The sequence below is a fragment of the Actinomycetota bacterium genome (assembly GCA_040757835.1).
Classification (GTDB): Bacteria; Actinomycetota; Geothermincolia; order Geothermincolales; family RBG-13-55-18; genus SURF-21.
Genome location: JBFLWJ010000002.1, coordinates 87,244 through 201,592 on the forward strand (window position 1 = coordinate 87,244; position 114,349 = coordinate 201,592).

117 protein-coding genes, 1 tRNA gene and 1 riboswitch (1 of these 119 cut by a window edge) are annotated in these 114,349 nt (G+C 63.5%); of the genes, 7 read left to right on the forward strand and 111 right to left on the reverse strand.

Annotation, left to right across the window (positions count from 1 at the left end):
• The 47 genes from AB1384_02685 to AB1384_02915 form a co-directional block, all read right to left on the reverse strand.
• Positions 1-3,372: DUF4388 domain-containing protein (locus AB1384_02685; protein ID MEW6553176.1), on the reverse strand; the 3,372-nt coding region annotated here is incomplete at its 3' end.
• Between the two features lie 24 nt (positions 3,373-3,396).
• Positions 3,397-3,795 carry a roadblock/LC7 domain-containing protein gene (locus tag AB1384_02690; protein MEW6553177.1) on the reverse strand — a complete coding sequence of 133 codons (399 nt, stop codon included), beginning with the start codon at positions 3,793-3,795 and terminating at the stop codon, positions 3,397-3,399.
• A gap of 48 nt (positions 3,796-3,843) precedes the next feature.
• Positions 3,844-4,218, reverse strand: coding sequence for a roadblock/LC7 domain-containing protein (locus AB1384_02695; protein MEW6553178.1), 375 nt, complete (start codon positions 4,216-4,218; stop codon positions 3,844-3,846).
• Between the two features lie 65 nt (positions 4,219-4,283).
• On the reverse strand, positions 4,284-4,637 hold the full coding sequence (locus tag AB1384_02700) for a roadblock/LC7 domain-containing protein (GenBank protein MEW6553179.1): 354 nt from the start codon (positions 4,635-4,637) through the stop codon (positions 4,284-4,286).
• Between the two features lie 226 nt (positions 4,638-4,863).
• A complete protein-coding gene (locus tag AB1384_02705; protein MEW6553180.1) occupies positions 4,864-5,154 on the reverse strand; it encodes a ferredoxin family protein in 291 nt (96 codons plus the stop codon).
• 31 nt (positions 5,155-5,185) lie between these two features.
• On the reverse strand, positions 5,186-6,505 hold the full coding sequence (locus AB1384_02710; protein ID MEW6553181.1) for a Ni/Fe hydrogenase subunit alpha: 1,320 nt from the start codon (positions 6,503-6,505) through the stop codon (positions 5,186-5,188).
• 45 nt (positions 6,506-6,550) lie between these two features.
• Positions 6,551-7,453: a hypothetical protein gene (locus AB1384_02715; protein MEW6553182.1), complete on the reverse strand. Its 903-nt coding sequence runs from the start codon at positions 7,451-7,453 to the stop codon at positions 6,551-6,553.
• A gap of 3 nt (positions 7,454-7,456) precedes the next feature.
• Positions 7,457-7,945, reverse strand: coding sequence for a hypothetical protein (locus tag AB1384_02720; protein MEW6553183.1), 489 nt, complete (start codon positions 7,943-7,945; stop codon positions 7,457-7,459).
• Between the two features lie 483 nt (positions 7,946-8,428).
• Positions 8,429-9,442, reverse strand: a complete 1,014-nt coding sequence (gene mltG / locus AB1384_02725; protein ID MEW6553184.1) for an endolytic transglycosylase MltG — start codon at positions 9,440-9,442, stop codon at positions 8,429-8,431.
• Positions 9,435-9,878 (reverse strand): Holliday junction resolvase RuvX, encoded by a 444-nt coding sequence (ruvX, locus tag AB1384_02730; GenBank protein MEW6553185.1) that lies wholly within the window; start codon positions 9,876-9,878, stop codon positions 9,435-9,437. The genes mltG and ruvX overlap by 8 nt, the downstream gene beginning before the upstream one ends.
• A complete protein-coding gene (alaS, locus tag AB1384_02735; protein MEW6553186.1) occupies positions 9,871-12,522 on the reverse strand; it encodes an alanine--tRNA ligase in 2,652 nt (883 codons plus the stop codon). Before alaS ends, ruvX begins: the two co-directional genes overlap by 8 nt.
• A gap of 102 nt (positions 12,523-12,624) precedes the next feature.
• Complete coding sequence (locus AB1384_02740; GenBank protein ID MEW6553187.1) at positions 12,625-13,011, reverse strand: DUF948 domain-containing protein; 387 nt, start codon at positions 13,009-13,011, stop codon at positions 12,625-12,627.
• A 14-nt stretch (positions 13,012-13,025) separates the two neighbouring features.
• Positions 13,026-13,412: a Fe-S cluster assembly scaffold protein NifU gene (gene nifU, locus AB1384_02745; protein ID MEW6553188.1), complete on the reverse strand. Its 387-nt coding sequence runs from the start codon at positions 13,410-13,412 to the stop codon at positions 13,026-13,028.
• A gap of 78 nt (positions 13,413-13,490) precedes the next feature.
• Positions 13,491-14,810 (reverse strand): replication-associated recombination protein A, encoded by a 1,320-nt coding sequence (locus AB1384_02750; protein MEW6553189.1) that lies wholly within the window; start codon positions 14,808-14,810, stop codon positions 13,491-13,493.
• Between the two features lie 616 nt (positions 14,811-15,426).
• Positions 15,427-17,316, reverse strand: coding sequence for a GNAT family N-acetyltransferase (locus tag AB1384_02755; GenBank protein MEW6553190.1), 1,890 nt, complete (start codon positions 17,314-17,316; stop codon positions 15,427-15,429).
• Positions 17,317-17,578: 262 nt separating this feature from the next.
• Positions 17,579-18,196 (reverse strand): acetate uptake transporter, encoded by a 618-nt coding sequence (locus tag AB1384_02760; protein MEW6553191.1) that lies wholly within the window; start codon positions 18,194-18,196, stop codon positions 17,579-17,581.
• 43 nt (positions 18,197-18,239) lie between these two features.
• Positions 18,240-20,225: an acetate--CoA ligase gene (gene acs / locus AB1384_02765; protein ID MEW6553192.1), complete on the reverse strand. Its 1,986-nt coding sequence runs from the start codon at positions 20,223-20,225 to the stop codon at positions 18,240-18,242.
• 168 nt (positions 20,226-20,393) lie between these two features.
• Complete coding sequence (gene ispH / locus AB1384_02770; GenBank protein MEW6553193.1) at positions 20,394-21,278, reverse strand: 4-hydroxy-3-methylbut-2-enyl diphosphate reductase; 885 nt, start codon at positions 21,276-21,278, stop codon at positions 20,394-20,396.
• A gap of 24 nt (positions 21,279-21,302) precedes the next feature.
• Positions 21,303-23,072: an aspartate--tRNA ligase gene (gene aspS / locus AB1384_02775; GenBank protein ID MEW6553194.1), complete on the reverse strand. Its 1,770-nt coding sequence runs from the start codon at positions 23,070-23,072 to the stop codon at positions 21,303-21,305.
• A gap of 13 nt (positions 23,073-23,085) precedes the next feature.
• The gene (gene hisS, locus AB1384_02780; GenBank protein ID MEW6553195.1) at positions 23,086-24,345 is read right to left on the reverse strand and encodes a histidine--tRNA ligase; all 1,260 of its coding nucleotides are present in this window, start codon (positions 24,343-24,345) and stop codon (positions 23,086-23,088) included.
• 11 nt (positions 24,346-24,356) lie between these two features.
• On the reverse strand, positions 24,357-25,010 hold the full coding sequence (locus tag AB1384_02785; protein ID MEW6553196.1) for an MBL fold metallo-hydrolase: 654 nt from the start codon (positions 25,008-25,010) through the stop codon (positions 24,357-24,359).
• 124 nt (positions 25,011-25,134) lie between these two features.
• A complete protein-coding gene (dtd, locus tag AB1384_02790) occupies positions 25,135-25,572 on the reverse strand; it encodes a D-aminoacyl-tRNA deacylase (GenBank protein MEW6553197.1) in 438 nt (145 codons plus the stop codon).
• Positions 25,573-25,600: 28 nt separating this feature from the next.
• Positions 25,601-27,790, reverse strand: coding sequence for a bifunctional (p)ppGpp synthetase/guanosine-3',5'-bis(diphosphate) 3'-pyrophosphohydrolase (locus AB1384_02795; GenBank protein MEW6553198.1), 2,190 nt, complete (start codon positions 27,788-27,790; stop codon positions 25,601-25,603).
• Between the two features lie 96 nt (positions 27,791-27,886).
• Positions 27,887-29,098: a protein translocase subunit SecF gene (secF, locus tag AB1384_02800; protein MEW6553199.1), complete on the reverse strand. Its 1,212-nt coding sequence runs from the start codon at positions 29,096-29,098 to the stop codon at positions 27,887-27,889.
• On the reverse strand, positions 29,098-30,486 hold the full coding sequence (gene secD / locus AB1384_02805) for a protein translocase subunit SecD (GenBank protein ID MEW6553200.1): 1,389 nt from the start codon (positions 30,484-30,486) through the stop codon (positions 29,098-29,100). Before secD ends, secF begins: the two co-directional genes overlap by 1 nt.
• Before the next feature lie 59 nt (positions 30,487-30,545).
• Positions 30,546-30,947: a preprotein translocase subunit YajC gene (gene yajC, locus AB1384_02810; GenBank protein ID MEW6553201.1), complete on the reverse strand. Its 402-nt coding sequence runs from the start codon at positions 30,945-30,947 to the stop codon at positions 30,546-30,548.
• Between the two features lie 39 nt (positions 30,948-30,986).
• Entirely contained in the window at positions 30,987-32,114 is a 1,128-nt protein-coding gene (gene tgt, locus AB1384_02815; GenBank protein MEW6553202.1) for a tRNA guanosine(34) transglycosylase Tgt, read from the reverse strand.
• Between the two features lie 4 nt (positions 32,115-32,118).
• On the reverse strand, positions 32,119-33,171 hold the full coding sequence (gene queA, locus AB1384_02820) for a tRNA preQ1(34) S-adenosylmethionine ribosyltransferase-isomerase QueA (protein ID MEW6553203.1): 1,053 nt from the start codon (positions 33,169-33,171) through the stop codon (positions 32,119-32,121).
• Positions 33,172-33,177: 6 nt separating this feature from the next.
• Complete coding sequence (locus AB1384_02825; GenBank protein ID MEW6553204.1) at positions 33,178-33,732, reverse strand: epoxyqueuosine reductase QueH; 555 nt, start codon at positions 33,730-33,732, stop codon at positions 33,178-33,180.
• A complete protein-coding gene (gene ruvB, locus AB1384_02830; GenBank protein ID MEW6553205.1) occupies positions 33,732-34,754 on the reverse strand; it encodes a Holliday junction branch migration DNA helicase RuvB in 1,023 nt (340 codons plus the stop codon). The genes AB1384_02825 and ruvB overlap by 1 nt, the downstream gene beginning before the upstream one ends.
• A 34-nt stretch (positions 34,755-34,788) precedes the next feature.
• Positions 34,789-35,385, reverse strand: a complete 597-nt coding sequence (gene ruvA / locus AB1384_02835) for a Holliday junction branch migration protein RuvA (protein ID MEW6553206.1) — start codon at positions 35,383-35,385, stop codon at positions 34,789-34,791.
• 69 nt (positions 35,386-35,454) lie between these two features.
• Positions 35,455-36,003 carry a crossover junction endodeoxyribonuclease RuvC gene (gene ruvC, locus AB1384_02840; protein MEW6553207.1) on the reverse strand — a complete coding sequence of 183 codons (549 nt, stop codon included), beginning with the start codon at positions 36,001-36,003 and terminating at the stop codon, positions 35,455-35,457.
• 15 nt (positions 36,004-36,018) lie between these two features.
• Complete coding sequence (locus tag AB1384_02845) at positions 36,019-36,774, reverse strand: YebC/PmpR family DNA-binding transcriptional regulator (protein ID MEW6553208.1); 756 nt, start codon at positions 36,772-36,774, stop codon at positions 36,019-36,021.
• A gap of 30 nt (positions 36,775-36,804) precedes the next feature.
• Positions 36,805-37,395 carry a pyridoxal 5'-phosphate synthase glutaminase subunit PdxT gene (gene pdxT / locus AB1384_02850; GenBank protein ID MEW6553209.1) on the reverse strand — a complete coding sequence of 197 codons (591 nt, stop codon included), beginning with the start codon at positions 37,393-37,395 and terminating at the stop codon, positions 36,805-36,807.
• Between the two features lie 39 nt (positions 37,396-37,434).
• Positions 37,435-38,319 carry a pyridoxal 5'-phosphate synthase lyase subunit PdxS gene (gene pdxS, locus AB1384_02855; protein MEW6553210.1) on the reverse strand — a complete coding sequence of 295 codons (885 nt, stop codon included), beginning with the start codon at positions 38,317-38,319 and terminating at the stop codon, positions 37,435-37,437.
• A gap of 140 nt (positions 38,320-38,459) precedes the next feature.
• Positions 38,460-39,458, reverse strand: coding sequence for a M48 family metalloprotease (locus AB1384_02860; GenBank protein MEW6553211.1), 999 nt, complete (start codon positions 39,456-39,458; stop codon positions 38,460-38,462).
• Between the two features lie 85 nt (positions 39,459-39,543).
• Positions 39,544-40,113, reverse strand: coding sequence for a LemA family protein (locus AB1384_02865; GenBank protein ID MEW6553212.1), 570 nt, complete (start codon positions 40,111-40,113; stop codon positions 39,544-39,546).
• Between the two features lie 177 nt (positions 40,114-40,290).
• A complete protein-coding gene (locus AB1384_02870; GenBank protein MEW6553213.1) occupies positions 40,291-40,926 on the reverse strand; it encodes a LysE family transporter in 636 nt (211 codons plus the stop codon).
• Positions 40,927-40,929: 3 nt separating this feature from the next.
• Positions 40,930-41,892: an inositol monophosphatase family protein gene (locus AB1384_02875; GenBank protein ID MEW6553214.1), complete on the reverse strand. Its 963-nt coding sequence runs from the start codon at positions 41,890-41,892 to the stop codon at positions 40,930-40,932.
• On the reverse strand, positions 41,889-42,998 hold the full coding sequence (locus AB1384_02880; protein MEW6553215.1) for a glycosyltransferase family 4 protein: 1,110 nt from the start codon (positions 42,996-42,998) through the stop codon (positions 41,889-41,891). Before AB1384_02880 ends, AB1384_02875 begins: the two co-directional genes overlap by 4 nt.
• Before the next feature lie 103 nt (positions 42,999-43,101).
• Positions 43,102-44,016: a phosphatidylinositol mannoside acyltransferase gene (locus AB1384_02885; protein ID MEW6553216.1), complete on the reverse strand. Its 915-nt coding sequence runs from the start codon at positions 44,014-44,016 to the stop codon at positions 43,102-43,104.
• A 12-nt stretch (positions 44,017-44,028) separates the two neighbouring features.
• The gene (locus tag AB1384_02890) at positions 44,029-44,670 is read right to left on the reverse strand and encodes a CDP-alcohol phosphatidyltransferase family protein (GenBank protein ID MEW6553217.1); all 642 of its coding nucleotides are present in this window, start codon (positions 44,668-44,670) and stop codon (positions 44,029-44,031) included.
• Between the two features lie 84 nt (positions 44,671-44,754).
• Positions 44,755-45,096 carry a cupin domain-containing protein gene (locus AB1384_02895; protein ID MEW6553218.1) on the reverse strand — a complete coding sequence of 114 codons (342 nt, stop codon included), beginning with the start codon at positions 45,094-45,096 and terminating at the stop codon, positions 44,755-44,757.
• Between the two features lie 103 nt (positions 45,097-45,199).
• Positions 45,200-46,924 carry a proline--tRNA ligase gene (locus AB1384_02900; protein ID MEW6553219.1) on the reverse strand — a complete coding sequence of 575 codons (1,725 nt, stop codon included), beginning with the start codon at positions 46,922-46,924 and terminating at the stop codon, positions 45,200-45,202.
• Complete coding sequence (ispG, locus tag AB1384_02905; GenBank protein MEW6553220.1) at positions 46,921-48,024, reverse strand: flavodoxin-dependent (E)-4-hydroxy-3-methylbut-2-enyl-diphosphate synthase; 1,104 nt, start codon at positions 48,022-48,024, stop codon at positions 46,921-46,923. Before ispG ends, AB1384_02900 begins: the two co-directional genes overlap by 4 nt.
• A complete protein-coding gene (locus AB1384_02910) occupies positions 48,021-49,157 on the reverse strand; it encodes a M50 family metallopeptidase (GenBank protein MEW6553221.1) in 1,137 nt (378 codons plus the stop codon). Before AB1384_02910 ends, ispG begins: the two co-directional genes overlap by 4 nt.
• Before the next feature lies 1 nt (position 49,158).
• Positions 49,159-50,328 (reverse strand): 1-deoxy-D-xylulose-5-phosphate reductoisomerase, encoded by a 1,170-nt coding sequence (locus AB1384_02915; protein ID MEW6553222.1) that lies wholly within the window; start codon positions 50,326-50,328, stop codon positions 49,159-49,161.
• Between the two features lie 149 nt (positions 50,329-50,477).
• Between AB1384_02915 and AB1384_02920 the strand changes: the two genes are divergently transcribed.
• Positions 50,478-50,921, forward strand: a complete 444-nt coding sequence (locus tag AB1384_02920; GenBank protein ID MEW6553223.1) for an EthD domain-containing protein — start codon at positions 50,478-50,480, stop codon at positions 50,919-50,921.
• Between the two features lie 7 nt (positions 50,922-50,928).
• Here the strand turns inward: AB1384_02920 and AB1384_02925 are convergent, their stop codons facing one another.
• The 38 genes from AB1384_02925 to AB1384_03110 form a co-directional block, all read right to left on the reverse strand.
• Positions 50,929-51,234, reverse strand: coding sequence for a UPF0236 family transposase-like protein (locus tag AB1384_02925; protein ID MEW6553224.1), 306 nt, complete (start codon positions 51,232-51,234; stop codon positions 50,929-50,931).
• Between the two features lie 197 nt (positions 51,235-51,431).
• Positions 51,432-52,319, reverse strand: a complete 888-nt coding sequence (locus AB1384_02930; protein MEW6553225.1) for a phosphatidate cytidylyltransferase — start codon at positions 52,317-52,319, stop codon at positions 51,432-51,434.
• A 1-nt stretch (position 52,320) separates the two neighbouring features.
• Entirely contained in the window at positions 52,321-52,842 is a 522-nt protein-coding gene (gene frr / locus AB1384_02935) for a ribosome recycling factor (protein ID MEW6553226.1), read from the reverse strand.
• Positions 52,843-52,881: 39 nt separating this feature from the next.
• On the reverse strand, positions 52,882-53,631 hold the full coding sequence (gene pyrH, locus AB1384_02940) for a UMP kinase (protein ID MEW6553227.1): 750 nt from the start codon (positions 53,629-53,631) through the stop codon (positions 52,882-52,884).
• Positions 53,632-53,755: 124 nt separating this feature from the next.
• Positions 53,756-54,361 (reverse strand): translation elongation factor Ts, encoded by a 606-nt coding sequence (tsf, locus tag AB1384_02945; protein ID MEW6553228.1) that lies wholly within the window; start codon positions 54,359-54,361, stop codon positions 53,756-53,758.
• A gap of 42 nt (positions 54,362-54,403) precedes the next feature.
• A complete protein-coding gene (rpsB, locus tag AB1384_02950) occupies positions 54,404-55,237 on the reverse strand; it encodes a 30S ribosomal protein S2 (protein ID MEW6553229.1) in 834 nt (277 codons plus the stop codon).
• Positions 55,238-55,569: 332 nt separating this feature from the next.
• Positions 55,570-55,875: a DUF6788 family protein gene (locus AB1384_02955; GenBank protein ID MEW6553230.1), complete on the reverse strand. Its 306-nt coding sequence runs from the start codon at positions 55,873-55,875 to the stop codon at positions 55,570-55,572.
• 188 nt (positions 55,876-56,063) lie between these two features.
• Positions 56,064-56,657, reverse strand: a complete 594-nt coding sequence (locus tag AB1384_02960) for a hypothetical protein (protein MEW6553231.1) — start codon at positions 56,655-56,657, stop codon at positions 56,064-56,066.
• 78 nt (positions 56,658-56,735) lie between these two features.
• Positions 56,736-57,329, reverse strand: a complete 594-nt coding sequence (locus AB1384_02965; protein MEW6553232.1) for a prenyltransferase/squalene oxidase repeat-containing protein — start codon at positions 57,327-57,329, stop codon at positions 56,736-56,738.
• 248 nt (positions 57,330-57,577) lie between these two features.
• The gene (gene whiG, locus AB1384_02970) at positions 57,578-58,351 is read right to left on the reverse strand and encodes an RNA polymerase sigma factor WhiG (GenBank protein MEW6553233.1); all 774 of its coding nucleotides are present in this window, start codon (positions 58,349-58,351) and stop codon (positions 57,578-57,580) included.
• 90 nt (positions 58,352-58,441) lie between these two features.
• Positions 58,442-59,344 carry a tyrosine recombinase XerC gene (locus AB1384_02975; GenBank protein MEW6553234.1) on the reverse strand — a complete coding sequence of 301 codons (903 nt, stop codon included), beginning with the start codon at positions 59,342-59,344 and terminating at the stop codon, positions 58,442-58,444.
• A gap of 140 nt (positions 59,345-59,484) precedes the next feature.
• Positions 59,485-60,597, reverse strand: coding sequence for a DNA-processing protein DprA (gene dprA / locus AB1384_02980; protein ID MEW6553235.1), 1,113 nt, complete (start codon positions 60,595-60,597; stop codon positions 59,485-59,487).
• Positions 60,581-62,137: a YifB family Mg chelatase-like AAA ATPase gene (locus AB1384_02985; protein MEW6553236.1), complete on the reverse strand. Its 1,557-nt coding sequence runs from the start codon at positions 62,135-62,137 to the stop codon at positions 60,581-60,583. Before AB1384_02985 ends, dprA begins: the two co-directional genes overlap by 17 nt.
• Positions 62,138-62,232: 95 nt before the next feature.
• A complete protein-coding gene (locus AB1384_02990; GenBank protein MEW6553237.1) occupies positions 62,233-62,805 on the reverse strand; it encodes a hypothetical protein in 573 nt (190 codons plus the stop codon).
• Positions 62,806-62,860: 55 nt separating this feature from the next.
• Positions 62,861-63,226, reverse strand: coding sequence for a YraN family protein (locus AB1384_02995; protein ID MEW6553238.1), 366 nt, complete (start codon positions 63,224-63,226; stop codon positions 62,861-62,863).
• 28 nt (positions 63,227-63,254) lie between these two features.
• Positions 63,255-63,947 (reverse strand): ribonuclease HII, encoded by a 693-nt coding sequence (locus AB1384_03000; protein ID MEW6553239.1) that lies wholly within the window; start codon positions 63,945-63,947, stop codon positions 63,255-63,257.
• Positions 63,917-64,630, reverse strand: a complete 714-nt coding sequence (gene lepB / locus AB1384_03005) for a signal peptidase I (protein ID MEW6553240.1) — start codon at positions 64,628-64,630, stop codon at positions 63,917-63,919. Before lepB ends, AB1384_03000 begins: the two co-directional genes overlap by 31 nt.
• 11 nt (positions 64,631-64,641) lie before the next feature.
• Positions 64,642-64,989, reverse strand: a complete 348-nt coding sequence (gene rplS / locus AB1384_03010; protein MEW6553241.1) for a 50S ribosomal protein L19 — start codon at positions 64,987-64,989, stop codon at positions 64,642-64,644.
• Between the two features lie 168 nt (positions 64,990-65,157).
• Positions 65,158-65,874 (reverse strand): tRNA (guanosine(37)-N1)-methyltransferase TrmD, encoded by a 717-nt coding sequence (trmD, locus tag AB1384_03015; protein MEW6553242.1) that lies wholly within the window; start codon positions 65,872-65,874, stop codon positions 65,158-65,160.
• A 2-nt stretch (positions 65,875-65,876) separates the two neighbouring features.
• Positions 65,877-66,401, reverse strand: coding sequence for a ribosome maturation factor RimM (rimM, locus tag AB1384_03020; GenBank protein MEW6553243.1), 525 nt, complete (start codon positions 66,399-66,401; stop codon positions 65,877-65,879).
• A gap of 5 nt (positions 66,402-66,406) precedes the next feature.
• A complete protein-coding gene (locus AB1384_03025) occupies positions 66,407-66,637 on the reverse strand; it encodes a KH domain-containing protein (protein MEW6553244.1) in 231 nt (76 codons plus the stop codon).
• Positions 66,638-66,662: 25 nt separating this feature from the next.
• Complete coding sequence (rpsP, locus tag AB1384_03030; GenBank protein MEW6553245.1) at positions 66,663-66,932, reverse strand: 30S ribosomal protein S16; 270 nt, start codon at positions 66,930-66,932, stop codon at positions 66,663-66,665.
• Between the two features lie 52 nt (positions 66,933-66,984).
• On the reverse strand, positions 66,985-68,313 hold the full coding sequence (gene ffh, locus AB1384_03035) for a signal recognition particle protein (GenBank protein MEW6553246.1): 1,329 nt from the start codon (positions 68,311-68,313) through the stop codon (positions 66,985-66,987).
• A gap of 142 nt (positions 68,314-68,455) precedes the next feature.
• Positions 68,456-68,842: an SH3 domain-containing protein gene (locus AB1384_03040; GenBank protein MEW6553247.1), complete on the reverse strand. Its 387-nt coding sequence runs from the start codon at positions 68,840-68,842 to the stop codon at positions 68,456-68,458.
• Between the two features lie 10 nt (positions 68,843-68,852).
• Complete coding sequence (ftsY, locus tag AB1384_03045) at positions 68,853-70,241, reverse strand: signal recognition particle-docking protein FtsY (GenBank protein ID MEW6553248.1); 1,389 nt, start codon at positions 70,239-70,241, stop codon at positions 68,853-68,855.
• A 311-nt stretch (positions 70,242-70,552) separates the two neighbouring features.
• The gene (gene smc, locus AB1384_03050) at positions 70,553-74,098 is read right to left on the reverse strand and encodes a chromosome segregation protein SMC (protein MEW6553249.1); all 3,546 of its coding nucleotides are present in this window, start codon (positions 74,096-74,098) and stop codon (positions 70,553-70,555) included.
• Between the two features lie 263 nt (positions 74,099-74,361).
• On the reverse strand, positions 74,362-75,210 hold the full coding sequence (locus AB1384_03055) for a DegV family protein (GenBank protein MEW6553250.1): 849 nt from the start codon (positions 75,208-75,210) through the stop codon (positions 74,362-74,364).
• A 40-nt stretch (positions 75,211-75,250) separates the two neighbouring features.
• Positions 75,251-75,955, reverse strand: a complete 705-nt coding sequence (gene rnc, locus AB1384_03060; protein MEW6553251.1) for a ribonuclease III — start codon at positions 75,953-75,955, stop codon at positions 75,251-75,253.
• A complete protein-coding gene (plsX, locus tag AB1384_03065; GenBank protein MEW6553252.1) occupies positions 75,952-76,965 on the reverse strand; it encodes a phosphate acyltransferase PlsX in 1,014 nt (337 codons plus the stop codon). Before plsX ends, rnc begins: the two co-directional genes overlap by 4 nt.
• 155 nt (positions 76,966-77,120) lie before the next feature.
• The gene (gene rpmF, locus AB1384_03070) at positions 77,121-77,297 is read right to left on the reverse strand and encodes a 50S ribosomal protein L32 (protein ID MEW6553253.1); all 177 of its coding nucleotides are present in this window, start codon (positions 77,295-77,297) and stop codon (positions 77,121-77,123) included.
• 99 nt (positions 77,298-77,396) lie between these two features.
• Positions 77,397-77,978, reverse strand: coding sequence for a DUF177 domain-containing protein (locus AB1384_03075; GenBank protein MEW6553254.1), 582 nt, complete (start codon positions 77,976-77,978; stop codon positions 77,397-77,399).
• Positions 77,979-78,248: 270 nt separating this feature from the next.
• Positions 78,249-78,731, reverse strand: a complete 483-nt coding sequence (locus AB1384_03080; GenBank protein ID MEW6553255.1) for an ATPase — start codon at positions 78,729-78,731, stop codon at positions 78,249-78,251.
• Positions 78,732-79,247 carry a pantetheine-phosphate adenylyltransferase gene (coaD, locus tag AB1384_03085; GenBank protein MEW6553256.1) on the reverse strand — a complete coding sequence of 172 codons (516 nt, stop codon included), beginning with the start codon at positions 79,245-79,247 and terminating at the stop codon, positions 78,732-78,734.
• 27 nt (positions 79,248-79,274) lie between these two features.
• Positions 79,275-79,832, reverse strand: coding sequence for a 16S rRNA (guanine(966)-N(2))-methyltransferase RsmD (gene rsmD, locus AB1384_03090; GenBank protein MEW6553257.1), 558 nt, complete (start codon positions 79,830-79,832; stop codon positions 79,275-79,277).
• 95 nt (positions 79,833-79,927) lie between these two features.
• On the reverse strand, positions 79,928-80,755 hold the full coding sequence (locus tag AB1384_03095; protein ID MEW6553258.1) for a sortase: 828 nt from the start codon (positions 80,753-80,755) through the stop codon (positions 79,928-79,930).
• Between the two features lie 94 nt (positions 80,756-80,849).
• The gene (gene recG / locus AB1384_03100; GenBank protein ID MEW6553259.1) at positions 80,850-82,994 is read right to left on the reverse strand and encodes an ATP-dependent DNA helicase RecG; all 2,145 of its coding nucleotides are present in this window, start codon (positions 82,992-82,994) and stop codon (positions 80,850-80,852) included.
• A gap of 4 nt (positions 82,995-82,998) precedes the next feature.
• Positions 82,999-84,585 (reverse strand): DAK2 domain-containing protein, encoded by a 1,587-nt coding sequence (locus tag AB1384_03105; GenBank protein ID MEW6553260.1) that lies wholly within the window; start codon positions 84,583-84,585, stop codon positions 82,999-83,001.
• 17 nt (positions 84,586-84,602) lie between these two features.
• Positions 84,603-84,959, reverse strand: coding sequence for an Asp23/Gls24 family envelope stress response protein (locus AB1384_03110; protein ID MEW6553261.1), 357 nt, complete (start codon positions 84,957-84,959; stop codon positions 84,603-84,605).
• Positions 84,960-85,111: 152 nt separating this feature from the next.
• Between AB1384_03110 and rpmB the strand changes: the two genes are divergently transcribed.
• Complete coding sequence (gene rpmB, locus AB1384_03115) at positions 85,112-85,300, forward strand: 50S ribosomal protein L28 (GenBank protein MEW6553262.1); 189 nt, start codon at positions 85,112-85,114, stop codon at positions 85,298-85,300.
• Positions 85,301-85,413: 113 nt separating this feature from the next.
• Here rpmB and AB1384_03120 read toward each other — a convergent pair whose 3' ends face one another.
• The 5 genes from AB1384_03120 to thiE form a co-directional block, all read right to left on the reverse strand.
• Positions 85,414-86,010: a hypothetical protein gene (locus AB1384_03120; GenBank protein MEW6553263.1), complete on the reverse strand. Its 597-nt coding sequence runs from the start codon at positions 86,008-86,010 to the stop codon at positions 85,414-85,416.
• A 176-nt stretch (positions 86,011-86,186) separates the two neighbouring features.
• Positions 86,187-86,978 (reverse strand): bifunctional hydroxymethylpyrimidine kinase/phosphomethylpyrimidine kinase, encoded by a 792-nt coding sequence (gene thiD / locus AB1384_03125; protein ID MEW6553264.1) that lies wholly within the window; start codon positions 86,976-86,978, stop codon positions 86,187-86,189.
• Position 86,979: 1 nt separating this feature from the next.
• The gene (gene thiL, locus AB1384_03130) at positions 86,980-87,960 is read right to left on the reverse strand and encodes a thiamine-phosphate kinase (protein MEW6553265.1); all 981 of its coding nucleotides are present in this window, start codon (positions 87,958-87,960) and stop codon (positions 86,980-86,982) included.
• An 18-nt stretch (positions 87,961-87,978) separates the two neighbouring features.
• The gene (gene thiC, locus AB1384_03135) at positions 87,979-89,292 is read right to left on the reverse strand and encodes a phosphomethylpyrimidine synthase ThiC (protein ID MEW6553266.1); all 1,314 of its coding nucleotides are present in this window, start codon (positions 89,290-89,292) and stop codon (positions 87,979-87,981) included.
• Between the two features lie 3 nt (positions 89,293-89,295).
• Entirely contained in the window at positions 89,296-89,940 is a 645-nt protein-coding gene (gene thiE, locus AB1384_03140) for a thiamine phosphate synthase (GenBank protein MEW6553267.1), read from the reverse strand.
• A gap of 170 nt (positions 89,941-90,110) precedes the next feature.
• Positions 90,111-90,205: riboswitch (TPP riboswitch) on the reverse strand.
• A gap of 164 nt (positions 90,206-90,369) precedes the next feature.
• On the opposite strand from thiE, the gene AB1384_03145 reads away from it, so the two are divergent.
• Complete coding sequence (locus tag AB1384_03145; GenBank protein MEW6553268.1) at positions 90,370-91,413, forward strand: M48 family metalloprotease; 1,044 nt, start codon at positions 90,370-90,372, stop codon at positions 91,411-91,413.
• A gap of 113 nt (positions 91,414-91,526) precedes the next feature.
• Entirely contained in the window at positions 91,527-92,081 is a 555-nt protein-coding gene (locus AB1384_03150; GenBank protein MEW6553269.1) for a DUF1844 domain-containing protein, read from the forward strand.
• A gap of 13 nt (positions 92,082-92,094) precedes the next feature.
• On the opposite strand, the gene AB1384_03155 is transcribed toward AB1384_03150, so the two are convergent.
• From AB1384_03155 to AB1384_03220, 14 genes are all read right to left on the reverse strand, one after another.
• Positions 92,095-92,313, reverse strand: a complete 219-nt coding sequence (locus AB1384_03155) for a hypothetical protein (GenBank protein MEW6553270.1) — start codon at positions 92,311-92,313, stop codon at positions 92,095-92,097.
• Positions 92,314-92,318: 5 nt separating this feature from the next.
• Entirely contained in the window at positions 92,319-92,840 is a 522-nt protein-coding gene (locus AB1384_03160) for a tetratricopeptide repeat protein (GenBank protein ID MEW6553271.1), read from the reverse strand.
• 65 nt (positions 92,841-92,905) lie between these two features.
• Positions 92,906-92,980: transfer RNA gene (locus tag AB1384_03165), tRNA-Arg, on the reverse strand.
• 99 nt (positions 92,981-93,079) lie between these two features.
• On the reverse strand, positions 93,080-94,087 hold the full coding sequence (locus AB1384_03170; GenBank protein MEW6553272.1) for an MBL fold metallo-hydrolase: 1,008 nt from the start codon (positions 94,085-94,087) through the stop codon (positions 93,080-93,082).
• Entirely contained in the window at positions 94,084-94,584 is a 501-nt protein-coding gene (locus AB1384_03175) for an HNH endonuclease (protein MEW6553273.1), read from the reverse strand. Before AB1384_03175 ends, AB1384_03170 begins: the two co-directional genes overlap by 4 nt.
• Before the next feature lie 141 nt (positions 94,585-94,725).
• Entirely contained in the window at positions 94,726-95,343 is a 618-nt protein-coding gene (locus AB1384_03180; protein ID MEW6553274.1) for a DUF3786 domain-containing protein, read from the reverse strand.
• Positions 95,340-96,233, reverse strand: a complete 894-nt coding sequence (locus AB1384_03185) for an MBL fold metallo-hydrolase (protein ID MEW6553275.1) — start codon at positions 96,231-96,233, stop codon at positions 95,340-95,342. The genes AB1384_03180 and AB1384_03185 overlap by 4 nt, the downstream gene beginning before the upstream one ends.
• Positions 96,234-96,261: 28 nt before the next feature.
• Positions 96,262-97,002 carry a 7-carboxy-7-deazaguanine synthase QueE gene (locus AB1384_03190; protein ID MEW6553276.1) on the reverse strand — a complete coding sequence of 247 codons (741 nt, stop codon included), beginning with the start codon at positions 97,000-97,002 and terminating at the stop codon, positions 96,262-96,264.
• A 29-nt stretch (positions 97,003-97,031) separates the two neighbouring features.
• Positions 97,032-97,619, reverse strand: a complete 588-nt coding sequence (locus AB1384_03195) for a DUF366 family protein (GenBank protein MEW6553277.1) — start codon at positions 97,617-97,619, stop codon at positions 97,032-97,034.
• Positions 97,620-97,654: 35 nt separating this feature from the next.
• Entirely contained in the window at positions 97,655-98,356 is a 702-nt protein-coding gene (locus tag AB1384_03200; GenBank protein ID MEW6553278.1) for a 7-cyano-7-deazaguanine synthase, read from the reverse strand.
• Positions 98,353-98,742 (reverse strand): 6-carboxytetrahydropterin synthase QueD, encoded by a 390-nt coding sequence (queD, locus tag AB1384_03205; protein ID MEW6553279.1) that lies wholly within the window; start codon positions 98,740-98,742, stop codon positions 98,353-98,355. Before queD ends, AB1384_03200 begins: the two co-directional genes overlap by 4 nt.
• Before the next feature lie 120 nt (positions 98,743-98,862).
• Entirely contained in the window at positions 98,863-99,861 is a 999-nt protein-coding gene (locus tag AB1384_03210; GenBank protein MEW6553280.1) for a 2-hydroxyacyl-CoA dehydratase family protein, read from the reverse strand.
• A gap of 277 nt (positions 99,862-100,138) precedes the next feature.
• Complete coding sequence (locus tag AB1384_03215; GenBank protein ID MEW6553281.1) at positions 100,139-101,308, reverse strand: acyl-CoA dehydrogenase family protein; 1,170 nt, start codon at positions 101,306-101,308, stop codon at positions 100,139-100,141.
• A 99-nt stretch (positions 101,309-101,407) separates the two neighbouring features.
• Positions 101,408-102,199, reverse strand: coding sequence for an enoyl-CoA hydratase/isomerase family protein (locus AB1384_03220; protein MEW6553282.1), 792 nt, complete (start codon positions 102,197-102,199; stop codon positions 101,408-101,410).
• 398 nt (positions 102,200-102,597) lie between these two features.
• Between AB1384_03220 and AB1384_03225 the strand changes: the two genes are divergently transcribed.
• The 3 genes from AB1384_03225 to AB1384_03235 all read left to right on the forward strand — a co-directional run bounded on the left by AB1384_03225 (position 102,598) and on the right by AB1384_03235 (position 106,328).
• Positions 102,598-104,271 carry a Na/Pi cotransporter family protein gene (locus tag AB1384_03225; GenBank protein ID MEW6553283.1) on the forward strand — a complete coding sequence of 558 codons (1,674 nt, stop codon included), beginning with the start codon at positions 102,598-102,600 and terminating at the stop codon, positions 104,269-104,271.
• Positions 104,272-104,381: 110 nt separating this feature from the next.
• Positions 104,382-105,287, forward strand: coding sequence for a sensor domain-containing diguanylate cyclase (locus tag AB1384_03230; GenBank protein MEW6553284.1), 906 nt, complete (start codon positions 104,382-104,384; stop codon positions 105,285-105,287).
• Between the two features lie 72 nt (positions 105,288-105,359).
• A complete protein-coding gene (locus AB1384_03235; GenBank protein MEW6553285.1) occupies positions 105,360-106,328 on the forward strand; it encodes a DUF523 and DUF1722 domain-containing protein in 969 nt (322 codons plus the stop codon).
• A gap of 257 nt (positions 106,329-106,585) precedes the next feature.
• Here the strand turns inward: AB1384_03235 and AB1384_03240 are convergent, their stop codons facing one another.
• The 7 genes from AB1384_03240 to AB1384_03270 all read right to left on the reverse strand — a co-directional run.
• Entirely contained in the window at positions 106,586-108,652 is a 2,067-nt protein-coding gene (locus AB1384_03240; GenBank protein ID MEW6553286.1) for a L,D-transpeptidase family protein, read from the reverse strand.
• A gap of 292 nt (positions 108,653-108,944) precedes the next feature.
• Positions 108,945-109,997, reverse strand: coding sequence for a L,D-transpeptidase/peptidoglycan binding protein (locus tag AB1384_03245; protein MEW6553287.1), 1,053 nt, complete (start codon positions 109,995-109,997; stop codon positions 108,945-108,947).
• Between the two features lie 245 nt (positions 109,998-110,242).
• Positions 110,243-111,082 carry an FAD/NAD(P)-binding protein gene (locus tag AB1384_03250; protein MEW6553288.1) on the reverse strand — a complete coding sequence of 280 codons (840 nt, stop codon included), beginning with the start codon at positions 111,080-111,082 and terminating at the stop codon, positions 110,243-110,245.
• The gene (locus AB1384_03255; protein MEW6553289.1) at positions 111,079-112,104 is read right to left on the reverse strand and encodes a 4Fe-4S dicluster domain-containing protein; all 1,026 of its coding nucleotides are present in this window, start codon (positions 112,102-112,104) and stop codon (positions 111,079-111,081) included. Before AB1384_03255 ends, AB1384_03250 begins: the two co-directional genes overlap by 4 nt.
• A 12-nt stretch (positions 112,105-112,116) precedes the next feature.
• A complete protein-coding gene (locus AB1384_03260; GenBank protein MEW6553290.1) occupies positions 112,117-113,100 on the reverse strand; it encodes a 4Fe-4S dicluster domain-containing protein in 984 nt (327 codons plus the stop codon).
• Positions 113,094-113,531, reverse strand: coding sequence for a hydrogenase iron-sulfur subunit (locus AB1384_03265; GenBank protein ID MEW6553291.1), 438 nt, complete (start codon positions 113,529-113,531; stop codon positions 113,094-113,096). The genes AB1384_03260 and AB1384_03265 overlap by 7 nt, the downstream gene beginning before the upstream one ends.
• Before the next feature lie 3 nt (positions 113,532-113,534).
• Positions 113,535-114,349 carry the 3' portion of a CoB--CoM heterodisulfide reductase iron-sulfur subunit A family protein gene (locus tag AB1384_03270; GenBank protein MEW6553292.1) on the reverse strand. 1,222 nt of this gene lie beyond the right edge of the window, so 815 of the gene's 2,037 nt are visible here — the last part of the coding sequence; its start codon lies beyond the right edge, outside the window; the stop codon is at positions 113,535-113,537.

Here is a 114,349-nt window from a genome sequence, read left to right on the forward strand (position 1 = left end):
CTGCGGCGGTATGGGCTCGGCCACCTGCGGCGCGGGAGCGGGCGCCTCCACCTCCATCACCGGCGCGGCGAACTCGGGCTGCGGCGCCTGGGCCGCCTCGGGTACGGTCTGCGGCGGTATGGGCTCGGCCACCTGCGGCGCGGGAGCGGGCGCCTCCACCTCCATCACCGGCGCGGCGAACTCGGGCTGCGGCGCCTGGGCCGCCTCGGGTACGGTCTGCGGCGGTATGGGCTCGACGATTCCTGGCTCCGGGGCCTGCGGTCCTATCTCCCCCCCGATACCGGGAACGGCTTCGGGCATCACCTCCGGGGCTTCCGCGAGCTGTCCGAGGAGGTCGATGGGCTCTGGGGTGAGCTCGACCTCCTCCGGCATCCCAGCGGCCACCTCCGGGACCGCCGTTACCTGTTCGGGGGCTTCCGCAAGCTGCTCGAGGAGATCTAGGGGCTCAGGTGCGTGCGCGACCTCTTGCACTTCGGTTCCAATCACCTCCAGCTCCACGCTTTCCAACAACCCTGGAACCGGCTGAACGGGCATATCCGCGGCCGGCACTTCCGGCGCTTCGATAACCTTCTCCAGCTCCTCCAGGGATGTCGGCGCGGCAGGGGCGGGCAAAGGCGATACCGGCGTGGTGTCCTCCTCGTAGGCTTCCAGTATCTCTTTCTCCAGCCCGGAGATCTCGTCTGCGATATCCTGAGGCAATGTGTCCTCGGAGAGTATCTCCTCCTCCAGCGCGGCTATCTCGTCCTCCAGGCTCGATATGTCCAGGGCCGGCGCGCCTTTCTCCACCTCCAGGATCTCCTTCTCCAACTCCTCGATCTCATCCCTGTAGAGCTCCTTAGAGGGTGCTTCCTCCCGCATGTCGAAGAAGGTGTCCGCGGTCTCAACGCGCTGCTCCACCTCATCCCCGGCTGCCATGGCGGCATCTTCGACCAGCACTCTCTCGGCCGCGGGTATATCCTCGAGCATGACGTCATCGAGGATCGAGGCGGCGGAGGTGGCCGCTGCCCTGTCCGTGCCCGGCGACACCGCCGGCTCCGGCTCTTCCACGGGGATCTCGGCCAGCGCCTTCCCCCCGTTCGTCAGGTAGGATTCCTTCATGTCCTCGGGGATGTCCTCCAGCATGACGCTCTCCAGGATGGAGGAGGCTGTAAGCTCTCCTGTTCCATGGCCATCGTCTCCTGCTGCTCCGACCTTCTCCTCCATTTCCTGCGGAGGCAGGCTAACCGTCTTTATGCCCGCGTCCTCGGTCCCGATGCGCTCGAACTCCTCCAGGATCATCTCCAGGCCCGCATCCGCCTGTTCCTCCTGGCCAGCACCGACCTCCGCCACCATATCGCCCGCGGGCTGCACCGGCGCTTCCACTCCCATATCCACGGTTTCGCTTCGGAAAGCTCCTCCCAGGATCTTGCTGGGGTCGATCCGCTCCCTCTCTTGCGGTGCAACGGCGAATTCCTCTTCCGCTTCGGCTTCTACCACTTTCTTCTGCGCGGTCTTCTCGAGGTGGCTCTTCCATTCTTCGGGGATCTCATCGGGCTCCATCTCGGCCGGCAGCTCTTCTCCGGCCAGACTTTCCATCTTTCCGTATTTCTTCTCGAGGTATGCTCGCTTGGCGGCACGGGCCTCCACGCTCTCCTTGGTCATCTTCTCAACGCGATAGTGCGGCGCCCTTTCCGGGGCCTCCGGAACCGTTTTCTCCTCCGTCTCATCCAGGCCTACACCCTCTGGCAGCAGTGAGCTGATCTTCTTCTTCAGCTCCTCGAGTTCCGCTTCCTTGTTGTCGATCTGAAGGACCTCTTCGGCCTCCATGGACTCCTCCATGGCGGCCTCTTTAAGCTCCAGGATGTGCTCTTCCTCTTTCCTTTTCTCCTCTTCCAGGACACGCTGCGCGCCAAGCGGTATAGTCGCCTCAGGCAAAAGGTCTTCCGCGCTTGTCTCCTCCTCCTGCTTTTCTGCCGCGATCTCCTCTTCAGCCGCCACCGCTTCCTCCGCGACCCTGGACGCGGCCTCCTCCGATGCCTCTTCCTCTACCGTGACTTCTTCTTTCTCCTTCTCTTCTTCTTCAGCTTCCACCATCGCCGTCACCGGCGCCTCCTCGACCGCCTCCTCTATGACCTCGATCTCCAGGGCAGACGGTACGAACTCCTCGACCAGGATATCCCCCTCTGGCTCGTCCCCGATCTCGATCTCTACGGCTTCAGCCTCGGCGCCGGCTTGCGCCGGCCCCTCGCTCTCGGGCAGCGTGCGCACCGCCTCCTCTGTCCTTACCGGCGGTCGTCCGTCGTCAGCTAGCACGGTCTCGAGGACCTCCGGGGCTGGTTCTTCCACCGCCAGCTCCGGTCCTTCCGCGCCCAGCTCCGCTTCCTCCACGTACTGTGTCTCAGCCTCCATGCGGTCGAAGACCTCTCCAAGGGCGTCCGCGACCTCCCACGTCTCCCCCTCGACCGCCGGTTCGCCCGCAGCGACCGCCGCGGCCTCCACGGGCGCCTCGCCATCCAGCGGCCCGGGCTCCACGACTTCGGAGATCTCCTCTACGGCGGCCTCCTCGAACGCCACCAGCGTCTCGGCGGGAGGAGCCCCGGCGACAGTCGCCTCCTCAACCTTCTCCAACTCCTCCGCCAACTGTTCCAGGCGATGATCGGCTTGCTGCTCCTCGAGGTCAGGGGTGATGTTCTCGAGCAACCCCGAGCCTATGAGGCCGTAGAGTATCTTGCAGGTGTGCAGGGTGCTCATACCCGTGAGCTCAACTATCTGGCGCACCGTCTTCTCCCCATCGATGTGCGTAAGGACCATCCACTCCTCGGGGGTGAGGCTTATCTGGGCGGCTTCCCTTCCCTGCATCGAGGTCATCTTGAAGATCACGTTGAGGTGGGGGATCTTCTTCTCGATGCGGTTCCATTCATCGAGGCGGCGAGACCCCTCCATGATCAGTTCCTCGGTGCTTATGGAAAGTCCGATATCCTCTTCCGGAAAGACCACGCCCGGCTGGAAATCGAAATCGCCGTCCGTCCAGCGCAGCATCTCGAAAACAGCGTCCTGTATCTGTTCCTCGACGAAGACCTCGAGTTGATCCTTGTTGATGTATCCCATACGGATCAGCAGTTGACCCAGGCGCTGACCGCGTGCCGTGGATTTCTGCATCTCCAGCACCTCGTCGACCTGCGCCTTGGTCACTATTCCGGCATTGAGCAGTTTCAATCCCAGCGATTGCCGTTTCCAGTTGGTTGTGGCGAAGAACACCTCTCCGTTGCGAAAACATATGTAACCCCTGGCCTGTCCACGCGTAAGGTTGAGCGTTCCGTTCTTTTTGCCGAAGTTCAGCAACTGGAACAGGTCCGGGATACTGAAGTCCTTCAGACTACCTTTCAGGGCCATCTTGCATCATCTCTCGTCGTCTTCTCAATCGTATTCTATGCGGAATTCCGCCTTGATGATCTCCGCTATCTTCTTCGCGGCTCCCTTGACATCGTATAGCACCAGCCCCAGCTTGCTGCCTTTACGCACCAGTGCGGTCAGGACCGCGTCTTCACCCGCGGCCATCAGGAACACGTATCCCGAATTCCCTTCGACAAAGACCTGCGCCAGCTCGCCCCTGCCCAGCTCCTCCGAGGTCCTCTCCCCGAGGCTGAGCAGAGCAGCCGACATCGCACCCAACCTGTCTTCCTCCAGGGTATTCGGAAGTACCGAGGCCATCACCAGGCCGTCCATGCTCACCACCGCCGCCGCATCTACTTCGGCAGATCTTGAAACCAGCTCGTTGAGAGCGCTTCTCAACCTCTCCTCCCTAGTCTCCGCCAAGTAACCGACCTCCTACCTGTAACATCGATGCGCCGTGGTCGCGCGGTTTCATTCAAACAGTTTCGCCAACTCCTCCGCGGTGCGCTTCCCCTCCATGAAGACAACGCCCAGCTTCGCCTCCGGCCTGACCAGGAGCGACAAAAGGGCGTCGGGCCCGCAGTGCACCAGCAAGAGGTATCCCTGGTCTCCTTTTATATACACCTGTTCAAGCTCCCCCCGCTTGAGGTCGCGCGCCGCCCTCTCGCCCATGCCGAGAACCGATGCGGAGAGGGCGCCGATCATCTCTTCGTCCGCTTCATCGGAGATGTCCGATGCAAGCGCCATGGCATCAGAGCTGATCAGAACAGCCGCTTCGATCTCCTGCAGGCCGGATCGCAGTTCCCTTAGGATGGAGCTCATCTTTTCAATTCTATCCGAAGCCAATATAACCTCCTGAAAGAATGCCAGGATGCCTTCCTCTTAGGTGGAGGACAACCCTTCTCGCCCCTTTAAAGGGACGTCTCGATCGCGGGAAGATATTTACGGATGTCGTACCTTGCCTTCCCGAGGTTCGCCCCCGAGGGAAGGATGGAGACCAGTATGGCGTCCGCACCGACCGCGCTCATGAGAATGGCGCCCTTCTCGAACTCGAACATCGCCTGGGCCATAGGCCCCTGCGCCAGCTCCAGCCCGATCACTTCCGCAGCGCCAAGGGAACTCGGCGCAATGGCGCCAACGGCCTCCAGCTGGCCGGCATCCTCGCCCGCCGTTTCGATGATAAAGCCGTCTCTTCCCACCACCAGCGCGGCCCGCACCGTTCCGGTGGCGACCAATTCCTCCAGGATTTTTCTGAGATCGGGCAATCCATACCACCTCCTGCCCCAGGGAAAAAGAAGCCTCTCTCCTCTCTTTCCTTCATCAGACCCGTTGACGATCTCTATCTATATACTTAACACACTTATCGACATTACCTCGGCGGGTTTTAATCCCGTTATAGATGTTGCTTGATTATACTAAAGTTAAATCTCGGCTCCAATTGAAAGATATCGTCATTTCCCCACTTTTCTTGACCGGACACGGTGCCTACGTTCAGAACATCCCTCCGCATTTGATCACCGCCCTGATATCCATGGGCCCATGACGTTCTTCCCGCTCCCCGACCTTTACCGCGATGGCATCCGCCCTGCAGTTCGACTCACAACTCAAACAACCGATGCAGCTCTCCTCGTTGAGCACATGGGGGCGGCCATCCTCGCCCCTTTCGTATACCGGGTACTCGGTACTGGAGACCTGTGGACAGACGTCGATGCACTCGAAACATCCTATACACCTCTCGGGGTCAATCCTGATCATAGGCTCCGCCGCTTCCATGTCTTCCATTTTCACCTCTTTCCAGGCTGACGGTTTCCTCCTAGTGGATCCCGCACGGCACGCAAGGAGCGAATGCCCGTATCGCCGTCTCCAGGAAGGTGGCCGCCCTCTCGCTCGCCTCTACCCCTCCCAGGGCATAGTGGGCGCTCTGCTTCACCGCACGCTCCAGACCTTTCAGATTGAACTGCAGGGGTGCGGTGATAGACAGACGCTTGATCAGGCCTTCCTCGTCCAGGACCATTTTATAGACAAGGGTGCCCTCGGGTGCCTCTACCACCCCCACGCCGTTTCCCGCACCAGGATTGACGGGCTGTCTCAGCTCGCCGCTCACGGGCTGGCCGAGGAGGTCCATCATCCGCTCCCAGGCGTGGATCATCTCGAGTATTCTGGCCGCGTGTCCGGTCATGCTGCGGTGCAGTGGAAATCCCCAGTGTGTCTTGACCTCCTGCAGCTCCTCGTCGGCCCGCTCCGTTCCGTATGCACCGTTGACGTTCAGTCGCGCCAGGGGACCGACTCTTACCTCTCCCAGCCCCTCCAGGGTGGCGCTACGGATATGGGAGTGCCGCGAGTCGCTCTCCTCCACTTTTTCCGCCAGCTCCTCCAGCCCGAGTTCTGCCCGGGCATCACCGGCTTCGTCGGTCACGGTGAGAGACGGACCCGTGATGACCATCCCGCTCTCACCCCTGATGGAGAGGCTTGATGTCGCATCTGAACCCAGAGCGTTCACCACCTCCTCGTTCCTTCGCAGCAGCAGTTTGATCAAGCGGCCTGTCTCGATCAGCAGCGGTCCGGCATCCTTGAGCCTGGCGATCAAGGCCTGCCTCGTCTCCCCGGTCATGTCCCGCACCGCCCCTCCGGGAAGGAAGTTGACCGCATGGACCGCCCTGAGGCCGGTCTCGCGCAATACCATGGTGCCCAGGGATTTCAAGTCCATCAGCCTCTTGATGACGTCTTCGTCTACGCGGTTTATGCTGACGATGTTGCGCAATCCCGGGTCTGATGAGGGGAAGAGCAGATCCGGTATGCTGTGTACGGTGAGCGATACGGCGTGCCTTTCGAAAAGCTGCCCCCACATGGAGAGCTCCCGCAACCTCGTCGCCCCCTGCGGGACCGCGACCCCCAGCGCCTTCTCGACCGCCATGGCCGCCGCGACCTGATGGAAGAGGGAGTCCCCCCCGCAGATGCGGGATACGATGGAGCAGAGGTCATCGATATGCGCGCCCCTGGCGATCTGGTCGAAACCTCGGTAACCAAAGGCCTGGAAGCGCGCTTCTTGCGCGGTGCCGGACTCATCCACCACCACTCTCACGCTGGCGTTACCGTTGATCCTGGTCACCGGATCGATCAGGATGTCCGCCATGTCATCACCTTCGATCCCATCCCATCGCCGCCATCGCCCACCCTTCTATTCCCGCTCTCCCAGACGGTACATGTAAGGAGCCGTACCGCCCGGCCTGCGCCGCCTCAACAGGGGCTCCGCGAGACAATACCTGAAAAAGGCGTGAGCGGGGTCCGCGATGGCCTCCTGCACCTCACGCGGGTTCTTGCCCGTCGCCCTAGCCAACCTCCTTATCGTCTCTCCCTGCGGATCCACGGCCCCGCGACAGAGCACGTCGTTGCTGGGCCCCCTGCAACCGCTGCAAGGTATGGCTAACTCGCTCACGCAGTTCGCTCCGCAGCCATCACGGGTCAGCGGCCCCATGCATAGGTACCCCTGTTCCAGAAGACACTTGCCCGCCTGTGGTGCCCCGGCGGTCGTGCGTCGCGGACCCGGCTGGGGCAGGGGAATGCCGGATACATCACACTCGGAGCATACGCTGGAGCCCTCGCGCGAGGGCAACGTACCGGCGAGGGCGAATTCGAGGAAAGTCCTGAACAGACCCAGTGGCGGCGGGCATCCCGGGAGATATGCATCTACCCCTATATACGAGTCCAGGGGAAGCAGGCGGTCTATGAGCTGCGGCTCTCCGTCGAAGGACGCCCCGGCCTCGTAGCGACGGCGCATCAACCTCTCCGCGGAGAACGTATTCGCGAGACCCTGCACCCCTCCATGGCATGCGCAGGTCCCCATGGCCACCACGCGCTCCGCTTTCTCGCGGACCGCCTTGGCCTTGCGGTAATCATCACCGTTGCGAACTGCGCCCTCCACCAGCACCAGCTCCGCTTCGGGCTGTTCCTTGCTGTCCATGATGAAAGGCGCGTGGATGACGTTGTTCTCGTTTATCAGCGTGAAGAGATATTCCTCCAGGCTGAGGAAGACCATCTGGCATCCCAGGCACGAACTGAGGGAAACGATCGCTACCCGCATCGCTCACTCCAGGGTCGTGATCAGCATGACAAGGCAGGCACCGGGCCCCGTATGCTCGGTGCGCAGATCCACCTTGCGCTCGAACATCCTCTGCAGCATGCCTGCCGCATAGCCGTGCACAGTCTGGCAGGCAACGCCCCCCATCTTTACCCCGGCAGCAAGGCAAGCCTCCCGCACCGGGCATTCCTCAAAGAGCAGCCGGATGAACATCTCCTCGACCTCATAGACCCAGTAATCGTCATCTTCCTGGTTCTTCCAGAGAGATACCTTCCATACCCCCTCGCTTCCGGGAAATACCCATTTCAAGGCGCGCTCGATGTCGTCGGTGTTGTCGTAGGCGGCGGCCTCTTTCAAGCCAAGGTCCTTGCCGGCGAAATACATCAACTGGGGGGCCGACCTTCCGGTCACTTCTTCGCCCGCCTGGTTCATTATGCCCAGGGTCTCTGATATCGCGCGTATGCGCTCCCCCAGGACCCCGTTCTCCTCCACCATGGCTCCTTTACCCTCCCGAGAACCTAGCGTGCGATATTGATGTCGAGGGCCGTAACGGCCGGGCCTCGGAGCTGCAGGCAGGCACTTTTTGGGGGCATCCGCATCCTCGGCCGGGTTTCTCACCCCTCTTTCAAGTGATTCTTCGGCCATTTCCCATTAAACATGAACAGCACCCGCCCGGCCACGGCCATCACCGGATAACCCCCGGTGTTTCTCCCGTACAATGCCTATATCCAAAGATATATCAGCTCGGCATCAACAACACGCACGCATAGACATGGCAGGTCATCGCGAGCTCGCCCGGGTGTCGCCTATATAAAAGCACACTGCCCGGGCTCGACCGGACCGGTCCGATAGTATCCATTTGTGCTGCCCCTTGCCCAGCGAGCAAGGTGCTCGGAGGAGCTTGCGACGACGACCAGCCTTGTCGCCGGGCCGGAAAGGCACTACTAGCAGGGACCATTACCCGGCGGCCCGGGCACATCAATCCTGTACCTGCTCCTTTACCCGCAGGAACTCGTCGTAGTCCGAGGTGAAAAAGTGCCCCCCGTCTCCCCTGGCGACAAAATAGAGGTAATCTACCTGCGCGGGATCGAGCACGGCCTGGATGCTGGCCAGCCCCGGGCTGCAGATGGGGGCGGGAGGCAGCCCCTTGTGCAGGTAGGTATTGTACGGCGAGGGCGTCTCCAGGTCCTCCAGGCTGAGGATATCCTTCTGCTCGGGGAGGCAGTACTGCACCGTCGAGCACATCTGCAGCATCATGCCCGCCCGCAAGCGGTTGAAGATCACCGCGGCCACCAGCGGCCTCTCTTCCGGCAGGACCACTTCACGCTCGATGATGGAGGCGGCGATCACTACTTCGTAGGGGGTTAGCCCCAGCTCCTCCGCCCGGCCCCAGCCGAGGCCGGAGGTCTCGGCGTCGAATTGCCGCAGCAACACCTCGATAACACCGTGGGGTGGAGTGTCGGCCTGAAATTCGTAGGTCTTGGGAAAGAGGACCCCCTCGAGGTTGGCCTGGTTCTCGGCGGGGATGATCTCGACGCCGTAGTCACCGCTCTCCGCCGCCGCCACGAACTCCTCCGGACTGAACGCCATGACCTGTGCCATCCTCGCGGCCGTCTGTTCCACCGTCATGCCCTCGGGGATGGTGACACGCACGATGTTGCCGGGGCCCTCTTCGAGCATGGCGAACACTTCTCCGTAGTGCATCCCGGGATAGAACACATACGTGCCCGCCTTGAAATCGCCCTGTCTCCCCTGTATCCAGGCGAGAAAACGGAAGATGCTGGCCGAGGTGATCACCCTCGTGTCGGCGAGCTTGTCCGCTATCTGCGCCGCTGTATCCCCCTCCGCGATGACCACACTTACAGGTTCTTCGCCACGCGACGGGTAGAAGTAATGCACGACCAGCAGGGCGAAGAGGACAAGCAACAGCACGGTGGCGCTGACGATGCCCGCTATGATCCATATTCTCCTGTCTCTGCCGCCATCATCCATCTTCGCGTTCTCTCCGTTCGTCCGCTGCCCCGCCCCGCCTTCTGTATTCGAGATATGACTGGAGGATGATCGCCGCCGCCTCGGCATCCACCTTCCTGCCCTTGAGGGCCCGACCAGCCTCGCGTAATCTTCTCTCGGCTTCCACCGTCGACAACCTCTCGTCCCACAGCACCACCCGCAGCCCCTCCAGGTCTCCCACGGCCTTTACGAAAGCCCGCGTTTGGCGTGCCTGCTCGCCCTCACGTCCACGCGGGGTCAGCGGCAGGCCCACCACCACCACGTCAACCCCTTCGCCGGCTTTCCGCGCGAGGTAATCGCGCATTGCGGCAGGATCATGATCCCGTAATACCTCGAGGGGAGAAGCGCTGATCCCGAGGGGATCGGATATGGCCACCCCAATGCGGCGGCCTCCTATGTCGAGTCCAAGACTACGCATGCCCTCTTTCCAGGCCGGATGTTATCTCGTCCACAAGGGCTGCAAGGGCTTCGGCGGTACGCGCCGTATCGGAGCCTCCGCCAACGGCCATATCCGCCCTGCCACCTCCGCCTCCACCTAAGAGACGTCCCGCCTTCCTCACCAGTTCCACGGCGTCCAGTCCCGCAGCTAAGACTTGTTTGGACAACGCCACCACCAGGTTAGCTTTGCCGCCCTGCACGGCCACTATGCCAACTGCCCCGGCGTCCCGGCCGGACAGCGTCCGCTCGGCCAGGTCGCGCAGGGACTGCGCGTCAAGGCCTTCCATGCTGGCGGTGACGATCTTCACGCCACCCGGTGCCTCCCTCTCCTCCCACGCCGCCCCGCTCCCGGCCAGGGACGCGACCTCCTCGCTGCTGCGTTTCTTCAGGTCCGACTCGAGCTCCTTTACGCGCTGCACCATGCGCTCTATACGCTCTGGCAGGCGGCCCGGCTCTACCTTCAGCGACCTTGCCAGGTCCTCCATAATCTCGCGGCGCTGCCGGAAGAAACCATAGGCTTCCATGCCGGTGACAGCCTCGATCCTGCGCAGGTTTGCACCTATGCCTCCCTCGCTCGTCAAGACCAGCAGGCCTATCTCGCCCGTCCTGCCCACATGTGTGCCGCCACACAGTTCCCTGCTGATCTCGTCGACTTCCACCACACGTACATAGTCCTCGTACTTCTCCCCGAAGAGGGCGACGGCGTTTATACTGGTCGCGTACTCGAAAGTGGTCACATAGGCCCTTACCGGCAGGTCCTCGATCACCTGCCGGTTGGCCAGTTCCTCGACCCTTGCCAGCTCTTCCCTGGAAAGCGGCTGAAAGTGCGCGAAATCGAAGCGCAGCCGTTTGGGGTCGACAAGCGAACCGGCTTGCTTCGCATGCTCGCCCAGCACCTGCCGCAGGGCCCAGTGGATTATATGGGTTGCGGTGTGGTTGCGGCGGATGGCGTCTCGCCGCTCGGTGTCGACATCTGCGTCCACGGTCTGGCCGGTCTCGAGCCTGCCGCTGTCTATGCGGCAGATGTGGGCGATGAGGCCCTGCGCGGGGCGAAGGGTATCCATGACTTCCGCAACCGCCGTCGCCGAGGATATCCTTCCCGTGTCCCCCACCTGCCCACCCATCTCCCCATAGAACGGGGTCTGGTCGAGGAAGACCTCCACCTCCTCGCCCTGCGAGGCCGCTCCCACAGCGCGGCCGTCTCTCACCATGGCCGCCACGGTGGCCTTGCCGCTGGTGGTCTCGTAGCCGGTGAAGCCGCTCTCGCCGTAGTTATCGAGGATCTCCGAGTATATCTCCTGTACCAGGGCCCCGTAACCTTCCTCCACCCGTGCTGCCCGCGCCCTCTCCCTCTGCTCTTCCATGAGGGCTTCGAACCCGGCTTCGTCCAGTCCCAAGCCGCGTTCCCGGGCCAGCTCGCGGGTGAGGTCCAGCGGAAAACCCAGGGTGTCGTGGAGGTGAAAGGCCACTTCGCCCGGTAGAACGCCGCCGCCCCGTCCCTCGAGGTCTTCCACCGCCTCCTCGAGGTAGACCAGGCCGCTGCGGAGGGTCTGGGAGAAACGCTCCTCCTCGCTGCGCACGATGGAGGTTATGAACGCGCTGTTCTGTTTGAGGTCCGCGTAAGCTCCGCCCATGGTCTCCACTACCACCTCGACCATACGGGGCAGAAAGATGTCGCCGATGCCCAGCAGCCGGCCGTGCCTGACCGCGCGCCTGATCAGGCGCCGCAGGATATAGCCGCGGTCCTCATTGGAGGGGAGCACGCCGTCTCCCACCAGGAAAGTGAGCGCGCGGGAGTGGTCGGCGACTATCTTCAGGGAGATGTCGCTCTCACCTCCCTGGCCATACTCCACGCCGCTCAGCTCCGCGACGGCACGCAGGATAGCGGCCAGCGTGTCGGTCTCGAAGTTGTTGGTGGCCCCCTGCAGCACCGATGCCAGGCGTTCCAGGCCCAGTCCGGTGTCTATGTTCTTGGACGGCAGCGGGGTCAATTGCCCCGCTTCGTCGCGGTTGAACTGCATGAAAACGAGGTTCCACAGCTCCAGATAGCGGTCACAGTCGCAGCCCGGACTGCACTCCGGCTTTCCGCACCCGAACTCCGGCCCCTGGTCGTAGAGGATCTCGGAACAGGGTCCGCAGGGTCCCGTTGCCCCCATGTCCCAGAAATTGTCGTCCGCGCCCAGGCGGACCAGGCGCTCCTCCGGGATGCCCACCACGTCACGCCATATCTCGTAGGCCTCGTCGTCCTCCTCGAAGACGGAGCAGTACATGCGGGCCGGCTCCAGCCCCACGACCGTAGTGAGGAACTCCCATCCCCACGGTATCGCGTCCGCCTTGTAATAGTCGCCGAAGCTGAAGTTGCCCAACATCTCGAAGAAGGTGAGATGGCGGGCCGTATGCCCCACCCTCTCGATATCGGTGGTACGCACGCACTTCTGGCATGTGGTAGCGCGGGCGAAATCAGGTTTCACGTTCCCCAGGAAATATGGTTTAAACTGCACCATGCCCGCGTTGGTGACCAGTAGAGTCGGGTCGTCGGGTATGAGCGACGAGCTCTTGACCATACGGTGGCCTCTTTCCTGGAAGAAGTCCAGGAAACCGGCCCTGATCTCGTCACTTCTCAAGGTCTACCCTCCCACTCCGTGATCGTCCCGCCTCTGCCGTCAACCGTTTGTGCGCAAGGTACTGGCGCGCAGTATCCAGAGGATAAACGAAGGGCCACCGGCCTATTCGCGCTCGCTACCTCCCGCGGGCTCGCCTCTGTCCTTACCTGCCGGCGCAATGCCCAAGGCCTTCTGCACTCCCAACCCCAGGCTTACCACCCTCACCAGAGGAGAAGTTATCAGGGACTGCGCGGTCTGGGTCATATGGTTTGCCCGCGCGGCGACCTTTTCCACCGACTTGAGCACTCCATCCACGTAGCCCATCTCGTTATTAATATGGTCCATAGTGGTCTGGATCCTGCCCATGAGCGGCAGGGCTTCCTTGCGGATATCGTCGAGGATCCCGTTGGTGATGGCCATGGTCCTCGCGAGCTTCAACACCACGATGACCAGGGCCAGCATCAATACCGCGAATGAAACCGCGCAGACCAGCGCCGCGACGTTCCCCATCCCCTCAAGCCCTCCTATATCCCGTTCCTATCATCGCCGCGCCTGGATAGATAGTCATCTATGGCTGCCCGGATACCCTCGGCCGCAAGATTGGAGCAGTGTAGTTTCTCCTCCGGCAGACCGTCGAGGGCGTCCGCCACCTGCTGGTCCGTGATGAGCATGGCCTCCTCCAGCGTCTTTCCCTTCACCATTTCCGTGCCCATACTCCCGGAGGCCACCGCGGCCCCACACCCGAAGGTCTTGTACTTGATGTCTTCGAGACGCCCTTCCGAGACCCTGATATAGACCTCCATCACGTCTCCACAGACCTCGCTGCCGACCTTTCCGACCCCGTCTGGTTCGGGGATCTCCCCAACGTTGCGCGGGTTCTGAAAATGCTCTATGACCTTGTCGGAATACATACATTTCTCCTGAATATGCTGGTATTTACAACGTTTTCGAGGATAGCACCCGCTCTTCCGGGGTGTCAAATGGACACGTCATCTGGGTTCTGTGCGCTCTTTCCACCTCTCCACCAGGCCCTTCTCCTCGCCTCCATCGCCGGGTGAGTAGAACTCGCTCCTCTCCAGGCCCTCCGGAAGGTAGCGCTGGGGGACGAAATTCCCCGGGTGATCGTGGGGATATAGATAACCCGATCCATGGCCCAGGGCCTTGGCGCCCCGGTAGCTGGAATCCCTCAGATGAGCGGGAACAGGGGGAGTCTGACCTCTCTCGACCTCGGCGGTCGCGGCACCGATGGCTCTGATCGCCGAGTTGCTCTTGGGGGCCAGCGCCAGGTAGAGCGCCGCATGGGCCAGGTTGAGCCGGCATTCCGGCATTCCGACGAACTCCACCGCCCGTGCCGCCGCGTCTGCGACCACGAGGGCATTGCTGTCCGCCAGGCCGATGTCTTCCGAGGCCAGGATGACCATGCGCCGCGCTATGAACCTCGGGTCCTCTCCAGCATAGAGCATGCGGGCCAGCCAATACACCGTCGCATGAGGATCAGATCCGCGCATGGACTTGATGAAGGCGGAGACGGTATCGTAATGGCTGTCTCCGGACTTGTCGTAGAGCAGCGCCTTACGCTGGGCGGCCTCCTCCGCCGTGACGAGGTTCACCCGTCTCTTCCCCCCCACATCAACGGCCAGCAGCGCGGCAGCTTCCAGGGTGTTCAGGGCTACCCGCGCATCCCCTCCCGCCATACCCACGATATGTTCGAGGGCTTCTTCCTCGACCATCAGCTCCAGCCCAGCCAGCCCCCTCTCGCTGTCCGTGAGAGCCCTCTCCACGACCAGGCGGATATCCTCCTCGCTGAGGGGGGCGAGCCGGAAGATCTTGGACCGCGAAACCAGGGCCGAGTTCACCTCGAAATAGGGGTTCTCCGTGGTTGCCCCGATGAGCACGATGGTGCCCAGTTCTACGGCCGGCAACAGGGCGTCCTGCTGCGCCTTGTTGAAACGGTGGATCTCGTCGATGAAGAGGATGGTACGGCGCCCCTCCATACCCAGCCGGTCCTCTGCCTCCGAGATGATCTTCCGTACCTCCGCAACCCCGCTGGTCACCGCGGAGATCTGCTGGAAATGGGCCTGGGACAGGTTGGCGACGATGGCGGCCAGGGTGGTCTTTCCGGAGCCGGGAGGTCCCCAGAATATCGCCGTCTGCAGCCGGTCCTCCTCGATGGCCCGCCGCAGATAGGTACCCTCGCCCACCACCGCGTCCTGGCCTATGAACTCCTCCAGGTCACGCGGGCGCATGCGCATGGCGAGGGGCGCCTCTCTGCGCTGGATATCCTCCCGAGCTGCTTCGAAGAGGTCCAAAGCGATGCCTTCCTCCTGTGCAGACAGCCTGCGCATCCATTATATGCCGTGATGATGATATGATGATCATAGAAAATGGGCTCCACCTTGCCGTCAACGCCGTTACCATGAACCTGCGTCCTCGCAGGTGGGCACCTACCTCCGGTCTCCGCAGTCCCCAACCCGGGTTCGGGGCGTTGCGTCCACCCTCGGAAAACGGTTCCCAAGATCGAAGTGTTGGCTCAACGATAACCCACGGCGCAAAACGCACAAGGTCGGGCCCGAAACATCTGTCCTTGACACCATGTTATCACAGTGCGCCAAAGATGAGGTTACTCTGACCAGCCCGAAATGTCATGGTGTTCGGGCGGCCTTTCGTCTGCATGACCACGAGCCCGAGAACTACCAGGTCGGGCGCGGCGGCCAAACGTGCGTCGATCGTAGCCAATAAGGGGTTGCCCTTCCGGGCGTCGCCTATAGGAAACCTCCCAGCCCGAGATCGCCGCGATGACCGCCGCCTTCGTCTGTGCAGGCACTTGCCCAGCGAGCAAGGTGCTCGGAGGAGTCTTGCGACGACGACCAGCCTTGTCGCCGGGCCGGATATGCAGCGGCGAAGATCGTCGCCGGCGATCTCGGGCTAATCCCTGAAGCTCATGGTCAGCTCGTACACCCCGGCGGTGACCGATCTCTCGATATCGAAACCGGCCTGCTCGAAGACGTGCATCATGGGCTTGTTCTCGGCCAGGACCTCTGCCGTGAACCCGTGCAGCCCCTGCCTCTTGGCGAGCTGTGTGAGATAGGAGAGGAGCTCGGTCCCGATACCCTGGTTCTGGTACTCGTCCCTTACCACGAAGGCTACCTCCGCGTGGTGAGTGCCGGGGTTGACGCTGTACTGCCCCACGCCCGCCAGCATCTCCCTGTCCTCTCCGGCGATCATCGCAAGGATGACGATCTCTCTGGTGTAGTCTATGACAACGAAGTCCTGCAGGCGGTCATGGGGCATGTCCTGTCGGGTCGACACGAACCTGCGGTAGAGGCTCTTGTCCGACAGGGAATAGAAGAAGTCCTTGAGCAGGGGCTCGTCGCTTATCTTCACCGGCCTGAACAGCACCTCTACCCCTCCGCCCGTGGTGCGGTAGATCTCCAGGTCCTCCGGGTATTCTCCTGCCTCACCGGGTATGAACGCCTGGTCAATATAGATCATCTTGTTGAGTTTGGCCTCCCCGATCAGCCACGGCCTGAACTTGGGGTGGGCGATGGCGATGAGTTCCATGGCCCTCTCCCGCACGTTCTTGCCGTGGAGGTAGGCGATGCCGTATTCGGTGACCACGTAGTGGACGTCTCCGCGGTTCAGGGTCACCCCTGCCCCCTCCCTGATCATGGGAAGTATCCTCGATACCTCTCCGTGCTCTGCGGTGGAGGGCAGCGCCAGGATGCTCATGCCTCCGGGCGCCAGTACCGCCCCGCGCATGAAGTCGGCCTGTCCGCCTATCCCGCTGTAAAACACCCTGCCAAGCGATTCCGCGGAGGCCTGTCCGGTGAGGTCTATTTCCAACGCGCTGTTGATGGCGACCATGTTCCTCTGCTGGGCTATGATGAGTGGGTTATTGGTATAGTCGATGGTCCTGAACTCGATGCTCGGATTGTCGTCGAGGAAGGCGTAGGTGTCCTGCGACCCCATGCTGAAGGTGGCCACCGTCTTGCCACGGTCGATGGTCTTGCGGGTATTGTCGATGACCCCCTTCTTTATGAGGTTGACGATGCCGTCGCTCACCAGCTCCGTGTGCACGCCCAGGTGTCTCTTGTCCTCCAGGTTGGCGAGGATGGCGTTGGGGATGCTGCCGTAACCGACCTGGATGGTGTCTCCGTCCTCAACCAGCCGCGCGACGTACTTCCCGATCTGGTCCGCCAGCTCGTCCGATATAACCGGCTGGTACTCGAGGAGCGGTTCGTCGTGGACCAGCATGTAATCCACGTCCTCGATATGGATGAAGGTGTCTCCGTGGACACGGGGCATATAGGCGTTCACCTGGGCGATGACCAGTGAGGCCTTCTCCACGGCCGCCTTGGTGATATCCACGCTCACTCCGAGGCTCAAATAGCCATTGCGGTCCGGGGGCGAGGTCTGCACGAGAGCCACATCGATGGGTATCAGCTCTTTCTGGAAGAGGTCCGGCACCTGGGAGAGGAAGATCGGCGTATAATCCGCCAGGCCCTCGTTCACCGCGCCCCTGGTGTTGTCCCCGATGAAAAAGGAGTTGTGGCGGAAGTTGCGCTGGAACTTGTCGTCGGCGTACGGTGCCACCCCCAGGGTCCAGACGTGAAACACCTCGACGTCGAACATGGCCTTGGGGTTCTTCGCCACGTATTCGGCCAGGGAACTGACCAGGTGCTGGGGCTCGCCGCAGCCGGTACCGATAAAGAGATGCGCTCCCCGTGGTATATGCTCGAAGATTCGGTTCTCGGGCAAGAGCTTATCCGGGTAGCGTTCCTGCATCTCCGCTAATAAGCGTTGGATCCTCTCCATCTCGGTTCTCCCTCTTCATGCTCCGCCTAATGGATGGCAGGCGACTTGGTCTCTGGCTACGACTACTGCCTCGAGGGGCGCCAGCTTCAACGCTCCGGGTGCGATACCATTCTATCAGTATAATTCCCATATAGAGATGGAGACAGCGGGACATGGTATGGCGGGGGATCGCTTGTCGTTATGTCCATGGAAAAGCGGCCGGGGCGGGTTCCCGCCTTCCGGCCGCTCTTATATTCCAGCGGCTATCTATGCGTTCCGCTCGTCAAAGGTCCTCCGGCCTCTTGTAGGCCTCCTTTTCCCCCATCGGCCAGATGGGAAGTATGGTCCTGCCGTACATCTCGTTCAGCAGTTCTGCCATGGCCAGGTAGAGGGCGGCAAAACCGGTGCAGATACCGAGGATACCCGCAACGACCATCAGTCCCTCTCCAGCCTTGATCTCCGCCCAGTTGCAGATAGCCAGCAGAACGAAGAGCGCGGTGAGAGTGATGAAGATGAACTGCAGGACGCGGTTCACCTTGAAGGTCCCCACCGTCATGAACGCTGTGAAGACTCCCCACAGCAGCAGGTACCAGGCCAGGCCCTGTGTATGCACGAGCACGCCCCAGGCCAGCGGCCCGCTTGCTAGGACCGCGAAGACCAGGCTGATCCAGAAGGTACCATAAGCGATGAATGCTGCGGTACCGAAGCTGTTGCCCTTCCTGAACTCCATAATGCCCGCGAAAACCTGGGCCAGTCCGCCCACGAACAGCCCAAGTCCCATGATGGCGGTGTCGAAACCATCGATGATGCCCACGTTGTGCAGGTTGAGCAGCATCGTGGTGAGCCCGAAGCACGTAAGCCCCAGGACCGCCGGATTGGCCAACTTGACGTCATCTGCCATCTCTCACTCTCCTTTTCTCCCTACCTTGCTTTAACCGATGCCTTTATTTGCCTGTCAGTTCCTTGTTGCCGTCGATGAGAGAATCCACCACCGAGGGGTCGGCCAGGGTGCTGGTGTCGCCCAGGGTGTCCGAGGTGCCCTCGGCGATCTTGCGCAGGATCCTGCGCATGATCTTCCCGCTACGCGTCTTGGGAAGCGCGGGCGTGAAGTGGATGACGTCCGGGGTGGCGATAGGCCCGATCTCCTTGCGGGTGTGAGCCACCAGCGCCTTGCGTACCTCGTCCTCGTCCAGCCCCTCGTACTCCGCCTTGAGGGTGACGTAGGCGTATATGCCCTGGCCCTTGATGTCGTGGGGCATGCCCACCACGGCCGCCTCGGAGACGTACTCGTGGCTGACGAGCGCGCTCTCCACCTCGGCGGTCCCGATGCGGTGCCCGGAGACGTTGATGACGTCGTCGATGCGCCCCTGCAGCCAGTAGAAGCCGTCCGCGTCCTTCCGGCATCCGTCACCGGTCACGTACAGTCCGGGGAACATGGTCCAGTAGGTGTTTATGAACAGCTCGTGGTTGCCGTAGACTGTGCGCATCATGCCCGGCCAAGGCTTGCGGATACAGAGAAAGCCGCTGTCGTCGGCCTCGACCTCCTTGCCGTCCTGGTTGAGGATCACCGGGTCCACGCCGAAGAAGGGAAAGCTGGCGGAACCAGGCTTCATGGGGGTGGCTCCCGCCAGGGGAGTGATGAGTATGCCACCGGTCTCCGTCTGCCACCAGGTGTCCATGACGGGGCACCTTCCTTTGCCTATATGGTCGTAGTACCACAACCACACTTCGGGGTTGATGGGCTCACCCACCGTGCCCAGGACCCTCAGGGAGGAGAGGTCGGCCGTCCTGGTCCAGTCCTCGCCCTCCCTCATGAGGGAGCGGATGACCGTGGGAGCGGTATAGAAGACGGTCACCTTGTGCTTCTCCACCACCTTCCAAAAGCGGTCGGGCTCGGGATAGGTGGGCACGCCCTCGAACATGACCTCGGTGAAGCCGTTTGCCAGGGGACCGTAGACGATATAGCTGTGTCCGGTCACCCACCCGATATCCGCCGTGCACCACCAGATGTCGTTCTCGTGGATGTCAAAGATCCATTTCAGCGAGAGCGAGGTGTGGAGCAGGTATCCCGCGGTGGTGTGCAGCACGCCCTTGGGTTTGCCGGTGCTGCCGCTGGTGTAGAGGATGAACAACGGGTCCTCGGAGTCCATCTCCTCGGGAGGGCAGTCGGCGGTGATGTCGGCGGCGGCCAGCTCCTCGTGCCACCAGTGGTCGCGTCCGGAGACCATGTCCACATCGCCATCACCGTGCTTGACCACGAAAACGTTCTCGACACCAGGGCACTCCTCGAGGGATGCATCGGCGCTCTTCTTCAGGGGCACGGTCTTGCCGCTGCGGAAACCGACGTCGGCACAGACCAAGCTCTTACAGTCGCTGTCCAGGATGCGGTCCCGGAGGGCGTCGGAAGAGAACCCGCCGAAGACCACGCTGTGGATGGCCCCGATGCGGGTGCACGCAAGCATGGCGATGGGGAGTTCCGGGATCATGGGGAGGTAGATGCATACACGGTCACCCTTCCTGATACCGTATTTCTTCAGTACGTTGGCGAACTTGCTGACCTCATCCAGCAGCTGCCCGTAGGTGTAAATCCTGCCTTCGCCGGGTTCGTCAGGCTCCCATATGATGGCCACTCTGTCGGCCTTGCCAGCGTCGACGTGGCGGTCCAGGCAGTTGTAGGATACGTTGATCTTTCCGCCGGCGAACCACTCGCACTTGCACTCCTTGGGGTCCCAGTTATAGACACTGTCCCATTTCTTGTACCAGGCCAGGGTCTCGGCCATCTCGCTCCAGAAAGCGTCGGTGTCCTCGACGGAGCGCTTGTGCATCTCCCGGTATTCTTCCATGCTCTTGATATAGGCGTTTTTGCTAAGTTCTTCCGGCGGGTAGAGGATGGTTCTCTTGTCGGCTTCCTGCCCATCATGGTGCGTCATTTGCTGTCTCCTTTCATCAAAAAGGGGTGACCTCTCCCGGTCCCCCTCCCCTGGTCCAGATGTAGTGCGAAATTTTTCATCCAGCGAAGGATTATAACATAATCGCTGGGGTTCATGTAAATATTTTTCGGATGCCCGAAATATTGTCGCGTCAAGCGTTAGGGTCGCTCACAAGAGGAGCTTCCGCCGCGCTTCCTCAACGAAAGTCCTGGGAGTAGAAGTCCCGCCCAGGATAGCCAGTTTCCTGACGCCCGCGAGGCTGGACACGTCCAGCTCTTCGGCGGTCTCCACCTTGAGGGTGGGGGTGCCGGTCGCCTCGCATATCTTGCGCAGGAACTCGGTGTTCGAGCTGTTCCTGCCGCCCATGACCAGGACGAAATCGTTGGCCAGGGCCAGCTGCAAGGCCTCGGTCTGGCGGGCCAGGGTGTTGCGGCACAGGGTGTTGATGAGTTTTATCTCCAGCACTTCACGGATGAGCTCGGGCACCTCGTTAATGAGCCCGTCGATGAGGCTGCGGAAGGTGAGGAGGTCCACGGTGGTCTGGGCGATGAGCCCCACCTTGCGCACTCTGCGGGTGTTGTGCTCCCACCAATGCCTCAGCTCGTGGGAGTCCCTTATGACCGCGGCCTCCCCGTTGATGTGACCGAGGATGGCCTTGACCTCCGGATGTCCGACATCGCCGATGATGAACAGCTTGTAGCCCTCCCCCGCCAGCCGCATGGCCGCCTTCTGGGCCTTCTTCACCGTGGGGCAGGTGGCGTCGACCAGGTTCGCACCCCTCTCCCTCAGGAACTCCGATAGCTTGGGGGGGATACCGTGGGACCTGATGACCACGCTGCTCCCTGCCAGGTAGTAGTCCTGCAGTTCCTCGGTATCCTCGGGGAGTATCTCCAGGCCCTCTTCTTCAAGCTCCTTGACCACTTGGGGGTTGTGGATGATGGGGCCCAGGGTATAGACCTTTCCCTCGGCTTTCTCGAGCGTCTCTCCGGCTATCTTGATAGCCCTTCTCACCCCCGGGCAGAAGCCGGTATATCTCGCTATGGTCACCTCCATGGCCACCCCTGTTCCCCGCATACCTTATATGGGCCGCAGCCGCAGCTCTTTGAGCTGATCGGGATAGACGGCATCCGGAGCGCCACTCAGAAGGTCGGCCCCCGACTGGGTCTTCGGGAAGGCGATGACGTCCCGTATGGAGTCCCTGCCGGCCATGAGCATGACGATGCGGTCCAGGCCGTAGGCGATGCCGCCGTGGGGCGGCGGGCCATAGCGCAGCGCCTCCAACAGGAAGCCAAACTTCTCCTGCGCCTCCTGCTGCGAAAGCCCCAGGATGCGGAAGACGCGGTCCTGCACCTCGGCATCGTGGATCCTGATGCTGCCGCCACCCAGCTCGATGCCGTTTAGCACCATGTCGTAGGAGTCGGAGTTCACCTCCAGGGGCCTCTCTTCCAGGAAGTCCAGGCAGTCGCGGGAGGGAGAGGTGAAAGGGTGATGGTTGCTCTTGTATCTCTTCTCTTCTCCGTCCCACTCGAAGAGAGGGAAATCGGTTACCCACACGAGCGAGAACCTCTCCTGCGGCGGGGGGGCAAAGCGCCGTGCGCAATAGTCCCTCAAGCCGGCCAGGACCTGGCCGATCTCGCCGGCGCCGGCCGCCATCAGCAGGACCTGCCCCTCCTCCATACTGGCCTCGCGCAGCAGTCCTTCCATCTCCCCGGCGGTCAAGTACTTGGCCACCGGGGAGCGAAGTCCCTCGGCCTCTCGCACCATCCATATCAGTCCCGATGCGCCGAGGCGCTGGGCCTCCTCCACCAGACCGTCCAGCTCACGGCGGGGCGGAGATGCCAGACCGTCCACCTTGAAGCCGCGCACCCTTCCACCGCCCTCCAGGGCGGTACGGAAGACCTTGAACTCGCTCCGCGCGAAGACGGCGGAGAAGTCGCGTATCTCCATGCCGTAGCGCGTATCGGGACGGTCGCTGCCGTAGCGGTCCATGGCCTCATGCCAGGTCATGCGGGGGATCGGCAGGCCCAGTTCGGTGCCCAGTGTCTCGCGGAAGAGGTGCGCGAACATCTCGTCCATCAGGTTCATGATATCGTCCGGCTCCACGAAGGACATCTCCAGGTCTATCTGGGTGAACTCGAGCTGGCGGTCGGCACGCATGTCCTCGTCGCGGAAGCAGCGCGCGATCTGGTAGTAGCGGTCGAGTCCGGCCACCATTAACAGCTGCTTGAAGAGCTGCGGAGATTGCGGGAGGGCATAGAAGCTGCCCGGTTGCAACCGCGAGGGCACCACGAAGTCGCGGGCCCCCTCGGGAGTGCTCTTAGTGAGGATGGGGGTCTCGATCTCTAGAAAACCCCGGGCGGCCAGGTATCTGCGCACCTCCCCCGTTACCCGGCTGCGCATGATGAGGGCATCACGCAGGTCTGGCCGCCGGATATCGAGATAGCGGTAACGCAGGCGCAGAGCCTCGTCCACGTCCGAGTCCTCCTCGATCTCGAAGGGCGGAGTGACGGAGGTGGTGATGACGGCCAGCTCCTCCGCCAGGACCTCTACCTCCCCCGTGGGGAGCTTGGGGTTTACCGACTCCTCTGGGCGAGCCCTGACCGCGCCACGGCAGGAGAGCACGTACTCTCCGCGCACTTCTCCCGCGGCTTTATGGGCCTGCTCACTCAGGACCGGGTTGCAGACCACCTGCACCAGCCCGCTCACATCACGCAGGTCGATGAAGATCACCCCGCCGTGATCGCGCCGCCTCTGCACCCATCCGTTGAGGACCACTTCCTTTCCCACGTCGCCCGCCCTCAACTCTCCGCAGTATCGCGTGCGCTTTTCCCAGTCATTCTTTGCCATATTATCCCATTCCTCAGGTGCCTGGGCCCGCCAGGCGCTCTCTTACCCTCTCCAGTAACTCCTCGGCCCGCACGCGCTCCTGGGCGGCGGCGCGCATGTCCCGCAGGGTGTAGAACCCGCCATCCAGTTCATCGTCACCGATGATAACGCTGCAGGCGAACCCGCCGCGGTCGGCCTCGCGCATCTGCGCTTTTGGACTGCGCCGCAGGTGGTCGAGGTCGGCACGCAGTCCACCCTCACGCAGCTCCTGTACGACCGTGAAGGCCTTTTCCCTGGCCCTTTCCCCTATGGCCATGACGAACACGCCGCCATCGTCGCTCTCCTCTAGCCGCGGGCCCGCCAGCATCACCCGTTCCAAGCCGATGGAGAACCCCGTCGCCGGGGTCGGCCTTCCCCCCAGCTCCTCCACCAGGCCGTCGTACCTGCCCCCCGCCGCCAGGGTGTTCTGCCCGCCCAGCCTCGGGTCCTGGAACTCGAATACGGTGCGGGTGTAATAATCGAGCCCCCGTACCAGGCGACCGTCTCGCCGATAAGGAAGCGACACCGCTCCCAGGAGGCCCTCCACCTCGCCCTGGTGCTCACGGCATGCCCCGCAGAGGAATCCCTCCAGGCCCGGCGCTCCCGCGATGACCTCCGCGCAGCCCTCAACCTTGCAGTCCAGCACCCGCAGGGGGTTCTCCTCCTCCCGTCGAGCACAGTCACCGCACAGGAGGTCCCTCCGCTCCCGCAGGTATTCCCGCAATGCCTTTACGTAAACGGGACGGCACTCGGCGTCGCCCACGCTGTTCACGACCAGGTCCACTGCAATGCCCAGGGCGCGGAAGAACGCGGCGCAGAGGACGATCACCTCCGCGTCGGCGCCGGGATAGGGCGAGCCGATTAGTTCCACCCCCAACTGGCTGAACTGGCGGTAGCGCCCCGCCTGCGGGCGCTCGTGCCTGAACATGGGCCCCTGGTAGTATAGTTTCACCGGCAGTCCAGCCGCTTCCAGGTGGTGCTGGGTGAAGGCGCGCGCCACTCCGGCCGTGGCCTCAGGCCTCAGGGTGAGGCTGCGGCCGCCCTTGTCGGTGAAGGTGAACATCTCTTTCTGGACGATGTCCGTACCCAGACCGATACCGCGCGAGAAGACTTCCGTGTACTCCATGATGGGGAGGATGATCTCGCGGTAGCCGTAGGTGCGGAAGAGCGCAGTCCCGACCTCCGCCACGCTGCGCCAGCCGTCGCTGTCTGGCGGCAGTATGTCCGTGGTTCCCTTGGGGGCCTGGATATCCAATCCTCCCTCCCTCACATATATCCGGTCCGGGACGTTCCCAGGTCACGCAGGAACGGGTTGTGCCTTCTCTCCTCGCCCAGGGTGGTCGTCGGCCCGTGCCCCGGCAGGATGCGTGTAGCGTCGGGCAGGTCCCATACTTTCTCCTGTACGGCCCGCAGCAGTTCCCGCAGCGAACCGCCGCGCAGGTCCGTCCTGCCTATAGAGCCCTGGAAGATGAGGTCGCCGCAGAAGAGATACCCGGGGGTATAGAGGCTGATACCTCCCGGTGTGTGGCCGGGGGTGTGCAGGACCTCCAGGGTGATATCTCCCACCTCGACGCGGTCGCCGTCATCCAGGTAGTCCACCTGCCGGGGACGCGTGGCCATGGTCCCTCCCGTGAGGCCCATGAGCTTGGTGCGTGGACTGCCCAAGGCCGCGGCATCCGCCTCGTGGACATAAACGGCCACTCCCACTGCCTCGCTGAGCGGTCCCGCACCCGCAATGTGGTCCACGTGGCCATGGGTGCACAGGATGCCTACGCATCGCAGCTCCGCCTTGCGAAGGCGCGCGACGATGCCCTTCACGTCCCCGGCGGGGTCGATCACCACGGCGGGCGAACCCCTGCCCGCCGCTACGATGTAACAGTTGGTGGCAAGCATCCCTATGGTCAGGCACTCTAGAAACATGCGTAAATTATAGGGGGTCGTGTCTCGAATATCGAGAGCTCACGATGAAGGGACCGCGACAGGGGCGGTATTCCGGCCCTTCCGGGCTGCTCGAGGCCGCTCGGTATCCGAGACCAGACCCCTGTCAGCTCTCCAGGAGCAGGGTCACGGGGCCGTCGCCGGTCAGCTCCACCTCCATGTGGGCCTGGAAGACCCCCCGACCGGTGGTAAACCCGGCGGCCGCGAACCTCTCGCAGGCCATTTCGTAGAGCTGCTCCGCCTGCGCGGGGGGAGCCGCTCTTGTGTAGCTAGGGCGCCTGCCCTTACGGGTGTCGCCGTAGAGGGTGAACTGGGAGACCACCATTACCTCTCCGCCCGTATCGGCCAGGGAGAGGTTGAGTTTGCCCTCCTCGTCGTCGAAGACGCGCAGGTTGACGACCTTGCCCACGATGAGATCGACGTCGGCTTCGCCATCGTCTGTGGACACGCCCAACAGCACCAGCAGCCCCGGCCCGGTGGACGAGATGACCTCGCCTCCCGAGCGCACCTCGCATTTCGTTACCCGCTGCACCAGTGCCCTCATGCGCGATCCCCCGTCCTCCCGCCGCGGTTCACGACGACGGCACCCATGACATCCTCCCCGGCACCACCCGGTAAGCGTTGAAGACAGAGTCCACCTTGCGGATGTTTCGCAGGATGTCCTCGAGGTGAGCGATGTTCGAGAGCTCGAAGACGAAGCGGCTCATGTTCACGTTCTCGCGGGTTATGTTCATGGTGGCCGATATGATGTTCACGTGGTACTCCCCCATGATAGTGGTGATGTCCCGCAGCAGGCGCGGCCGGTCCATGGCCTCAACGCATATCTCCACCTGGAAGGAGGTGGGCTGCTCCGTGTCCCAGCTGACCTCGATCCTGCGGTAGTCCTGCTCCGCCATGTGCGCCGCGTTTGGACAATCGGCGCGATGCACCGATACGCCCCTCCCGCGGGTGACGAACCCGATGATGGCATCGTAGGGGACCGGGTTGCAGCAGTGGGCGATGCGCACCAGCACGTTGTCCACGTCCTCCACCTTCACCCCCTTGGTGTAGGCGAGGGGGCGGCGGCGCTTTCGCGGCATGGTCACGGGCTCCTCCACGGGCCGGTCCTCCGGCCCCAGGCGGGTGGTGACGTGGTTCACCACCTGCAGGGCTGAGGTCTTGCCCGCGCCGATGCTGGCATAGAGGTCGTCGATGCTGATGAATCCGTACTCCTCGCGGGCGATCCCGTCCAGGATGTCGGAACCCAGGACTTTCTGGACGGGCAGGCGGGACTTGCGCATGGTCTTTACCAGCACCTCCTTGCCCTCCTGGGTATCCTCCACCCGCCTTTCCTTTGAGAACCACTGCCTTATCTTGGTCTTGGCCCTGGCCGTCTGCACGATGTTCAACCAGTCCTTGGAGGGGCCGGGGGAGGTGTTGGAGGTGATGATGGATACGATATCGCCGTTGCGCAGTTTGTACTCCAGGGGCACCAGACGGTCGTTTACCTTCGCCCCCACGCAGCGGTGGCCTATCTCGGTGTGGATGGAGTAGGCGAAGTCGATGGGGGTCGACCCGCTCGGGAGGTCGATGACATCGCCCTTGGGGGTGAAGACGAATACCTCGTCCTCGAAGAGGTCTATCTTCAGGCTCTCCATGAACTCCTGCGGGTCGGCCAGGTCGCGCTGCCACTCCACGATGCGCTTTATCCAAGCCAGGCGCTCGCGTATGCGTTCCTGGGAGCGCTGGGCCTCCTTGTAGCGCCAGTGGGAAGCGATGCCGTACTCCGCCGTGCGGTGCATGTCCTGGGTGCGTATCTGTATCTCCAGGGGTTTTCCCTGGGGTCCTATGACCGTGGTGTGCAGGCTCTGGTAGATGCCGTAACGCGGCTTGGCGATGTAGTCCTTGATGCGCCCCGGCACCGGATGCCACAGGGAGTGCACGATGCCCATGACGGTGTAGCAGTCCTCCTTGGACCCCACGATGACCCTCACCGCGAAGAGGTCGTAGATCTCGTCGAACTGTTTGCCCTGCTCCTTCATCTTGGTGTAGATGCTGTAGTAGTGTTTGACGCGACCTTCAATCTCCGCTTTGAGGTGCGCCTGCTTGAGCTGTGCCTGCAGGTCCCTCTCGACTATCTTTATATAGTCCTCCCTCTCGGGGCGGCGCTGGTTGACCATCTGCACGATCTCCTGAAAGCGCAATGGATAGAGGGTGGCGAAGGAGAGGTCCTCCAGCTGCCATTTCAGCTGCGAGATGCCCAGGCGGTGGGCCAGGGGGGCGTAGATCTCCAGGGTCTCGCGGGCCTTCTCGCGCTGCTTGTCCTCCGACAGGTGCCCGATGGTCTTCATGTTGTCCAGGCGGTCCGCCAGCTTGATGATGACCACGCGGATATCGCGGGCCATGGCCACGAACATCTTGCGGAAGTTCTCGGCCTGCGCCTCCTCACGGTTGGCGAAGGAGATGCGGTCCAGCTTGGTCACGCCGTCGATGATCTCCGCCACGGCGGGGCCGAACTTGCGCTTGACCTCCTCCAGGGAGATGTCGGTGTCCTCGACCACGTCATGGAGGAGGGCCGCGGCCAGGGTGGTCTCGTCCATCTGCATATCGGCCAGGATCTGGGCTACCCCCACGGGGTGGAGGATGAACTCCTCCCCGCTGCGCCGCAACTGGTCGGCGTGGTGGGTGCGCGCGAACTCGTAGGCCTCGCGGATCAACCTGGTGTCGCCCTTGCCGTTATAAGAGCGCACCTTCTGGATGAGCGAGTCGATGGACTGGGACAATGCGGCTCCTCCCACCGTCTATCGACGGAATACCTCCACTACATCTGATACTGCCATATGAGCAGCCGCCATGACTAGATGGGAGACGGTACGGGGTTATCTCTTCTTCTTCTTCTTTTTTTTCTTGCCGCTGCTGGGGCCCCGGGTGGTGGAGGCCTTCTTGCGCTGCGCGGATGAAGCCGCGGGTTTGGAAGCCGGTTTGGCCTTGTTCCCCGCCTCCGCCGCCGCCTTCGGCTTAACCTCCTCAGTCTCCGGTTCGGCAACCGCCGCCTTCTGCCTGTCCGCGGCGGCCTTGCCGGTCACGAGGATGGCTTCCCGCGCTCCTTTGGACTCTACCTTCTCGCGCACGGCGGCGTAGCGCGGCTCCCTCTCCTTCCAGATGGCCAGGATGGGAGAGGCCAGGAAGACGGAGGAATAGGCCCCGAGGAAGACGCCGAGCAGGAGCGCGAAGGCGAAGTCCTTAAGGGTTTCGCCACCGAAGATGAGGATGGTGATGATGGGGAGCAAGGTGGTGAGGGTGGTGCCGATGGAACGCAGCAGGGTCTGGTTGACGCTCTCATTGACGATGTCAGCGTAGGATACCTTGCCGGCCCGTGCCATGAGGTTGGCGTTCTCCTCCACGCGGTCGAAGACGACGATGGTGTCGTATAGGGAATAACCCAGGATGGTCAGGAAGGCGATGACCGTCACCGGGGTCACCTGGCGCCCGGTAAGCGCGTAGATACCCACGGTGATCAGGGTGTCGTGCACCAGGGCGATGATCCCCGCGACGCCCATCTTGAACTCCAGGCGCAGGGAGATAAAGATGAGGATGATGACCACGAACACCCCCAGGGCGATGAGGGCTTTGGTGCTCACCTCGCGCCCCCATTCCGATCCCACCTGCTCCTCCTGGATGATGCCCTGGTCGCCGTCCTTGTCCGCGAAGCCGTAGAGTTCCTCGAGGCGCGCTTTGACCTCGTCGATGGTCTCGTTGCGCACCGTGGAGTCCTCTATGTAGGGCATGCGCAGGATGAGCTCCGGCCCGTCCTTCGTCTCCCCCGTCTGCACGATGGTCCCCTCGAGCCCCTGGTCGGCGTATTCGGCCAGGATGGCCCGGACCTCCTCCACGTCGGCGGGCTTCTCCAGCCTCACCTTGAGCAGGTAGCCGCCCTCGAACTCTATGCCAAGGTTGATCCCCATGACGAGGATGGCGACGAGAGAGAGCACTATGAGCGCCCCCGATATGGAAAACCAGTAGACATTGGGCGGCCTGAACGGCCGCGGGCCGATGAGGTTGAACTTCACCTCCCTGCCGCGGACGTACATCAGGCCTCACTCCCCTGTGCTTCGCGCCCAACCCCCACGAAACGGGGCCTGTTGTAGATTTCGAGGCGCGAGAGGAAATAGACCATGGGGTGGGTGAAGAGATACATGATGAAGAGGTCCAGTATGGTGGCGATGCCAAGGGTGAAGGCGAAGCCCTTCACCGAGCCGGAGGCCAGAACCCACAGGATGAAGGCGGTGATGAAGGTGGTGGCGTCCGCGGTGACCATGGTCCGCCAGGCGGACTTGAAGCCGCGGTCCACCGATGAGCGCAGTGTCTTTCCCAGGCGCACTTCTTCCTTGAGGCGCTCGAAATAGACCACGCTGGAGTCCGCCGAGATACCTATGGACACGATGATGCCCGCGATGCCCGCCAGGGTCAGGTTCCATTCGATGAACTGTCCGAGCAGGGTCACGATGCCGTAGACAAGGAGCCCGAATACGGTGAGGGAAAGGGTGGTCAGGGCGCCCAGCCCCCGGTACATGACGAGCATGTACAACACCACCAGGATCAGTCCGGCCAGCCCGGCGATGAGGCCCTGGCGCAGTGAGTCCCGCCCCAGGGTAGCGCTGATGTTCTCCACCAGGGGATCGGGATCGAACTCCACCGGCAGGGCGCCTATCTTCAGCACCAAGGCCAGGTCGCGGGCCTCCTCGCGGGTGAAGTTGCCGGTGATCTCTCCCTCGCCGCTGGTTATGGCATCCTTGACGCTGGGATAGGACTCGATGGCATAGTCGAGCACGATGGCAAGTTGTCTTCCCTGCAGCTCCTGGGTGAGGGCGGCGAACTGGGGGGTGGCCTCGTCGGTGAGCTTGAACTGGATGCGGTACCCGCCGCTCTCCTGGTCCACGGCGGCGTCGGCGGAAGCGATGATGTCCCCGGTGAGGCGGGTGGGGCCCAGACGGAACTTGACTACCTCCCCTTCCGGGGTCTCTTTCTCCAGCACGATCTCCTGGTCCTTGAGGGCCTGGTAGGCCTCGGTATCGTCGGGGTCGGGGACGGTCACCTCGGTGGTGTCGTAGTTCTCGCTTCCCGGGGGGATCACCTCCAGCACCTCGCGGAACTGCAGTTGGGCGGTGCTGCCGATTATCCCCAGCACCCTCTCCGTGTCCTGCACGCCGGGAATCTGGACCAGGATGCGGTTGTTGCCCAGCGCGGCCACCACCGGCTCCGCCAGCCCCAGGGCGTCGACGCGGTTGCGGACGATGTCCGCGGCCTTGGCCACCTGCTCGCCGGATACTTCGCCTATGGCCTGCAGGGTCACGCTGACCCCGCCCTCCAGGTCGAGGCCCAGTTTGGGGCTCCATCCGCCGATGACTATCGGTATATACATGGCGAGGAGGACGGCGACAACTATGGCCAGAAACGCCAGCGCTTTACCGGTCTTCAATCCCCGCCTCCGTCTTTGTCCTGGTCTCCAGCGACCCAGTTCCCTGTATTACCCACCGTTCACTTTCTCTTCGACGAGCCGTTGGGAGAGCCTTGTTCCTCGGGGGACGCGGCCTCTTCCTCGCCTTCCTCCGCCGGAGCCTCCACCGTCTCCCCCTCTATCGCCTCTTCCTCCTCCTCGTCCTCAGGCTCCTCGCGCACGGTGAAGGTGCGAGCGATGGCGCTCTTGGCCAGCCTGATGTGCACGTCATCAGAGATCTCGAGGATCACGCTGTCCTCCTCGACCTCGACGACGGTGCCGTAGATACCCGACGAGGTCATCACGTCGTCGCCCGCGCGCAAGCTGTTAATGAGGTCCATCTGTTGGCGCATGCGCTTCTGCTGCGGCCTGATGAGCATGAAATAGAATATGGCGATCAAGCCCACGATGAGAATTATGGACATCCAACTCGATTCACCCATCTCAACCTACCTTCCCATGGTCTGCCATGACTCTACCCCTCAGTCTCCGGGGATACGTCCGTTCCAGCCACTCCACTGCCGGACCAATTGTACCATTCTACCAGCCTCGATCGCGGCTCTGCAATCGAGCATCAGCGAACGTATAAAGACCAGGTTATGCCAGGTGAGCAGGCGGTGGGCCATGATCTCATTGAGGCCGTGGAGGTGGCGGAGGTAGGCCCGGGTGAAGCCGGAACAGGCGGGGCAGGGGCAGTCGTCTTCCAGGGGGCGGAGATCGCCGCGGTAGCGTGAATGGCGCAGGTTGAGCTTGCCCCCACGGGTCATGGCCACGCCGTTGCGGGCCATGCGGGTGGGCAGCACGCAGTCGAAGAGGTCCACGCCCAGCGCCACCGCAGCGGTTATCCCCTCGGGGTCGCCGATACCCAGGAGATGCCGGGGCCTGTCCTCCGGGAGTATCCCCGTCTGCACCTCCAGGCACTCCAGCATGACCTCGCGCGGCTCCCCCACCGACAGCCCCCCGATGCCGTAGCCGGGGAAACCCAGGCAGGCCGTCTCCTCGGCGCTGCGCGCCCGCAGGTCGCCGTAGGCGCCGCCCTGCACGATACCGAAGAGGGCCTGCCGGGGAAGAGCGCGGGCGGCTACGGAACGTTCGGCCCACTTCAGGGTCAGCCCCACCGACGCCTCCACCTCCTCGCGGGAGGCGGGATAGGCCACGCAGTGGTCGAGGATCATGGCCACGTCGGCGCCCAGTTCCTCCTGGACCCGTACCGCCTTCTCCGGCGTCAGCAGGTGCTCGCTGCCGTCATATACGGAGCGGAAGCGCACGCCCTCTTCCTCCACGCTCAGGGTCGGAGATAGCGAGAAGACCTGGAACCCGCCGCTGTCGGTCAGGATCGGTCCGTGCCAGCCCATGAATGAGTGCAGGCCTCCCGCTTCCCTTATCAGCCTGGAGCCTGGTCGCAGGTAGAGGTGGTAGGTGTTGGCCAGGAGCATCTCGTACCCTATCTCCTCCAGCTCCCACGGCGCCATGGCCTTCACCGTCCCCCTGGTCCCCACGGGCAGGAAGGCGGGCGTCTGCACCTCGCCGCGGTCGGTACGCAGGCGGCCCAGCCTCGCCCGCGACCGCGCATCGCCCGCGGTGATCTCGAAACTGAAGCTTTCCGCCATTCCTTCAACCCTCCCCGCGGGCGCCCGGGTAGCGGAAGAAACATGCGTCCCCGAAACTGAGGAAGCGGTAACCTTCCTCCGCCGCCTGCCGGTAAGCTTCCATCACCGTCTCGCGGCCCGCGAAGGCGCATACCAGCACGAGCAGGCTGGAGCGCGGCATGTGGAAGTTGGTGAGCAGGCAGTCCACGGCGCGGAAGCGGTAGCCCGGGTAGATGAAGAGGTCCGTGGCGCCCTGCCGCGGCTGCACGCCGCCCTCGCCCGCCGCGCTCTCCAGGGCGCGCACCACCGTCGTCCCCACCGCCACCACCATCCTCCCGTCCCCTCGGGCGGCGTTTATCGTCTCGCACGCCTCCGCGTCCAGGCGCATGTTCTCGCTATGGATGCGGTGGCCCTCTATCTCCTCCTCGCTGATGGGGCGGAAGGTGTCGAGGCCCACATCCAGGTAAAGGAAGGCCGTCCTGACCCCTTTTTCCTCCAGTCTGTGCAGGGTCGCGGCCTCGAAATGGAGCCCCGCGGTGGGAGCCGCGGCCGAGCCGACATCGCGTGCGTATACGGTCTGGTACCTCCCGGGGTCCGGGGGCATCTCCCTTATGTAGGGGGGCAACGGTATCTCCCCCAGTCTCTCCACCGCCGCTTCCACGGCCGCCAGCTCCCCGGGCCGCATGCGCACCCGCAGCTCCCCCCGGTCACTCTTCTCCACCACCTCCGCCACCAGTTCACCCCCGCCGAAGCTAACCTCGGTGCCGGGACGCAGGCGCCGTGCCGGCCGGGCCAGCGCCGCCCAGGTGCCGTCGGGGTCGGGAGAGAGCAGCAGCAGCTCCACCTCCCCGCCCCCCTCGAGCTTGCGGCCACGCAGGCGGGCATGGCGTACGCGGCTTGCATTGAGGACCAGGCAGTCCCCCGCCTCGAGATAATCCACCAGGTCGGGGAAGCTGCGGTGCGCGATATCCCCGCTCACGCAGTCCACCACCAGGAGGCGGGAGTCCTCCCTCCGCTCGGCGGGGCGCTGCGCGATGAGTCCGGGGGGGAGTTCGTAGTCGAAGAGGTCTGTGCGCATGGGCGGCTATTCACCCTCTTGCGTGGAGCTGCGGCCGCGGTCATAGCGCTCCCACTCGCTCAGAATGCAGCCGCAGTAGGGCTGGGTGTACATGCCGCGTTCGCGCGCCGTTGCCATGGCGCCGTAGTACTCGTCCCTGCCGTCCCAGGTCAAGAACTCCAGGCCCCTGCTGCGACAGATGGACCGCCCCAGCAGCGTGGCGAGTTCGTGGTCCTGGTAGGGGCTGGCGAAGAGGGTGGTGGTGATGACTTCGTACCCCTCTTCAAGGGCCAGGTCGGCGGCCCTGCGCAGGCGCAGGCGGTAGCACATCTCGCAGCGGTTCTCCTCGCGGAAAGCCACCGCCCTGATCCACTCCTCGGGCTCGTAGGGCACCAGGCTGTAGGAGAGCTTTTCCTGCGCCATCAGCTCCTCGAAGCTCTCAAGCCTGCGCCGGTATTCCCTGAAGGGATGTACGTTGGGATTGTAGAAGAGGTAATGCGCCTCGTAGGCGGGCGGCGCGAAGCGGTGCAGTGCCGGCAGGGCACATGGTCCACAACAGGTATCGACGATGATCCGGCGCATCAGAAAAGGGTGTCCCCGCTTTCTTTACCCAGGCCGAGATGGCGGTAGGCGTTCTCGGTGGCGATCCTTCCCCGTGGGGTGCGCTGCATCAGGCCCACCTGCAGCAGATAAGGCTCGTAGACCTCCTCGATGGTGTCGATCTCCTCCCCCACCGATACGGCCAGGGTGTTCACCCCCACCGGTCCGCCCCCGAACTTCTCGATGATTGCGTGGAGGATCATCTTGTCCACCTTGTCCAGTCCCATCTCGTCGACCTCGAAGAGGGCCAGGGCCTCGCAACCCACCCGGTAGTCGATCCTTCCTTCGGCCCTCACCTGGGCGTAGTCGCGTACGCGGCGGAGCAGGCGGTTGGCGATGCGCGGCGTGCCCCGGGAGCGCCGGGCCAGTTCCCGCGCCCCCTCGTCATCGACCTCCACCGCCAGGATGCGTGCCGAGCGCTCGATGATGGCTTTGATCTCGTCCTGGCCGTAGTAATCCAGGCGGCTCTGCACGCCGAAACGGTCGCGCAGTGGCGAGGTCAGCAGCCCGGCGCGTGTGGTCGCCCCCACCAGGGTGAAGGGCGGCAGGTCGAGGCGGATAGAGCGGGCGGCGGGACCCTTGCCGACCACGATATCCAGCTTGAAGTCCTCCATGGCGGGATAGAGCACCTCTTCGACCACGCGGTTGAGGCGGTGGATCTCGTCTATGAATAGGACGTCACCCGGTTCGAGGTTTGTTAGGATAGAGGCCAGGTCTCCCGCTCGTTCCAGGGCAGGACCCGAGGTCTGCTTGCAGGCCACCCCCATCTCGTTGGCGATGATCCCCGCCAGGGTTGTCTTGCCCAGGCCGGGCGGGCCCGAGAGGATGACGTGGTCCAGGGACTCCTGGCGCTCTTTCGCCGCGGCGATGAAAATCTCCAGGTGCTCGCGGATGCGGTCCTGTCCGATAAACTCGCTTATCCAGCGGGGGCGCAGGGTGAGGTCGAACTCCTGCTCGTCCTCCCTGGCCTCGGGGTCGAGCAGCCTCTCCTCCCCCACCTCCAGGTCCCCGGTTATCTCCTCGCGGTCGTCCTTCACCTTACTTGCTCCCTCCCAGCCGCTTCAGGGCATATTTCAGCATGTCCTCCAGGCTCGGCTCGTCGGACATATATCCCTCCAGGGCACGGCTGCTCTCCGCGGTTGTGTAGCCCAGCCCCTTGAGCGCCTCCCGCGCCTCCCGTACCGGGCCGCTGCCGTCCGGACCGCCCACCCCGAAGCCCAGCTCTTCGGAGAGCGGGGCGAGCTTGTCCTTCAGCTCGAGGATGATCCTCTGGCCGCTCTTCTTTCCCACCCCCGACACGGCGGTTATCGACTCCAGGTCCTCCGAGGCCACGATGCGCACGAAGCTTTCCGGGTCGTATGCGGAGAGAACGGCCAGCGCCACTTTCGGCCCCACACCGGTCACCGCGATGAGCTTGAGGAAGATATCCCTCTCGCCGCGGTCAGAGAACCCATACAGCTGGAGGATGTCCTCTTTGACGTGGAGGTAGCTGAACAGCTTGACCTTCTTTCCCACCGGCGGCAGCTTCTGCAGGGTCGAAAGGGAGACGAAGAGTGCCAGCCCAACGCTTCCGGCCGCGACCACGGCGCCATCCTCGCTCTTCTCGGCCAACACCCCTTCGACGAAATCGATCAACTCACCGTCCCTTTCACTTCCGCCGGTCCGGGCAGGCTTCCGGCGCGATAAAGCAACGCTTCCGGTGCCTCACCTTACCGTCCGCTTCTTGTGCGCGGGCTTCTTGTGGGCATCCTTGTCCCCAAGCGCCTCGTCCAGACGGCCGCGCATGCGCTCACTGTGCGCGTGGCATATGGCCAGGGCCAGGGCGTCGCTGGCATGCGTCGAGCCGATGTCCTCCCGTATGTGGAGCAGCGTGCGCACCATGAACTCCACCTGCCGCTTGTCAGCGCGCCCGTGGCCCACCAGGGTCTGTTTGACCTGCAGCGGGGTGTATTCCTCCACCCCGATACCGCAATGCGCCGCGGCCAGGATTATGCCTCCCCGAGCCTGCCCCACCACCATGGCGCTGCGGACGTTGGTGTTGAAGAAAAGTTCCTCCAGCACCAGGAGGTCGGGATGGTAGGTCTCGATGAGCTCCTTGACCCCGTTGTAGATCTTATCAAGACGCGATGACAACTGCTGGCGGGGAGAGGTCTCTATGCCCCCGAAACCCAGGGGGCGCAGGCGTCCCTCCACTTTCTCGACCACCCCGTATCCGGTGGAGGCCAGCCCGGGGTCGATGCCCAAAATAATCATCGGTGGTTACGCGCCTTACTCCTCTGATAGCTCCTGCAGGATCTCGTCGGAGATGTCGAAGTTGGCGTAGACCTCCTGGACGTCCTCGTGGTCCTCCAGGGCGTCCACGAGGCGCAATACCTTCTTCGCCGCGTCCTTGTCCAGCTCGACCGTGTTCTGGGGCAGCATGGTTACCTCGGCGGATGCGACTTCGAACCCCGCTTCCTTGATGGCGTTCACCACGCCGCGGAACGACTCAGCGTCGGTGAGGATCTCCCAGTGTTCGTCCTCGGTGACCATGTCTTCCGCGCCGGCCTCCAGCGCCGTCTCCAGCAGCGCGTCCTCGTCCGCCCCGGTGTCCTTGTTGACGATGATGTTCCCCTTCTTCTCGAACATCCACGCCACCGAGCCCGAGGTGCCCAGGCTGCCGCCGGTGCGGGAGAAGATGCGCCGGATGTCAGCCGCCGCCCGGTTGCGGTTATCGGTCATGATATCCACCATGATAGCAACTCCGTTGGCCGCATACCCCTCGTAGACGATCTTCTCGAACGCGTCGCCGGAACCCTCTCCGGTGCCGCGTTTTATGGCCCGCTCGATGTTCTCCTTGGGCATGGAGTAGCTCTTGGCCTTCTCTATGGCGTTGGCCAGGGCGAAGTTGGCGTCGGGGTTCCCGCCTCCCTCCTTCGCGGCAACGATGATGGCCCGCGAGAGCCGGCTGAACATCTGCCCGCGCTTGGCATCCGCGGCACCCTTCTTGTGCTTGATCGAATGCCACTTGGAATGTCCTGACATCTTCTCCTCCTGTCTCAGCGAGCGCCCGTCCTACGAGGCCTCCTCGACCATGCTCAGGAAATAACGGTGCACACGGTCATCGCCGGTCAGCTCCGGGTGGAACGCGGACACCAGCATTCCGTCCTGGCGCGCCATTACCGCTTTTCCACCGCACTCTCCCATGACCATGACCTCGGGACCCGTCCTGTCTATCCAGGGAGCGCGGATGAAGACCGCCCGGAAGGGTCGGGAAGGTTCCTCGATCCCGTTGACCCTCAGATCGGTCTCGAAACTGTCGACCTGGCGGCCGAAGGCGTTCCGCCGCGCGGTGATGTCCATGAGCCCGAGAAGAGGTTGGTCGCCCTCGGCGATGCGCCGCGCCATCAGGATGAGTCCCGCGCAGGTGCCGTACAGCGGCATGCCCGCGGCATGAAGCGATCTGATCTCCGGGATGAACCCGCAGGCGCCCATGAGTCTGCCGATGGCGGTGCTCTCTCCTCCGGGGATGATCAGTCCCTGGCATAAGTGGAGCTCGGCGGGGTATTTCACCGCTACCCCTCGAGCTCCGCATTCCTCCAGCATCCGCAAGTGCTCGCGCACCGCGCCCTGCAGCGCGAGCACGCCAATGGTCGGTTTCTTCATCTCTCCCCTTGTTCCCTATATGCCGCTTCCCCGGCTGCATCACCAGCCACGGAACTGGATGAGGTTCTCGGGGCCTATCTCCGAGATCTCCTGGCCGGCCATGGCCCTACCGATGCCCCGCGACACCTCGGCAAGGACCGCCGGGTCCTCGTAATGGGTGGTCGCCCTGACGATGGCCCTGGCGCGTGATGCCGGGTCCTCGGACTTGAAGATGCCCGAGCCCACAAAGACGCCGTCGGCCCCCAGTTGCATCATCATGGCTGCGTCCGCCGGGGTCGCTATGCCACCTGCGGAGAAGTTGACCACGGGAAGGCGGCCGTTCTCCGCAACCCAGCATACCAGGTCATAGGGGGCTCCCATCTCCTTCGCGGCGGTCATCAATTCGCTCGCGGGGGCCACCGTCAGGGCCTGTATCTCTCCGTTTATGGTCCGCATGTGCCGCACAGCCTCTACCACGTTGCCGGTGCCCGCCTCACCCTTGGTGCGGATCATAGCCGCGCCCTCGCCGATTCGGCGCAGCGCCTCCCCCAGGTTAATGGCCCCGCAAACGAAAGGTATGGTGAAACGCCACTTGTCGATATGGTATCTCTCGTCGGCCGGGGTGAGGACCTCGCTCTCGTCCACGTAGTCCACGCCCAGGGCCTCTAGTATCTGGGCTTCCACGAAATGCCCGATACGCGCCTTGGCCATCACCGGGATGGTCACCGCCGCCATGATGGCCTCGATGACCGTGGGGTCCGCCATCCTGGCCACCCCTCCTTCGGCGCGGATGTCCGCGGGCACGCGCTCCAGCGCCATCACCGCCACCGCTCCGGCCTCCTCGGCGACCACCGCCTGCTCCGGCGTGGTCACGTCCATGATCACGCCGCCCTTGAGCATCTCGGCCAGTCCGGTCTTTACCCGCAAAGTCCCTTTTTCCTCCATCACTCCGGTCCCTCCAGACCTACCGTATTAAGAAAAGCCCCCCACGGGCTTCCCTGATTTTACTATAGCTCAAAGCGCAACCCTCCATCAACGCAGCGAAAAGGGAGGGGCTCATCCCCTCCCTGCGTTGGCTGTCACTTTCAGCCGGGCAGCTCGCCGCGCAGGCGCGCCTCCATCATGGCCTGGTTGTACATCCCTTCCAAGCCGGACATGGCCCGCAGGCGGGCTATCCTCTCCTCAACGGGCGGGTGGGTGGACCACATGCTGGACCTCTTGACCTTGTGCGCCTGCGCCTCCTTCTTGAAGGGCTCCATTATCCAGAGGTGGGCGGTTGCCTGGCTGGTGCGCGGGAAGGGTTTGGCCTCGCTCGACAGCTTCTCCAGGGCACTGGCCAGCCCCTCCGGATAGCGGGTGAGCTTGGCGCCGGTGGCGTCGGCCAGGTATTCGCGCTTGCGCGAGATGGAGAGCTGCAGGAGCTGGCCGATGATGGGCGAGAGGATGAGGAAGACCAGGCCGACCACGAAGATGATGATCTGGAACCAGCCGCCCCCCTCGCCACCGATGCCTCCGCCACTGTCGCGGTCGCCGATGCTGCCCCAGAAGATCATGCGCGTCACCACGTTGGCGAAGATGATCAGCAGGCCCACCAGCACCACTACCATGCACATGTAGCGGATGTCGTAGTTGCCGATGTGGGACATCTCGTGGGCCAGTACTCCTTCCAGCTCCAGGCGGTTGCAGTTCTCCAGCAGCCCCCTGGTCACAGCGATGGCGGCGTGCTCCGGGTCCCTGCCGGTGGCGAAGGCGTTCATGGCCGGGGTATCTATGATGTAGGTGCGCGGCACCGGGATGCCGGCGGCCAGGGAGAGACCCTCCACCGTGTTCACGTAGTATGGGAACTCCTCGCGCGTAACCGGCCTGGCCCCGGCCGAGGCCAGGGCTATCTTGTCGCTGTGATAGTAGCTGGTGAAGGACATGAGAGTGGCGACGATAGCCGCTATGGCCAGCCCCATGATGGCGTATTCGGGCCCCCAGATATAGCCGACAAAGAAGCCGATGGCCAGGATGATCACGATAAAGATCATCACCAGCAGGGCTGATTTCCACTTGTTCTTGGATATCTGGTCGTAGAATGTCATCCTACCCGACCCCTCTCTCGCAACAGCCTGCCGCAGCCCGGCATCCGTCCCGGACTGCGGCCTCCGTCACTCTTTTACCCGGCCTCTAGAACTGTACCTTGGGGGCCTCGCGCTCGGCGGCCACCTCGACCTCGAAGTACTCGCGGGCACCGAACTTCCCCGAGAACATGCCGGCAACGATATTGTTGGGGAACTTCTGGCGAGCGTTGTCGTAGGACATCACGCTGTCGTTGTAGAACTGTCGCGCGAAGGCGATCTTGGACTCCGTGCCGGAAAGCTCCTCCTGCAGCATGAGGAAGTTCTGGTTGGCCTTGAGGTCCGGGTAGGCCTCGGCCACCGCGAAGAGGCTCTTGAGGGCGCCGGTGATCATGTTGTCGGCCTGGGCCGCCTGGCCGGGAGACTGGGCGTTCATGCCCATTGTCCGCGCCTGGGTGACCTTCTCGAAGACCTCCTTCTCGTGGCTGGCGTAGCCCTTGACCGTCTCCACCAGGTTGGGGATGAGGTCGTACCTCCGCTTCAGCTGCACATCGATCTGGTGCCAGGCGTTGTCCACGCGGTTGCGGTCACGCACCAGCCTGTTGTAGATGGCGATGAGCCCCACTATGAGCAGGAACACGATCGCCCCGATGATTATCAGGACCCAAACCACCGGCATGACCTCCTTCTGTCCTCGGCTTCCATCATATCCAAGACCTTACTCTAATATAAGACGCCCCGCCATACCGGAAGGGTCGTATGTTTTCTCCTGAGTATCGAATCCCCGCGATAATGACTTTACTATATGCGATATTCGCTGCTTGCGGCGCCAAGACCTGCATGACGTGGCCAGCCCTTACAGTAAGTGGAAGAGGCCGTCTCCGACGAAGCGGGCGCCCAGGATGATGAGGAAGGTGCCGCAGGCCAGGATGACGTAGCTGTAGACGCGGTCTGAGAGGAAGCGCTTGCCGGTGACCACCAGGAAGGCCACCAGGAAGTACCACAGCAGGTCGGCCATGATGTGCCCGGTATAGAAGGCGAGCACCCCGGCCACCCCGCTCTCCATGGAGCGCAGCAGCCAGCTCAGGCCGAAGGTGGCCCACCACAGGAACCAGTAGGGGTTGGAAACGCTGGTGGTGAGCCCGGCCACGAAGGGGCCGGTGCGCTTTCCGCTGTGGGCCTGCAGGTCGAGGTGGAGCCGGTCGTCGCGTACGTCCAGGGCCATGCCCAGCCCCATCCAGACCAGGAAGGCACCCCCGGCCACCCCCACCACCCCGAAGAAGATGTCGTTCCCCACCACCTGGTCCAGTCCCAGCACCAGAAGGACGATGAGCGCCCCCTCCAGGACAGCGTGGCCCGCCACCAGGAGCGGTGCCGCCATGAACCCCCTGCGGTAGGACTCGTTGATGGTCACGGTGAGCAGGGGCCCGGGCATGAGCGCCCCGGACAGCCCCACGCCCAGTGAGACGAAGAAGATACTGATGAGTTCCATCCATCACCACCCGTAATGCCGCCGCATGCGCTCCATGCCCGCGTCGATCTCGGCGATGAGGGCCCGCAGCAGCTCCGGGGTGACCGCCGCCACGCACGAGAGCTGCCCCGCCCTTCCCGAGGCCAGCAGGGGATAGGCGTCGAGTGGCTCGCCGAAGGCATCGCTCACCGCCAGCCCCGCCTCCGAGGCGATGAGTCCCGCGGCGGCTAGGTCGTAGGACGAGTTGTTGAGGACGTGCCCGTGCCCGGCGCGCAGGAACAACTCCTCCACCTGCGGGGCCTCCCGGATCATGCGGTCGCCGACGTCCACGTAGGCGTCCAGTTGTCCGGTGAGCAGGCGGCTTATGCAGTAGGTGGCGCTGCCCAGGTCGAAGATTCCGCCGTCCACGCTGGAGCGGTCCACCAGCTCCTCCAGGACCAGGATGGTGGGGAGCGCCGGCCTCCCCCGGAATCCCAGGGTCCAGAAGAGGGTGGAGATATCACTGTGGGGGCGGATCATTATCTCTCTCTCCTCCCCGTCAATCGCCATGCGGCTGCCCTTGCCACGCTGCGCCTCGAACCAGGCCTCGTTCTTTATCTCCCGCAGCAGCCCGTAGACCACGTCCCCGTGGGTGGGATCAGGGTTGTCGGTGGGATGGTAGGCGGCCACGGCGATGGACACGCAGCATGCCTCGAGGCCGGCCGCGGCCGGGCGGGTGCCGTCGATGGGGTCCACCACCAGGACCCATTCCGCATCCTCCGCGCCCACCATCCCCCGGTCCTCGGAGAAGTAGGCCACGCCCGGGGCCTCCGCCAGCCTGCTCTCTACCCTGGCCTCGGCCACCTCGTCGATGGCGAAGGTGGAATCGCCGCTGGCCCCCCGGCCCTGCATCTCCCGCGCCGACTTCTCGCCGAGATGCGGCCTAACCATCTCGCGCACCTCGCCGCAGAGGTCGCGGCACAACTCTATGACTTCCTCGAGTCTCATCGCCGAACCCTCCCGTATATCTCTATCGCCTGCATGTATGCGGCCTCGACGTCCCCCACCAAATTGTCCCAGGAGAACCTCTCAGCCCTCGCCGGCGCTGCCGCGGCCATCCTCTCCCTCGCGGCTGCGTCCTCGATGAGGCCCACCAGCACGCGGGCAAGGGCTGTATGGTCTCCGGGCGGGAAGAGCGCGCCCTGTACTCCGTCCTCCAGCACCGCGCTGTAGCCTGGGATATCCGAGGCCACCACCGGCAACCCGCAGGCCATGGCCTCGATGAGCACGATGCCGAAGCTCTCCATGCCCAGCGCCGGAGATATCATGATCCTCGCGGAGCGGTAGGCGGCGGGGACGAGCCTGTCCGGGAGCCTCCCCAGCCATTCTATTCCCTCGCCCACACGTCCCGGCTGATCCACCCCCACCACCAGCAGGCGTACCTCGGGGTGGGCCTCGCGCACCAGGGGGAGGGCCCGCAGCAGCACCTCCAGCCCCTTGCGCGGCTCCGCTCTGCCCACGAATACCAGGTAGAACGCGCCCGCCTCCAGGCCCTCGAGCACGGGTCCAGCGGGGCTGAACAGCGCGGTGTCCACGCCGTTGGGGAGGATGCGGTATTCTCCCGGGAAGTAGCGGGAGACCAGGTCCCGGGCGGCGGGGCTGACCACCGCTCGCACGTTTACCTTCCGGACAAGCGGTGTGAGCAGGGGCCTGGCCAGGCGATATCCCATCGCCCCCCCTTCCCGTGCCGCATGGAAGGTGGCCAGAACGGCGCAGCGCGAGAAGAACAACGCTAGCATGGAGACGCTGGGAATGAGGGGCTCGTGCAGGTGGAGTAGGTCGAAGGGCGTGATCCGCAGCATCCTGCTTATCCTGGCCGCCGTCCATGGACCGAAGGCGATATTGGCCACGGACTGGTTCGCCGACACCCGCATGGAGCCGCCGGTGGATAAGTATCCCGCTCCGCTCTGCCCTCCCGGCGCGATCACCGTCACCGCGTGCCCGCGCCCCCGCAGGTGGTCCGAGAGCTGCTCGACGTGGCGGTTGACCCCGCCTGGGAAGTCCCACGAGTAGGGCGAGACCATGCCGATGTTCAACCTGCTATCGCTGTCCATGGCGTAATTCTACACCAGAAGGGGGAAGGTGCCGGCCGCAGCTATCCCGGCTGCCTGCCGGGGGGGTGAGAACGGCGTGGTCTGGCCATTACCGCCTAGTCCATCACCCTCCCGTTTTCTCACCCCTCTTGAAGATGGGCTGGAACATGTGCCACTGCGTGGGGTCCTCGCGGATGAAGTCCTCGAACACCCGGGCCAGCTTCTGCGTGTTCACCTGCACGTCGCGCCGGGTATCCCCGGTGACCTCGATATCCAGCGGCGGCCCCACGTAGCCGTGGTACCTACCGTCCTTGCGTATGGTGAGACAAGGCATCACCGCGGTGCCGAGTTTCACCCCCAGCAGGGCGGGGCCGATGGGCATGAGGATCTTCTCTCCGAAGAACTCCACCTCCACGCCGCTGCCCGCGATGAGGCGGTCGGAGAGCAGGCAGACCATGCCGTTCGCGAGCAGGACCTCGATGACCTTCTCCACCGTGTTCTCCGCCAGGGGGATGATGCGGATCTTCATGCGCCGCCGCAGCTCGGTGTGGAACTCGTACATGGGCAGGGGCTTGAGCACCTCCGCCACCGCCCAGAAGGACGGATAGCGGTGACCCACCCATCCCCCGAGCATGTCCCAGCTGCCGTAGTGCGGCAGCGCCAGGACCACCCCGCGGCCCTTCTCCAGGGACTTGTCGAACCAGTCCGTGCCGTGGGGCACCACCGGCCCTATGAGGTCTTCCTCGGTCAGGTAATAGCAGCGCAAGAAATCCACCCAGTAGCGGGCGTAATTATGGAAGCTGCGGCGAGCCAATTCGTGCCATTCCCGCGGGCCCCCTTCGGGGCGAACGCGCCGCATGTTCTCGTAGACGGTCTGGCGCTTCTGCTTCGAAAGGCGGTAGGCGATCTCCGCGATGCCCACCCCTATGCCGTGGGTGACGCGCACCGGCAGTAACCCCACCAGCGCGCAGGAGCCACGGAAAAAGTAATACTTGAGGTATCCAGGGATATCGCTGAGGAAGGTCTCTCTTTCGGGCATGGCCGCTCCCGCTCAATCCTCTTTCGCCGCGGCCGAGGCGTCCTTCTGCGCGGCCCCCCTGTATACGACGATCATACGGTGGGTCAGCGTCTCCACCCCCAGCACCAGCAGGACGTAGAGCGAACTCCTGAACACCCAGATGTTCTCCGTAAGGCCGTAGATGAACAGGGGTAGGGCGAAGAGTAGCAACCGCAGGGGGCGCGCCAGCAGCCCCACGTTGCAGGCGATGCCCAGGCCTTCGGCTCGCGCCTTGACGTAGCTGATCAGCGAGGAGAGAACCATGTATCCCGCTACCATGAAGGCCACGTCGTAGACCTCCTGCACGGTGAAGAAGTAGAGCGTCCCTAGGGAGAAGCAGAAGTCCGCCACGCGGTCTGCGGTGGAGTCGTAGAAGGACCCGTAAGTGGTCACGCGTCCGGTCATCTTGGCCACCTGTCCGTCCCAGATGTCGAAGAGCCCGGCCAGGAAGAGGATCCAGGGGCCAAGGACGAAACGCCCCACCGCAAAGCAGTAGCCGGCACCGGCGGCCGCGATGATGGACAGGGTGGTGATGAAGTTGGGGGACATGGTGCGGCCCAGCACCCAACCCAGGGGATGGAAGACGGCGCTGGAGAACCGGCGCAATCCCTCGTTCACGTTCCACGCTCTCTCCACCGTGCCACCCTCCCTTTCACTGGGTGTTGGCCGCGTTACCGCCCTCCATGCGCCACGCGGGCTCGCTTTTTCGGCCGGTCCCACTCAGGCCAGCGGACCGTAAAAGACGCTGATGATGGTGCATCCCTCTTCGCCCGTGGTGAAAGGCCCATGCTGAGCCCCCGCGGGGAAGAAGGCGAAGTGGCCGGCGCGGAAGACCTCGTCCTCGCCGTCCTCTCCGGGTTGCGCAAGCTCGCCCTCCAGCACGTAGGCCGCTTCGTCCGACGATATATGGGTATGCCCCGGCATCTCGCAATACGCCTCGAAACGCAGGAGCAGGATCTGGCCCCCGCCGCGCGGGTCCATGTACAGGACCTTCATCTGGGCGCGCGGGAAGTCGGCCGGTACCCATTCCAGGCTGTCCTCGTGCACCACGAACCTGTCCATCTCTCTTCACTTCCTTCAACGTCTTGAGCGTTCGATGGTAACGTCTTTCTCCCGCCAATATCCGTGACTGATCTGCGCCCGCGGGAACCAACCCTGTCTTTGCTCAGGCGCCGCCGTCTGCCTTCCGCAGCGCCACCACCGTCTCCTCCAGGAGAGCGATCATCTCGTCCGCGTCTATCCTTCTCTTCTCGCCCGTGGCGCGGAACTGAAGCTCGATGGTGCCGTCATCATCGTAACCCTTGCCGATGACGGCGCGATAGGGGAGGCCGATGAGGTCGGCCTCGGCGAACTTGACCCCGGCGCTCTCCTCACGGTCGTCCAGCAGCACCTCGAGGCCGCGTTCCGCGCATCTCTCGTAGAGGTACTCGGCGGCCGCCCTCCGGTCCTCGCGCTCGTAGTTCAAGGGCAGGATGTGCAGGAGGGCCGGGGCCACCGCCGCGGGCCAGATCATTCCCCGCTCGTCGTGGTTCTGCTCGATCACCGCTGCCATGAGGCGGGTCACCCCGATGCCGTAGGTGCCCATGACCATGGGTCGTGAGTTCCCCTCCTCGTCGTCGAAGAAGCAGTGCAGGGGCTGTGAATACTTCAAGCCCAACTGGAAGACCTGGCCGACCTCGATGCCCGCCTCCACCTTCATGGCACCACCGCAGCCGGGGCAGGCGTCCCCGTCCCTGGCGGTGGTCACGTCCGCGAAGAGCGACACCTCGAAATCGCGTCCCTCGTCTACGTCCGTGAGGTGGTAATCCCTCTCGTTGGCGCCGCAGGCCATGCCCCCGGCCCCCCGCAGCGCCTCGTCGGCCACGATGCGTGAGACCTCCAGCCCCACGGGGCCCACGAAACCCTGCAGGTACTGCGGGAACCTCTGCCAGTCCTCCTCGTTAAAGAGACGGAACTCTCCCGTGCCCAGCGCGCGCTCAAGCTTGACCTCCCCCGCCTCCCGGTCCCCCGGCACCAGCACCGCCACCGCCTCGTCATCCACCAGGAACATCAGACACTTGATGAAACGGGCCGGCTCCAGGCCCAGGAAGGAGCTGACCTCGGCAATAGTGCGCTGGCCGGGGGTGTGCACCTTCTCGGGCGACCTCCCCTTACCCGCGACCGGTGCGGCGCGCCGGTAAGCGGCCAGGGTAACGTTTGCGGCATAGTCGCAGGCCTCGCAGTAGGCGATATCGTCCTCTCCCACTTCGGCGGGGACCATGAACTCGTGGGAGACGTCGCCTCCGATAAGGCCGGTGTCCGCCTCCACCGCCCGCCAGGCGCAACCGGCGCGGCTGAAGACGCGCCCGTAGGCGTCGTACATGGCCTGGTAAGAACGGCGCATGCCCTCCTCGTCGCGGTCGAAACTGTACCCGTCCTTCATGATGAACTCGCGCCCGCGCAGCAGGCCGAAACGCGGCCTGATCTCGTCCCGGAACTTGTTACCGATCTGGTAGAGATTGAGGGGGAGGTCGCGGTAGGAGGAGACGTTGGAGCGCACCAGGTCGGTGATGACCTCCTCGGCGGTGGGACCGAGGCCGAAGTCGCGGTCGGCACGGTCCTTGAGGCGCATCATCTCCGGGCCGTACTTCGCCCAGCGGCCGCTCTCCTCCCACAGCTCGCGGGGCTGTATGATGGGCAGGATGACCTCCTGCGCCCCCGCGGCGTCCATCTCCTCGCGAACGATGCGCTCTATCTTGCGCACCACCCGCGCTCCCAGGGGAAGCAGCTCATATATCCCCGATGCCACCCGGCGCAGGAAGCCGGCGCGCACCAGTAGGCGGTGGCTGGCGACCTCCGCGTCAGCGGGGCTCTCCTTCAGTGTCGGTATGAAGAGCCTGGTCTGCCTCATGACCCTTCCTTCTCTCCTTGCTCCGATGCCATTTTCTCCACTTCCTCCAGGAGCACCTTCAGGATGTCCCCTTTCGGGTACCATCCCGCCGGCCGTCCGGCGCGGAAGAGCAGGCCGCGGTTCCTGCCCCCTGCCACCCCCAGGTCGGCCTCGCGTGCTTCGCCCGGCCCGTTTACCGCGCAGCCCATAACCGCGATACGCAGCGGCGCCTTGACGTGGGCCAGCCGCTGTTCCAGTTCGGTGGCGATGGCCGCCACGTCGATACGCGAGCGGGCACAGGTCGGGCAGGCCACGATGTCCGGGCCGCGGTGCGTCAGCTCCAGCGACTTAAGTATGGCCAGCCCCGCTCGCACCTCCTCCACCGGGTCGCCAGCAAGGGAGACACGGATGGTGTCGCCGATACCCTCGGCCAGCAGGGCCCCGATGCCCACCGCCGAGCGGATGGTGCCGCTCCACTGCGGTCCCGCCTCGCTCACCCCCACGTGCAGGGGGTAGTCCACCGCTTCGGAGAGGAGGCGGTATGCCTCTATGGTCAGGGGCACCGAGGAGGCCTTTACGGAGACCTTTATATCATAGAAATCGTGTCTTTCCAGGACCCTTATCTCCTCTAGGGCGCTCTCGACCATGGCTTCCGCCGTGGGATGGCCATGGCGCTCAAGGATGTCGCGGCGCAGCGAGCCGGCGTTCACCCCCACCCGTATGGGCACGCCGCGCTTCTTGGCCGCCTCCGCCACCTCCCCCACCTTTTCCTCCCCCCCGATGTTGCCGGGATTGATGCGCAAGCCGGCCACCCCCGCCTCCAGGGCCACCAGGGCCAGGGAATGGTCGAAGTGTATGTCGGCCACCACCGGCAGCGGGGAACCGGCGACGATGGTGGAGAGGGCGCGCAGGGTGCGCTGCAGCATGTGGTCCTTCTTGAGGTTGGGAACGGCCACCCGCGCTATCTGGCAGCCGGCCTCGGCCATGTGGTGGATCTGCTCCAGGGTGGCGGCGGCGTCCTCGGTCGAAGTGTTGGTCATGGACTGCACGCTCACCGGCGCGCCGCCCCCGATGGGGACGTCCCCGATGGTCACGCGGCGGGTCAACTTACGTACCGTCATGGTATGGGGTTGAATAAGTTCATGATGTCCAGGCGCAGGGTGAGCAGGAACAGGATGCCGAAGAACGCCAGGACCGCCACTGCCACCGGGTAGAGCTTGCGCATGTCAACTTCCCTGCCGGTTATCCTCTCATACAGCAGCACCGCCAGGTGCCCTCCGTCCAGGGGAGGCAGGGGCAGGAGATTGATGTAGGCCAGGAAGAGGCATACTATCGCCAGGAGATAGAGGAGGTAGAAGACCCCCGCGTCCAACAGTTGCCCCGCCGAGTAGGTTATGCCCACTACCGTCTGCGGCCTTTCCTGTGTGGGCGGGGACATGCCGAACAACTGCTTGAAGGTGGACGGGCTGAAGAGCTTGGAGAAGTTCCTGGCCACGTCCGCGGTCGTCTTCAGCCACCACTCCCCCGTCTTGGCGATCGCGCCGAAGAAAGAGTACTCCTCCATGTAGGGCATGGGAGAAACGCCCAGGTATCCGGTCCCATCGTCCTTCACCGCCAGCACCGCCTGGAGCTCCATCTTCTGGCCGTCCCGCTCGATGAGGAGGGTCACTTCCTCGCCGGGGTGCTCTTTGATGAACGAAGCGACCTCGTCCCAGTCCGATACCTCCTGCCCGTTCATGGCCAGGATGGTGTCACCTTCCTGCAGGCCGGCCAGGTAGGCGGGGGTCTCCTGCGTCTCGGTCTCGTCCATGTACTGTCCCACCGAGGACAGGGTCGAGGAGGCCTTTTCCTCGCTGGGATAGCCGATGAGCCAGATGGCGAAGAACATGATGAGCAGCGCCAGCAGGACGTGGACCAGGGAGCCGGAGAAGATGATCCAGAACCTCTTCAGGTAGGACACGCCTTTATAGGAGTGGGGGAAGTCCTCGGGGCTGATCTGCTCCTCGGGGTTCATTCCCAGGACCTTCACGTATCCACCCGCCAGGATCCATTTTATGCCGAACTCGGTGTCGCCCCGCCTGGTGCTCCAGATGCGCGGCCCGAACCCGATGAAGAACTCGGGACACTTCACTCCGGCCAGTCGGGAGGCAGTATAATGACCCAGCTCGTGCGTGATGACCAGGAATATCACCACTCCGAGCGCCGAAAAGAAGTAGATAAGGAACACCAGGACCCAGTGTATGACGTCTCCCATGCTATGCCTCCACCGCTGCCGCTTCAGCCTTCGACCTTGCCCATACCTCGGCCCGCTGCACATCCTCCAGGGTGCGCGCGCCCGCGGGCTCGAAGCCGTCCAGGGTTTTCTCGATGACCCTCTCGATGCCCATGAAACCTATTCTTCCCGCCAGGAACGCCCCAACCGCCACCTCGTTGGCGGCGTTGAGCACCGCCGGCGCCAGGCCGCCCTGCCTGCCAGCGCGATACGCCAGGGCAAGGCACCTGAATGTATCGGTGTCTATGGCGCCGAAGCTGAGGCTCTCCACGGAGGCCATGTCGGTGCGCTTGAAGGGCGGGCCCCACCTCTCCGGATATGAGAGGGCAAGGGCGATGGGCAACCGCATGTCCGGCACGCTGAGCTGGGCCGAGAGAGAGCCGTCGCGGAACTCCACCAGGGAGTGGACCACGCTCTGGGGGTGGGCCACCACCTTAATGCGGTCGTAGGGGACCCCGAAGAGGAAGTGGGCCTCGATGACCTCCAGCCCCTTGTTCATCAGCGTCGCCGAATCGATGGTTATCTTCCTCCCCATGCTCCAGGTCGGATGGGCCAGGGCGTCGTCCACGCTCACTTGCGCCAGTTCCCTGCGGCTGCGCCCGAAGAAAGGGCCGCCGGAGGCGGTGAGGACGATGTTCTCCACCTCGGAGATGTTTTCGCCGCGCAGGCAGTGAAAGACGGCGCCGTGCTCTGAATCGACGGGAATCAACTCCCCGCCCGCCTGCAACGCCTCCAGCACCAGGTCTCCCCCCGCCACCATGCTCTCCTTGTTGGCCAGGGCCAGCCGCTTCCCCGCGCCCAGGGCCGCCAAGGTCGGGGGCAGCCCGGCCGACCCAACGATGCCGTTGAGGACAGTGTCGGCCAGGGGGTACGCTGCCGCCTCCAGCAGGCTCTCCGCGCCAGCGGCCACCTCGATGGCCGTGCCCGCCAGGCGCTCCCTCAGCCGCGCTGCCGCCTCCTCCAGCACTACGCATACCAGGGCGGGCCGGTACTTGCGGGCCTGCTCCTCCAGGAGTTCGACGTTGGAATGGGCGGTCATGGCCACCACCCGTAAGCGGTCGGGATGGGCGTCAACCACTTCCAGGGCCTGGGTGCCTATTGATCCCGTCGAGCCCAGGATGGCCAGGCCGCGTGTCTCTATCTTCTTGCTCATAAGGACATTATACGGGTTGTGGCTCCGCTAGGCGCTAAGGGTGCTCAGGGGATTAATCACATCCTTTGCTTGGTAGATAGTTCACGACCGTTGCAGCACGTTATACCCGCCCGAATCGATATGGCCATGTATGACAAGGAGGGTCAGCCATGACAAAGCCCGTTTACTGCGTGCGCAAGCGTTCCGACCTCACAGACGAGGAGTTCCACGACTACTGGCTCAACCAGCACGGGCCGCTGGTTGTCAGGCTGGCACCCGTGATGCAGCTCAAACGCTACGTGCAGAGCCACACCATGACCCTGGATCTGCACGAGATCGTCAAGGCGACGCGCGCACTGAAGGACCACTACGACGGCCTGGCCGAGCTGTGGCGGGAGGACATCGACACTTTCATCGGCGCCTATAGCAGCCCGGAGGGCATGGATGCCGACGCCGCACTGCGCGAGGACGAGGCCAAGTTCATCGATTTTTCCGACTGGTTCCCCTGCCCCGCCGGAAACGGCAGCCGGGCCTTGCGGGCCTGGATCTCCCCCAGGCGGCCGCGGCCGCACGCTCAATTTCAATACAAAAAGAGTCCGGAAGAGCCCCCCTAGTATATATTCATAACTTCCCCTTCTCCTGCCGTCGCAGGTAAAGGGTGAAAAGGTGAACCGCCCCGCGCTCCCGGTAATACCTTCTCTTTATCCTCAGCACGCCGAGGCGGGTGAGCACGGTGCGCTCCCGCACCCCCAGGTGGCGCAGGCTTTCTGCTCTCGACTTCATGAGCTCTGCATCCACGTGTTCCAGTATCCCCCGCAGGACCTTTCTGCCCACCTCGAACAGCTCTTTTATCAGCCCGTCCTCCAGATCGTTGAAATCATCGTTCTCTTCCACTAACCTTGAGATAAGCTGAGACAGATCTGACATGTGAGAGATCACTCCTTTCTCCTGTTTGTTTTGCTTCACTCAGGAATAATTGAGTGGTCTCTCCTCTTTTTCCTTCTCAGACCTGCCTACAAAAGAATTACAGCAACTTAAGTAACGGTAAGGGCTGTGCTCCGCACTATGCCAGATACGGTTTACTTCGCAGTGGCACGGTCCAGGGGTAGACCCCGATAGGGACGCTAGATCTTGAAGATGAAGTAGCGCAGGAAGTAATAGGTGACGGCGGCGGTGAAGAACATGGAGTCGAAGCGGTCCATGATGCCGCCGTGTCCGGGTATGAGCGAGGACATGTCCTTGATGCCCAGCTCCCGCTTGACCGTGGACTCGGAGAGGTCGCCCAGGGGGGCGAATACGCACACGATCGCCGCCAGCTCCATGGCCACGCCCAGGCTGAGCCAGTCGCGGTTGACGGTGAGGTAGAGCACGCAGGCCGCTATGAACACCGCTGCCGTCCCCGCGATGAAGCCCTCCCAGCTCTTGCCGGGGCTGATGCGCGGCGCCATCTTGTGCCTGCCCAGGGCCGACCCGGCCAGGTAGGCCACGGCGTCGGAGACCCATACCAGGACGATGACCGTGAAGGGCACCGTCCAGGGGATGCCCTGGTCGAGGCCCAGCATGAGCACGAAATGGGCCAGGCAGAAGCCGACCATGACCACCCCCAGCAGCGACACCGAGATGTCCGTGGTGGGGGATTCCGATCCCCGGCGGAAGATGCACCAGGCGAAGAGCACCGGTACGTAGAGGGCCAGCGCCAGGGACATGGGTGCCAGGTCCTGGGAATCGCGCAAAAAGAAGGCGATGACCGGAAATGCGCTGCCCACGGCCATGGACAGCACCATGGCCGGCTTGTAGTCGTGCTTGGAGAAGGTGGAGTAAAACTCCCACAACCCTCCGAAGGCGATGAGGGCGATGCCCACGGTGAAGGGGATCTCGCCCCACCACAACAGGATGACGATGATCAGCACCAGGACGACCGCGCTCACCACGCGTATCGCGAAACCCGCGAAACGGGAAGCCAGCGAGGACCTGTTGCCGCCGCCGGGTCCGTTCATCTCCTCCGCCGCCAAATCAGACCTCCATCAGTTCCTTCTCCTTGACCTTGAGCATGTCGTCGGTCTCGGAGATGAAGCGGTCGGTGAGCTTCTGTACCTCCTCCTGGCCGCGGTGGAGGTCGTCCTTGGTTATCTCGTGCTCCTTCTCGAAGGCCCGTAGGTCCTCGATGACGTCCCGGCGTACGTTGCGGATGGCTACTCTGCCCTCCTCCGCCTTGGCGCGCACCGACTTGGTCATCTCCTTGCGGCGCTCCTCGGTGAGCTTGGGGATGGGCAAGCGGATGACGTTGCCGTCGCTGACCGGGTTAACGCCCAGGTCCGCCTGGTGGATGGCCTTCTCCACGTCCTCGATGACGCTCTTGTCGTAGGGAGAGACCACCAGCAGGGTCGGCTCCGGGACCGCGATGGAAGCGATCTGGTTGAGCGGCGTCGGAGCCCCGTAGTAGTTCACCGACACGCGGTTCAGGAGCGAGGCGCTGGCCCTCCCGGTGCGGACCGAGGCGAAGTCGTCGCGCACGTGCTCCACCGCCTTCTTCATGCGCCTTTCCGCATCCTGGAGTAGGTCGTCTAGCACCGCTTATCCCCCTTCCCTCAAGTCCGACGCCACTATGGTTCCGATCCTCTCCCCGCAAAGCGCCCGGGTGATGTTCCCGGGAACGGTCATGTTGAAGACGATGATGGGGAGGCAGTTGTCCATGCACAGGGAGACCGCGGTGGCGTCCATCACCCGCAGCCCCTGCTGCAGGACCTCGATGTAGTCAAGTGATGTATACATGACCGCCTCCGGGTTGAGCAGGGGGTCGGAATCGAAGACGCCGTCCACCCTCGTCGCCTTGAGGATGGCCTCGGCGCCGATCTCCAGGGCGCGCAGGGCGGCGGTAGTGTCGGTCGTGAAATAGGGGTTCCCGGTGCCCGCCGCGAAGATCACGATGCGCCCCTTCTCCAGATGGCGGATGGCGCGGCGCCTGATGTACGGCTCTGCGATGGACTGCATCTCGATGGCCGACTGCACCCGCGTGAACACGCCCTTCTTCTCCAGGGCGTCCTGGAGGGCCAGGGCGTTCATCACCGTGGCCAGCATCCCCACGTAGTCCGCCGCCGCGCGGTCCATGCCCCGGGCGCTCGCGGCCATGCCACGGAAGATATTGCCTCCCCCCACCACGATGGCCGTCTGCACTCCGAGGTCGTTGACGGCGACGAGTTCGTCTGCTATGACGTTCACCGTCCCGGGGTCGATACCGAAATCGCGTCCGCCCATGAAAGCCTCGCCGCTGAGCTTTATCAGGGCCCGTTTGAAACGGGGCCGGGCTTCCCGGTGGTCCGCCATTCCTATTCCCCCTTTCAGCCCCTCGAACACGCCGCTGTCTCGCCTTAGAATTCTATTCCCCGCCCGCCGTCACCTTCCAGACCGCGCACTTACACGGTCCGTATGGCCGGCACGCCGACGTGTTCTACTCTCCGGTGGACTCTCCCACCTGGAAGCGCGCGAAACGTTTCACCACCACGTTCTCTCCCACCGCGGCTATGGTACGCTTAACGAGTTCCCCGATGGTGATATCGGGATCCTTGACGAAGGGCTGGTCTAGGAGGCAGACCTCCTCGTAGTACTTCTTCATGCGCCCCTCGACTATCTTGTCGACCACATTCTCCGGCTTGCCCTCCTTGAGGGCGCGGCTGCGGTTGATCTCCCTCTCCTCCGCCAGCACCTCCTCGGGCACTTCATCGGCGGACACGTAGAGCGGCTTGGAGGCCGCGATATGCATGGCGATATCGTGCACCATGGCCCGGAAGTCCTCGTTACGGGCGACGAAATCGGTCTCGCAGTTCACCTCCAGCAGCACCCCGATGCGGTTGTTGAGGTGGATATAGGCGTCGATTATGCCGTCGGCCGCTATGCGCCCGGCCTTCTTCTGCGCGCCCGCGAGACCCTTCTCGCGCAGGATGCGCACGGCCTTTTCCGAGTCGCCGCCGGACTCCTGCAGTGCCTGCTTGCAGTCCATTATACCGGCTCCGGTGGTCTCCCTCAGTTCTTTGACCTGTGCCGCGTTGATCTCCATCTCTCCTCCTTGATAAAAGCTATGGGGAAAGAGTCGTGGGGATCAGTCCCCCACCGGCTCCTCTATCTCTTCCTTGTCCTTGGGCTTCTCTGCCTTCTCCGCCTTCTCGGCCTTCTCTCTCTCTTTCTCGGCCGCCGCCGCTGCCTTTGCCGCCGCTTCTTCCTCCTTTAGGCGGCGAGCCTGCAGGGCGTCCCGGATCTGGAACCCTTCCAGGACCGCGTTGGCGATGATCTTGCTGATGAGGTTGGCGGCCCGGATGGCGTCGTCGTTCCCGGGGATGACGAAGTCCACCAGGTCCGGGTCGCAGTTGGTGTCGACCACGGCGATCACCGGTATCTCTAGCTTGCGGGCCTCCATGAGCGCGATGTTCTCCTTGCGGGGGTCGATGATGAAGACGGCGCTGGGGAGCCTGTCCATGTTGCGCAGCCCCTCGAGGTTGCGGCGCAGCTTGATCAGGCGGTGGCGCACCCGGCTCTCCTGTTTCTTGGGCATGTTCTCCAGCTCGCCCGACGCCTCCATCTCCTCCAGCTCCTTGAGCTTCTCGATGCGCTTGCTGATGGTCGCCCAGTTGGTGAGGGTGCCGCCGAGCCAGCGGTTGGTGACGTAGGGCATGCCGCAGCGCATGGCGTTCTCCTTGATGGCCTCCTGGGACTGCTTCTTCGTCCCCACGAAGAGCAGCGAGCCGCCATTTCCCACCGTCTCGCGGATGAAGTTGTAGGATACCTCGATGAGTGCCAGGGTCTGCTGCAGGTCGATGATGTAGATGCCGTTGCGCTCGGTGAAGATGTACTTCTCCATCTTGGGGTTCCATCTCCGGGTCTGGTGTCCGAAGTGGACCCCCGCTTCGAGCAGGTGCTTCATGGATACGACGGTCATGTCTCCTCCTTGGTTTTTCCTCCGCCCGCCTCATCCCCCCTCCCTACCCCCGTGGGGGCACCCGGGGAGAGGGTCCGCGGGCGTGTGTAATACTGGCAACAGCGCCAGTTGAATATAGTAGCACGTGAGCTTTTACGCGGGCAACCGGCTTCTCGCGCGGCGCGGTTCTCCCCGGCAGGTTGCAGGTGTGCTTAAGCTGCTTGTTGGCACGGGCCGGGATTGCCCCAAGGACCTGGGAGGGGTGATGTCTGCTGAGCCGATCTTCTGCAGGTCATCTGACCTACATTCCCCACCCTAAATCACGCTCAGAATAGCATTTTCCCTTTCAGGAATCAGCCCTTCTTCGACCCGCCGCTGCGCCGCAGCTTCGCCAGTTCGATCTCGAGAGCGACCCACCTCGAGGTGAGCTCCTTGAATTTCTGATAGGTCTTGAGCTCACGCTTCACCCGGGCCACGTCAGCCGGCTTTATGTAGTTCGTATGACCTCTCCCTGAATGGCTGTAGCTGAGCTGCCAGTATTCCTCTCCACGAGACCGCTTCTGCCTGGACAGGGAACCGGGGTGCATGCGCCCTAGCCCTGACAGGCTCTCCTTAATCCGCGTTATCTCGGCCTCGATGTGTGCTTGACTCCTGCTCATAGTTGTATCATTGTCAAGATACAACGGGTTGTCAACATTGTCATGCGAGGGAAGGGAGAGGTCTCTTGGACGACGAGGTACGCGAGCTTCTCGCGAGCATCAGCGCGAGCCAGGCGGGGCACCTGCCGGTGGTGGCGGCCTTCCTCCGGAGGATAGGGCTTGCCAGGGCCGTGAACTCGGCGGTGCCCTCACAGTGTCAAGGGCAACGTAATTTGTCCTCTTAATGGCGAAATAATTTGTCCACTTTTTGGCGAAAACATCCGGCTGGCCAGCATTTCGTATGGTCCCTGCATGCCCAGGGTCAGTAGATCAAGCGTTACGTCCAGGCTCCCACTGCCGGGGATGTTCTCCACCTCGAGCACCTCTGTTGGCGTGTTGGGGTCCGCGACTGGATATATCGCGATGCTGCATGGGCCGGAGTCGGATATGCCTTTGTTGCTCACATGGAAGGTCACGGTGAGCGTGGAGCCCTCCGGGGGCTCGCCGTCCGAGAGTTCCACCCCGTCAATGCGGGGGCGGGGGCGGGCGGCTGTGAGCAGCAGGGCCGTCGCGGCCAGGTCTCCTGCGATGGAGCCGTCCTCGAGCTGGCGGCTGTATAGCCACGAGAGGGCAGCCGCCGTATCTGCAACCTCCTCCGAACACCATGTGAGAGTCTCCAGGGCAAGGGCCGTCTCATAGGGGGTAGAGTCCTGCTCTCCGAAGCCTCCATCCTCGTTCTGGTAGGTGGCTAGCTTGAGGGCCGCTTCGCCGCGCGCCGCCTCCAAGACATCGTCTATATCCATATCGCTGGCCGGAACCACCTGGTTTCGTAAGGATAGAGCCCTTAGGGCAAGGGCAGTGGCTGGAAGATCCGCGATACCTTACCGCCCCGATGAGAATCCGCCGTCCTCGAGCTGGGAGGAAATGAGATACGTTATGGCTGCTTCCGCCTTATCCATCTCCTGCAGGGAGAGGAGGGCCGGATATGAGATAGCTGTGTCCAGGGGATTGCCTCTCTCACCGGGAGCCAGTGAGAGGCTTCCGTCTTCATGTCCACAAGCGGCGAGGAAGTCCCGTTCAACCTGGCTGGGGGTGGCCGGGTCACCCGCGAGTGCAATGCAGCAAGCTTTACGCGAGATGAAGTCCGAGTTCGCCGCCGTGCTGGAAGTGAGCCAGGCAAGGGCGCTGTTTAAAGCGTCCGCATCGCCTCCCTGCCACAACAGCCCTTCTGCGCACAGCGCCGTATCCCCCATAGCGAGGCGGCTCCCCCATGAACCGTCTTCGTTCTGCTGTGATTCCACGAACTGCCTCGCCCTATCGATCATTGCGGGTACGTCGTCTCCGGAGGCGTTCGCGGCGGAACCGCCGTTGGCTATGAAGATGGAGAATGTGATAAAGGAGGATAGAAATATCAGTAACATGATAGTCTTCGCGGGTGACGCCTTCGAAACTACGCCCTTTGCCTTGAGCCCCATATGCCCTCCTTGGTACCCTGTAGCAGCCTCATACCCTGATTCAAAGAACGCCTCGAGGGTTATATCCCCAGATAAGAGCAAAGGCTAGTGCCGCAAGCCAAGATAGCGATGCCCTTGCTTTTAAGCCCTACCATACAATTTCGCATATTTTATCATTATAGGGGGGGGCGTACAACATGAACCAAAGCTATGGGAACGAAAAAGCGGGGAGCCGATATCGATCCGGGCCCCCCGCTATCTTGAACCAGCTATACTTCGAGCGCTCCTTTTGCGCTGGTGAGCCTGCCCTTCAGGCGCAGGATGGCCTTGGTGTGCATCTGGCACACCCGCGATTCGGTCACCCCCAGTACCTCCCCGATCTCCCGCAGGGTCAGTCCCTCGTAATAGTAGAGGCTGATGACGATCTTCTCGCGTTCCGGGAGGCGGTTGATGGCCTCCGCAAGGATCCTCTTCATCTCCTCTATCTCGTAGGTCTTGGAGGGGTCCTTCACCCGGGTGTCCTCCAGGGTGTCCACCAGGCTGACCTTGTCTCCCTTGTCTCCTCCCACGTTCCACAGCTCGTCCAGGGCTACCAGTGATATGAAACTCATCTGCTGCAGCAGCTGGTGGAACTCGTCCAGGGAGATACACATGTGCTTGGCCACCTCCTCGTCGCTGGGGAGGCGTTTGAGCTCGTTCTCCAGGGCGACGTAGGCCTTCTCCAGCTCCCTGGCCTTGAAGCGGATGGAGCGAGGCACCCAGTCGATGGAGCGCAACTCGTCGATGATGGCCCCCTTGATGCGGGCGATGGCGTAGGTCTCGAACTTTATCCCGCGGTCGGGGTCGTACTTCTCGATGGCGTCAATAAGGCCGAAAATGCCGTAACTGACCAGGTCCGCATATTCGATGTTCGGTGGGAGCCCCGAGGAAACCCTGCCCGCCACGTACTTGACCAGCGGAGCGTAGTTGAGGATGAGCTTCTCGCGTGATTCTTGTGACCCATCTTCCTTGAATTGTTTCCAGATGGTGCTGACGTCCTCTATACCTTCCAACCTCGCTCCTCTTTTATAGAAGTCCGCTGTGCTCAACATTCTCCTTATCTCGGTTTAAAGATGCTGCTCTTTTGCCGAGCATTACGCGCGGGGGTGGGTCCGGAAAAACACCTCTTTGAGCTGACCTTTGCTAAGATGAGTATATATCTGGGTAGTTGATAAATCAACGTGACCCAGCAGCTCCTGAACGGTTCTGAGGTCCGCTCCCCCCTGCAGCATATGGGTGGCGAAAGTATGGCGCAACGTGTGCGGGCTGATGCGTTTACCCCCTTCCAGACCGCGGAAAAAGCGGTCCACCACCCGGCGGACCCCACGGTCGCTGAGCCTACCCCCTTTCACGCTCAGGAAAACGGGGTCGCCTGCTTTCTCGCCCACCGTGTTGGAAGCCAGCACCGGCCTTTCCTTGGAGATGTACGACTCCAGCAGCTGCAGCGCGGTGTCGTGCACAGGCAGGACGCGCTCCTTTCGCCCCTTACCGAGAACCCTCACCTCCCCTCTCTTCAGATCGATGTCCTGCATATCCAGAGCGGCCAGCTCCCCTACGCGCATCCCCGTGGCGTAGAGCAGCTCGACTAGGGCCATGTCACGCAGCGAAGTGCGGTAGATGTGCAGACCCTGCCTGGTTTCCGCCTCGTCTATCTCCTCCTGACGCAGCACCCTGGGGAGCCTGCGGTCCCTTTGCGGCGGCGACAGTGCCGCCGCGGGATCGCTTTCCAGGTCTCCCCGCTGCACCAGGAAGCGGAAATAACCTCGTACCGCCGAGGACCTCCTCGCCACCGTGGAACGCGCATAACCCCTGGTCTGAAGGTTGGCGAGGTAGCGCCGCAGCAGGCGGTGGTTAACGTCACCGGGTCTGGTGACCCCGGCGCGGTCGCAGAACTCCTCGAAGAGACGCAGATCACCCTGGTATGCGCGGAGGGTCTCGGGGGACATGTTTCGCTCCACCGCGAGAGACCTCAGGTACTCATCCATCGTCTCGTGCATTGATTTCCCCTCGGTACAGAGCAAGCTGTTGAATTCTTATATAATTTTATATTAAAAGTGCTTATTGTCAATAGTTGAATTTATTGTGGTCAATATAATCTATTGTGGTTAAATTTACTTTTTCGGTAAGTGCGCGATTATCAGCCGCGCAGGCAGGGGTTGACGAGCAGACGGTAGCGGCCTCCCGGCTCCTCGGCCACCCACCCCCGCAGGAACATCGCGGTCATGCAGGCCAGGATCTCTCCCGGGGGCACCCCGGCAGCTGCCGCCAGACCGTCCAGGCCCCTGGGCCCTCCTTCCAGGACCCCGATGCAGAGCGATTCCAGCGGCGCCAGGGACTTGGCCCCCGCGGTCCCGTCGCCGCGAAGCTCCCGGGGCAAGCACGTGAAAGGCAGTTCCTCGCAGATGTCCTCGACCTCCATGACCAGCTTGGCCCCCTTCTGGATCAGCCGGTTGGCGCCCAGGGAGAGGGCGCTCCCGATGGGTCCCGGCACCGCCATGACCTCCCGGCCCTCCTCCAGGGCCATGTCCGCGGTGATCAGCGCCCCGCTCTTCTCCGACGCCTCCACCACCACCACGGCATGGGACATGCCGGCGATGATCCGGTTGCGGTGCGGGAACCTCCATGCCAACGGGCTCTCCCCCGGGGGGTACTCGCTGAGCACACACCCCGCGGCGGCGATGCGGCGCAGCAGTCCGGCGTGCTCCGGCGGATAGGCCCTGTCGATGCCGCATCCTAGAACGGCTACTGTGAAGCCACCCGCCTTGAGGCATCCCTGGTGGGCATGGCCGTCCACGCCGTAGGCCGCCCCGGACACCACCACCACGCCCCTGCCCGCCAGTTCTTCCCCCAGGGACTCGGCCGCCCAGCGGCCGTAGCTGGAGGCCTTGCGCGCTCCCACTACGGCGACATACGGGGCATCCGGCGGCGGGGACTGGCCCATCATGAACAGCAGCGCCGGCGGGTCGTAGATGGAGCGCAGCAGTTGTGGGAAGGAGCTGTCCTGCGGTGAGACCACGGCGATCCCCCTCTCCCGCAGGCCGGCCATGATGCGGGATGGGTCGCTGCCGCGGCACCTCTCGCGCCAGGCCGCCGCCTTCTCCGCGCCCACCAGGGACGATGCCCGGTTGCCGCCCGCCTTGAGTACCTCCCATAGCTCGCGCGCGCCGCCCGCCAGCCGCAGCAGGTTTGGCAGAGCCATGGGATTCATCTGCGGCAGGCAGGCCAGTGCTGCCCTATACACCCCGTCCACTGCGCACCTCCCCCACCACCGCCGAACCCCACAGCCTCTCAAGGGAGCGGTACTGTACCGCCTCCGCCAGGTCGGCCACGCTTATGTTCTCCCGCCCGGCGAGGTCGGCGATGGTCCTGGCCACGCGCAGGCAGCGGTCGAAGCCGCGCGCGGTAAGCCCCAAGCGGTCAGCGGCGGTATACATGAACCTCTTTTCCTCCTCGCCCAGGCGGCAGACGGCACGCATCCTCACCAGGTCTACGTGGGCGTTGGTCACCGTCTTTCCCTGCCACCTCTGCCGCTGACGGTCTCGTGCCCCCATCACCCGCTCGCGCACGCGCTGCGAGGCTTCCCCCGCCGGCAGCTCCACCAGTTCCCGGGGAGGCAACCGCGGCACCTCCACCTGGAGGTCGATGCGGTCCAGCAGGGGGCCGGAGACGCGGTTGTAATAACGCCTCACCTCGCTGGGCGAGCAGCTGCACGCACGCTGGTGGTCCCCTAAAAAGCCGCACGGGCAGGGGTTCATCCCCGCCACCAGCAGGAAACGGGCGGGGAAGCCGGTGCAGATGAGGGAGCGCGAGATGATCACGCGGCCCGTCTCCATGGGCTGTCGCAGAACCTCGAGGGCGTCGCGGCGGAACTCGGGCAGTTCGTCCAGGAAGAGCACGCCGCTGTGGCTCAGGGTGATCTCCCCCGGCCGCGGGAAGTTGCGCCCCCCTCCCACCAGACCAACGTGGGATATGGAATGGTGGGGCGCCCGGAAGGGCGGGTTCACGCACAGCGGCTTCGCGGGGTCGAGGAGCCCCGCCACGCTGTGGATGCTGGAGACCTCGAGGACCTCGTCCGGGTCGAGGGGGGGCAGCACGCCGGGTAGCCTCTCCGCCAGCATGGATTTGCCGGAGCCGGGAGGGCCGATAAAGAGCAGGTTGTGAAATCCAGCGGCCGCTATCTCCAGGGCCCGCTTCGCCTGCAGCTGCCCCTTTACCTCCGAGAGGCAGGGCTGGTCCTCTGCGCCGCCCCCGCACGTGACCCGGGGTGGCTGTGGGACCTCTTCCCCTTGCAGGTAATCCAGGGCCTCCCACAGGGTGCCCACGCCGGTGACCCTTATCCCTTCGATACGGGACGCCTCTCCCAGGTTCTGGCGGGGGACGATGATCTCCTTTCTCCCCTGGCGCCTGGCCCACAGGGCCATGGCCAGGGACCCCCGCACCCCCCGCACCCTGCCGTCAAGTGCCAGCTCCCCCACCACCATGCGCCCCGCGAGCGACTCCGGCTCGACGCTGCCGGAGACCGCCAGGATGGCCAGGGCGATGGGGAGGTCGAAGTTCGACCCCTCCTTGCGCAGGTGCGCCGGGGCCAGGTTGACGGTTATGAGCTGGCCACAGAACTGCAGGCCGGAATTGGCCACCGCGGCCTTGATGCGGCGGTAGGACTCCCGCACCGCCGCGTCCGGCAGCCCGACCATGTAGATACCGGGGAGGCTGCCGGAGGTGTTCACCTCCACCTCCACCTTGACGACCTCCATCCCCAGGATGGAGCAGCTGTCCACTCTTGCGAACACGCCATCACCTCCTATACATGTTATTCATATTGTATAAGATGGTGATGACAGCCAACGTACTTCGTGGGGAGCGAGGAGAACCTGTCCGGTTGAGGCTACGGGTTCGCGGTCTCGGCGTAGGTGCGGCGCGCGGCCATCCAGGAGACGAACATGGCCAGCACGATGACGGCGAGGAACCCCCACCAGTAGCTGGCCAGGAAGTCCCAGGCCCCCGAGATGTAACCCCGGCTGGAGAGGAACCACAGCGCCGGAGGGGTGCAGACCCCCAGGATGATGAGGTTGGATATGAGGGATACCCACATGCCCCTCATGCCCACCTTGCGCGAGGTCTTGGCGTCGGGATAGCAGAGGGCGAAGAGGACCGCCAGCCCCAGGAAACCGAGGGCGACCAGGGCCACGGTGGAATTGTCATAACTCACCCAGATGGCGATGAGCGCGAAGATGAAGAAGGCCCCCAGCGCCAGCAGCACGAACAGGGCCTTGCGCACCAGGGACGCCAACACCAGCCTGAGCATCGACGGGGGCCGGTGCACGCGGATGCGCCTTATCTCCTCCTCGTATTCGAACGCCTCCTCCTCCCCGGGCACGGCGTCGAGGTCCCGCTCGCAGTTGAAGCAGTATTCGTCGCTGTCGAGGTTGTTCCTCCCGCACCAGGGGCAGGCTTTCATGCTTTCACGCTCTCCGTTCCGTATCTCGTGCGCGCCACCCCTCGCCGGGACGGCGTTACAGGTCCCCGATCTCGAAGGCGTCTTCCACGTGGACTATTTTCCACGTGGCGCCGCTCTTCAGCAAGGCGATCACGTCGAAGCGGCAGCCTGTGTTCCCCCCTCCCCGCTCCGCGAGGTAGTGGGAAGCGGCCCGCGCCATGCGCCCTTGCCGTTTCGCGTCCACCGCTCCCAGTACCTCCTCGAAGTCCCCCAGCGAGCGCGCCTTGACCTCGCAGAAGACCGTCATCCCCCGCCGGCTGGCCACGATGTCCAGCTCACCGAAGCGGCAGCGGTAATTCCTATCAATGATACGATAACCCTTGCGCCGCAGAAAGGCGCAGGCGGCATCCTCTCCCGCCATGCCGAGTTCCCGCTTGGACATGACCGATCCCGTCTTTCTTCCCAGGGGGTCACCTTGCGCCGCCGTCCCCGTCCCAGGCCATCTCCATCTGCAGCACGCCGTGGAAGGAGCTGCGGTGGCACGGCGAGGGGCCATGGGCGGCGAGGGCTTTCAGGTGATGCTCCGTGCCGTAACCCTTGTTGCTGTCGAAACCGTACTGTGGGTAGAGCAGCGACCAGTGCCACATAAGCCCGTCACGTATGACCTTGGCCAGGATGGACGCGGCGGCGATGCTGCGGCACACCGCGTCTCCGTGGGCCAGGCCCCACTGCGGTATGGGCAATCCCTCGATGCGGTAGTAGTCCACCATCACCAGCCCGGGCGCGGGCTCGAGGGCGAGCACCGCCTCGCGCATGGCGGCCATGTTCGCGGCCTGCAGCCCACCGCCATCTATCTGCGAAGGCGGTATGCAGGCGAAGGACCAGTCGACGGCGACGGCCACGATCTGCCTGAAGAGCCGCCGGCGCACTTCCGCGGAGAGCTGCTTGGAATCGGTGAGACCCTCCAGGCCTTCCAGTTCACCCCTTGCGGGAAGGATGACCGCCGCCGCCACAAGCGGTCCCGCCAGGGCCCCCCTGCCGGCCTCATCGGTGCCGGCGATATACCGGTAGCCCAGTCTCCACGCCCATCTTTCGGCGGTGATGCCGGCGGTCGCCAATCCCGCTACCCCGCCTACAGCGTTGACCATCTGCTCGGAGGCCACCAGACGAGTACGCCCCTCCCGATCACCGCCTGCAGTGGAACGAACCCCCAGCGCCGGCTGTCGTTGGAGTTGGGACGGTTGTCTCCCATGACCATGACCGTCCCTTCCGGTACCTCCCACTTGCCGTTGTCGTTGTCCTTTACGTATTCGTAGCCGGCCTCATAGGGCTCGCCGTTGACGAAAAGGACCCCATCGCGCAGCTCGACGGTGTCACCTCCCACCCCCACCACCCGCTTGATGAACGGCAGGGACTCCTGGTGGGTGATGTTGAGTATCTCGGCCAAAAGGTCCAGGGAACGGGTGAGGCCGTTGCTCCCCTGGGTCCAGTTGGCGGTGTCGTTGGGGTCGAATCGGAAGACGATGACCTCGCCGCGGCGGGGTTCGCGGAAGTGGTAGGTCATGCGGTCCACCAGCACGCGGTCTCCCTCCTGGAGGGTGGGCTCCATGGAGGGCGACGGTATCATGAAAGGTTTGATCGCGAAGGCCTGCAGATAGATGGCGATGACCAGGGCGATGATGAAGAGCACCGCGAACTCCAGGACGAGTGCTATCAGGTGTTCGCGAGAGCGGTCATCCTTGGGTCTCCGGGGAGGTCCGCCGTCGTCCGCGGTCCCTGGACGCGGCCAGACGTTCTCGTCTTGCCCTTCCTCCCCGGAAGGTTCCTCTAGCGGGTCTTGGGACATGAGGTCTCGATTCAGGTCCTGCGCTTCTCCTTGACCTTTGCGGCCTTTCCGACCCGGTCCCTGAGATAGTAGAGTTTAGCGCGCCTCACCCTGCCCTGCGTGACCACCTCGATCCTGGAGATGATAGGCGAATGGAGGGGGAAGGTGCGCTCCACCCCTATCCCGAAGGACACCTTGCGCACCGTGAAGGTCTCGCGTGCGCCGCCGCCCTTGCGGGCGATGACCACGCCCTGGAAGACCTGGATGCGCTCCCGGTTTCCCTCCACTACCCTGACGTGGACCTTTACCGTGTCTCCGGGCCGGAAGTCCGGTATGTCATCCCGTAGGTATTCACTCTCTATGATGTCCGTCTTCTGCATCGTGTTCCTCCTCTCGGCTATTATTACAACCCATCACCATACCGTTCCGCAAGGCCTCAGGTGCGGGCACAATACGCTATTCTACTCCAAGTCCGGAAAAAAGTACCCCCCGTTCCCCGCTCCTCCCCGCCCACGCCTCCAGACGGGACAGCGCGCATTTCACTCTCTCTACCCCTCACCGGCGGCAAGGCCGGGCATCTCGGGACGCACCTTCCGCGTCCATTCCCTGGCCTGTTCCCGCCGCCAGGCGTCCACGGCGCCGTGGTCTCCCGACACCAGCACCTCCGGGACCCGCCAGCCGCGAAACTCGGCCGGGCGCGTGTATTGCGGATACTCCAGCAGCCCGCGGGAGAAGGACTCGTCCGCGAGGGATTCCTCGTTGCCCACCACCCCCGGGACCAGGCGGGAGACCGCATCTATGACCACCAGAGCGGCGAATTCCCCTCCGGAGAGAACGTAGTCCCCCACGGAGACGGCATCATTGCAGAGGTGCTCCATCACCCTCTCGTCAACCCCCTCGTAGCGTCCGCAGATGAGGGCGAGATGGGGCCGGGAGGCGAACTCGCGCGCCACCGCCTGGTCGAACCTGCGCCCGCGCGGCGTAAGCATGATCACCCGTACCTGCTCCTGTAGCTCCTCCAGTTCATCCATGCCGTAGCCCAGGGTAGCGGTCACCGCCGCGAACACCGGCTCGGGTTTTAAAACCATGCCCGGCCCTCCCCCGAAGGGAGCGTCGTCAACCTGGCGGTGGCGGCCCTCGGCGTATTCCCTGATATCGTGCACCCTTATGTCCAGGGTGCCGGCGCGCGCCGCCTTGCCCAGAAGGGCCTCCTCCAGGGGGGAGGAGAAGATGGCCGGGAAGATGGTGTAGACGTCGATGCGCACTTCTACTCCTCCAGCAATCCCGGCAGGGGTTCTATGGTCACGGCCCCCTGCTCGATGTCTATCTCCTTTACCACCTCGCCGGTCATGGGTATGAGGCACTCCACCTTCCCCCGGACCACCAGGACGTCGTTGGCCCCGGTCTCGAGCACCTCTGCTACCTCTCCCAGGCACCTGCCGTCGCGCGTGCGGACCTCCAGGCCCAGGAGCTGGTGCTCCCAGAACGACCCCGGCGGCGCTTCGCCCACCTCGGACGGCTCCACCAGGAGCAGGCGCCCCGACAGCTCGTTTGCCTCCTCGCGGTCCTGCAGCCCGCGGAACTTAACCAGCAGCACGCCGGATCCCTCGCGCACCTCCTCCAGGAGAAGCCTCTCCCCGGCCTCCTCCCCTTCCAGGATAAAGGAGTTGCCGGGCTGGAAGCGGCGGGGGTTCGCCGAAAGCGGCACGACCTTGACCCAGCCGAGGACGCCGTAGGGCTTGATCACCCTGCCGGTGATGACATGAGAGCTATGCTCGCGTCGCTTGGGCATGGGGATCAGTCTATGATCTCGACGATGGCGTTGCGTCCCTCTTTGGTCGCCGAAGCCTTTACCAGGGTGCGCATGGCCTGTGCTATGCGCCCCTTCTTGCCTATGACCTTGCCCACGTCGTCGGGGTCCACGCGCAGCTGGAGGATGATCGACCTCTCACCTTCCACCGAGGTGACCTCGACGCCATCCGGGTTGTCGACGAGCGCACGCGCCAGGTACTCGAGAAGGTCTTTCATGTCCGCTTCCTGGCCGGTCGCCTGCTCACTTGCCACTTTTCTCCTCCTGGAACTTCTGCCATATCCCCTTGATCTGCATGAGCTTGCGTACCTGGTCGGTGGGCTGCGCTCCCTCGCGCAGCCACTTCAGTGCCTTCTCCTCGTCGATCTCGATCATGGATGGTTCCTGGCGGGGGTCGTAGCTGCCGAGGGTCTCGAGGAACCGGCCGTCCCGGGGGCTGCGCGAGTCCGCGGCGACCACCCGGTAATAGGGCTTCTTCTTGCCCCCCATCCTCCTGAGCCTTAGCTTAACCAATTTAGACCGCACTCCTTTCGATCGTGTACTTCCCGCATATCTCGCGGATCCGCTACAACTGGAAGGGAAACGCCTGCCCCATCTTGCGGGGGGACATCTTCCCGAATTGCTTGACCAGCTTCTGCATCTGCGCGAACTGCTGGAGCAGCCGGTTCACGTCCTGGGTGCTGGTGCCGCTGCCCCGGGCGATCCGCTGCTTGCGGCTGGAGCCGATGATCTGGGGCTTGCGCCGTTCCTCCGGGGTCATGGACTGGATGATCGCCTCCACCTTCTTTATCTGTCCCTCGTCCACCTGCAGGCCTTTGAGCTTGGAGGACGAGATGCCCGGTATCATGCCCAGGATCTGGTCCAGTGGCCCCATCTTCTTGAGCTGCTCCATCTGGTCCAGGAAATCCTCCAGGGTGAACTGCTGTTTGCGCAGTTTCTTCTCCAGCTCCTGGGCCTTCTGCTCGTCGTAGGTGGACTGTGCTTTCTCGATGAGGGTGAGCATGTCGCCCATGCCCAAGATGCGCGAGGCCATGCGGTCGGGGTAGAAGGGCTCCAGGTCCCCTATCTTCTCCCCCACGCTGGCGAACTTCACCGGTTTGCCGGTGACGGACTTGATGGACAGGGCGGCCCCGCCACGCGCGTCTCCGTCCAGCTTGGTGAGGATGATGCCGTCGAAGCCCACCTCTTCGACGAAGGCCTGCGCCACGTTCACCGCGTCCTGCCCGGTCATGGCGTCCACCACCAGCAGGGTCTCCGAGGGCGGGAACTCCCGCTTGATGCGCACCAGCTCCTGCATCATCTCCTCGTCTATATGGAGCCGTCCCGCGGTGTCTATCAGCACCGTGTCCAGCCCCTCCTTCTCGGCCTTTCTCAAGCCGGCCTCCACGATGGCTTCCGGCCTGGCAGAGCGGTCGGAGTAGACCTCGATCCCCGCCTGTTCACCGAGCCTCTCGAGCTGGTCGATGGCCGCCGGGCGGTAGACGTCCGCGGCCACCATCATGGGGTGCCTCCCCTGGTTCTTCAGGTGTACCGCCAGCTTGGCCGTGGCGGTGGTCTTGCCCGACCCCTGCAGGCCGACGAGCATCACCGCCACCGGTACGCGCCCGCCGAAGTTGATCTTCTCGTTGGAACTGCCCAGCAGCGCTGTCAGCTCCTCGTCCACGATCTTGATGACCTGCTGGGCGGGGGTGAGGGAGCGCAGCACCTCCTCTCCCACCGCGCGCTCCTGTACGCGGGCCACGAAGTCCTTGACCACCTTGAAGTTTACGTCCGCCTCCAGCAAGGCCAGGCGTATCTCGCGCATCACCTCTGCCACCTGCTTCTCGGACAGCTTGCCGTGTCCGCGCAGGCGCTTGAAGATGCCCTGGAGCCGGTCGCTCAGGTTATCGAACATCCGCCATCTCCCTCGTCTCCGCCTTAACCCGGTGGTGCCGGGAACTTTTTCCCATATTTCCTGGCGGGCTCATTCGACCACTAAATAATTAAACTTATCGGAAAGGTCGGGCATTGTCAAAGATAACCGCAGCTCATGGGGCTTAAGACCAACCGTATTGCTCTACGCATGATGCCGGGACCCACCCCCGTCTGCCGCCGCTGTCCACGCACCACAGCCACCCCCCAACCTCCTCCAGCGCTTCCAGAACGTCCCCGGTGTCCACGGTAAGCTCGGTGGAGTCGTAGTCGCGCAAGGCGACACAGGAATCGCCACACTTCTCGATGAAGGTGTCCGGAACCCAGGCCCCCGTCTGCGCGGTGTCGACGCACCAGGTCCAACCGGGCCATAGAGTCTCCCGCTCCTCCCTGCCAAGCGTGTCACCCGCTCTAAAGACCACCGTATAATCGAAGGAGGCCCGGTGAGCGGCGATGACCCGGCACGTGTGTCCGGCAAGGCTTTCCGTCGTCTCCTTTTCCTCTTCCGACATACGTTCTACCTCACGAGAACAGGGCCGCGGCGAACTCCTGGGGATCAAAGGCGTGCAGGTCGTCCACCTTCTCGCCGACCCCGATGAACTTGATCGGTATGCCCAGGTCTCCAGCGATGGCCACCACGATGCCCCCCTTGGCGGTGCCGTCGAGCTTGGTGAGAACAACCCCGGTCACCTCCACCGCCTCCCCGAACTGCTGCGCCTGGATGAGTCCGTTCTGGCCGGTGGTGGCGTCGATGACCAGCAAGGTCTCGGTGACCTCGGCATTGCGCTCGGCCACGCGTTTGATCTTCTTCAGTTCCTCCATGAGGTTGGCCTTGGTGTGGAGTCGCCCGGCGGTGTCGGCGATGACCACGTCGATGTCGCGGGCCAGCGCCGATTCCACGGCATCGTGCACCACGGCGGCGGCGTCGGCCCCCTGTTTGTGCTTGACGGTATGCACGCCTACCCGCTCTCCCCAGGTCTCGAGCTGCTCTACCCCGGCGGCACGGAAAGTATCGCCCGCCGCCAGCAATACCCGTTTGCCGTCGCGCCGCAGCAGGTAGGCCAGTTTGGCGATGGTGGTCGTCTTTCCCGTGCCGTTCACCCCCACCACCATGAACACGCTGGGCCCGGAGATTGAGTATCTCAGCTCCCTGTCTCCCAGATCCAGGGCGTCGGCCAGGACCTCGCGGAAGAGGGCCAGCAGGTCGTCGGGCTCCTTGACCTTCTCCCGGGCCATGCGTTCCTTCACCCGCTCCACCAGGATCATGGTCATCTCCACACCCACGTCCGCGCCCACCAGGATGTCCTCGACCTCCTCCCAGAACTCATCGTCGAAGCGGCGCGACGCCATGGCCTTAGAGAGGGGGGCCACGAAGTTCACGCGGCTCTTGGAAAGCCCCTTGCGCAACCGGGAGAACCAGCGCTCCTTCTCTTCCTCGGGGGGGAGTGCCTCCTCCGGGATCAGCTCTCCGTCAGTCACCGGCTCACCTTCTCCGGCCGCAACGACGCCCGGCGCTTCCTCGACGGCAGCCGCAGCATTCTTCTCGTCGGGCTCGATGACCGCCTCCGCCAGGTAATCCTCCTCCATCATCAGCTCACGCACTTCGCGTGTCATCTCGTCACCCGGGAGTCCCAGTGAGGTATCCTCCAGGAAGGAAGGTGGCTCCTCCGCTTCCCCGACTTCGACACATTCCTCGACCGCGGGGCCACAGTAGAGGGCTTCGCCTTCCCCTTCCTCGACATCGGGAAGGTCCTGCAGCTCCTCCAGCGCCTGCTGCTTTTCCCGCTTGCGGGCCTCCTTGAGCTCCCTCTTCTCCTCCTTCAGGCGGGCCTTTTCCTCTTTCTCCAGCTGCTTGCGCTCTTCTTTTTCTCGCTTCTTCTCTTCCCTGTCCTTTTTTCTGTCCTCGTCCATGCTCACCAGCCTCTGCGTCCGTGACGGTTTTCAATAATCTATCATATCTCAACCCTCGAGCGTCGGTCCTGGAAGACCGGATTTGCCATAGCGATTGCGATCCTGCAGATCCAACCTCTCGCTAATGTAATGGCGACCGCGGCCAGTATAAATGCTGGCCCCAGCGCTGCGCATCGCTGGCAGCTCTTGTCGGATATGGCTCAGCCTTGACATTCCTCGCCTGCGGCTCGGAACGCAACGCCGAGCCAACCTGGCGGGTTTACAGGTCGGGGTGGTAGTGGGCAGATGGGTGCTGGCATGAGGGTCTGACCCTAGGTGCCGGTGCGGGCGAGGCGCTCCGCCTCGTCGAGCTTCTGGCTGACAACGCGCGAGATGCCGGAGGCCTGCATGGATACTCCGTAGAGGATGTCGGCGATCTCCATGGTGCGTTTCTGGTGGGTGATCACGATGAGCTGGGAATCACCTTTGAACTCCTTGAGCATGCCAAGGAAGCGATGGAGGTTGACGTCGTCCAGTGCCGCCTCCACCTCGTCCAGGAAATAGAACGGGCTGGGCCTGGTCTTGAAGATGGCGAAAAGGAAGGCCAGCGAGGTGAGGGAGGTCTCGCCGCCCGAGAGCAGCGAGAGCTTCTTTAGCCTCTTGCCCCGGGGCTGGGCCTCCACCTCCACCCCCGTGTTGAGCAGGTCGGTGGGGTCGGAGAGGGTCAGCTCCGCGCGCCCCTGCGGGAAGAGCATCTCGAAAAGCTCCTGGAAGTGGCGGTTCACCTCATCGAAGGTCTCCTGGAAGATGCGCACGATCTCCCGGTCGATGGCACGCACCACCTTGAGCAGGGAGGTCTTGCTCTCCCGCAGGTCCTCCACCTGCTCCATAAGAAAATCGTAGCGCTCCTTCATGGCCTGGTATTCCTCCACCGCACGAAGGTTCACTTGTCCCAGCATGTCGCGGCGGCGTTCCTGCCTTTGCAGCCGCTCTCTCATCTCGTCGGTCGTGGCGGTCGGGAGGTAGTCGGTAAGGGCGGTCTCCACCGGCAGCTTGAACTCGTCTAGAAGGCGCTGCACCAGCATATCCACGCGCATCTTGAGCTGGGCGGCGGCCAGGTCACGGTTGTGTACCAGCTCCCGCAACCCTCCCTCGTGCGATTCCAGTTCATCGATGCGCCGGCGCATCGCTTCCAGCTGCCCTTCCTTCTCCTCCAGCTCCTCCCGGCTCTCGGACTCACGGCTTCCCACGCGCCCCGCCAACCTGGCATGTACCGCTGTCAGGGTCTCCACCACGGCCAGCATCCTCTCCTGGGCCCGCACCATCACCGCCAGTTCCTCACGGCCGGGCAGCGGCGGCCCGCCCTCCTCGGCTCCTATCTCCCCGATCCTTTCCTCAAGGTGATGGCGCCTCTCGGCCATGGACGCGCTCCTGGTAAGCACCTCCTGCAGGGCCTCCTCCAGTTCCCTGTCCCGCTGGCGCAGCCCTTCCACCCGCGACTCCCCCTCTCCCAGCGCGGGCTCCATGCCAGCTATTTTCGCGGCACACTCCTCCTGCTGCCGCTCCATGGCCGAGGCCTGGGCGAGCAGGCCGGCCTCTTCCTCCGCCAGGGCGGCGATGCGTGACTCGAGTTCGGAGAGATCCTCTCCGGCCCGCTCCGCCTGCAGTAGGGATTCGCGTACGTCCAGGGATAGCTTTCCCGCTTCCGCCTCCAGCCCGCTCTCCGCGCCGGCCGCCTCCTCCAGTTTTCTCTCGAGGGCGGAGATGCCCGCCAGTATGTGCCTGCGCTGCTCCTGCAGCGTCGCCGTCTCGTCCGTATGCACTTCCAGCTCGGACTGGAGCCGCTCCATCTCCCGCTTGCGGGCAATGAGACGGAAGGGGCTGCGTGGTTGTGAGCCACCTTTTATGGCGCGGCGCGGCGCGATGACGTCGCCTTCCGTGGTGATGAAGGTCAGTTTGGGATAGAGCTCGGCGTTCCTGCCCGCCTCGTCCAGGGAACCGCAGAAGACCACGTCCGCCAGGAGGAATTCCAGGGCTGGCCTTATCTCAGCGCCGCAATCGACCACGTCCAGGGCGGGAGTGCCGCCGGCGACGCGCGCCTGCTCCTTCATCTCCTGCATGGGCTCGGACATGATCTCCGAGAGGGGGAGGAAGATGCCGTAGCCCTCCCCGTTCCTCTTGAGCATCCTGATGGCATCGAGGGCGCTCTCCAGGTCCCGGGTGACCACGCAGAACAGCCACGGTCCCAGGAAGGACTCAAGCGCTTTCTCCCAGGCGCCGTCTATCTTGATATTGTCCAGCAGCGTGCCCAGGATACGGGGGTCGTCTCCGCCTTCGCCCATCACCCTCGCGGCGGCCGCGGCGTAGTCGATGCGCGATCCGAAGACCTCCTGCAGGGCCTGCAGCCTCGCCACCACCAGGGCTTCGTCCTGGAACGACCTCCTCTGCCTCTCCTCGACGGCCGTGAGTTCCCCGCGCAGACGCTCGAGTCCGACGCGGTCCTGACTCATCTCCTCCCGCAGGCGCTCCTGGCGCGCGCGGACCCCGGCCAGCTCTCTCTCCAGCGCGGTCCCAACCTGCCGGATCGCTCCCAGCTCCTTATCCAGGCCTTCACGCCGTGAAACGAGCCTCCCCGCCTCCTCACGGCAGGCGGTGGCCCTGGAGAGCACCCGCTCGGACCCGTCCCGCAACCCGCGCTCCTCCTGGCGCAACTCGGACAGGGCACGCCGCAGCGCGTCGCGCTCCCGCCGCACCTGTGCGAGCTCCCGGCCCAGCTCTTTTCGCTCCCCGCGCAACCTATCCGCCTCTACCTCCAGGGCGGCCAGCTCCACCTCGGCGTTGGCCTTTTCCTCCTCGAGTTCACCACGCCTGCGCGCCAGCTCCTCGCGGCGCGATCTCCAGCCGTCCCGGTAAGCGATGTCCCCGCTCAAGGCCGCGTATAGCTTGAGCCTCTCCTCTCCCAGGCTCCCGCACGCGCGCAACCTCTCGCCCAGGGACAGCAGGCGCATCTCCTGCCCCCGGCATCCTTCCAGAACGCGGCGCAGTTCCCGCAGCCTCTCCTCCAGTCCTGCCAGGCGCCCCTTTCCCTCCCGGACCTGCGATGAGGTCTCCTCCAGTTCACTGGCCAGCCTCTCCTCCTCACCGCGCCGGTTCTCCCACTGGCCTTTCAGTCCCTGGAGCTCCGCCACCAGGATACGTATGGACAGCTCTCTTATCTCCGAGGCCAGCTCGCCGTACTCGCGCGCCTGCTGGGCCTGCCTTTCCAGGGGACGCAGCTGCTTATTGACCTCGGAGATGATGTCTTTCACCCGCTCCAGGTTGCGCTCCATCCCCTCCATCTTGCGCAGGGCTTTCTCTTTGCGCCGGCGATGCTTGCGCAGCCCCGCCGCTTCCTCCAGGAAAGCACGGCGGTCCTCGGGCTGGCTGCGCAGGATCGCCTCCAGCTTGTTCTGGCCGATCACCGCCGTGAGCTCCCGGCCCACCCCCAGGTCTGAGAGGAGTTCCTGGATATCCACGAGACGGCAGGGCGACTTGTTCAAGAGGTATTCGCTCTCGCCGGTGCGGAAGATGCGCCGGGTCACCACCACCTCGGGGAAATCGATGGCAAGACCGCCGGCACGGTTGTCGAAGGAGAGGGAGACCTCCGCCATGTTCAGCGGCTGGCGGGTGGCACTCCCCGCGAAGATCACGTCCTCCATCTTTGTCCCGCGCAGGTTACGCGGGCTCTGCTCGCCCAGCACCCACAGCACCGCATCGGCCACGTTGCTCTTGCCGCTGCCGTTGGGGCCGACGATCACCGAGATGCCGGGCTCGAAGTCCAGGGTGGCCTTGTCGGCGAAGGACTTGAAACCTCTCGCGGTCAAAGATTTGAGATACATCCCTGCCTTGCTCTCCTCTTTGCTCCTTACGGAAACGGTTTTCCTGATATTTTTCTCCCTCCGCCTCTCTTTACCCTTTCAAGACGGAGCGAAAGCACGTATGGCCGTGTCCTCCTTAATGGATACAACATCGCGCCGGCAAAGGCCAGATATCCCCGCCGGCATAGCGCATGGCTGCAGCTGTTGGAGGAGGCGGGGATATGACGATCACAGGCACAGGGAGCGGTATGTCCCGCCCCCTGTCCGATCAGGCTCCGGTGCGGTCAGTCTATCGGACAGAAGCCTATCCCGACTGTCCCGGGACCGACGTGAGAACCGATAACGGGGCCGGTTTCGTTAAAAGTTATGGCCTCCGGATCGCAGTTAAGCGCCTTCTCCGCCATCTCCCTGAGCTCGTTCATCCTGGGGACGTCGCGTACGTGGGTCAGGGTCAAGAGCACCTTGCGGTTCGCCGCTTTCTCCACCGCCAGCTCCACCAGGCGCTCCAGGGCCTTCTTGCTCCCCCTGGCCTTGTCCAGGGCATCGATGGTGCCATCGAGATACAGTATCGGCTTGATGCGCAGCATGGAGCCCATGAGTGCCTGGGCACCGCCGATCCTGCCGCCGCGGTGCAGGTACTCCAGGGTGTCAACGCAGAACATCTCCACGCTTCCAGAGATCATCTTAGCGGCCAGGGATTTCAGCTCTTCCATGCCCATGCCCGCGTCCCGCGCCTTCACCAGCTCGCGCACGAAGAGCATGAGCACAAAACCGGTGAAGCGGGAATCGATGACCTCTATCGGATAACCTCCCATCTCCGCGGCGGCGGTCATGGCCGACTCGCAGGTGCCGCTGATGCCGGCCGAGATGTGGATGCTGATCAGCGCATCGTAGCGGGCGGACATCTCCTGGTAGGCCTCCAGGAACTCGCCCGCGGACGGCTGCGACGTGGTGGGAAAGATATCCTGCTCCTCCATGCGCCGGTAGAACTCGTCGTTGCTTATGTCTATTCCCTCCCTGTAGGACACATCATCCATGATGACCTTCAGGGGCACCACCTTGATGTCGTTCTTCTGGACGTAATCCTCGTCCAGGTAAGCGGTCGAGTCCGTCACGATACCTATGCCAGCCATTGCAATCCCCCCTCTTTCAGGTACGATCGTCCATTACCCTCTAGCCGCACAAGCGGTCCAAAGCTTCCCTGGCCGCCGCCTGCTCTGCTTCCTTTTTTGAGCTCCCGCTCCCCTGCCCCATCTTCTCGCTGGCTATATACACGACGGCATGGAAGGTCTTGCGGTGGTCGGGGCCCTCCTCGCGCAGGCGGTAGCGCGGCAAGGTGCCCTTCTCTTTCACCACCATCTCCTGCAGCCGCGATTTGAAATCATAATCCAGGGTGCCGCTGACCGCGTCCTCGAGCCTCTTCTCGAACAGCCTAAGACACAGACTGCCCGCCTCGTCAAGCCCTCGGTCGAGGTAGACCGCGCCGATGAGGGCTTCCAGCGCATCGGCGATTATCGAGGCCTTCTCGCTTCCGCCGTCCGCCTTCTCTTCCTTGCTCAGCAGGATGTACTGCCCGATGCCGGCCTCGCGGGCGGTCTCGGCCAGGGAGCTCATGTTCACGAGGTTAGCCCTGATACGCGTCAGGTCCCCCTCGTTCAGTTCGGGGTGCTTGCGGTAAAGATGGTCGGAGACCACCACGTCGAGGACGGCGTCGCCCAGGAATTCCAGCCTCTCATAGGTCGCATCGGGCGGGAAACAGGCCTCGTGGGCGTAGGAACGGTGGGTGAGGGCACGCTGCAGCAGCTCCTTGTCGCGGAAGTCCAATCCCAGCGCCATCTCCACCTCCCCCCTCCTCTCCTTCTTGCGCCTGAAGATCATGCCCCGCTCCCTTTTTCGGGCGCGAGCAGGGCCGCGGTCTTCTCCACCACGTTCATCTCCACGGCCTCGGCCGCGACGCGGATGGAGTTCTTGACGGCCTCCGCGTCAGAGCTCCCGTGGGCGATGATGCACACGCCCCTTACCCCCAGCAGGGGAGCGCCGCCGATGGCACGGTAATCGAGTTCCTTCCGCAGCGCCAGCAAAGCCGGTAGCACCGGCTGCACCTCCTCCTCCCGCAGCGAGCCCAGGTTCTCCAGGAGCTGCCTGGTGATAAGGGAAGCGACACCCTCCACCACCTTCAGGGTGACGTTGCCGGTGAACCCGTCTGTCACCACCACGTCCGCCATGTCTCCGGCCAGATCCCTGCCCTCCACGTTGCCGACGAAATCTATCCTGTCTTCGGAGGACAGCAGCGGGAATGCCTCCCGCGCCAGTTCGTTGCCCTTGGATTCCTCGGCCCCGATGTTCAGGAGCCCGACCCTGGGCCTTTCCAGACCGAAGCGCAGGGATGCGTAGGCGCTGCCCAGGAGCGCGAACTGGTGCAGGTGCTCCGGCCGGCAGTCGGAGTTGGCGCCGGCATCCAGGAGCAGGGTAGGCATGCGCCGGGGCGGCAGGACCACCGCCACGGCGGGACGCTTGATACCCTTGATCCTTCCCCAGGAGAAGAAGGCCGCGGCCATGGCCGCGCCGGTGTTTCCCGCCGACACCATGGCTTCCGCCCTGCCCTCGCGTACCGCCTTGGCCGCGACGACGATGGACGCACCCTCGCGGTTCTTCACCGCGAAGGCCCCTTCCTCTCCCATGGCCACCGCGTCGGGGGCGTGCACCACCTCCAGGCTTGCGCGGCCGGTGGTGGCCATCTCAGCGTCGAGGACGGCCTCGTCTCCGACCAGAAGCACATCCAGCCCCAGTTCGTCGCGGGCATCCATGGCCCCGAGGATGTTTGACGCCGGGGCGTTATCTCCGCCCATGGCATCCAGCGCCACGGTTATCCCTCTACGAACAGCCATAACGTCCTCTCCGCGGGTCGTTCCTCTCCAGGCTCCATACCCCATGAAACAGTGGGATCGGAATTATGGGACCGGATCGCTCAAGGGTACATATTGATAAGACCCCTGGAGCCAGAGGCCTCTGCCTGCGCTCGAGAAAGCATGAGTGCCTGGGGCTACTCCGTCTCCAGCACTTCCCTGCCGTTATAGGTGCCACAGTTGGGGCATGCCCTGTGGGGCAGTCTAGGGGAATGACACTGCGGGCATTCCGACTTCGCCGGCACCTGTATGCCCCACCTCGCGCGCCTGGATGCGGTGCGCGAACGTGACTTCTTACGCTTGGGGACCGCCATTTCTTCCCTCCGCCAAAACCTTCATCTATCTGCATTTCTCTCTCTGAAAAGCACCATAAGAGTATATGCTCGCGTTCGCTCGCGGTCAAGCGAGTCCCGCTAAGCCTGGTCATCCCCGCGCTCCATAAGCGTCCTCAGGACCTCCAGGCGGGGGTCCAGACTCTCGCCCCCGCAATCGCACTCCCCTTCGTTCAGGTTGACGCCGCAGTGCTGGCACAGGCCCTTGCAGTCCTCTTCGCACAGGCGCCTGATGGGGAGGTTCAGCAGCACCGCGTCATTTACCAGCACGTTCAGATCGATTTCTCCCTCGTCTATTATGTACGCGTCTTCTTCCAGGACTTCCGTTCCCGGCAGCTCCCTGCCGTTGCTGGAGAGTGCGCCCATACCGGGGCGCCGGTAGAACTCGTCCACCGCGATATCCAGTTCCCGGCGGAACCCCTCCAGGCAGCGGGTACACTCCATTGCCACGGAACCCTTGATGACCCCTTTTACCCGTATACCGTCAGGGCTGCTCTCCAGCCATACCTCCAGCCTGAGATCCCCATGGTCGCTCTTCTCAAGAAGCCCACCCCCCCCCACGGAGATATCCAGGTTGACGCAGAACCTCTCCTTCGAAAACACCCTTCTGAGCAGGTTGGTTACAGGCACTTTGAGCTGGCGTGAATTGAGTTTTCCCGTCATCTTGCACCGCCTTGCCTCAACGGACTCGATGCCTCGGCCCCTCCATACCCCGCCGTTGTGGCTCCGCACCGGTGCTGCACCGATGTAAACACGGGCCCCTTGCGGGCTCGTGAGTCTCATGCGTATTCCGGTTCGCGAAAATCACAGCGATGAGCTTTAACGTGGGCATGGATTACTGCGGGATACTGTCAGTTTACGCCGGGATGGTCTGCTTTCCCAGCATCCCGTCCACGGCCGCCGTGAGTTCCCTGGTGGCCGAGGTCCCGGCCTTTATTCCAGGTCGAACTCCTCTTTCTCTTCCTCCTGCTCGGGAGGGCCCTGCAGCCTCTCCCTGGCCCGCTTGATCACCTCGAGGAGCTTGTAGCACGTGACCTCCAGGTTGGCCAGGCGCTCATCGGCGTAATCCTCCGCCTCCAGGCGTATCTCCCTCGATTGCGCCTGGGCGTCCTCAATGATCCTCTCCGCTTCAGCCCGGGCCGTCTTGATGATCTCCGTCTCCTCGATCAGGCGCGCCCTCTCCTCCATGGCCTCCTCATGGATGCGCTCGGACTCTTTGCGCGCCTCGTCCATGAGTTCCTGCTTCTCCTTGACCATCCAGCGCGCCTGCTTCAATTCCTCCGGCAACGAGCTGCGGAACTCGTCCAGGAGCTCGAATATCTCCGTCTCGTTGACCATCACGGAAGAGGAGAACGGCACGTGTTTGCTGGATACGATGAGGTCCTCTATCCTGTCCAGTTGTTGAAAGACGTCCATCTAGACCGCCCCTTTCTTCAACATGTCGAATTTCTTGTTGAACATCTCGCCAAGCTCCTTCTCCAGGTTCGCAGGTACCAGCCCGGTTATGGAGCCTCCGTATGCTGCTACCTCACGTACCGCGCTTGAGCTGATAAACGTGTACTCCGGTGCGGCCATGACGAAAAACGTCTCTATCTCTTCGCCCATGGCCTGATTGATCTGTGACATCTGGAACTCATATTCGAAATCACTGATGGCCCTCAAGCCCTTGACGATGACCGTAGCGCCGACCTTGCGGGCGAAATCGACCAAGAGGGTATCGAAGGACGTCACCTCGACGCCATCCAACCCCGCGGTGGCCTTCTCCAGCAAAGAGACCCTCTCCTCCACGTTGAACAGGGGCTGTTTAAAGGGGTTGACCGCTACGGCCACGATAAAGCGGTCGAAGTGCCTGTACGATCTTGTGATCACGTCCATGTGGCCGCAGGTGATGGGGTCGAAAGTCCCCGGGCAGATCGCGACTTTGGCGTCTATTGCAGCCCCTCCTCCACTTACGCTGTTTTACTCTCTTACATAAACATCCACCGCGGATTCCCCGTACTTCCGCCTCTCCCGGAAGTTCACTCCTTCAGGCGGACCCGGGGGCGAGCTCCGCAGTGGAGCCTCTATGATCACCACCGCCGACGGGGCAAGGAACCCGCCTTCGGCTAGACTTTTTAGCATCTTCTGCCGATAGTTCACATCAATTCTAAAGGGTGGGTCTATAAAAATCAAATTGTACGGCGCCGGGGGAGGCGAGGCTTTTCGCAGGTAATCGAGAATCTCGGCCCTCACCACCAGACCCCTGTCCGCCATTCCAAGCATATCCAGATTTTCCTGAATAATACGGATGGGCGCACCGCCACGGTCCACGAAAACCGCCTCCTGCGCCCCCCGGCTCAATGCCTCCAACCCCAGTGAGCCGCTCCCTGCGAACAGGTCGAGCACCCTTGCGCCCGCTGTCCTGTCAGAGAGCATGCTGAACACGGCCTCGCGCACGAAGTCCCTCATGGGTCGAGTGGCCCTGCCCCTGGGCGCCTTGATATGTCTCCCTTTTGCCTCTCCCGCTATTATCCTCATGCCACCATTCTAAGGTATGGGGTCAGGCCCTGACATGTGACGTTTTCTGATAGCCGAAATGCTTAAATATCTGCATTTGCGGAAAATGTCACATGTCAGGGGCTGACCCCATACAGGGAGGCGCGCATGACGTAGCGGTAAGACGGGTGGAAGGTGGGCGAGGGCCTGCCGTTCTCGGCGCAGCAGACGAAGGCGGTCAATACCGCGCTGGCAGTGGGGTCCAGGATCCACATGGCCGTCTCCTCCACCACCTGGCCCTCGCTCCACCGGTAGCGGTATTCCCTGCCGCCGTAGTTGAGGGTTATCTCGTCGCCCTCCCGCAGGTCGAAGAGTCCGTTGAAGGGGAAGTCCACCTGTCCACTGGCGTGGGCCATGACCACGTAATTGCCCCTGCCGGGACGCCCGGTACCGGGATAATGCCCGACCCCGAACCCGATCACGCTGGCCACTCCCTGCGGGTCGTTTCCCTCTATTACCTCCCCCTGGAAAGAGAACGCCGGTATCTCCATGGTCACGCCGTCCCCTCGCGTAGTAAAGGCGACCACCACCTCGCCATCGAAGGCCGTTCCCCGCATGTCCTCGGCTATGCCTGGACCGAGGCGGAAGGTATAGGCGGTCTTGGGTGCGAGGAGTGTATCTGGCACGACCAGGCATTCAGACTCGCCGCTGACGGAGAAACCCACCGGCGGCTCGAAAGAGACCGCCCGGGACAGGCTGTCCAGATCCATGGGACGGTCGAAGGAGAGTGCGATGGCGGTGTCCCTGCCCAAGCCATCCCCCCCACGGGGGGAATAGCGCATGAGCCGGGGCCCATCGGCGACCCCGTAGGCCATCGCCGGGGACACGGCGGGAAGCACCAGCGTCAGCATGCACGCCATCACCAGCATCGCCGTTACCCGCCTTAGAGCCTCTACTCCGCTCATCACGTCTCCCTCTGCTCCGCCTGGACGTCTCTATACAGGATACTAGCAGAAACACCGCGTATCCCGGGGGCCGGGGATCAAGGAGCGGATCCCCTCAGGCGTTGAAGAGCCATTCGAGGTTTTCCTGGAAGCGGTGGGCCACCTCCAGGCGCAGCAGCTGATGCTCGGGGCTGCTGAGGCGATGGTCCATTTCCACCAGCGCGAAGGCGTCCTCGCGCGCCCGCTGCAGCAGGCGGAAGTCGCGCGTGAGCCGGGCTACGCGCAGATCCGGCATGCCCGACTGGCGGGTGCCGAACAGGGAGCCCTCGCCGCGTATCTCCAGGTCGGCCTCGGCCAGCTTGAAACCGTCGGATATATCCGCGATGGCGCGCATGCGTTGCCTGGACTCTTCGCTGTCCCCATCGAAGACAAAGATGCTGTGAGAAGGGTGCTCCCCCCTTCCCACCCTGCCGCGCAACTGGTGGAGCTGGGAGAGACCGAAGCGGTCGGCGTTCTCCACCAGCATGACCGTGGCATTGGCTATGTCTATCCCCACCTCGATGACGGTGGTCGACACGAGTAGCTCGATCTCGCCGTCCCGGAAAGAGGCCATGGCAGCGTCCTTGTCGGCTTTGGCCATCTGGCCGTGCAGCAGGCCGATGCAGACGCCGGGAAAGACCCTGGCCAGCTCCCTGGCCTCTTTCTCCGCCGCTTTGGCTTCGACGGCGGGGGACGCGTCCACCAGCGGACAGACCACGAATCCCTGGCGGCCGGCTGCCAGTTCCGCCCCCATGAGTTCGTAGGCGTCCTTCCTGCCGTCGGGGCCCACCACCATGGTGCGCGTTCCCGCCCTCCCCGCGGGGACCTCGTCCAGCACCGAGACCTCCAGGTCGCCGTAGAGGGTGAGCGACAGGGTACGGGGGATCGGCGTCGCGGTCATGATGAGTGTGTCCGGACAGGTGCCCTTCTCCTTGAGGAGCATGCGCTGGCGCAACCCGAAACGGTGCTGCTCGTCCACCACCACCAGGCCCAGGCTCCTGAACTCAACGTCCCCGGATATGAGGGCATGGGTGCCTACCAGGATGTCGAGGGCGCCGCTGCGTGCCGACTCCAGTATCTCACGGCGCCTGGCGGCGGCGGTGTTGCCGGTGAGCAACTCTACCCGTACCTGCAGCCCGTGGCCGAGCATGGAAGTTATGTTCGCGAAATGCTGTTCCGCCAGTACCTCGGTGGGGGCCATGATCGCCCCCTGGTGGCCGCTCTCGTGCGTCAGCAGCAACGCCAAGAGCGCCACCACCGTCTTTCCCGATCCCACCTCCCCCTCGAGCAGGCGGTTCATGGGATAAGGCCTGGCCATGTCCCCGCTTATCTCCTCGAAGGCCCTCTTCTGCGCCGCGGTCAAGGTGAACGGCAGGGAGTCCATCAACGCCTTCACGCCGCGACCGGGAGGGGCGTGGGTTATCCCGGGGGTGCCCGACTTGAGCCGCTGGCGGCGCAGCGCCAATGCCACCTGCATCACCAGAAGTTCGTCGTAGGCCATGCGCTGGCGGGCGCGATTGAGGCGGCCGGACGATCCCGGGAAATGCATCTCGCGCAGGGCCTGGGCGCGGTGGGGATACCCGTAACGGCACCTGAGCCCGTACGGGATGTGGTCGGGAAGGTCCCCGTACTGCTCGAGGGCGCGCATGATGAGACGGCGCAGCATGGCCGCGCTCATCTTCTGGGTGGCCGGGTGGAGGGGGATTATGCGCCCCGTATGTACCGTCTTCATGCCCACCTCCCCGGAGTCCTCCAGGATGTCGTAGGCGGGGTTCACCATCTGCAGGCGTCCGTAGCGGTACTGTACCCTCCCCGAGAAAGCCACCTCGGTTTCAGGCCGCAGCCGGTCGGAGTGATAGGGCTGATTGAACCACACGCCGTAGAGATATGCGGAGCCGTCGTAGATGGCCACGTGCAATATGCTGCGGTTACGGGAGATGCGGTTTAGCTCGGCGCTGCGCACCGTACCCACCACCGTCGTCTCCTCACCGATGCGCACGTCACCGATCCTGGACAGCTTGCGCCGGTCCAGGTAACGGCGGGGAAAGTGGTAGAGCAGGTCTTCCAGGGTGTGGATCTCCATGGCGTGCAGGTGCCGCAGGAAGCTGCTGCCGATCCCGCTGACCACGCTCACTGGCCTTCTCAGCGCCTCCCAGTGGGCCTCCAGCTCCCAGGCGCGCCGCTCCACGGCTCCCGGCATGGCGTCACCCCGCCCCGACATGGGCCTATTCCACCCCGAAGATGTAGTGATAGACGGGCTGACCTCCGTCTATCACTTCCACCTCCAGCCCCCTGTCCTCAAGCAACCCCACGAGCTCGGAATGGTCCAGGCCGTACGCTTCGTCGCCGATGACCATGCTCACGATCTCGTCGCCCTCGTCGAGCATGCTCTCGAGCAGCGTGCCCGCCGCCGCCAGCGGATCCTGCGCGGCCGACACTATATCGCCGCGGAAGAGGCCGATAAAGCTGCCTTTCTTTATCTTGCCCGGCTTACCCTTGCTGTCGCGCACCGCGACCGTCACCGCTCCGGTCTTCACCTTCTCCATGGCCTGGGTCATGCGCTCGTAGTTGCTCTCCATCTCGCCGCGGGCGTCATAGGCCACCATGGCGGCGAAGCCCTCCGCGATGGACACAGCCGGTATGACCAGGACTTCCTTCTCGGTGAGTTCCCGGGTCTGCTCCGCAGCCGGTATGATGTTCTTGTTATTGGGGACGAGCAGGACCTTCTCCTGAGCGATGCCCTCGATGGCGTCCAGCATCTCGGCGGTACTCGGGTTCATGCTCTGGCCGCCGTCCACGATGTGGTCCACGCCCATGGAGCGCAATATCTCCTTGATGCCGTCACCCACCGCCACCGCGATCACCCCGATAGGTTTCATCTCCCTGGCGGTGCGGCCGGCATCTAGGTCTTCCACCTGCAGCTTGAGGTCGGTGATCTCCACGTCGCTGAGGCGTCCGATGCTGGACGCCTCCTCGATCACCCTGCCCAACTGGTCGGTATGGACGTGAACGCGGTAGAGCTTGTCGCCCCCGACCACCAGCACCGATCCCCCCAGCTCGTGGAGGTTCTCACGGAAACGCTCCGCCCGTGAGTCCTTGCAGTGCAGGATGAACTGGGCTTCGTAGCGAAAGTCCTCGACCTGGGGGCGCTCCAGGGCGACCGCCTGGCTGACCTCTTCCTCGATGACCTGCAGTTCCTCACCGGTGAGGTAAGCCAGGATGCCCTCGAAGATGGCCAGCAGGCCGCGCCCGCCGGCGTCCACCACGCCGGCCTCCTTGAGCACCGGCAGGAGCTCCGGGGTGTGCTCCAGGGTCTCCCTCGCCTTGAGCACCACCCCCGTGAACCACTCTTCCAGGTTCGTCTGGCCGTCCTTGCTTCGCGCGCCCTCCTCGGAAGCCTCCCTGACCACGGTGAGAATGGTCCCCTCCACCGGCTTCATGACCGCGCGGTATGCTACCTCGGAGCCCCGGATCAGCGCGCCCGCCATAACCTGCACGTCCACCGCTTCGCTCTCCGCGATGACCTCGGTCATGCCCTTGAGTATCTGGGAGAGCACCACGCCCGAGTTGCCCCGCGCCCCCATGAGCGAGCCGCGCGAGATGGCCTGGCAGACGGAAGGGATGTCCCGGCCCGGGGATGAGAGTATCGCTTCCTGCACCGCCTGCATGGTCAGGAGCATATTTGTGCCGGTATCGCCGTCGGGCACCGGGAACACGTTCATGGCGTTGATCTCTTCCTTGTGGACCTTGAGGGCACCGATGGCCACTTCCATGAGACCGACGAGATCCGCCGCCTCTAAACTCTCGACCAATTACCGCACCCCCATGTTCAGTTGACCCTGACGCCCTGGACGTGTACCTGCACCTCGTCAACTGTAAGCCCGGTGGAGCTTTCGACCATGTATTTGACCTGTTCGATGAGGTTGTGTGCGACCTCAGCGATGTTGATGCCGGCCTCCACGATAACGTAGAGGTCGAAACTGAGAACGTCGTCGGATCGCTTCAGCCGCACGCCCTTCCGCAATGAATCCCTTCCCAGCAGCTCCGCCACACCCTCCTGGAAGCTCTGGCTGGCCATGCCCACGATGCCGTAACAGCGGGTGCAGGTAAGGCCGGCCAGATCGGCAAGGACATCGTCGCTGATGCTCACTTTTCCAAGGTCACCACGTGCGTTTTCCTTGTTCACCTTCACTCCCCAGCTGTATCCGTAGACGCAGGATAGAATGATTATAGCAACCGCCGCCGACCATATACCATAATCCCGCCCCCGGAGAAAGGTAACTTGTCTCGGCCTAGGCCTTCTGGTAACATACAGCCGTATGCTTTGAGGAGGTATAAATGTCCAGGATATGCGAGGTATGCGGCAAGAAGCCCGGTTTCGGGTTCAACGTCAGCCATTCCCACCGCAAGACGAAGCGGCGGTGGAATCCCAACGTCCAGAAGATCCGGGTGATAACGGACGGCAAGCCAGGCCATATGAACGTCTGCACCAAGTGCATGAAGGCCGGTAAGGTGGAGCGGCACTGAAATTCTGACTTACAGGGAGCGGGGACGAAACCGTCCCCGCTCCTCTTTTTTCCGGGCTGCGCGGCCCCCCGGTCAACGCCGGCGACGTGGCGCCCCCCGGGGCTTTGTCCGCCTCAGCTCTCCAGTTTCTTGTCCAGCTTCAGCTGCTCGGCTTCCTCCACCAGATCGTCGCCCTTGGCGCCGAGTTCCTCTATCTTCGTGTATTCCTCGCTCTCCATGAGCCCCATCAGGGCGGTGAGGTCGAAGTTCCCCGACGCGGCCATGGCCGACAGGCTCTCGACCAGCATGCCGATGAGCGCACGTGTATAGCCGAGCTGCTCCATGTAGGCGTCTACGGCCTCTAGCATCAGGTTGGCGTACTCCTTGTAGTCCTCGACGCCGTCGAGCGCGAGGATCTTCTCGTACTCGCCCTGTGCCGCCTTGAGGCTGGCCTCCATGGAATCGAGGATCTCCTCGACCTGCGCCTGCATGGCCGCGCCGGCCTCGCCGGTGAGGGCGGACGGGTCACCCCCCATGGCCGAAGCCGTGAGGTCTCCCTGCATCGTCTGCAGCTCCTCCGCGGACAGCTGTACCTCCGACATGTAGTTGTCTCCGGACTTCATCAGGCTCTGCGCTTCTTCCTTGTTGGCGTCGCCCCCACAGCCTCCCAGCACGGACAGCATCGCCAGGGAGAGAGCGGCGACCAGGAAGACCACCAGACACTTTCTCATTACCCTACCTCCTGTCAGATCGCTCGTCTTCGACTATCCAATTACCTATATTCAACTCCTGCCCGGGCTTTTCCTTTACCCCGCCTGAGACGCCTCTCCCCACGCCCGTTCCCCACTACTCTATTACATGTAGGGTCCCGCGTAAAAGCGACGGCTCGCCCGCTCGCGCGCCGCGATCAGGAAGCGGGGCGCGGGTACACCGGTCCGCTCCCCCCTCCTATATCCAGCGCGTGCTCCAGGGCCCGCGTGACATCCTTCTTGGCCTTGTCCGCGGCGGCCAGGGGACCGTGCCCCAGGGCCAGGTAGGCGGCGATAGCGGCGGAGAGCATGCAGCCGGTGCCATGGGTGTCCGCGGTGGCAACGGCGGGCGCGGCTAGGGCCACCATCACGGAGCCGTCGTAGAATATATCTACCGCCTGCGACGACCCCTCCAGGTGCCCGCCCTTGAGCAGCACGCAGGAGGGCCCCATGTCCATCAAGCTGGCCGCGGCTTCCTTCATCGCCTCCACGTCGGCGATCTCCCCGCCCAGGAGCAGCGAAGCCTCGGTGAGGTTGGGGGTAATCACCTCGGCGAGGGGGAAGAGCCTCTCCGCGATGGTCTCTATACCCCCGCCGTCCAGCAGGGAATGCCCGCTGGTGGAAACGGCAACGGGGTCGACCACCAGCCGCGGGACGCGGCGGCTGCTCACCGCCTTAGCCACGGCATCGATGATGGCCCCGCTGGCGAGCATGCCGGTCTTCGCGCTCCTCACGTCGAAGTCCTCAAGCACCGCCTCCATCTGGGAGACGACCACCTCCGCGGGCAGGTCGAAGCGCGCGCTGACGCCCCGGGTGTTCTGGGAAGTGATGCTGGTGATGGCGCAAGTCCCGTGCACGCCCAGGACGTGAAAGGTCTTGATGTCGGCCTGGATGCCAGCCCCTCCCCCGGAATCGGAACCGGCGATGGTCAGGGCTACCGGGATGCGCATCCTATCCCTCCTTGAAATGCTCGTAGCCCGAACGTCCGATATCGACGGGTCTCCCGGAGGCATCCAGTACCCGCACCCCTTCTCCCGGTGTTATCCTGCCGATGGCGCTGAGGCCCAGTTCCGCCCGCAGGGCGTCCACCCTGCCTGGGTCCGCCACCAGGATGAGCTCGTAATCCTCTCCCCCGTAGAGAGCCGCGCCGGCAGCGTCCTCGCCCAGCTGCCGGGCTACATTGGTGGCGGGATCCGAGATGGGTATCTTCTCTAACATGACCTCTGCGCCCACCCCGCTCTCCTCGCAGATATGGCCAAGGTCCCGCAGGAGCCCGTCGCTTATATCGATGGCCGCCGTGGCGCCCAGTTCCCCCGCCCTCCTCCCCTCCTCCAGCCGGGGCCGGGGATAGAGGTGGCGCCGCGCGCACTCGTTGTCGCCGCCGTGCCCGTCCATCAGCCACCGCAATCCCAGGAAGGAGTCCCCCAGGGTGCCGGTGACCATGACCGTCTGCCCTTCCCTCGCGCCACCGCGGGTGAGAAAGGTCTCACCCGGGATGCGGCCCACTAGGGAGACGGAGATGAACATGCCCGATGGCGAACGCACTATGTCCCCTCCCACCACACCGCACCCGAACTCATCGCCACAGTCACGGAGGCCGCGGTATAGCTCCTCCACCGCCTCCACCTCTGTCTCCGCCGCCAGCCCCAGGACGACCAGGGCAAAGGCGGGGGGGCATCCCCCCATGGAGGCCAGATCCGAGACGTTTACCGCCAGGGCCTTATAGCCCAGGGAGTGCCAGGAGGTGTAAGAGGGGTCAAAATGCACCCCCTCCACCACCGCGTCTGCGGTATAGGCCCACAGACCGCCCGCCGGGGAGCGGAAGACGGCGGTATCGTCACCGATGCCGCGCACCAAGCCATCGCGCCCGCCCTCGAGCATGCCGCGCAGGCGGGCGATGATCCCGAACTCTCCCTCATCGGCTACGCGCACGACCGCCTCCTGGATTCCTCAATCGCAGGCCGCGAGGTCCTCGCGCCCCAGGTACTCCGAGATGAAGCGCATGGCGCAGAAATCGCCGCACATGGTGCAGGCCTCCTCCCCCTCCACCTGCCGCTCGCCGAAGAGGCGCCGCGCCTTCACCGGGTCAAGGGCCAGCCGCAGCTGTTCCTCCCACCGCAGCCCTTTCCTGGCCATGCTCATGTACAGGTCCCACTCCCTCGCGCCCGGTACGCCACGAGCTATATCCGCGGCATGGGCGGCGATACGCGTGACGACGACCCCCTCGCGCACGTCCTCCGCGGTGGGCAGCCCCAGGTGCTCGCGCGGGGTCACGTAACAGAGGAAGTCCGCGCCGGCCATGGCGGCGACGGCCCCCCCGATGGCGGCCGCGATATGGTCGTAACCGGCGGCCACGTCAGTGACCAACGGCCCCAGCACGTAGAAAGGGGCGCCGCGGGTTATGCTCTTGGCCATGCGGATGTTCGCCTCCACCTGGTGCAGGGGGATATGCCCCGGTCCTTCCACCATGCACTGCACGCCGGCATCGCGGCAGCGCTTTACCAGCTCGCCCAGGACCACCAGCTCCGCCACCTGGGCGGCGTCGGTGGCGTCCTCGATGCAGCCCGGTCTCAGGCCGTCACCCAGGGACAGGGTGACCTCGTACCTGCGGGCGATCTCCAGCAGGCGCTCGAAATCGGAGTAGAGCGGGTTCTCCTCGCCGTGGTGCAGGATCCACCCCGCCAGGAAGGCGCCGCCGCGGCTGACGATGTCGGCGATGCGCGGGTTGGCCCTGAGGGCCTCGAGTACCCTCGCGGTCACCCCGCAGTGCACGGTGATGAAGTCCACGCCGGAGGCGCAGTGGTCCTCGATGGCGCGGAACATGTCGTCCGGGGTCATCCTGACTACGCTCCCTTTTTCGTCCAGGGCACGCACCGCCGCCTGGTAGATGGGGACGGAGCCCACGGGTATGGGGGAGTTCGCGACGACGGCGTCCCTGACCTTGTCTATGGGGCCGCCCGTGGAGAGGTCCATCACCGCGTCGGCGCCGGCTTCCACCGCGGCCCGCAGCTTCACCAGCTCGTCCTCGATGCCGGTGTAGTCGCTGGAGGTGCCGATGTTGGCGTTGACCTTGGTACGCGAGCCTCCCCCGACTATGCAGGGACGCCCCATCTCGCGGGTGGCGTTGCAGGGGACCACCGCGGTTCCCTCCAGCATCGCCTCCACCAAAGCGCCGCGGTCCAGTCCCTCGGCGGCTGCCAGCTCGTCCAGGAAGGGCGGCACGTTCCCCCGCCGTAATTCCTCCAGTAAAGTGTTCCTGCTCATCCGTTACCTCCCTCGCAAGCAGCCGTCGACCAGCCGGCGCAATGCCCGGACCGCCCCAGCCATGTCCGCGGTCCCGGTAACCGCGGAGATCACCGCGATGCCGTCCGCGCCCGCATCGAAGACCTGCCTCGCATTTGCCTCGCTGACGCCGCCGATGGCCACTATGGGCAGCGCGACCGCGCCACGTATCTCCTCCAGTCCCTCCAGTCCCATGGGTAAGACCGCGTCCGGTTTGCTCGGTGTGGCGAACACCGGGCCCACCCCCAGGTAGTCGGCGCCGCCCGCTTCGGCTCGTTTCGCCTCCTCCACCGTGGTGGCTGAAATGCCTACGATCATATCCTCGCCGACCAGGGAGCGCGCCGCTTCCAGCTCCAGGTCCTCCTGGCCCAGGTGCACCCCGTCAGCCCCTGACGCCATGGCCACGTCCACGCGGTCGTTTACGAAGAAGATGCAGTCCCCCCGCTGCCTGGCCATAGCGCAGATGCGGGAAGCCAGTTCGTGCATCTCTCTCCCGCCGAGTTCCTTGGCACGCAACTGGATGGCGTCCGCGCCGCCCTCCAGGGCCGCCGCGGCCACGTCCAGGTGGCCACCGCCCGCCGACGTATCCGCGTAGGTGATGACGTATAGCCCGAGTCTGTGCCTCAGCATATTTTGCTCCGCATCTCCTATCGCAACGTACACGTCCAGGCCGTGACACTCGGAAGCGTCACGGCGCTGGACTCCGCTGCGCCACCCTCCTGGTGGCGCAATCGCTTACGCGATGCATCCTCTCGAGCGTTAGAAAAGCCGCTGCCTGAACGGGTAAGCGGCTCATCATCACCATCGTGACCCACGTTTCCTCCGCTGGCATTACCCAGATCAGGTTCAGGAGTATGCTCTCAGCTCCCGCCGGGGAGCACCCCCACATGGCGTTTATACGGTTTTCAATCCATTTCTATAATAGCTCAGGTCGTGGCCGTCACCAAGGGCAACGGGCATCTGCCGCTTTGAAGGACCCCCGTCCCTGGTCCATAATAGCATCAGGTGGCGGAGGCCTCCCGGGCGGCCGCCAGCCGCGCTACGCATATGGGGGTTCATATGCTTGACGATGCCATCAGGATGCACAGGAGAAGGAGGTATGTCCGGTTCCTCTTTCCCTCCCTTGCCGCGCTCCCCATACCTTTCTTCGTCTATGCCCTGATCGCGTCCGCGCCGGACGGCTTTCCGCTGGCTCTCCCTGTTGCCATGCTGGCCTATATCTGCGTGCTGGTCGCGGTCATGGCCATCATCAGCGAGCGTGACCGCATCCTCGATCATCTCCTGAGGGCGTCCGCCGTTCCCCAGCCCTACCAGCGGAGATTGCAAGAGATTTGCGAGGAGGTCTTTCTCGCCTCCGGGCTCCAACCACCCCGCCTCATGTATGTAGATCGCGACGGCATGAACGCTTTCGCCTCCGGGTGGAGGGAGAAGGGCACCATATACCTGACCAGGGGGCTGCTCGAGGGGCTGAGCCACGGCGAGACACTCGCCGTTATCGCGCACGAGACAGCCAGGCTCAATGCGGGGTACAGCTACGCCGCCGAGATCAGGACCTCCCTGGGGGCCTTTACGAGATCGCTCGACCTGACCGGGGGGTCCCTGAAGGGGCTGCTCCTTTCCGGCCTGGGCATCCTCCTGGTCGTGCTGCTTCTCTTCGCTCTTCTCCCCCATTTCCTCCTCAACACCACCGGTAACAACGGGATGGTGACGGCCTTATACTTCGTGGTGATGCTCCCCCTGGTACTGATGGTCATCAGGGCCCTTGACTCCGGCCTGGGCGGCTGCCGGGACAAGTTCTTCCTGGCGGATGACCTGGCCGTCAAGTGGACCATGGATCCCGAGGCGCTGGTCTCCGCCATGCGCAAGATGCAGCCCCTCTACGCCGAAAGGGCTTACGGCTTCCTGCAGCGGCTGGCCTTCGTCCCCCATATCCCGCACCGGACCCGGCCGGCCCGCGATCCGGACACCCCGGTCATCGTCTCTGGCGCGCGGGAGACCAACATGCCCCTGCCTGGGCGCGTGTTCGCCGAACGGAGGCCCGACCTTCCCAGCGTGGCAGAGCGGGAGAGAGCGCTGCAAGAGTCCGTTGGCCATCCCATTTGACCACTGCCTGGGTTCTGCCCCGACCTGTTCCGCCCCGGCTCGGGAGTCGGTCGAGGGAGGCAAACACGGCCGCGTTATCGGGTATAATCTCTTTCGAAAGGAGGGCTTGGGAAATGGCAGAGAAGAAGGAAGATAAGAAGACGGCAAAGGGCGGGGCGGGCAAGCCGGCACCCGGCAAGACCACGGCTAAGAAGCCCGCGGCGAAGAAGGCGGCCGCGAAGAAAGCCGCGGAGGACAAGCCACGTAAAGAGGCAAAGCCTGAGGAGAAGCCGCCCAGGGAAGAGTTCGAGGCCCTGCTCGATGCGGAGGCCGAAGTGGCCGCGCAAGAGGAAGACAGGAACGCCACTATTGCCGAGGAGAAAGAGGAACTCAGCGAGGAGGAGTTCCGCCGCCTGGTGGAGGAGAGCCTGGAGACGGTGACCGTCGCGGACATCGTCCTCACCATGATGAACCAGCTCGCCAGCGTCGGATACATGAAGATGGGGCTGCCCGAGAACGTCAACCTGAAATACCGCGACTTCTCCCAGGCCCGGCTGGCCATCGATACCCTGGAGGCCATGATCAAGGCGGCGGAAGAGAAAGTACCCCCCGAGCTGCTGCAGCCCTTCAGGGGGACCCTTGCCAACATGCAGATGAATTTCGTGCAGTTGATGCGCGGTCAGCCCTGAGAGCGGTGCGGGTTCAGGAGATGGCGTCGATGGAGGGTATGCTCACGTAGACCATTTCCCGCTCGTGCCTCTCGCCGGCCAGGGTGCAGCTCACGTTCTTGAGGGCCAGGAAGCCGTCGGCGGTGATCTCCTGCAGGTCGCCCCGGAAATAGTGTCCCCCCGAGGTCCAGATCATCAGTTCGCTGCCGACCTGGTCACCGAAGATGCGCCGGAATCCCTCGATCTCGGCCATGGCGCTCACGCTCCTTCCTTGAGCTTCTCCAGACGCCTGCGCGCACGGGCGTCGTGGGGCTTGTAGAACAGGTAGTCTTCCAGGTCTTGCCGGGCCTCATAGTCGCAGTCCTTCCCTATCCAGGCCAGGGCGCGCTTATAGTACGCCTGGGCGTAATCGGGATACAACTCGATGGCCATGGAATAATCGCTGACGGCCGAGTCGTAATCCCCCACCCCCGCGTCGATGTCTCCGCGAGCCGCGTAGGCGGCGGCGAAATCGGGCTTGAGCCTGATGGCGTTGCCCAAGGCCTCCTTGGCCTCCTCGAACCTGTTGACCTTGCCAAGGGCAATGCCCAGGTTGTACTGGGCGACGACGAACTCCGGGTAGAGCTCCACGGCGCGGGTGTACATGGGTATGGACTGCTCCCACTCCCCCTTGGAATCGTGGAGTTGCGCGCGGGAGTTCAGCTCGGCCGCCTCCTTGATGGCCTCGATGCGCCCCCCGGACAGCGCGAAACCGCACACGGGGCAGTTATCGACGCCCACGGGTATCTCCCTGGTGCAATTGAAGCAGCGCGTGGTCCCTGGCACCATGATTCCCTTTGAAAAAGTGGCGCCCTTGGGGAGATTCGAACTCCCGCACGTGGCTCCGGAGGCCACTGCTCTATCCACTGAGCTACAAGGGCACTGATGACCCCAAAAAACATAACCATATTAACAAGCGCCTAGGGGCTTTTCAATGCAGGCTCACGGTGATTTCCCGCCATCATGATGCATTCCCGGGCTCAGGCGGGCAGGTAGACCCACAGTTCTCCCTCGTCGGCCCGCCTTACCGCTCCTTGCTCTTCGAGGATGAGCAGGTGTCCCAGTGCCTCCTTCAGGGCCAGGAAATGATCGACGCCGGGCGGGCCCTTCCTCACCTGCGGAAAGAGCTGCAGGGCCACTTCCCACACCGTGCGGCAACCCCTGCCCACCGCGTCACGGGTCTTCTCCAGGCGCTGCTCGTGGTGGAGGAGGTTTATCTCTATCCTTTTCCTCACCTTGCGGATGGACCTGCCGTGGCCGGGATACGCGGCGTGGATGTCGTAGGACTCCAGCAGCCGTAGTGAAACGAGGAACTGCGGCAGTCCGGTGATGTATCCCCGCCAGGGCGGGCAGTAGAGTTCCGGGTTGGGGGTGATGGTGCGCATGAGGTGGTCACCCGAGAAGAGCAGTTTCTCCCCGCGCAGGAAATAACATAGGTGCCCTGCGGTGTGTCCGGGGGTATGGATAACCTCCAGTTCACGGTCCCCCGCTTTCACCGTTTCTCCGCCGCCCAGCCGCACTTCGACGCGGCACGGCTCCGAGAGCTTGTTCCATACCGACGCAAGATCGAACACCAGTTGGGCCATATCGGAGGGGAACCCCATGGAGGAGGACATGGACGAATAACAGCCGTATTCCTTTCGCAGGCGGTCTCCGGCTCCCTCGATGCGCGGCCGCTCGTAGCGGTGGGCCGCCACCCGGGCCCCGGTCGCGGCGCTCAGCCGCGCCGCCAGCCCGCAGTGGTCGATATGGGAATGGGTGAGGTAGATATAGGCCATCTCATCTATGCCCGCGTAGCGCAGCGCCGCGGTCACGAGTTCCTGGAGAAGCGGGTGGTAGGGCCCGGCGTCTATGAGCGCGGGATACTCGCCCTTGAAGAGGTACAGGCTGATGTTCTTCAGCTCGTGCTCTATGGGTATATCGATGTGCAGGATGTCCTCGCGAATGGGCTTGACCATTCCCGACAGGTCTATCCCCGCTGGTATCATCCCACCAGCGCCGTTTCCAGGTAGGGTTCCCAGGTGGGATGGATGTCCGTAGCCAGGCTGAAGATCCAGATGTGGTCATGGGGCGGGACCGGCTTGTGCGAGAGCTTGAGCCCGGCCTCGGAGGGCAGCCGGTTCATCTTGCGGGTGTTGCAGCGGCGGCAGGCGGCGACGACGTTGTCCCATGCGTGCTGCCCGCCCCGGCTGCGCGGTATGACGTGGTCGATACTCTCCGCCTTATCCCCGCAGTACTGGCAGGTGTGCCTGTCCCTCAGAAAAACGGCGCGGCGGCTGAGGGAGACGCCGCGATAGGGAACGCTGACGTAATACGCGAGCCGGATCACGGTGGGAAAAGGCATGATCAGGCGCTCGGAGTGGAGGTATTCGCCACGCTCCTCGATGATCTCCGCCTTGTTCTTGAGCACGAGGACCACGGCTCGCTTGACGTTTACCAGGTTCAGTGGCTCATAGGAAGCGTTGAGGACCAATACCCTGCGCATCGTCTCCTTATTACCCGGCGGCACACCGCTTCAAGATGATAGATACCTGTCGCCGCGCGCCCTCGGCCTCCTTTTCTATTACCTTGACACGGACACTTCGCCCTTATGATAAACCATCTGCATCTCACGGGTCGACCCCGCTCAGACCACGGCCAGCAGACGGTCCACCGCGATCTCCGCCAGCACCGAGAGGTCTTCCGTAGGCAGGTAGCCGGGTGCCGAGATATCGAAGAGGACCCGGGCCGAGGCCCCGAACTCCTCGTCCGCCTCGTTGAAGATGATGAGCAGGGGCACGCGGGGCAGCACCTCCCAGGCGACGGCCACGTCTCCCGGGAGGTCGAGGTGGCGCGCGTTGTGCCGCGCCCAGTCGCGCAGGGAATCCAGGCGTCCCGCGAGACCGCGCGACAGCGGTCCCTCCACCTCGGCCACGAAAGCGGGCTCGTGGTAACGGGCCCCGGGGAGGTCGCGGTAGGAGACCCACTGCTCCGCCGTAGGGGTGCCGTCCGCACCCACAAGATAGTGGAGGATGATGATCTCCGCCATGCCGCTGGCGGGGACGCCGTCCGCCAGCGTGACCTCCCCGTCCGGATAAGACACGCGGTGATCCTCGCCGAAAAACGGCACGGTGAACCAGCCACCGGCGTACGAATACAACGTGCCAGAACGTGACGATACCCAGGACGGGTCCAGTGCTGCCAGCTCGCGGCGCGCTTTCTCCCTGGCCTCCCGCAACTGGTCCGGTCCGTATTCCTGTGTCATCTCTCCCTCCCTAGGCAGCGCGATATGCCGTGTACGTTGAGCAGGCTCACGCCTCCGAACATGAAAATACCATAGGGGGAACTCACGTCCATGATGCGCATTAGCCGCCCGGCGGTCCGCTTGGGATCGCCGTCCGGACCCATGGCGCTCACCGCCTCCACCATCAGCTCCAGGTTGTGCGATGACAGCCGGGCCAGTTCGGTGCTGGCGCCACCGCAGCCGAAATGGGTGAAGCATGTGCGGCCGCAGCCAAGGGCCGCAAGGCGCTCCAGGGTGTGGCGCTGTTGTTCCAGGTCGAAATCGGGGGGCGGCGTCACCGGGATCACCTTTCCCTCGGGGGCGAGGTAGAGGCCGAGGGAGTCGCCGCTGAACAGGGTCCCGGAGGTCTCGTCGACCACGCAGATGTGGGAGGAGGCGTGGCCGGGAGCCGGGACCATACGCAATGTCCTGTTTCCCAGGGAGACGCTCTCCATGTCCTCGGCGCCCACGAGCCTCTCCCTGGCGATGGGCTCCATGTCGCCGTACATGTCGGCGATCCTGCCCAGGGAGCGGCGCGCGCTCGCCACCAGCCGCGCCGGGTCGGCCAGGATATCCAGGCCTTTGCGCGCAACCACCACGCTGGCGTTGGGAAGCTCGCGCATCAGGTGACCGGCGCCGCCGGCATGATCGAGATGGATATGGGTGACGATGATATACTGTACCTCTTCCCGGAGTATGCCCGCCTCGTCGAGGCCTTCAAGGACCGTCCCGTAACTGACCGATATCCCGGCGTCCACCAGCGCCGCGCCTGCGTCTCCCCGCAGCGCATAGACGGCGGTGAACCCGGGCACATCCGCCATGGCCGTGTCTATCAGCCAGATGCCTTCCGCGACCGCCCGCACTTCGGTCATCTTTCCCCCCTGCGAACCGTGGGCTCGATCATCTTATGCCCCAGGCGCGGTGGGCCTGGGGGACAACACGCACGTCCGCGAAGAACTGTCTCGTGATGAGGTACAGCTCCCAAGCCTGGCGCGGGTTCATCCCCGTTTCGCCCGGCCGGGGCGATACCGGCTGCAGAACCAGTGTTCTTCCGGGTGCCGCGCTGCCCACTGCGCGGCAGGCCTCTTCGACCTCGGCGCCACAGCTCTCCCTTGTGATGACCATCTTTAAGAAGAGCTCCGCCCCCGCCGCCTGCCGCAGGAAAGCACGGTGGCGGCCGCTGAGGTCTTCTCCCCCCTGGGAGGATGGGAGCTTGATATCCATGGCGATCCAGTCCGTCCAGGGCATTACCGCCGCAAGCTCCTCCGCCAGGGTCCCGTTGGTCTCAAGATATACGCGCATCCCCGCCCGTTTGAGAAGGGGGAGCAACTCCTCCAGCGCCGCCGCCTGCAGCAGCGGCTCGCCGCCGGTTACGCTGACGGAATGCATGGCGGGGTGCCAGAAGGAAGCGATCCGGTCGAACGCGCCGGCGGTTTCCAGGGGGTTCCGGACCTCATCGGGCTGTCCGTCCCACGGGAACAGCATGCACTTCTCCGCCCGCTCCCACGCCGCCGGGGTGTCGCAGTAGCTGCAGCGCAGGTTGCAGCCCGACAGCCTGACGAAGACCTGGGGGACGCCGACCAGGACCCCTTCGCCTTGAAAGGAGAGGAAGATCTCGTGGATAAACAGTTCCCGGCTCATCTGCGGGCCCGGTCCATCTTCGGGCCTTATCAGGAAACGCCTCTGACCTTGCAGCGCGCCTCCTCGATGCCCTTGACCTCTCCGATGAATCCCTGCAGCACCTTGAGGATGAAGTCGTCCACCGGCACGTCCAGGTCTTCGAGGCCCAGGGTGGGCACCGGGGTGTTGTCGCTGGAGACGTTGATGCCCAGGTGGATGAGGGTGGATACCGGGCTCACGGTGGCCACGGAGACGGTGAGCTTGCGGTTCTCCTCCTCTCCCTCTTCCACCTCCACCTCGATGTAGAGGTCATCGCCCTTCCTGACGATGAACAGTTCCGGCTTCAGCTCCTCGATGACGTCCTTGACCACGCAGAGGAACAGTCTCTGCATGACCACGGCGCGGTCCAGGTCAGTATCGAACATCTCGATCAGGAAATGAGCCATCTCCTCGCTGCCGATCTCGGCGCGGTTCTTGCGGTCTTCCATGTCCACTAGGTCCTCGACCCCCACCCTACACGGACCGCGGAAGGCCAGGATGGAGTCCCCCTGCACGTCGTACTCGGAATAAGCATACAGAGACCGCAGCTGGCTGCCGTCGTAGGTGATCTTCTTGCCCTTGATGTACTTGCCTTTCATGGCCCCTCCATATCTCTACCCTCCGACAACCCTGTTCATGGCATGCGCGAAAAAAGCCTTTCGAGCCTCCCCGTGACCCGCAGGAGCGAAGCTGCCGCGAGGAGGCGGACACAGGATTCACACGAACCGCACATCTTTTCTTCCCCATTATAGCATGACCAAACATAGCGAAAGTCCAGCTCACGCCGTATTGCCTCGCGCATGATTGCCAGTTTATCCCATCCAACGGTGAAGCTGCGCACCCTGACCCGGGACAGCGTGGAGTAGCCCAGGGCGCGGTTGGTCTCTCGCACGAACGCCGCGGTGTTATCGGGAAAGGCGGCCCCCTCCTCGGCATTGAGGCCCATGATCACCCACCTAAGTCCCCTGGACTCGGCTACACAGGCCCCCATGTTGACCAGCAGGCCGTTGCGGTTGGGCACCCAGACCGCTTTCATATTCTCATGAGCCTGGACCGGGTCGGCGAGCTGTTCCGGCTCCACCCCGGGCAGGTCGGCCTGCGGGCTGGTCAAGGCGCCTCCCCCCACCTCCGCCAGCCAGGTCGCGTCCAGGACCAGGTTGTCGACGCCATACGTTTCGCACAGGGCGCGCGACCTCTCCACCTCGCGGCGCGCCGCACGCTGCCCGTAATCCACCGTCACCGCCACATCCACCCCACCGTGTTCCATCGCCATGAGCAGGTTTACGGCGGAGTCCAGTCCAGCGGAGAGGAGGACCAGGTTGCGCCCCCCGCTCACGCTTCCTCCCGGTAGACCACTTCGGTGTCGGGGGATTCGGACACGCTCACCCACGCCAGGCGCACTCCCGCCGGAAGAGCCGCGAGCCGCTCCCGCAGCGAAAGATAGATGAAACGCGCGATGTTCTCGGAGGTGGGTGAGGTATACGTAAAGGGCTCGACCTCGTTGAGGCAGCGGTGGTCGAAGGGGGCGATGATCTCCTCCAGGAGCCGCTTCAGGTCGTGGAAGTCTACCAGCAGATGCGAGGGGCCCAGCCGGGATCCTGCCAGTGCCGCCCGCACCCTGAAGTTGTGGCCGTGCATGCGGGCGCATGGACCGTCGTAGTCCCTGAGCATATGCGCCGCATCGAAGTGGGTACCGGCGCTGATCTCGAAGGTCCCGGCCATCTCCGCCCCCGTCCTTTCAAGCACGACCGGTGACATCAACATCAATAGTAAGTATATACGTTTCGCCCGCATGGAGCATCGGCGGTATGGTGAACGCCGGCGCCGCGGCGCAGAGCCCGTTCACTCTTCAAGCATGGAGACGAAGCTCTCGAGACGCGTCGCGGTCCTTGCGTCTATGGCATCGCAGCGGTCCAACTCCAGGGTGAGCACGGGGACGTCCAGGCGCCTGCGGATGATGATGTCCTCTACCTGGCGGAAACAGAAGCTCTGCACGTAGTGGATCACCCCGTCAAGGTGCCGTCGCTCCACCTCGCGTTCGATGTCCTCCAGGCGGTAGAAGACGGAGTAGGGATAACTGTAGAGCCGGTACTTCTCCACCAGGTCCGGGGCGCAGGATGGCAGGCTGAACTGGCGCTGCGTCTCGTTGAATATCACCCGCGCGCCCAGGGCTTCCAGGTGGTCATAGAGCTCCGGCGCTATGGGCGGCACCCCCAGGTATCCCAGTCGCACCATATCCGCGGCGCGGCGCCAGGATACGTCCCGCGCCCGTTCCCTCGCCGTCACCAGGAACTCTTCCAGCTTCGCCCCGAAGGCGTCGGGATCACCCTCCATGTCACTGCAGCTCACCAGGTAGAGGTGGTTCTCGAAACCGCTCACCAGGCCTTCCTCCCAGGTCAGGCGGTCTATCTCGTGGGCCTTGCAGCGGACTGCATCCAACTTCTCCATGGCCGCCCGAACCGCCGTCTCGTCCGTCTCCAGGCGTTGAATGAAAACGTCCATCTGTGCCCGCAACAGCCCGTGGTCGCGCTCGTAGGGATAGGCGAAGGGTATCACCTCCAGCCCCTCGGACTGCAGCGTCTCCATGAGGGCGTGGGTATTGGAGCAATCCCCCTGGGTCACGGCGACCACGGCCGCCATGTCCTGCGTCTTCTTCACCACGCCATAGATGCCCTTGGTCCATGCGCAGAAAGAGCGTGGGAACCCGACGGTCTCGGCGTCCTCTATCAGCCCCTCACGGTCGCCATGGGAGACGAAGGCGTTGTTGAGGTCCACCGGCACATGTCCCGCCGCGTAGATGACCTCTATGGGTACGGTAGTGGTTATTCCTATCTTTGCCATGCAAGCTCCCGCTACGTGTCCGTGCCAGGCCCGGACAAAACGTCTATCAACCAATAAAAACAACACGGTCTGCTGTTTTGTCCAGGCGCTGGACGCCGTCGTGATAATGACGCGATTGTCGAAACGTGGCACACAATCGAGCTTGCCACGTCGGCTGCCTCCTCGCAAAAAAATCTTTCCGTGTCGTAAAAAGACCGGCTCGCGCGATGCAAACAATCGTAGCTTGGCCTGATGGCATGAAAAAGGGGCGCCCGCAGGCGCCCCTTTTCGTTCGTGGCTACCCCCAGGGGTAGGTGTCGGTGACACCCATGAGGTTGGCGCCGATGACCAGGCGCTGGATCTGGGCCGTGCCCTCGTAGATCTGCATGATCTTCGCGTCGCGCATCAGCTTCTCCACCAGGTATTCCTTCATGTAGCCGTAGCCGCCGTGCACCTGCACCGCGTTCACGGTCACTTCCATGCACATGTCGCCGCAGAAGGCCTTGGCGTAGGATGACTCGAGCGAGCACGGCAGGCCTTTGTAAGCCTTCCAGGCCGCTAGCTGGTAGAGGCGCCTTCCCGCCTCGACCTTCATGGCCATCTCGGCCAGCATGAAGTTGATGGACTGCTGGGCGATGATGGGACGCCCGAACTGGACCCTCTCCTTCGAGTACTTGAGGGCTTCCTCGAAGGCGGCGCGCGCCACGCCGGTGGCCAGGGCGGCCACGCTGGCACGGGTCAGGTCCAGGGTGGTCATGACGTTGTAGAAACCCTGCCCCATGGGCACGAAGAGGTTCTCCTTAGGCACCTTGACGTTGTCGAAGATGACCTCGGAGGTGTCCGAGGCCCGGATGCCCATCTTGTCCTCGTGCTTGCCCACGGAGACGCCGTCGTATGAGCGCTCCACTATCACCGCGCCGATACCACCGTACTTCTTCTCCTTGTCGAAGGTGCAGAAGACGGAATAGAAGTCGGCGATGCCGCCGTTGGTTATGAAGCACTTCTGCCCGTTGAGCAGGTAATGGTCACCCTCCTCCTTGATGACGGTGGAGAGGGCCGCCGCGTCCGATCCCGCTCCCGGCTCGGTGAGGCAGAAAGCCGCGAACTTGGGGTCATCGGGGTCGCAGAGGCGCGGGAAGTATTCCTTCTTCTGCTCCTCGTTTGCGGCGATGACCATGGGCGTCGTGGCCAGACTGTTAGCACCCAGGGTGGTGGCGATACCGGCGCATCCCCAGGCGAGCTCCTCGCTGACCATAGAGGCCGTGATCTGGTCCAGCCCGCCTCCGCCGTACTCCTCCGGGATGGCCATGGCCGTAAGGCCGGCCGCAGCGGCCTTCTTCACCAGGCTGTCGGGAACTTTGCCTTCCTTGTCGCAATCCAGGGCGACGGGCCGCATCTCGTTGAGCGCGAAATCGTGCGCCATCTTGACGGCTGCTTTTTGCTCCTCGGTGAGTTCGAAATCTACCATAAAAGAACCTCCTTACCTCTTCGAACTCCAGCGGAATCTGGGTCTCCGATTCCCTTCGGTCTGAACTGTCCCGACCATCTATATCATCGAGTATGCCTCTTACTTCCCTACGAACTTGGCCTTGCCCGGGCCCTCCTCCAGGAAAGTGCGCATACCTATTTTCTGGTCCTCGGAGGCGAAGCAGAGGGTGATGCCGTGCCCCTCGATGATCAGCCCCTCCTCGATGGAGCATTCCATTCCCTTGTTGATGGCCTTCTTGGCCATGGCCAAGGCCACCGCCGGACCGTTGGCGTACTTTGAGGCCACTTTCTGGGCTTCGGCGATGACCGAATCCTCTCCCGTTACCACCTTCTGCACCAGCCCCATCTCCAGGCACTCCTGGGCGCTGTAGATGCGGCCGCTGTAGATCATCTCCTTGGCCTTGGCGGGTCCGATGAGCCGCGGCAGCCTCTGGGTCCCCCCGGCGCCGGGGATGATGCCCAGGAGTATCTCGGGCTGGCCGATCTTCGCGTTTTCGTGGGCGAAGCGCCAGTCCGCGCAGATGATCATCTCGCAACCGCCCCCCAGGGCGAACCCGTTGACGGCCGCGATGACCGGTTTGGGGATGTTCTCGACCTTGGTGAAGCTCTCCTGCAGTCTGCCCACGTACTTGCCCACGACCACCGGGTTCATCTCCACCATCATCTTGATGTCCGCCCCAGCCGCGAAATGTTTCTCTCCGCCCGTGATCACCACGGCCCTCACGCCGTCGTCCATGGCCAGCTCATCGGCGCACTGACCTATCTCCAGGGCCACCTCGGCATCGATGGGGTTTACGGGAGGGTTGTTGAGGGTCATCGTGGCCACCCCGTCCACGACATCTACCTTTACCAGCTTATAGTCGTACGCCATACGCCACCTCTCTTTTCCGTGAGTTATCGGCCTTCAGGATAAGAACCTGGGTTTACGGTTCTCACCTCCTCCTTTAAATCCGGGGCTTCCCGGCGTCTGCGTCCTAGGGTGAGAATCCCATCCCTCGGAGTCAAGATGCGGGTGGGGGGCCGCTTTTCAATACCGGCCCCTACCTGCAGGCGAACCTTAACCAGATTATCACCAACCCCATGGACAGTCAACAAAGCCGCGCTCCCGGAAATACATATAGACCCAGCTCATCAGGGGGTTCCGGTGCCCCGAAAAGCTATGAACACGGTACCGGGACCTTCTTGAGGGAAGGCCTCTTTACATATATAATCTCGCCTCGGAAAGGAGCATAACGCGGGGAGTCGAAGTAAGGACCATGGTGATATCCCATGACTCTTGAGGCCACCTCCATCTGGTTCGGGATAATCGTGCTCTTCGGGGGTCTGGGCCTCTTCCTTTACGGCATGATCCTCATGAACGAGGGGCTGCAGCTGGCGGCGGGAGACCGTCTGCGCCGGCTTCTGGAGACCGTCACCAGGAACCGCTTCCGTGGCCTGGCCACGGGCACGGCGGTCACCGCCATCATCCAGAGCTCCTCGGCGACCACGGTCATGCTGGTAGGGTTCGTCAACGCCGGCCTCATGACCTTCACCTCGACCCTGGGGGTCATCCTGGGGGCGGATATCGGCACCACCATCACCGCCCAGATCGTCGCCTTCAACATGATCCTCTACCTCTCATTCCCCTGCATCGGCGTCGGCCTCTTGATGTTCATGGTGGGAAGCCGCCGGGTGGTCAAATACAGCGGCGAGGTCGTCCTCGGTTTCGGCCTGCTCTTCCTGGGCATGGAGGTGATGAAGGGCGCCATGGCCCCGCTGAAGAACTCAGGCACCTTCGAGAGCTGGATCACCACCCTGGGCAGCAACTGGTTCCTGGGATTGCTGCTGGGCATCATCATAACCAGTATCGTACAGAGCTCCTCGGCGACCACCTCGCTGGTGGTGGCCATGGGCGCAACAGGCGTGCTCAGCCTGGGCGGCGCCGACCCTCTGCGTATCGCCATACCCATCATCCTGGGCTGCAACATCGGCACCTGCATCACCGCCTGGATCGCCAGCATCGGCACCAGCCTCCCCGCCAAGCGGGTAGCCTGGGCGCACTACCTCTTCAAGATCGTAGCGGTCATCATAGTCCTGCCCTTCCTGGGCTGGTACCCGACCCTGGTGCGCTGGGTCAGCGAGGGACTGGGCGCCAGCCCGGACAACATCGGGCGCCAGATCGCCTGGGCCCACACCATCTTCAACGTCATCCTGGCCCTGGCCTGGCTGCCGTGGCTGACCCCCTTCGCGGGCTTGATCAAGAAGATCAAGCGCGGCGCCGAGCCGGAGATAGAGCGCGACCCCCTCTTCCTCGACCCGCGTATCTTCCACAGCCCCTCCATGGCCCTGGAGATGGCCCGCAAGGAGATCACCCGCATGGGCCGCATCACCCTGGACATGCTCCGCACCAGCATGGGCTATCTGAAGAAACTGGACCGCGGAGGCAAGAAGCAACTGCTGGAGATGGAGTCCATCGTGGACGGGCTGGCCAACTCCATCACCGAGTACCTCTCCAAGCTGTCACAGGAGTTGTTGACCGACGAACAATCGGAGCAGCTGGTGGGGTTCATGCACGCCGTCAACGATATCGAGCGCATCGGAGACCATGCCGAGAACATCATGTACCTGGCGGTGAACAGGTCGGAGAGCGGCGAGGGCTTCACGGAATCAGCCACCGTGGAGCTGGACGAGCTGGCCACCACCACCCTGGAGATGTACGGCGGCATCGTCGATGCCTTCGAGGTCCAGGACCAGGAAGCGGCGCGACATTTCCAGAACCTCGAGCACCAGGTCGACGAGATGGCCTCGAGGTTCCGCGGCAACCACCTCAAACGCCTCAACCGCGGGGAATGCAACGGGACCGTGGGGGTCATCTACCTGGACGCCCTGAGCAACCTGGAGCGTGTAGGCGACCTGGCCAACAACGTGGGGCACGTCACCACCGGGGAGCTGCAGAAACTCTGAGGTTGCCCTCCACGACGGACCCGGCGTGGTGATTGCTGCTTGCAGGGAAATCACCTCGAGACGAGTATATTAAGATAGTGGAGCTGTCCGGAAGAAACGGGAAGACCGCCATGGAACACGAGCAGGATTTCTACAAGAGACTGCTGGATAACCTCTATGACGGGGTCTATTTCATGGATGCGGAACGCCGCATAACCTACTGGAACCAGGGCGCGGAGAGGTTGACCGGTTACGAGGGGGATGAAGTCGTCGGCTGCCTGTGCCGCGAGAACATCCTGGAACACGTGGACGAGAGCGGCGCCAGGCTTTGTGAGTCTTCCCTGTGCCCGGCGGCCAAGACCCTCAGGGACGGCGAAGCCCGCGAGGAGGAGCTTTACCTCCATCATAAGTCGGGGCACCGGGTACCGGTCTCCATCCGTGTCGCCCCCATCAAGGGCCCCGGGGACGACATCATCGGGGCGGTCGAGGTCTTCAGCGACGCCAGCTTCAAGATCGACGCGCGGCACACCATCGAGGAACTGCAGAGGCTGGCCCTGCTGGATTCCCTCACCGGGGTAGGCAACCGCCGCTATGCCGAGATGAACCTGAACTTCCGCCTGGCGGAGCTGGACCGTTACGGGTGGACATTTGGCGCCCTCTTCATGGATCTCGACAATTTCAAGGGGATCAACGACTCTTACGGACACGAAGTGGGAGATTCCGTATTGAAGATGGCCGCCAAGACCCTCTCCAACAGCCTCAGGTCCTTCGATACCTTATGCCGTTGGGGCGGCGAGGAGTTCGTGGCCGTCATCGTCAACGTCGATTCCGAGCGCCTGAAGACCGTGAGCGAGAAACTCCGCGCCATGGTCGAGCGATCCAGCATCACGCTCAACGGCCGGAGTATCGGCGTCACCATATCGGTCGGAGGCACCATCGCCAGGCCCGATGACGATATGCAGTCCCTGATACACAGGGCGGACGAGTTGATGTACAGCAGCAAGTCCGCCGGGCGCAACCGCACCACCATCGGATGAATTCTCAGGGAGCACCACCATCGCGGACATCGCATACGAACGGTTATTGACGCGGGGAAGGGGGTCAGTGCCGTGAAAGCCGTTGAGAGACCGGTCGTGGTGGTCAGCAGGTGCCTGGGCTTCGAGCGCTGCCGCTGGAACGGAGAGGTGATTGCCGACGAGCTCACGGACCGGCTCGGCGCTTTCGTGGACTACCGTACGGTCTGCCCCGAAGTGGAGATCGGGCTGGGGGTGCCGCGCGATCCCATCCATATCGAAGCGATCAAAGGCTCCCTCCGCCTGGTCCAGCCCGCCACCGGAAGAGATGTGACCCGGGAGATGCGGGACTTCTGCGAGGGGTTTATCGCTTCACTGGGGAAGGTGGACGGCTTCCTGCTCAAGGCCCGCTCTCCCTCCTGCGGGCCGGTCGACGTGAAGGTCTACGCCGCGGGCGGTAAGTCCGGCTCCATGGACAGGGGTCCCGGCTTCTTCGGCGGCGCGGTGACCGCGGCATTCCCGGACCTGGCGGTGGAATCCGAGGGGCGCCTCAAGAACTTCCGCATCAGGGAGCACTTCCTCACCCGGCTCTTCGCCCGGGCCCGTTTTCGCGCCATTGAGGAGGCTGGGGCCATGAAGGACCTGGTGGACTTCCACGCCCGCAACAAGCTCCTGCTCATGGCCTACAACCAGTCGGAGCTGAAGGTCCTGGGACACATCGTCGCCAACCACGAGCACATGAGCATGAAGGAGATCATCCCCGCCTACCGCGAACACTTCGCGCGCGCCCTCTCCAAGACCCCCCGCTATACCTCCAATATCAACGTGCTCATGCATGCCCTGGGGTACTTCTCAAAGGAGATCACCGCCCGGGAGAGGAGCCATTTCCTCCAGACCGTGGAGAGGTACAGGGACGGGAACATCCCCCTGAGCGCGGCGACGGGGATCGTCAACTCCTGGATCGTCCGTTTCGACCAGGCATATCTTGAGCAACAGACCTTCTTCCGCCCCTATCCCGAAGAACTTTCCTTCATCAGCGATTCCGGCAAAGGCCGCGACCTGTAACGGGCAGTACGCGGGCTTGGGGGCACCGTCGAGGGGGAACGGGTAAAAAGGAGCCAGGAAGCGTGCATTGAGGTGGCCAATGGATGCAAACCAGGCCCAGGTGTCCCCCGACAGTACAAACCCCGCCACGCGGCTGTTGATCGGCACACATGCGTCTGCGCTGCCACCAGCCCGAGAACTACCAGGTCGGTCTCCGTGAGGCTTTGCGAGCGGGGCCGTTACCTGGAGGCTCGGGCCGGAAAAGCACCGTGCTCCGGTCAATAGCCGCGCGGCATCACGAAATACATGACCCGCTCCGCCATGACCGGCACGTCCGAGCTGACCACGGTGGAGAACGAGGTGCGCTCCAGCCCGGGCACGTTGTCCACGGCTACGGAGACGCGCCGATGGGGCTGGATCACGTAGCCGATGGAGAAGACCGCGCCGTCGTCGCGCTGCCAGATGACCACCGCGTGGGCGGGGGCGGGAGACGGGTTGGAGAGGAGGATAAAGGTGTCGAAGGCCCCGTCGGTGAAGCCCTCGGCGAAGAACCAGGTAGGAGAGGCCTGGGGAGCGCCGATGGTCGAGTTGCCGCCGCGGTGGCTGTCCAGGTCGTAATAGACGGAGCGCTCCGCCACGATGGGCGCGCCCGAGGTCACGGTGAAGGCCATCTCGGTGTTGGCCAGACCGCCCTGCAGGGCTATGGGCACGGTGAGACGGCTGCGCGCCCGCACCAGGTACTCGTACCTGAGGCTGGAGTCGTTGAGATAGTAATCGATCCCGGCCACCGTATCCGAGTCCCCGGGGTTGCAGAGCATGATGTAGCTGTTCAAGAACTGGCGCGTGCATCCCTCGGCGAAATACCATGTTGTCGAGGGCCTGCTGGCGCCCATGCTGGAATGGCCCCCGTCTATGTAACCGAAGTTGAAGTACATCGCCCGCTCCGCCACGATGGGCCCGTCGGCGTGTACCTGCATGGAGAAGGAGGCGGCGCCCACCACCGGCAGGGAGTCCACCGGCAGCGTCAGGCGGGAATGCGGCCCCAGCTGCATGACGTGCTGGTACGGTGGCGCGTTCTCCAGGAAGAAATCTACCCTTACGTTCACCCCGATCGCGCCCGGGTTGGCCAGGAGGAGGAAGGTATCGAAACCGTTGGCCGTGAAGCCCTCGGCGAAATACCAGTCCTCGGAGAGTTGGGCGGCCCCAAGGGACACCGTGCCGTCCGTCTTCTTGCCGGCGGCGAAGTACATGGCACGCTCGGCCACGACGGGAGCGCTCGCCTCCACATGCATGGAGAAGGAAGCGGCGTCCATGCCCGGGATACCGTCGACCATCTGGGTAAAACGGGAATGGGGAGCGACGGCGCAGGTCTGCTCGACCACCTCGCCGCCCTCCTTGAAGTAGGTGACCTTGGCCTGCACGCCGCTTTCGCCCGGGTTGGCCAGGAGCAGGAAGGTGTCGTAGCCCTCGGCCGTGAAGCCCTCCGCGAAATACCACGAAGCCGAGGGCTGCGGTGCCCCGATGGAGGAATGGCAGCCGGTGACCACGCGCGGCGCCAGGGAGGCGTAGGTGATGGTCAGCGGGGTGCCGTCAGGTGCCCAGTAATACGGCCAGTAGGCCTCCATGGGGTGCTGCCGGATGCAACCATGGGAAGCGGGGGCGCCCAGCCCCGTCTCATATGTCCGTGAGCCCCGCGGCCACGAGTGCATGCCGTGGGCCGAGGTGAAAGCCATCCAGTAATCGCATACCGCCCCGCCCAGGCCTACATTGGTCCCGTAATGCCCAAGGATGCGGAAATTCCCGGTTGGCGTGCGGTTGTTCAACCCCGTGGAACAGCGCGTCACGTTCACCAGCTGGCTGCCCTCGTAGAAATAGAGGCGCTGGTCGGAAAGGGAGCAGACGATCTTCTTGGGGCCGGCCGCCGCTTTTAGCGCGGCGTCCAGCACCGCATAGACCCGACCGGAAAGCGGGCCCTCATGCAGCGCTTCGTCCACGCTGCTTACCGCGTAATAGTATCCTTTTCCCACCTCGATATCATCGTCGAGGAAGACGGGGTAAAGGAGCATGGAGTCCGCGGCCTTTCCCCCGATCGGAGACAGGGGGCCATCGGCGGTGTCGGAGCGGTAGACGTTATAACCGTAGGCGCCATCCACGGCATCCCAGGTGAGGGAGATGCGGATGCCGCTGTCCTGCGGCCGGGAGAGGACCCGAAGGCCTGACGGTGCCGCCGGAGCTGCAGGCTCATCCGCCCGCGCTCTCTCCATTCCTGCCGACAGTACCGGCGCGGTGATGATGGCGATCATTACAGTTATAAGCAAACATACGTTGTGTGCCTTAAGCTTCATCTCTTCTCCTTTTCCGCTCATCCGGTACCTATCTGATATTCTCGACCGCCAGACCATTGAAATAAATCCCCTTCACGGCCCCCTCCACCTCGTCGCCAACTCCCATCGCGCCTGGCTCCATCACCCCCCGCCTGGGGAGCGCCGATGGTGGAGTTGCCGCCGCGGTGGTTGTCCAGGTCGTAGCGGACAGAGCGCTCCGCTACGATGGGAGCGGTGCAAAGCATCCGTACATCGCTTCCCCCGCCAGATCAAAGCATCCGGTTATGCTATCTGCGGCGTCTACGTCCAGTACTCAGTAGATGAGCACGGGGATGCCGACTTCGACCCTCTCGAAGATGTCCTCTGAATCCTTGATATACATGCGTATGCATCCGTGGGACGCGTTGGTGCCGATGGAATAAGAGCTGTAGGTGCCATGGATGAAGACGCCCGGCGCGCTGGTCCCGATGGCCCGGGTCCCCAGGGGATTGCCGGGGCCGGCGGGGATGAAGGGGGGCATGGTCTTCGCCCACGGGGTACCGGGATTGACCCAGGTGGGGTTCTTCTGTTTGCTGGTGACCTTGAAGGTGCCGCTGGGGGTAGGCCAGGATGACATGCCCACGGCCACCGGGTACTGCTTCTCGATCTCCATGTTGCTGTAGAGGGTGAGCTGGTGGTTGGCCTTGTCCACGACGATCACCTTGCCCACCTGCGCATCGGAAACCCGGGGCGCCGTGACCTCTATCTGCAGCTCCGCGGTGCGGTCGGATTCGGAGAGCGCCTCCAGGACGCTCTTTCTCGCCAGCTCGCTATCGAGCTTCCAGCCGTCCTGTGACCTCTGCACGATCAGGCTGCGGCCCTCGAGGCGGATCTCCGCATCCACCGGCGGGCGGTCTATGGTCGTCTCAAGGGTTGAGATAAAGGAGTCCAGTTTCTGGCGGTCGTAGTGGATGACCAGCTCGACATCGCGGTCCAGGCCGCGGAAGGTGGCGCGGTTGGCCCAGCGCTCGTAGAACGGTATATCGCTGCCGGCCTCCATTGCCCTGTCCACGGTGGCCTCCACGTCGACGTAGGCGTCGATCTCGAAGAGGGGGAGCGGCCAGGTATAGCCGTCGAAAGCCAGCACGAGGTCGCTGTTGAGGGTGGCCAAGTCCAGTTCGGAACGGAGTTCCTCGATGGCCTCGGCGCGGCTCATGCTGCCGATATTGATGCCCTCTACATAAACCCCCTTGAAGACGTGGTTGGCGTAAGCGATATCCAGTCCGACGAAGGCCAGTCCCGCGATGATCACCACGGCGCCCACGATGACCAGCAACGCCAACATCATATGGCGGAGGACCCGCCCCGTCTGCATCCTGAAGACCAAATCTCCCTCCTCTTTGCGCATATTTCCGCGCGCTACAGGTATTATCCTTCCCATGCCGCGCCATGAGTAAAAGGCCGCGGCGGCGATGAACGCCTAGCGGTGTTGTACCATATGGCGCCAGATAATTGAATGATTTCCAATAAAGAGCTTAAGCCCGTATCAGCGCTCCAACACCCGCAAGACGAAGCAGGATAAGAGAAAAGGGGCCGAGTCTCCTCAGCCCCTTCGATTCCGTATTCGCGCGATCAGGCGAAGGCCTCGGGGATCTCCTTCAGTTGCGCGTAGGAGAAGACCGGGCCGTCCTTGCAGACGTAGAGGTGCCCCACGTTGCAGCGGCCACACTTGCCGATGCCGCACTTCATGCGGTTCTCCAGGGTGGTATATACCTGGTCCGGGGTGAAGCCCAGCTCCTCGAGGTTCTTGAGCACGAAGTTGATCATCACCGGTGGCCCGCAGGTGACCGCGATGGTATTCTCCGGCTTGGGCGCCACCTCCATGAGCAGCGAGGGGACGAAGCCCACGAAGTGGGGCCACTTCTCCTCCTCAACGTCGATGGAGAGGTGGCATTCGCAGTCCCCGCTCTTACCGATCTCCTCGAACTCCGCCTTGAAGCAGTGGTCCTCGGAGGTACGGGCGCCATAGATGAGTTCCAGCTCGCCGTAGTCGGCGCGGTTGTCACGCACCCACTGGATCACCGGGCGCAGGGGGGCCTGCCCGATGCCGCCGCCGATGGTCACGATGTTCTTGCCCTTCCATTCGTCCAGGGGAAAGCTGTTGCCCAGGGGGCCGCGGATAAAGAAGGAGTCGCCCGCCTCCAGCTCGTGCAGGGCGGAGGTGTTCTTGCCCGCCTTCATGATACTGAAGCGCAGATAACCCTTCTCCGTCGGCGAGGAGGAGATGCAGAACATCGATTCTCCCACGCCGGGGATGCCCACCATGGCGCAGTTGCCCGGCTTGTGGCTCCAGGCGTCCCATACCTTCTCGTCGGCGAAAGTGACCTTGAAGGTCTTGATGCAGCGTTCGCCGGGCGCCTCGTACCACGCGTCGATGATGTTTACCCTATAAGGGATGTATGGGTTCTTCATGAGGCATCCACCACCTGATCGAGTATGTCCAGGATATCTATGTTCACCGGGCATAGGTTGATGCAGCGGCCGCAGCCCACGCAGGCGATGACCTCGAAGTGCTCCGGGTAGTAGGAGTACTTGTGGTTGATGCGGTTGCGCGTCCTCTCCTTGCGGGTAGGCCGCGGGTTATGCCCCGACGCGTGCACGGTGTACTCCCCGAACATGCAGGAGTCCCACATGCGGCAGCGGCGCCCCTCCCCCATCTCCTCCACCTCGTCCTGGATGTCGAAGCAATGGCAGGTGGGGCAGAGATAGGTGCAGATGCCACAGCCCAGGCAGGCGGCGGAGACCTTCTTCCACAGCTCGTTCTCCCACAGGTCGGGAAGCTTTTCCGGGATGCCCGCGGTGTCTATGGAGCGGCGGATCTTGCCCTTCGCGTCCAGGGCCATCTGCTCCGCCTTCTTTTCGTCGTCCGCCGCGGCGTCCTCCAGCTGCGCGGAGAGCGTCTCGGCGAGCTTCTTGCCCTTGTCGGTCAGCTCCTGCACCAGGTAGTAGTCACCCATGTCCGTGAGGAGCATGTCCAGTCCCTCCGTGCCGAAGGGATTTCCCCCCACGGAGGCGCAGAAACAGTTCACCGAGGGGGGCTCCACGCAGGCCATCCCCACCAGGGTGGTCAGCTCGCGGCGCTTGAGGTAGTAGGGGTCTTCGAAGTCCCAGGAAAAGAGCTTGTCCACGATGGCCATGGCCCGGGCGTCGCATGGGCGCAGCCCGAAGATGACCGTGGTCCCTTCCTCCTCCACGTTCTTCTCATTCAGCTCGGGGTTGCCGACGACGAAGCGGAACAGAGTCTCCGTCTGGGGGAAGGCGAACTTCTTGGGGGGTACGGTGGAGTTGCCGTAGCCCAGGAAGGCCTCCCCGGCATCGCCTATCTGCTTGAAGACCACCACATCATCCGACTTGGCGGGCGCGATGAGGCGGAATTTGGAGAGCTCGCCCAGGGCCTCTCCGAGCTTTTCCTTGCTTAGTTTCTTTACTGCCATGGCACCCACCTCTTACATTATGAAGTCTTCACGGTCCTCGACCTTGAAGGTCGAGAGCAGGGGCGGATTCTCGACGTCGGTTCCCGGCTCGTAGTCGTACAGCTCCAGCACGTCCTTGGAGAACTTGCGGTTCAGCTCCATGAGCGGGATGTCCACCGGGCATACCCGCTGGCACTCGCCGCACTGGATGCAGCGGCCGGCCAGGTGGTAGGCGCGGGAGATATGGTAGGCGGTGTTCTCGCTGAGGTCCACGCTGCGGCGCATCCACTGGGGTTGCAGGCGCAGCAGAACGCAGTCCTCGCAGTAGCACATGGGGCAGACGTTGCGGCAGGAATAGCAGCGGATGCAGCGGTTGAACTTTTCCTCCCAGTATGCCCACTTGTCCGCGGCCGAACGTTTCTCCATCTCCGCGACGTCCGCGTAGTCGTCATCGGCGAAACGCTCCACCTCCGCGTCCAGGAGTTCGTCGTAGACCAGGGGAGTGGGATAGCGGCAGCGCGTGCACTTGTCCGCCAGCAGCTCCTCCTTGGGGACCTCCTCCTTCGTGCCGCCCGCCGAAAGCACGAGCTTTTCGCCCTCCAGGGCGATCTCGCCCACTTCCAGGACATCCGGGAATCTCGCCTGCACCTTGGCCATGTCCACCACCCCGGTGCAGGGGATGCCCAGCACCAGGATACGCTCGCGGGGGTAGGCCTTCTCCTCCATCTGCTGCAGCAACGCGCGGGAGTCGCAGCCCTTGACCATCACCGCGACCTTACGCAGGTCGGGCTCCTCTCCCCGCTTTACCGGGAGCTTCTCCTCCAGGACGATGTAGCTGGCCAGGTTGTTGACGCAGGCGGGCGTGAAGACGAGGTCGTCCGCATCGTCAGGACCCGTGACGAAAGCCGGACGGACCCGGAAGCCGTAGGTGCCGGGGCGGTACCCGATGAGCTCCCTCACGTCCTCCCTGGAGATCACCTCTTTGGCCATCTCTCTGAGTTTAGTAAGGTCTACCAATTTAACTGCCTCCGTTTGAACTGATCCATGGGTCCGACTTCCTTGACGCCCTCCCTTACCTCCTCGATCACTTCCTTCCACTTGGCGCCCTCTGAGGCCGAGACCCAGCTCATGCGCACCCGCTGTGGCTCGACTCCCAGGTGCTCCAGGAAGTTGCGCATGAGGTTGAAGCGGCGCCGCGCGTAGTAGTTGCCCTGCATGTAGTGGCAGTCGCCGGGGTGGCACCCGGAGATGAGCACCCCGTCCGCCCCTTGCTGCAGCGCGTTCATGATGAAGAGGGGGTTGACCCTGCCCGAACACATGACCCGGATCACCCGCACGTTGGACGGGTACTGGATGCGTGAGGTGCCCGCCAGGTCGGCCCCGGCATAGGAGCACCAGTTGCACAGAAAGGCCACGATATTCGGCTCGAAATCGTTCTTCTCCGCCATGTTCTACTTCACCCCCAAAGCCTGGATCTGCGGCAGTAGTTGCCAGTCCTTGAAGGAGCGCTGCTGGATGGAGCCGGAGAGGCAGGCGGCGGCGCAGGCGCCGCAGCCCTTGCACAGGGCCTCGTTGACCCTGGCCACGTTCACCGGCCAGCCCATCCGGTTGACCTCCACCAGCTCGATGGCGGTGTAGGGGCACAGCTCCACGCAGAAGCCGCAGCCGCGGCATGTGGCTTCGTCCACGAAGGAGGTCTGGGCCTCCACCTTCACCTTGCCCGAGGCCATGGGGATCATTGCCGCCGAGGCGGCGCCCTTGGCCTGGGCTACGGCGTCGGGGATGTCCTTCGGCCCCTGGCATACCCCGGCGAGGTACACGCCGTCCGAGGCGGTGTCCACCGGCCTCAGCTTGGGGTGGGCCTCCATGTAGAAGAGGTCCGAGGTCTGTGAGAGCTTGAGCAGGTCGATGATCTCCCGGTTGTCCCGGCGCGGCACCAGCCCTACCGAGAGCACCACCATGTCCGTCTCGTGCTCCAGGGGGGTGGAGGTCAGGGTGTCCTCGGCCCTGACGATGAGCTTGTCGCCCCGCTTGTAGATCTCGGAGGGGTTGCCGCGGATGTACTTTACGCCCTCGCGCCTGACCCGGTCGTAGAACTCCTCGAAGCCCTTACCGAAGGCGCGCACGTCCATGTAGAAGATAGTCACGTCGCAGTCGTGGCCCACCTTGTCCTTGACCAGGTGGGCCAGCTTTGCGGTGTACATGCAGCACACGCGCGAACAGTACTCGTTGCCTACACTCTTGTCGCGCGAGCCCACACACTGGA

Bases quoted from the DNA above. Each gene is read 5' to 3' on its own strand.
- dtd (MEW6553197.1), bottom strand. From the start codon at position 25,572: ATGAGGGCACTGGTGCAGCGGGTAACGAAATGCGAGGTGCGCTCGGGA.
- AB1384_02995 (MEW6553238.1), bottom strand. From the start codon at position 63,226: ATGTCCAAGCGGGAACTCGGCATGGCGGGAGAGGATGCCGCCTGCGCC.
- AB1384_03230 (MEW6553284.1), top strand. From the start codon at position 104,382: ATGGAACACGAGCAGGATTTCTACAAGAGACTGCTGGATAACCTCTAT.
- AB1384_02895 (MEW6553218.1), bottom strand. From the start codon at position 45,096: ATGGACAGGTTCGTGGTGCACGAGGACAGCCTGGAATGGGTACCGGCC.
- rimM (MEW6553243.1), bottom strand. From the start codon at position 66,401: ATGCCCAAGCGACGCGAGCATAGCTCTCATGTCATCACCGGCAGGGTG.
- pdxT (MEW6553209.1), bottom strand. From the start codon at position 37,395: ATGAAGAAACCGACCATTGGCGTGCTCGCGCTGCAGGGCGCGGTGCGC.
- AB1384_03025 (MEW6553244.1), bottom strand. From the start codon at position 66,637: ATGAAAGACCTTCTCGAGTACCTGGCGCGTGCGCTCGTCGACAACCCG.
- AB1384_03150 (MEW6553269.1), top strand. From the start codon at position 91,527: ATGGCAGAGAAGAAGGAAGATAAGAAGACGGCAAAGGGCGGGGCGGGC.
- AB1384_03145 (MEW6553268.1), top strand. From the start codon at position 90,370: ATGCTTGACGATGCCATCAGGATGCACAGGAGAAGGAGGTATGTCCGG.
- lepB (MEW6553240.1), bottom strand. From the start codon at position 64,630: ATGTCCCAAGACCCGCTAGAGGAACCTTCCGGGGAGGAAGGGCAAGAC.
- AB1384_02865 (MEW6553212.1), bottom strand. From the start codon at position 40,113: ATGCCGGTGGTTTGGGTCCTGATAATCATCGGGGCGATCGTGTTCCTG.
- AB1384_02910 (MEW6553221.1), bottom strand. From the start codon at position 49,157: ATGGGAGACGTCATACACTGGGTCCTGGTGTTCCTTATCTACTTCTTT.
- AB1384_02925 (MEW6553224.1), bottom strand. From the start codon at position 51,234: ATGTCAGATCTGTCTCAGCTTATCTCAAGGTTAGTGGAAGAGAACGAT.
- AB1384_03040 (MEW6553247.1), bottom strand. From the start codon at position 68,842: ATGTCGGAAGAGGAAAAGGAGACGACGGAAAGCCTTGCCGGACACACG.
- AB1384_02975 (MEW6553234.1), bottom strand. From the start codon at position 59,344: ATGCACGAGACGATGGATGAGTACCTGAGGTCTCTCGCGGTGGAGCGA.
- pdxS (MEW6553210.1), bottom strand. From the start codon at position 38,319: ATGGAGGAAAAAGGGACTTTGCGGGTAAAGACCGGACTGGCCGAGATG.
- AB1384_02955 (MEW6553230.1), bottom strand. From the start codon at position 55,875: ATGAGCAGGAGTCAAGCACACATCGAGGCCGAGATAACGCGGATTAAG.
- smc (MEW6553249.1), bottom strand. From the start codon at position 74,098: ATGTATCTCAAATCTTTGACCGCGAGAGGTTTCAAGTCCTTCGCCGAC.
- AB1384_02870 (MEW6553213.1), bottom strand. From the start codon at position 40,926: ATGGAACTCATCAGTATCTTCTTCGTCTCACTGGGCGTGGGGCTGTCC.
- rpmF (MEW6553253.1), bottom strand. From the start codon at position 77,297: ATGGCGGTCCCCAAGCGTAAGAAGTCACGTTCGCGCACCGCATCCAGG.
- AB1384_03155 (MEW6553270.1), bottom strand. From the start codon at position 92,313: ATGGCCGAGATCGAGGGATTCCGGCGCATCTTCGGTGACCAGGTCGGC.
- thiD (MEW6553264.1), bottom strand. From the start codon at position 86,978: ATGCGCATCCCGGTAGCCCTGACCATCGCCGGTTCCGATTCCGGGGGA.
- thiE (MEW6553267.1), bottom strand. From the start codon at position 89,940: ATGCTGAGGCACAGACTCGGGCTATACGTCATCACCTACGCGGATACG.
- AB1384_03240 (MEW6553286.1), bottom strand. From the start codon at position 108,652: ATGAAGCTTAAGGCACACAACGTATGTTTGCTTATAACTGTAATGATC.
- AB1384_03055 (MEW6553250.1), bottom strand. From the start codon at position 75,210: ATGGCTGGCATAGGTATCGTGACGGACTCGACCGCTTACCTGGACGAG.
- mltG (MEW6553184.1), bottom strand. From the start codon at position 9,442: ATGGATGATGGCGGCAGAGACAGGAGAATATGGATCATAGCGGGCATC.
- AB1384_02705 (MEW6553180.1), bottom strand. From the start codon at position 5,154: ATGGAAGACATGGAAGCGGCGGAGCCTATGATCAGGATTGACCCCGAG.
- AB1384_03175 (MEW6553273.1), bottom strand. From the start codon at position 94,584: ATGCGCAGGGTATTGGTCCTCAACGCTTCCTATGAGCCACTGAACCTG.
- queD (MEW6553279.1), bottom strand. From the start codon at position 98,742: ATGGCCGGGACCTTCGAGATCAGCGCCGGTACCCACTTCGATGCGGCG.
- queA (MEW6553203.1), bottom strand. From the start codon at position 33,171: ATGCGCACAGACCTCTTCGACTACGAACTCCCCCCCGGACTCATCGCG.
- AB1384_02920 (MEW6553223.1), top strand. From the start codon at position 50,478: ATGACAAAGCCCGTTTACTGCGTGCGCAAGCGTTCCGACCTCACAGAC.
- AB1384_02960 (MEW6553231.1), bottom strand. From the start codon at position 56,657: ATGGATATAGACGATGTCTTGGAGGCGGCGCGCGGCGAAGCGGCCCTC.
- ispH (MEW6553193.1), bottom strand. From the start codon at position 21,278: ATGGAGGTGACCATAGCGAGATATACCGGCTTCTGCCCGGGGGTGAGA.
- rplS (MEW6553241.1), bottom strand. From the start codon at position 64,989: ATGCAGAAGACGGACATCATAGAGAGTGAATACCTACGGGATGACATA.
- pyrH (MEW6553227.1), bottom strand. From the start codon at position 53,631: ATGGCGGACCACCGGGAAGCCCGGCCCCGTTTCAAACGGGCCCTGATA.
- AB1384_03120 (MEW6553263.1), bottom strand. From the start codon at position 86,010: ATGAGAAAGTGTCTGGTGGTCTTCCTGGTCGCCGCTCTCTCCCTGGCG.
- AB1384_02760 (MEW6553191.1), bottom strand. From the start codon at position 18,196: ATGGCAGATGACGTCAAGTTGGCCAATCCGGCGGTCCTGGGGCTTACG.
- AB1384_03185 (MEW6553275.1), bottom strand. From the start codon at position 96,233: ATGACCGAAGTGCGGGCGGTCGCGGAAGGCATCTGGCTGATAGACACG.
- frr (MEW6553226.1), bottom strand. From the start codon at position 52,842: ATGAAGAAGGCGGTGGAGCACGTGCGCGACGACTTCGCCTCGGTCCGC.
- AB1384_03190 (MEW6553276.1), bottom strand. From the start codon at position 97,002: ATGAGCCGGGAACTGTTTATCCACGAGATCTTCCTCTCCTTTCAAGGC.
- AB1384_02720 (MEW6553183.1), bottom strand. From the start codon at position 7,945: ATGGTGGAGGAGAACGGGGTCCTGGGGGAGCGCATACGCGCGATATCA.
- AB1384_03265 (MEW6553291.1), bottom strand. From the start codon at position 113,531: ATGGCGGAGAAGAACGATTTCGAGCCGAATATCGTGGCCTTTCTGTGC.
- AB1384_02755 (MEW6553190.1), bottom strand. From the start codon at position 17,316: ATGGAGAGGATCCAACGCTTATTAGCGGAGATGCAGGAACGCTACCCG.
- AB1384_02880 (MEW6553215.1), bottom strand. From the start codon at position 42,998: ATGGACAGCGATAGCAGGTTGAACATCGGCATGGTCTCGCCCTACTCG.
- AB1384_03095 (MEW6553258.1), bottom strand. From the start codon at position 80,755: ATGAGCGGAGTAGAGGCTCTAAGGCGGGTAACGGCGATGCTGGTGATG.
- AB1384_02710 (MEW6553181.1), bottom strand. From the start codon at position 6,505: ATGGCGGACATCCTGATCGATCCGGTGACCAGGATCAACGGTAACGCC.
- thiC (MEW6553266.1), bottom strand. From the start codon at position 89,292: ATGAGCAGGAACACTTTACTGGAGGAATTACGGCGGGGGAACGTGCCG.
- AB1384_03255 (MEW6553289.1), bottom strand. From the start codon at position 112,104: ATGGCAGTAAAGAAACTAAGCAAGGAAAAGCTCGGAGAGGCCCTGGGC.
- AB1384_03195 (MEW6553277.1), bottom strand. From the start codon at position 97,619: ATGAAAGGCAAGTACATCAAGGGCAAGAAGATCACCTACGACGGCAGC.
- rnc (MEW6553251.1), bottom strand. From the start codon at position 75,955: ATGATCTTCAGGCGCAAGAAGGAGAGGAGGGGGGAGGTGGAGATGGCG.
- ftsY (MEW6553248.1), bottom strand. From the start codon at position 70,241: ATGGACGAGGACAGAAAAAAGGACAGGGAAGAGAAGAAGCGAGAAAAA.
- ffh (MEW6553246.1), bottom strand. From the start codon at position 68,313: ATGTTCGATAACCTGAGCGACCGGCTCCAGGGCATCTTCAAGCGCCTG.
- AB1384_02885 (MEW6553216.1), bottom strand. From the start codon at position 44,016: ATGCCCGAAAGAGAGACCTTCCTCAGCGATATCCCTGGATACCTCAAG.
- tsf (MEW6553228.1), bottom strand. From the start codon at position 54,361: ATGGAGATCAACGCGGCACAGGTCAAAGAACTGAGGGAGACCACCGGA.
- AB1384_02860 (MEW6553211.1), bottom strand. From the start codon at position 39,458: ATGACATTCTACGACCAGATATCCAAGAACAAGTGGAAATCAGCCCTG.
- AB1384_02845 (MEW6553208.1), bottom strand. From the start codon at position 36,774: ATGTCAGGACATTCCAAGTGGCATTCGATCAAGCACAAGAAGGGTGCC.
- secF (MEW6553199.1), bottom strand. From the start codon at position 29,098: ATGTACGTCCGCGGCAGGGAGGTGAAGTTCAACCTCATCGGCCCGCGG.
- AB1384_02990 (MEW6553237.1), bottom strand. From the start codon at position 62,805: ATGAAAGCCTGCCCCTGGTGCGGGAGGAACAACCTCGACAGCGACGAA.
- AB1384_03180 (MEW6553274.1), bottom strand. From the start codon at position 95,343: ATGACACAGGAATACGGACCGGACCAGTTGCGGGAGGCCAGGGAGAAA.
- AB1384_03170 (MEW6553272.1), bottom strand. From the start codon at position 94,087: ATGATACCAGCGGGGATAGACCTGTCGGGAATGGTCAAGCCCATTCGC.
- AB1384_03210 (MEW6553280.1), bottom strand. From the start codon at position 99,861: ATGGCAAAGATAGGAATAACCACTACCGTACCCATAGAGGTCATCTAC.
- tgt (MEW6553202.1), bottom strand. From the start codon at position 32,114: ATGGCGGAAAGCTTCAGTTTCGAGATCACCGCGGGCGATGCGCGGTCG.
- AB1384_02740 (MEW6553187.1), bottom strand. From the start codon at position 13,011: ATGGGGAACGTCGCGGCGCTGGTCTGCGCGGTTTCATTCGCGGTATTG.
- AB1384_02715 (MEW6553182.1), bottom strand. From the start codon at position 7,453: ATGCGGGTAGCGATCGTTTCCCTCAGTTCGTGCCTGGGATGCCAGATG.
- AB1384_03080 (MEW6553255.1), bottom strand. From the start codon at position 78,731: ATGGACGTCTTTCAACAACTGGACAGGATAGAGGACCTCATCGTATCC.
- ruvC (MEW6553207.1), bottom strand. From the start codon at position 36,003: ATGATTATTTTGGGCATCGACCCCGGGCTGGCCTCCACCGGATACGGG.
- AB1384_03075 (MEW6553254.1), bottom strand. From the start codon at position 77,978: ATGACGGGAAAACTCAATTCACGCCAGCTCAAAGTGCCTGTAACCAAC.
- AB1384_02825 (MEW6553204.1), bottom strand. From the start codon at position 33,732: ATGCGCCGGATCATCGTCGATACCTGTTGTGGACCATGTGCCCTGCCG.
- ruvX (MEW6553185.1), bottom strand. From the start codon at position 9,878: ATGCGTAGTCTTGGACTCGACATAGGAGGCCGCCGCATTGGGGTGGCC.
- AB1384_02785 (MEW6553196.1), bottom strand. From the start codon at position 25,010: ATGTTTCTAGAGTGCCTGACCATAGGGATGCTTGCCACCAACTGTTAC.
- plsX (MEW6553252.1), bottom strand. From the start codon at position 76,965: ATGGCTGTTCGTAGAGGGATAACCGTGGCGCTGGATGCCATGGGCGGA.
- AB1384_02965 (MEW6553232.1), bottom strand. From the start codon at position 57,329: ATGGGGCTCAAGGCAAAGGGCGTAGTTTCGAAGGCGTCACCCGCGAAG.
- nifU (MEW6553188.1), bottom strand. From the start codon at position 13,412: ATGTATTCCGACAAGGTCATAGAGCATTTTCAGAACCCGCGCAACGTT.
- ispG (MEW6553220.1), bottom strand. From the start codon at position 48,024: ATGACGGTACGTAAGTTGACCCGCCGCGTGACCATCGGGGACGTCCCC.
- acs (MEW6553192.1), bottom strand. From the start codon at position 20,225: ATGACGCACCATGATGGGCAGGAAGCCGACAAGAGAACCATCCTCTAC.
- AB1384_02875 (MEW6553214.1), bottom strand. From the start codon at position 41,892: ATGAGACTCGAGGAAGTCATAGAGTTGTGCCGCGACCTCTGCGGCGAG.
- AB1384_03215 (MEW6553281.1), bottom strand. From the start codon at position 101,308: ATGGTAGATTTCGAACTCACCGAGGAGCAAAAAGCAGCCGTCAAGATG.
- aspS (MEW6553194.1), bottom strand. From the start codon at position 23,072: ATGGCAAAGAATGACTGGGAAAAGCGCACGCGATACTGCGGAGAGTTG.
- rsmD (MEW6553257.1), bottom strand. From the start codon at position 79,832: ATGAGGATAATAGCGGGAGAGGCAAAAGGGAGACATATCAAGGCGCCC.
- yajC (MEW6553201.1), bottom strand. From the start codon at position 30,947: ATGGGTGAATCGAGTTGGATGTCCATAATTCTCATCGTGGGCTTGATC.
- AB1384_02900 (MEW6553219.1), bottom strand. From the start codon at position 46,924: ATGAGGCAGACCAGGCTCTTCATACCGACACTGAAGGAGAGCCCCGCT.
- AB1384_03225 (MEW6553283.1), top strand. From the start codon at position 102,598: ATGACTCTTGAGGCCACCTCCATCTGGTTCGGGATAATCGTGCTCTTC.
- rpmB (MEW6553262.1), top strand. From the start codon at position 85,112: ATGTCCAGGATATGCGAGGTATGCGGCAAGAAGCCCGGTTTCGGGTTC.
- rpsB (MEW6553229.1), bottom strand. From the start codon at position 55,237: ATGACCGTCGTATCCATGAAGCACCTGCTCGAAGCGGGGGTCCACTTC.
- AB1384_03220 (MEW6553282.1), bottom strand. From the start codon at position 102,199: ATGGCGTACGACTATAAGCTGGTAAAGGTAGATGTCGTGGACGGGGTG.
- AB1384_02915 (MEW6553222.1), bottom strand. From the start codon at position 50,328: ATGAGCAAGAAGATAGAGACACGCGGCCTGGCCATCCTGGGCTCGACG.
- recG (MEW6553259.1), bottom strand. From the start codon at position 82,994: ATGTCGGGGCGGGGTGACGCCATGCCGGGAGCCGTGGAGCGGCGCGCC.
- AB1384_03250 (MEW6553288.1), bottom strand. From the start codon at position 111,082: ATGAAGAACCCATACATCCCTTATAGGGTAAACATCATCGACGCGTGG.